Consider the following 112565-nt stretch of genomic DNA (forward strand, 5'->3'; position numbering starts at 1 on the left):
ACCATGCGCGACGTGGAGGCCGGCGTCCTGAACGCCATCGACGAGGCCGAGACCGTGAATCTGCTGGCCGAGACCGTCGGCGTCCCCAGCGTGACCGGCACCGACGCCGAGTCGGAGCTGCAGCACCGCTTCGCCCGCCTGCTCACCGAGGCCGACATGGACGTGGACGTCTGGAAGCTCGACCTCCCCGGCCTGGCCGCCCGCCCCGGCTTCCCCGGCACCGAGGCGCCCAGGAGCGAGGGCTACGGCGTGGTGGCCGTGACAGGTGGAGAGGGCACGCCCGCGCTGGCGCTGCAGGGGCACGTGGACGTCGTCCCGACCGGCGACCTGTCCAAGTGGGAGGGGCGCGACCCGTTCGCCGCCCGGATCAGCGGCGACGTGCTGCACGGCAGGGGCGCCTGCGACATGAAGGCGGGCCTGGTCGCGAACCTGGCCGTGGCGCGGGCGATCAAGAAGGCCGGGGTCAGGCTGGCCAGGCCGCTGGCCGTGCACTGCGTGATCAGCGAGGAGGACGGCGGGCTCGGCGCGTTCGCCACGCTCGCCCGGGGGCACACGGCGCAGGCCGCGGTCATCACCGAGCCCACCAGCGGCGCGGTCATCACGGCCAACGCGGGCGCGCTGACCTTCCGGCTGGAGATCGCCGGGCGGGCCGCCCACGGGGCCACCCGGCACGAGGGGGTCAGCGCGGTCGAGGTGTTCTGGCCGGTGTTCGAGGCGATCAGGCGGCTGGAGACCGAGCGCAACCGGGACGTTCCCGATCCCTCTCGGCCCGGCCTCTTCCGTGGCGACGGAGCGCCGTACCCGATCGAGGTCGGCACCGTGCGCGCGGGCGACTGGGCCAGCACCGTGCCCGACCTGCTGGTCGCCGAGGGGCGGCTCGGGGTCCGGCTGGACGAGGACCCGGCGCAGGCGCGGGCCGCGTTCGAGGAGGCGGTCGCCGGCGTCGCCCACCCCTGGCTGCGCGCGAACCCGCCGGTGGTGACGTGGCCCGGCGGCCAGTTCGCCAGCGGCCGGCTGCCCGCCGGGCACGCGCTGCTGGACGAGGTCGGCCGGGCGGTCGCCGACGTCACGGGCGCGCGGCCCGCAGAGGCGGCGGCGCCGTACGGGAGCGACCTGCGGCTGTACGCGGCCGGCGGGATCCCGACCCTGCACTACGGCCCCGGGGACGTACGGTACGCCCATGCCCCCAGGGAGCAGGTCGAGCTGAAGGAGCTGCGCGAGGTCACGCGGGCACTGGCACTGCTCGTGGTGCGCCGCTGCGGAGCACTCTGAGCAGGCTCGGGTGCAATTGGACTAGAGTCCGAATCATGTCGGAGTCCCTGGAGCTTCTGGTCGGCCAGCCGGTGAAGGAGCGGGCGGACGCGGCCCGCAACCGGGAGAAGGTGCTGGCCGCGGCCGCCCGGCTGTTCGCGGAGAAGGGCGTGGAGGCGGTCTCGATGGACGCCGTCGCCGCGGCGGCCGGGGTGGGCAAGGGCACGCTCTTCCGGCGCTTCGGCGACAAGTCGGGGCTCGCCGTGGCGCTCCTCGACGCGCGCGAGCGCGAGCTGCAGCAGCGCGTCCTGTCCGGCCCGCCGCCCCTCGGGCCCGGCGCCCCCGCGCCCGAGCGCCTGACCGCCTTCGTGGCCGCCTATCTCGACTACCTCTTCGCCCACCTGGACCTGGTCCGCATGTCGGAGACCGCCAGCCCGGGGGCCCGCTACCGGATCGGGGCCTACCGCTTCTGGCACCGGCACGTGGCGATCCTGCTGGCCGAGTGCCGCCCGGGCGTCGACGCCGACCCGCTGGCCCACGCGCTGCTGGCCGCGACGGGCGCGGAGGCGGCCGCGGCCCTCAAGGACGCCTACGGCCCCGACCGCGCGGCCACGGCCGTCACCGCCCTCGCCACCGCCCTCACCACCGCCCCCTGACCGCCGGGGGGTGGTCAGGCGGAGGTGGAGACGCGGCGGCGGGATTCGGGGACGATGAGCGGGGTGCCGGACTGCGGGTCCGGGATGATCTCGCAGCGCAGGTCGAACACCCGGCGCACCAGCTCGGGCGTGACGATCTCCGTCGGGTCCCCCTCCGCGACGATCTCGCCGGCCCGCATGACGATCAGGTGGGTCGCGTACCGGCAGGCCTGGTTCAGGTCGTGCAGGACGGCCACCATGGTGCGCCCGGCCTCGTGCAGGTCGGCGCAGAGGTCCAGCACCTCGATCTGGTGGGAGATGTCCAGGAACGTGGTCGGCTCGTCCAGCAGCAGGATCGGCGTCTCCTGGGCCAGCGCCATGGCCAGCCACACCCGCTGCCGCTGCCCGCCCGACAGCTCGTCCACGATCCGGTCGGCCAGTTCCGCCACGTCGGTGGCGCGCATGGCCTCGGACACGGCCGCCTCGTCGGCGCGCGACCACTGCCGCATGAGCCGCTGGTGCGGGTAGCGGCCGCGGGCCACCAGGTCGGCCACGGTGATCCCGTCCGGCACGACCGAGCTCTGCGGGAGCAGGCCCAGCCGCCGCGCCACCTCCTTCGACGGCAGCGACGTGATCACGCTCCCGTCCAGGTGGACGGCGCCGGACTCCGGCCTGAGCATCCGGGCCAGGGCGCGCAGCAGGGTGGACTTGCCGCAGGCGTTCGGGCCGATGATCACGGTGAAGGACTCGTCGGGGATCGCCACGCTCAGGCCGGTCGCCACGACCCGCTGGTCGTAGGCGAGGGTGAGATCAGTACCTGACAAACGGGCCATCAGTGGCGGTCCTTCCGCAGGAGCAGGGCGAGGTACGTGCCGCCGATCGCGGCGGTCAGCACGCCGACGGGCAGCTGGGTGGGGGCGAGGACGCGCTGGGCGGCCAGGTCGGCGACGGTCAGCAGGACGGCGCCCATGAGCGCCGAGGCCCCCATCGTCACCCCGGCCGAACGCGTGAGCCGCCGGGCGAGCTGCGGCGCGGCGAGCGCGACGAAGACGACGGGCCCCGCGGCGGCCGTGGCCACCCCGGCCAGCAGCACGCCGGCGGTGATCGCCACCGCGCGCACGACCTCCACCCGGATCCCCATGGCCTTGGCGGCGTCGTCGCCCATCTCGATCATCCGCATCGGGCGGGCCACGAACGCGCACACCGGCAGCAGCACGGCCAGCGCGACCGCCACGGGGACGGCATGGTCCCACCCGCGCCCGCTCAGGCTGCCGGTGAGCCAGGCGCCCGCGGTGGCGGCGTCGTTGATGTTCGCCTTGGTCAGCAGGTACGAGTTGACCGCCAGCAGCAGCGCGTTCGCCCCGATGCCGACCAGGACCAGCCGGTAGCCCTGCACGCCGCCGCGGAAGGCCAGCGCGTACACGAGCGCGGCCGTGACCACGCACCCGGCCAGCGCGCCGCCGGCGATCGCCATCGCCGAGCCGCCCGCCACGACGGCGACGATGCCGCCCGTCGAGGCGCCGGCGGTGAAGCCGATGAAGTCGGGGCTGCCCAGGGGGTTCCTGGTGAGGCTCTGGAAGATCGCGCCGCTCAGCCCGAACGCCGCGCCGACCAGCAGCCCGGTCACCACGCGAGGGGCGCGGAGCTTGTTGACGATCAGCTCGGCGACCGGCGTGCCCTGGCCGAAGAGCGCGGAGACGATGTCGGGCACGGGCACCGTGAACTCGCCCGTCGAGATGGCCGCCACGGTCACCGCGCAGGCGACCACGACGAGGAGCGCGCCGACGAGCAGGGCGCGGGGCGCGAGCCGTACGGACCAGGGGCCGACCCGGATGGTCACAGCGCCGCCACCCGCCTCCGCCTGGCCAGCAGGATGAAGATCGGCGCGCCGATCACCGCCCACACGATCCCCACCTGCACCTCTCCGGGCCGGGCGATGACCCGGCCCACCACGTCGGCCGCCAGCAGCAGCACCGGCGCGGCCAGCGCCGAGTAGGGGAGCACCCACCGCTGGTCGGGCCCTACCACCGCGCGCACGGCGTGCGGCACGATGAGCCCCACGAACCACAGCGGCCCCGCGGCGGCGGTCGCCGCGCCGCACAGCAGCGTGACGGCCACCCCGGTCAGGACCCTGGTACGGTTCACGGCCACGCCGAGCGCCCGGCCCGCGTCGTCGCCGAGGGCGAGCAGGTTGAGCGGCCTGGCCAGCAGCAGCCCGAGCACCAGCCCGGCCGCCATGAACGGCGCCAGCCGCAGCAGCGTGTCGGCCGTCTGCCCGGCCAGCGACCCGGTCAGCCAGAACCGCATCCGGTCGAACGTCTGCGTGTCCATGCGCAGGATGGCCGAGGCGACCGCCGTGCACACCATGCCGAAGGCCACGCCGGCGAGCGCGAGGCGTACCGGGCTGGAGCCCGAGCGGCGCGCGGAGGCCAGGGCGTAGACGACGGCGGAGGCCAGCGCGGCGCCGCCGAAAGCGAACCAGATGTAGACCGCCGGATCGGACAGCCCGAACAGGCCGAGCGCCAGGGTCACGCCGAGCGCGGCCCCCTGGTTGATGCCCAGCAGGCCGGGGTCGGCCAGCGGGTTGCGGGTCAGGCTCTGCATGAGCGCCCCCGCCAGGCCGAGCGTCGCGCCGACGCCGAGGCCCAGCAGCGTGCGCGGGACGCGCAGCTCGCGGATGACCGTGTGGTCGTTGGAGCCGTCCGGGGCGAGGAAGGCGTCGATCACCGTCGAGAACGGCACGGACCGCGCCCCCAGCGCCACGCTCGCCATCGACACGAGCGCCAGCACGCCCACCGTGACGACGAGCCCGGTGGCGAGCACGAAGGCCCGCCCCTTCGGACCCGCGGCGGGAGCGGGGTGGCCGGTCGGAGGCGGATCGTCCTCCACGGTCGTGGCCGTGTCGTCAGCCGGGCGCACCCGACCCCCTCTCGTAGCGGTCAAACTTAGGCAAGGCTAATCTAAACAGCTAGTAAGTAGGCAAGCCTAACCTTAGGAGATGGACATGTCGGGACCGGTTCTGCCTCGCAGGGGCTTCCTGGCGTCCGCCGCGGGCCTCGCGGCGGCCCTGACGCTGGCGGCGTGCGGCGGCGAGCCGGCGGCCACCGGCGGGTCCGCCCCCGCCGCCTCGGCCCCTGCCACTCCGGGCGCGGCCCAGGGCTGGACGTTCACCGACGACCGCGGCAAGAAGGTCGAGCGGCCCAAGGCCCCGTCCAGGATCGTCGCCCAGGTCGGCGCGGCGGCCGCCCTGTGGGACTTCGGCGTGCGCCCCGTCGCCGTCTTCGGCCCGCACAAGCTCAAGGACGGCTCCAAGGACCCGCAGGTCGGCAACGTCGACCTCGCCAAGGTCCAGGGCCTGGGCAACGTGTGGGACGAGTTCAACGTCGAGCAGTACATCGCGCTCCAGCCAGACCTCCTGGTCAGCAGCATGTACGTCAAGGGCACCCTCTGGTACGTGCCCGAGAAGTCGAAGGACACCATCGAGCAGGTCGCCCCGACCGCGGGCATCATGCTGACCGGCCGCAGCGCCACCCAGGTGATCGGCAAGTACGAGGAGCTGGCCAGGTCGCTCGGCGCCGACATGCAGGGCGTGCCCGAGGCCAAGGCCCGCATGGAGGCCGCCACCAAGGAGCTCGCCCGGTTCGGGAACCTCAAGATCCTCATGATGTCCGGCGGCGCCGACGCGATGTGGGTGGTCAACCCGCCGGAGTACCCGGACATCGTGCACCTGATGGACGCGGGCCTCGACGTCGTCAAGCCCGCGAAGGTGGACGAGGGCGGCTTCTTCCAGACGCTGAGCTGGGAGAACGCCGACGAGTACGACGCCGACGTGATCCTCTACGACACCCGCACCCAGTCGCTCAAGCCCGAGGAGATGATGAAGAAGCCCACCTTCGCCAAGCTCCCCGCGGTCAAGGCCGGCCAGCTCTACCCGTGGAACGCCGAGGCGCCCTACAGCTACCAGGGCTACGCGGCCTTCCTCGAAGGGCTGGTGGCCAACCTGAAGAAGGCTAAAGAGCTCCCCTGACCTCGACGATCTCGGCGAGGGGGAACTCGAGGTAGTCGCCCGCCTCCTCGCACCACGCGTCCAGCGCGGCGCCCTTGAGCTCGCCGTGGCTGATCGTGGCGGTCAGCCCGTCGGTGAGCGTGATGCCGGCGCGCACGCCCCGGTCGACCACGAACCCGAGCAGCGACTGCTGGGCCGTCGGCAGCCTGGTCGCCATCCGGCCGATGATCGCCCACGTGCGGCCGTTCCTGTCGTCGGCGGTCCGGCCGGCGGAGACCAGGCGGCGGGCGTGCTCGTACGGGTCGGGCGTCGGCTCGGCGAGCATGTAGGGGACCTCCAGCTCCGCGAGGCCGGGGAACTCCGACAGCTCGGCCACCTGGCCGCCCGGCAGCAGGATCAGCTTGCCGTTGGGCGGCTCCTCGGGCCTGGCGCGGTGGATGGTGATCTGGCCGGTGTCGGCGACGGGCACGGGGGAGTAGCCGACCTCGCGCAGCGCGGCCAGCGTGCGGTCGGCCGGCGCGGAGCTCACCAGCACCGTGGGCGCGAGCAGCCGCAGGCCCAGCCGGCCCAGCCGCCGGTGCGCGGCGATCTCGGCCAGCAGCGCGGGGTCGCCGGCCTGGACGACGCATCCGACGGTGGTGACGGTGACCTCGCCGTGCCTGCGCGCGGTGTCGCGTACGAGGTATTCGAGCGGCTGCGGGATCGTGCCGACCCCGGCCAGCTCGTCGAGCAGCGCGTCGGCGTCGTAGCCGTGGTCGAGGGCCCGGCGCACGCTCTCGGTCGTGAACCGCCACACCGAGGCCGCGCCCCGCGACTCGCGGTCGGCGGCCCGGTCGAGCAGCGCCGCCAGCTCCGCCGACGGCGGCCCGGTCACGACCGCGGTCAGGTCGGGGCCGAACAGCGCGCTCCTGCGCACGCTGGCCAGCGCCCTGGTGGCCGCCTCGGCCAGCACGGGGTCGTGCTCGACCATGGGCACGGCGTCGTCGTTCTCGTCGCCCGGTCCGGCGGTGAGCCCGGCCAGCGCCCGGCCGAGATCGGTGATCGCGTTGTTGGCCAGCAGGCCCAGCAGCGTGGCCTCGTCGAGCACGGCGGGGGCGGCGGCCAGCAGCAGCTCCAGGTCGAGCAGCGGCGCGTGCCAGTGGACGTTGGCCACGAGGCTGTCGCGGTCGGCGAACGCCGTGCCCGCGGGCAGGCCGGACAGCACGGGCAGCACGGCCCTGCGGATCCTGGCGATCGCGCTGCCCGAGGGGTCGTCGCCGAGCACGGTGCCGTACTTGCCGTCGACCTTGCGCAGCGACGAGCGCTCCATGCGCCACCAGGCCGCCAGCAGCACCCGCAGCCGCGCCGAGCCCTCGTCGAGCCGCCACCGGTCGAAGCGCTCGGTGGGGATCATGCCGCCCGACCGCTCGTCCCAGGCCAGCAGCCTGGCCACCGCGCAGACCTCCAGGAGCAGCCGCGTCTCGTCCTCGTCGCAGCCGGTCTCCTTGGCCACCCTGCGCACCTCGCGCACGCCCACGCCGCCGGTCTTGAGCAGGGGCAGCGGGGTCTTGGCGGTGTTGTCGAGGAGGGCGGCGCACCGCTCGACCACGTGCGGTGCGGCCAGCGTCATCAGATGGTCGACCTCCTCGGGGTCGACCGGGATGGTGGCCACCTCGGGCGCCTCGGGCCGGAAAGCCGGGTGGTAGCCGGGGCCGCGCAGGCAGATCGCCACCTCGCGGGGGATCTCCGCGACGTGCCAGCTCGGGCGGAAGAGCAGGCCGTGGTCGGCGCACCACTTCTCCGGCGTGCCGGGGGTGACGAACCGGCCGCCGTCGACGTTGAGCGCCGGGCCCTGCCAGGCGAACCGGTCGAGCAGTGGGATCGTGCCGTCGGGCGCGCCGCGCAGCAGCGCGTTGAGGCGCTCGCGGTCGGCGAGCGCCTCGGCGACTCGGGTGATGACGCGGCGCTTGTGGCCGTGGGAGGACAGGCCGAGGTTGCGGGCCAGCGCGTGCAGCGCGTCGTTGCCGATCGACCAGGAGTTGAGGTAGTGGTCGAGCGGCTCGCCCAGGCTGAGCGGGGCGGACCACCAGCGGGCGACGCCCTCCGCGAGATGGATGACGCCGTCGTCGCCCGGCCAGGCCAGCGCGTGGTCGTAGAGGTGCTCCAGCCACGGGGTCACCTCTTCGACCGGCGCGTCCACGAAGCCGGCCAGCCGCTCGGCCGTGGGGCGGGTCATGGCCAGGGCGGCCTCGGCGAGCTGCAGGCAGGGCAGCGGCAGGGCCCGCAGGGCCTCCATCACGGCGAAGCCGTTGCTCAGCCGCTGGGCCAGGGTGTCGAGCCGCCGCGGCCAGGGAGCGGCGATGGCGTCGGGCCGGTTGGCCAGGATACGGCCCAGCCTGTCTTCGTTCAGTTTTCGCAGCCAGCCGAGCAGGTGATCTTCCATCTGTGAGCAACTCTCATGGGGTCGCACGCGGGGACTCACCGTGAGCCATGAGCATCCACGGTAATGCAGATCACCCCCGGTCAGGAGAGGACTGCCCAGACGATCTTTCCGTGAGGTGCAAGTGCGGACCAGCCCCAGCGGAGGCTGAGTGATTCGACGATGTGGAGTCCGAGGCCGCCGGTGTCAAGGGGGCCAGGGTATCGCAGCACCGGCACCGATGAGCCGGGATCGGTGAATGCGCCGGTCACGAGGGGTCCCCGGCGGACGAGGGACATGTGGACGGGGCGCTGGCAGTGGGGCTCGTCCAGATGCAGGCCGTGGCGCAGCGCGTTGGTGGCGAGCTCGGAGACCACCAGCTCCATGTTCTCGGACAGCTCGGTGAGCCCCCATCCCGACAGCGTGCCGGTGGTGAAGCTGCGGGCCGAATGGACCGAGGCGGGGCTGGGCGGGAGCACGAACGTGGCGCTCGCGGACGGGCCGGGGACCAGCAGATCGCGGGCCGCCTCCGGCCACCAGCCGACCGGAGGCCACCAATCGAACGTGGTCCACTGGCCGGGTGCCGTGGTGGATTGCACGTGATCATTCTGCGACAAACTCTCGTGCAGGTGCAAGAGCGAATGCACGTGCAGACAACCCGTGCAGGCGCTACGGTTGCCCTCAAATGGTCAATATGGGGGAAAGGGGATCTTGTCCGCGGCCCATGATCTTTCGGCCGTGAAGTGACAGACTGTACGTGCATACCCCGCAACATGCGGTGGGCCGCCGATCGCAGCTCACCGTAAGTGCAGACTCCGCTACTCGTGGCGGTCCGCCGGAGGCGGCCCACCATGGGTGCATACTCCGCTACTTGCGGTGGACCGCCGAACGCGGCCCACCGCGTCGCAAGGAAACGAACAAGGAGCAGCACGTGTCCATTGATCCGCCCGGTTCTGCTTCGACCGTACGGCGCATCATGCTGGGGGCGAGTCTCAGGCGCCTGCGTGAGGCCTGCGGGCTCGACCGCGGACAGGCCGGATTCCACATCCGGGCGTCCGAGTCCAAGATCAGCCGGATGGAGCTCGGGCGCGTCGGTTTCAAGACACGTGACGTGGAAGACCTGCTCACCCTGTACGGCGTCGTCGACGATGCCGAGCGCCGTGCCCTGCTGGAAATGGTTCGCGAGGCCAACACCCCCGGGTGGTGGCACAAGTACTCGGCCGAGCTGCCTTCGTGGTTCACCACTTACGTGGGCCTGGAGGAGGCCGCCGAGATGATCCGCACCTACGAGGTGCAGTTCGTGCCCGGTCTGTTGCAGACCGCCTCGTATGCGCGATCGGTATTCCAGCTTGGCAACCCCGGTCTGAGTCCGGACAAAATCGAACGCCGCGTGCATATGCGCATGCAGCGTCAGGAGCGCTTCACGCAGAAGGACGGACCCCGCCTTTGGGCCGTCATCGACGAGGCAGCGCTCAAGAGGACCATCGGCGGGCGGGAGGTCATGGCGGAGCAGCTCCAGCATCTGCTGGAAGTGGCTGCCCTTCCCAACATCACCATTCAGGTGATGCCCTTCAGGTTCGGCAAGCACGCCGCTGAAGGGGGCGCGTTCAGCATCTTGCGGTTTCCCGAGTCCGACTTGTCGGACGTTGTCTACGTCGAGCAGCTCTGGGGTGCCCTGTACCTGGACAAACGCGAGGACATCGACCCGTACCTCACGGCCATGGAGCAGTTGTGCGTGGAGAGCACCACGCCAGGGGGCACCGTCGAGCTCATCGGCGGTCTTCTCAGAAAGATGTAGATGAACCAGACCTACAACGGCATGCCCGCGGCGAACCTGACTCAGGTCGCCTGGCGCAAGAGCCGCTACAGCAACTCGCAGGGCAACTGCGTGGAGCTCGCCGAGCTTCCTGACGGGGGGATCGCGGTCCGCAACTCGCGCTTCCCCGACGGCCCTGCCCTCATCTATACCCGCGACGAGATCCGGGCCCTGGTGCTCGGGGTTAAGGACGGAGAGTTCGACGGCCTGCTCGTTTAACAGCCTTGTAACCTCCGGCGCGCCCGCTTAACGGGGGCGCGCCGGAGGCTTAACAGCCCGGCCTTCTGTTGCCGAGAGGATCGGGGTCATGCTCGACCAGATGACCCTGTATCCGATCGCCGACGACGTGCTGTTCGCACCCGGCGGCAAGGTCGTGATCCGCACGTATGGCGTGGCGCCCGCCACTGCGGGGGCCTCCGTCTCTTACCGGACCTGGGTGACCGGCCTGCGCGACCAGCCGCGGTACTGGCACTGGGGTCACTTCGAGGACGCCGCCTCCGGGCACCGCAGGGTCCTGGAGTGGCTCACGGGGCGGGGGCCGCAACCTTCCCAAGCGCTGACCTGATCGCTATCCTCGTGCCAAGCAACCGCTTGGTAGAGGAGGCGTGGTGCGGCGCGCGATCCACCTGATCGAGGAGGTCGACTTCCGGCCGATGAACTCCAGGCGGCCCCTGGAGTACCTCACCTGGCTGACCCGCTACAAGCGCGAGGACGAGAGCCGGGCCGCGCCCTCGCTCACCTCCGGCATGTCCATCAGGTCCCGCGAGATCGACCTGGTGGGCGCCTTCTACGCGGTCGGCATCACCGGCCATCCGCAGTTCAAGGCCGTCACGCTCTGGGACTGCCACGGCGGGTGGGACGGCGGCTGGCGGCAGATGATGGAGATCTACCAGGGCGTCGACGAGCGGCTCTTCCTGTCCGACATCGACGACCTGCGCTTCTCCGCCTTCTCCCGGCCCCTCGGCGCCGCGCCCGGCTGCCCGCCGCTGTCCGAGGCGCCCGCCGCCGAGCTCTACCTCTTCGAGAGCGCCCGCGTGCGCCCGGGGGCCGCGCTCGACTACCTGCACGCGGTGCGCACCGAGCGGGCGCCGCTGCTCGCCGAGCACGGCCACACCCTGGCCGGGCTGTACGAGGTGCTGTTCTGCGACACCGAGGCCGTCACCGTCTGGGCCGTCTCCCTCGACGACCACCTGGCCACCCAGCGCGCCCGCGACGCCGCCCTGGGCCTCGACGACGAGGTCGCGCCCGATTCCCGGCTTCTGGACTGGAGCAAACGGGCCCGCGACTATCTGGAAGGGCCCTGGCGTGAGACGCTGCTGGCACCGTTCCCCGGTTGCCGCCTGGCTCCGGAGGTCCCGCCGGGTTAGCGTCGGCTGCGGAGGTGGCCATGACGGACTCCTACCTCTCCGCGCCGCCGCCGCAGCCCGGCCGTGCTGGGCGTGTCGTCCGTGATGGTCCCGTACGCCGAGCAGGTCGCGCTCATGGACGACCTGCTCGCCGAGCTGAGCGGGCCCCAGTGGGAGGCCCCGATCGCCGGGCACGGCACGGTCAGGGGGCTGGTGGAGCACCTGGCGGCCAACGACGCGACCGTGGCCCGCTTCATGGGCGTGCGCGGCACGAGCGGCCTGCCCGTCCACCGGCGCTGGCGCGAGCAGGCCGGCGGCCTCCTCGAACGGGTCTCCACCGGCAGCGAGGTGCTGCTCGGCGTCGAGGTCGCGCTGGCGGGGGCGCGGCCGGCCCGCGCGCCGCTGCGCCAGGCCCTGATCCAGCGCACGTTCGAGACGTGGACGCACGCCGACGACATCAGGGCCGCCACCGATCGCTCCCAGGAGCCGCCGCGTCCCGAGCACGTGCACATGATCGCCGAGTTCGGGCTGGCGCTGCTGCCCCGGGCGATGCGGGAGCCGCGCCGCGACGTCTCGGCCACCGTCGTGCTGACCGGGCCGGGCGGCGGCACCTGGACGATCCCGCTGTCGCCCGCCTCCGGCCACGTCGCTGTGCTGGTCTCGGCCGGCGCGGTGGACTTCTGCCGGCTGCTGGCCAACCGCCGGCCGCCCGACTCCTTCCCGTACGCCGCCGAGGGCGACTCCGCCCTCGCCCGCGACATGATCAGCGCCGCCGCCACGCTGGGGTGCGATTGATGGCGACGGCATCAGGGCGACCGGGCCCGCCTCGCGGAGTGAGGCCATGAACAGCGACATGGAGTTACGTACGCGGCTGACGGCCGGTGACCTCGACGCGCTGGCCGACGCCTACGACCGGCACGGACCGTACGTGTACGGGGTCGCGGTCAGGGTCACCGGCAGCCGGGCGCACGCCGAGGAGATCACCCAGAACGTGTTCACGGCCCTGTGGGAGCAGCCGCTCTCCTACGACCCCGCGCTGGGGTCGCTGCGCGGCTGGCTGGTCAGCCGGGCCCTGCACGAGTCGGCCGTGCGCTCGAAGGTCGGCTGATCCGTCAGCTGATCGGGGCGTTCCAGGTCAGGAGCACGGGCTCGGCGTGCTCGTAGCCGAGCCGCGAGTACGTGCCCGTGTCCAGCTTCAGCAGCCTGCCCTCCTCGGGCCCGAGGCCCAGCCAGCGGGCGGCCAGCACGCGCAGGAAGTGCCCGTGCGCCACCAGCGCCACCCGCCCCCCGGCCCTCCCGGCCCGCTCGATCACCCGGTCGGCGCGGGCGGCCACCTGCTCGGCGCTCTCCCCGGGGTGCTCGGCGTCGCCGGGGATCACGCCGTCCCGCCACAGGTACCAGCCGGGGTGGCTCTCGCGGATCTTCGGCGTGGTGATCCCCTCGTAGCCGCCGTAGTCCCACTCCCACAGGTCCGGGTCCACCTCGTAGCCGTTCAGGCCGGCCAGCTCCGCCGTGCGCCGGGCGCGCTGGGCGGGGGAGACCAGCACCAGGTCGAACGACTGCCCCTTGACCAGCGGCGCCAACGCCCTGGCCTGGTCCTCGCCGTGCTCCGTCAAAGGCAGGTCCGTACGTCCGGTGTGCTGACCCGCCTTGCTCCATTCGGTCTCACCGTGCCGGAGCAGCAGCATCTCTTCCATGGAGTCCATCATCCGGTATGCCCGGTTCCGGCCCGGCGTCAGGTGGCGAGCTCCTCGACGACGGGGGCGAAGGCGTCCAGGTCGCGCTCGTGATGCACCACGAAATACGAAATATCGTGCTCATCCCGCCAGTAGCGGAGCTTGTCGATGATGTCGGCGCGGGTCCCGAGCAGGACCTGCGGCGTCTCGCCGAGCGACGAGCTGTCGGCCGCGCTCCACGCCTCCTCCGCCTTCCGCTCGCCCACCTGCATGACGCTCGTCCCCAGCTCCAGGGCGTCGTAGCGCTCGCCCGCGGCCTCGCGCACGATCCGGAGCTTGCGCAGGAACGCCGCAGGCCCGCCGTCCCGGTCGTCGGGCCCGCTCCCGTCGGGCCGGACCCGCATCCCGAGGTTCACGACGTCCGCCTCTTCGGCCGCCAGCCGCAGCATGCGCGGCCCGCCTCCGCCGAGCGCGATCGGTGGGTGCGGTCTCCGTACGGGCTTGGGCCGCTGGTCGAGGCCGTCGATGCGGTAGTGCTTGCCCTGGAAGCTGAACGGCCCGTCCCCCCAGAGCCCCTTGAGCACGGCCACGGCCTCCCGCAGCCGCTCCACCCGCACCCCCGGCGGCTCCAGGGCCAGCCCGGCCCCGTCGTAGTCGCGCGCCATCCACCCGGTCCCGATCCCGACCTCCAGCCGTCCGCCGGACAGCAGGTCGAGCGTGGCCGCCTCCTTGGCCAGCACGGCCGGATGCCGGAAGTCGTTGGCGAACACCAGTGTGCCGACCCGTAGCCTGGTGGTGGCGCAGGCGGCCGCCGTCAGCGCGGCGATGGGCGCGAACCTGGGGCCGACGAGATGGTCGGGCACGAGGAGCACGTCGTACCCCTGCGCTTCGAGCCGCCGGGCCTTCTCCGCCCAGGCCGCGCCCGACCCGGCCTCCCGTACCACCGCCCCGAACCTGAACCGCCGCACGGTGCCTCCCGTCGTCCCGAGCAAGCGCTTGGGCGACACTGTACGCGCCCGCCGGCCGGGCGGCTCGGCGGAGGGCAAATCGCGGGTTTACCAAGCGCTTGCTCAGGTGCCAGACTGTGGGCATGGAGATCCCGGTGCGCCAGGTGACGGACGACGAGGCGGCGTTCTTCGGTGAGCACGGCTGGGTGCGGCTCGGCCGGCTGATCGACCCGGGCACCGCCGCGGCCCTGCGCGAACGCGCCACCGGGATGCTGAACGGGCGGTCCAGGAGCCACGAGACGCTGGTCGACGAGGCGTTCGGGCAGTCCAGGGACATCGCGGCGAGCGACGAGATGTTCGGCGCGCTGACGTCGAGCCCCGAGATGGGACGTAACGCCGTAAAGCTGCTGCGCGGCGTCCGGGCCGTGCGCGTGCAGGTCACCAACCTCCTGGTCAAGGAGGCGGGGGAGCACGGCGCGACCGAGTTCCACCAGGACTTCCCCTGGATGCCCATGGACCGCTCGGCCATGCTGACCGTCTGGCTGGCCCTCGCCGACGTGCCCGCCGACATGGGGTCGCTGCGCTTCTACGACCGCTCGCACCGCTACGGTCTGCTCGGCCGGAGCTTCACCCGGCCGGGGGACGACCAGCTCACCCAGCACCCGTGGCTCAAGGAGCTGGAGCTGTCGCCGCCGCTCGACCTCAAGGCGGGCGACGCCACCGTGCACCACGCCCTGACCGTGCACGGCGCGCCCGCGAACCGCCGCGACAGCCCGCGCCTGTCGTTCACCGTGACGTACTTCGACGCCGACGCCCTCTACACCGGCCTGCCCTACCGGCAGACCGACGGGCTCGGGCTCGAGGTCAACCGGCCGTTCGAGCACGAGAGGTTCCCCGTCGTGAGCCTCGGAGGCCCGGATGCCTGAGACCGTGCGGGGGCCGGTGGCGGACCTGGGGGCGACGCTCATGCACGAGCACGTCTTCGGGTTGAGCCCCGAGATCCTGTGGAACTGGCCGGACATCCCCGAGGGATGGGACCTCGAGACGCGGGCGCGCGAGGCGGCGGGCAAGCTCGACGCGCTCAAGGCCGAGGGCATCGACACGATCGTGGACCTGACCGTGGTGGGGCTCGGGAGATACATCCCCGCCGTCCAGCGCGTGGCCGAGCTGACCGGCGTGAACATCGTGGCCGCCACCGGCCTGTACACCTACGACGCGCTGCCGCCGTACTTCGCCAACCGGGGCCCGGGGTCGCTGTTCGGGGGGCCGGACCGGCTGGCCGAGTTCTTCGTACGGGACATCGTCGAGGGGATCGGCCGGACCGGCGTCAAGGCGGCCATGCTCAAGTGCGCCTCCGACCACCTGGGGATGACCAAGGGCTGCGAGCGGGTGTTCCGGGCGGTCGCGCAGGCGCACCTGGAGACCGGCGCGCCGATCACCACGCACTCCCACAGCGCCTCCAGGGGCGGCCTCGAACAGCAGCGCCTCCTGGGCGAGCTGGGCGTGGACCTGGGCAAGGTGGTCATCGGGCACGCCGGGGACTCCACCGACGTGGCCTACCTGGAGGAGCTGATCGCCAACGGCTCCTACCTCGGCATGGACCGCTTCGGCATCGAGACGATCAGCCCGTTCGAGGACCGCGTGGAGATCGTGGCGAAGATGTGCGAGCGCGGACACGCCGGAAAAATGGTCTTAAGTCATGACTCGTACTGCTTCAATGACCGCTTCGACGCCGACGTCGTACGGCGGCGCCACCCCAACTACCACCTTCTCCATGTCCCCCGCGACGTCGTGCCCGAGCTCCGCAAGAGGGGCGTCACGGACGACCAGGTCCACCAGATGCTCGTCGACAACCCGCGGAGGATCTTCGCATGACCGGTGACATCGAGGACTTCGACGTCAGTTCGGACTGGCACGTCGCCGACCCGTACGACTTCCTGCGCAGGCTGCGCCACGAGCGGCCGGTCTTCCGCAGCGAACACCTCGGCGCGTACGTCCTGACCCGCTACCCCGACGTGCGCGCGGCCTACGGCGATCCGCGGCGCTTCTCCTCCGAGGGCTCGCTCACGATCTCCCGCAGCCTGACCCGCGAGACCAGGGAGAAGCTGGGCGAGCACGGCTCGTTCCTGTCCAGCTTCGTGGCGAACGTGGACCCGCCCGACCACACCCGCCTGCGCCGATCGGTGTCGAAGGCGTTCACGCCGCGCGCCGTGGCGGCCATGGAGCAGGAGTTCCGGCGGCTCAACGAGGACCTGCTCGACCGCCTGGAGCCGCGTAAGAGCGCCGACTTCGTCGGCGAGATCGGCCACGAGCCGTCGATCAAGCTGACCGCCCGCTTCATCGGCGTGCCCGAGTCCGACGAGGCGTTCGTGCAGGCGCACGTCAAGGACTGGTTCCAGCTCTTCCTGTCGCCGCAGCCGCCGCGGCGCCAGCTCGAACTCGCCGACAGCTTCCTGACCTACCTCGACTACGTGGACCGCCTGGTCGCCTCCCGGGCCAAGGACCCGCGGGACGACTTCACGTCCCTGATGACCTCCCTGATCGGCGCGGAGCTGACCCACCGCGAGGTCGTCGAGCTGATCTCCACGATCCTGCTCGGCGGCAACGACACCGTCCCCAACCAGCTCGGCAACACCGTCCTGCGCCTGCTGCGGGAGGGCGCCTGGCCGGTGCCGCCCGACCTGGTCGCGAACGCCGCCGAGGAGTGCATGCGCATCGACGGCGCGTCGCTGGGCTCGTTCCGCTACGCCGTGACCGACATCCTCCTGCACGGCGTGACGATCCCGGCGGGCGCCCTCGTCCTGCTCTCCACCGACTCCGCCGCCCACGACGAGAGCGTCTTCCCCGAGCCGGAGCGCTTCCTGATCGACCGGCCGAACGCCGCCGAGCACCTGGTCTTCGGCTACGGCATCCACTTCTGCGTCGGCGCCGCGCTCGGCCGCCTGCAGCTGCGCACCGCGCTCGACGTGCTCGGCCGCCGCCTGCCCGACCTGCGGCTCGTCCCCGGCGCGCCGGTCGCCCACCGCAAATCGATCGTGGGCCGCGGCCTGACGTCCCTGGCGGTGGAGTGGTGAGCGGCGGCCCCTCAGGCGGCCCCTCCGGCCGCCCCTCTGGCCGGTTCGACGGCCGGGTCGCGTTGGTGACGGGCGCGGGCTCGGGCATCGGCGCGGCCTGCGCGGCGCGGCTGGCCGCCGAGGGCGCCCGCGTCGGCGTCCTGGACCTGCGCGCGGCCGGGGCGAAGTCCACCGCGGCCGCCATCCGCGCCCACGGCGGCACGGCCATGGCTCTGACCTGCGACGTCTCCGACGAGAAGCAGGTGGAGGAGGCGGTCGCGACCCTGGTGGAGTCGTTCGGCCGGGTGGACGTCCTGCACTCCAACGCCGCCGCGCTCGACGCCGCCGTCTACGGCCGCGACCGGGACCTGGACTCGCTCGACGTCGGGGTCTGGGACCGCACGATGGAGGTCAACCTGCGCGGCGCCATGCTCATGGTCAAGCACACGGCGCCCGCCATGCCGGACGGCGGCGCCATCGTCCTCATGTCGTCGGTGTCCGCCCTGGTCGGGGACGAGGTCCACGCCGCGTACGGGGCCTCGAAGGCGGCCCTGATCGGCTTCACCCGTTACGTGGCCACGATGTACGGCTCCCGCGGCGTGCGCTGCAACGCCGTCGCCCCCGCCCTCGTCCTCACCCAGGCCGCCCAGCGGGCCCTGAGCCCAGGGCAGCTCGCCGACAAGGCCGCCGAACGGCTCCTGCCCTGGCCGTGCACCCCCGACGACGTCGCCAACCTGGTGTGCTTCCTCGCCTCCGACGAGGCCCGCTGCATCACCGGTCAGACCCTGACCATCGACTCCGGCACCCTGGCCCACCGCCCGCAGCACGCCGTCCAGCGCTGGCGCGACCTGAACGACGGGCCCACTGACTGGGCCCGCTGACCGGGCCCCACTGACGCCGATGGGCGGGCGCCGCGCGGGGCGCCCGCCCATCGAGCCAACCGGCCGTCATGCTGTGATGTGGGAAGATCCTCCCCATACGTGCGGTGAACAGGGGAGGTCTCATGAAGCCGGTGGCGGTCGGGCTGGTCGGAGCGGGCCCGTGGGCGGAAATGGCGCACGCGCCGATGCTGTCCAAGGGGCCGCACACGCGGCTGGCCGGAGTGTGGGCCCGCCGTCCCGAGGCCGCCGCCCGGCTCGGAGCGCCGGTGTTCGAGCGCGTCGAGGAGCTGTTCGACGCCTGCGAGGCCGTGGCGTTCTGCGTGCCGCCCGCGGTCCAGGCCGAGCTCGCCGTCCGGGCCGCCCGCGCGGGCAAGGCGCTGCTGCTGGAGAAGCCCCTCGCGGACACGCTGGACGGTGCGCGGCGCCTGGCCGAGGCCGTCGCGGAGGCGGGCGTGGCGTCCCAGCTGGTGCTCACCCTGCGATACGCCGTCCAGACCCGCGCCTTCCTCAGCCGGTGCGCCGAGATCCAGCCGTTCGGCGGCCACGCCGTGAACATCTCCGGCACCCTCCTCGGCGACCACCCCTTCGCCACCCCCTGGCGGCTGGAGCGCGGCGCGCTGCTCGACGTCGGCCCGCACGTGATCGACCTGCTGGGCGCCGCGCTCGGCCCGGTGACCGGCGTGCGCGCGCACGGCAACCCGCTCGGCTGGACCGGCCTGCTGCTCGAGCACGAGGGCGGCGCGGTCTCCCAGGCGTCGCTGTGCATGAGCGCCGTGGGCGAGCTGCCGCCCCAGACGTTCGCCGTGTACGGCCGCACCGGCAGCGCCGTGCTCCCGCACTTCGACGACGACCCCCTGGACACCATCGCCGAGGAGTTCGCCGCAACGGTGCGGAACGGCGGTGGCCACCCTCTCGACGCCGCCCACGGGCTCCGGCTCCAGGAGATCATCGCCGAAGCGGAGTCCCAACTGGCCCCTTGACGACGCGGGCATCCGGAGGATTGATAGCGTTTGTCCGATGCGCAGGGTCGCAGCGAAGTCCGGTGAGAGTCCGGCGCTGTCCCGCAACTGTCATAGCCAGGTCGCCTGCCTCTGCGCTGACGTCATCAACCCTCGTGGAAAAGGGTGATCCGTCGCTCAAACGCGGGTCTCTCGGTTCCGACAGTGAAAGGACTTCTCGTGAGGCCCCGACGTACGGCCCTCGCGGGCGCGCTGCTGGGAACGCTGATCCTGGCCGGGTGCGGCCAGACCGGCACCACGGCCACCCCCTCCGCCGCCCCCACCGCTTCCTCCGCCCCCGCCTCTGCGGCGGGCTTCCCCGTCACCGTCGAGGCGGGCAACGGCAAGGTCACCCTCGCCAAGAAGCCCGAGCGGATCGTCTCCCTCTCGGCCACCCACACCGAGACGCTCTTCGCCATCGGCGCGGGCTCCCAGGTCGTCGCCGTGGACGACCAGTCGAACTACCCGCCCGAGGCCCCCAAGACCGACCTGTCCGGCTTCAAGCCGAACGTCGAGGCCATCGTCGCCCAGAAGCCCGACCTGGTCATCGTCTCCAACGACATCGACCAGATCGTCGCCGAGCTGGGCAAGGTGAACGTGCCCGTCCTGCTCGAACCCGCCGCCACCAAGCTCGACGAGGCGTACGAGGAGATCGCCGAGATCGGCGCGGCCACCGGCAACCAGGCCAAGGCCGACGAGGTCGTCTCCGGCATGAAGACGGCCATGGACAAGCTGGCCGCCGAGGCGCCCAAGGACAAGAAACTCACGTACTACCACGAGCTCGACCAGACGCCGTACGCGGCGACGTCCCAGACGTTCATCGGCCAGGTCTACGGCCTGTTCGGCCTCACCAACATCGCGGACAAGGCGCCCGACCAGGCGGGCGGCTATCCCAAGCTGTCGGCGGAGTTCGTGGCCCAGGCCGACCCCGACATGATCTTCCTCGGCGACGTCAAGTGCTGTGGGCAGAGCAAGGACACCCTGGCCAAGCGGCCGGGCTGGAAGGGCCTGTCGGCCATCAAGAACGACCAGGTGATCCAGCTCGACGACGACCTGGCCTCCCGCTGGGGGCCGCGCGTCGTCCAGCTCGCCGAGTCCATCGGCGCCGCGGTCGCCAAGGCCGGGGCCAAGAGCTGACCATGGCGGCACAGGCCGGCCCGTCCAGGGCCAGACCACTCTGGATCGCGTGCGCCCTGGGCGTGCTGGCCGTCTGCATGATCGCCGGGCTGCTGGACGGGGCGGCCGACATCTCGCCCTGGCAGGTGGTGCTCCAGGCCGTGGACTGGCTGCCGTTCGTCCACGTGGACTCCGGGCTCGCGCCGGTCGAGCAGGGGCTGCTGTTCGAGCTGCGGCTGCCCCGGGTGCTGGTGGCCGCGGTGGTCGGAGGGCTGCTGGCCATGGCGGGGGCGGGGTACCAGGGCGTGTTCCGCAACCCGCTCGCCGACCCGTACCTGCTGGGCGCCGCGGCCGGGGCCGGCCTGGCCACGACCGTGGCCATCGTGCTGCTGCCGGAGTCGGGCGCGAGCATCCCCGTCGCGGCCTTCCTCGGGGCCGTGGGCGGGGTGTTCCTGGCGTACACGCTCGGCAACACCGCCGGGCGCTCCGGCGGCACCGCGACGCTGGTGCTGGCCGGGGTGGCGGTCACCTCGTTCCTGACCGCGATCCAGACGTTCGTCCAGCAGTTCAAGGTCGAGGAGCTGCAGCGCGTCTACTCCTGGATCCTCGGCGACGTCGGCGGCGGGTGGGACCAGTTCTGGCTGGTGCTGCCGTACGCGGCCGTCTCGGCCGTGCTGCTCCTGCTGCACGGGCGGATGCTGGACGTGCTGTCCGTGGGCGACGAGGAGGCCACCAGCCTCGGCGTGCCGGCGGCCAGGGTGCGCCTGACCGTGCTGCTGGCCGCCTCCCTGGCCACGGCGGCGGCCGTGGCGGTGAGCGGGCTGATCGGGTTCGTGGGCATCGTCATCCCGCACATCGTGCGGCGGCTGGCGGGCGGCTCCTACCGGGTCGTGCTGCCGCTCTCGCTGATCGGCGGCGGGGCCTTCCTGGTGCTGGCCGACCTCATCGCGCGTACGGTGATCGCGCCCGCAGAGCTGCCGATCGGGGTGGTGACCATGTTCGTGGGGGCGCCGTTCTTCGTCGGCGTCCTGCGCATGACCAGGCGGACGGCGACGTGATCGGCACTCAGGCGCTGTCGGTACGGCTCGGCGACCGCGAGGTCGTCTCCGACGTCTCGCTCCAGGTCCGCGGCGGCGAGTGGCTGGCGATCATCGGGCCCAACGGGGCGGGCAAGTCCACCCTGCTCAAGGCCGTCATGGGCCTCGTCGCGCACCGGGGCGAGGTCACGCTGGACTCCCGGCCGGCGGCCCGGCTCAAGCCCCGCGAACGCGCCCGCCTGCTCGCCTACGCCCCCCAGAGCCCCGCCCTGCCGCCCGACATGACGGTCTTCGACTACGCGCTGCTCGGGCGCACCCCGTACATCCCCTACCTGGGACGCGAGAGCGCGCACGACCGGGAGGTCACCGCCGGCGTGCTCGAACGGCTCGACCTGACCGCGCTCGCCATGCGGCGCGCGGGGGAGCTGTCCGGTGGCGAGCGCCAGCGCGTGGTGCTGGCCAGGGCGCTCGCCCAGGAGGCGCCCGTCCTGCTGCTGGACGAGCCCACGACGGCCCTCGACCTCGGGCACCAGCAGCAGGTGCTGGAGCTGGTGGACCGGCTGCGGCGGGCGGACGGCCTGACCGTCGTCACCACCCTGCACGACCTGACGATCGCCGGCCTCTACGCCGACTCCCTGCTCCTGCTGGCCGGCGGGCGCGCGGTGGCCTCCGGCAAGCCCGCCCAGGTGCTCACCGAACCGTTGGTGGGACGGCACTTCGACGCCCATGTCAAGATCGAGCCGGGGCCCGACGGCCGGCCCGTCGTGCACCTCGTCAGGGGAGGGCCATGAAGCTCACATATCGGGTGGAGGACGGGGCGCGGCTGGGGGCGCTGCTGTGGGAGTTCGGGCCGGGCTGGCGGATGATCTCCTCCGCGCTGCTCGGCGGCGGGATCGGCCCGCGCGAGTGGGTGCTGAACGCGCAGGTGGTGGCCGGGTATTCACGGATGGACCCAGTCGATCACCTGCTGGCGTTAGGCCCGGAGGGGGAGGGCGTCGGCATGCTGACCGCCGCCTCCGTCGACCGCTGCGTCCAGGCCGCCGACGGCGGCGTGCAGGCGTACGCGACCGTCGGCCTCCGCGTCCCGACCTGGGCCGCCGCCCCGGAGGGGAGCGCGGACCCGGAGCTGGCGCCGATGCGCGTGGGGACCGTCAACATCGTGACCGTGCTGCCGGTGGCCATGACGGACGCGGCCCTGGTCAACGCGGTGATGACGGTCACGGAGGCGAAGTCCCAGGCGCTGATCGAGGCGGGCTACTCGTGCACGGGCACGGCGTCGGACGCGGTGTGCGTGGCCGCGCCGGCGCACGGTCCGGAGGAGCTTTTCGGCGGTCCGCGCTCGGAGTGGGGCGCACGGGCGGCCCGCGCCGTCCACGCGGCCGTGCGGCAGGGCGCCGAGGCGTGGCGACCTCGTGACTTTAAGTAACGGAATTTGGGCAAGTAGCATGTGGGCGAGGGCAAGGTTCCCGATACTTGGTGGGTGACCGCAATGGCGACGATCGACCCGACGGCGGGCGCATTTCCTGTCGCGCCGTTCACTGTCGACGACCTGTTCAAGTTCCCCGACGACGGGAACCGTTACGAGCTCTTCAACGGGAGCCTAGTAGTGAGCCCTGCCCCCACCCCCAGGCACCAGCGGGTCATCACCCGGTTGCTGACCATACTCCAAGCTGCGGCACCGCCTGAGCTGGAGTGCTTGACAACCGTCAATGTCAGCCCGAGCAACGAGGATTTCTACATCCCCGACCTTGTCGTCGTGCCCGAGCAGGTGTCTGAGGCGGTTGATCTCATGTACGCACCCAGCGACCTACTCTTGGCCGTGGAGGTGGTCAGCCCGAGCAGCAAGGCCCATGACAGAGCAACCAAAGTGGCGGCATACGCAGAGGCGGGTATCCCCCTCTACTGGCGCGTCGAGCCCATGGAGGGGCCGACGGTCTACCTCTACGAGCTCGATGGTCGCACCTACGCAGGACCTGTGGCCTACAAGGCAGGAACCACGGTCGCCTTGTCGTCGCCCTTCCCTGTGAGTTTCGACCCCGCCGAGTTGATGCGCCTCCGCAGCTGGAACCCGTAATCCTCGGCTGCTCCTCGGGCCGTGACGCGCCCAGCCTCGAGGTCGGCCAGGATCGCCTCCGGGTCGCGTTCGGACGGTGGGCCGAGGCCGGCGCCGCCCGTCGTCTCCACGATGAACGCCTCCCCGGCCGCGAACCGTACATTGTTGACCTTGGACGCCAGCCGTTCCACCGTCCCGTCCAGGTGGCGCTTGAAGAAGCCGCCCAGCCGCCCCGGCTGCCCGCCGTCACGGCCCGGGGGCGGGAGGCGGAGGCGGTCGCCGCGGGTGGTGACGTGGCAGTCGGCTAGGAAACGGTAGACCGTGCGCGAGCCCAGCCCGCCGCGGAAGCGGCCGGGGCCGCCCGAGTCCGGGATGGTCTCGACGGACTCGACGATCAGCGGGCAGCGGCTCTCCACCGGCTCCGCCTGCGGCACCGAGTTGCGGCCGATGCCGAAGTGCACGCCCGTGGCGTCCGGGCCGTCCAGGCCCCGGCGGGCGCCCACGCCGCCGAAGTCGTAGGAGAGGTGGATCCAGTACGGCGCCCCGACGGCGGCGATCGAGAACGGCTGCAGGATCCCGCTGGGCGCGATGGCACGCTCGGGGACGGCGTCGGACATGGCCTGGAAGACGGCCTCCATGGCGGCGTAGATCGGGACGTACCGGCCGCCGCACGGGTAGGGGGAGCGGGCGTTGAGCAGGGAGCCCTCGGGGAGGCGTACGTCGATGGCGCGCAGGCAGCCGTCGTTCATGGGGATCGTGGGGTCGAGGAAGCAGCGGACGGCGAAGACGGCGGCGGCGAGGGACTGCGAGGCGGAGGCGTTGATCGCGGCGGGGACCTGCGGGCCGGTGCCGGCGAAGTCCAGCACGGCTCGTTCGTCGCCGAGGGTGACGGCGACCCGGATTTCATGCGATTTTTCGGGATTTATGCCGTCATCGTCGATCGGGTAGGCCGCCTCGAACCGGCCCGCCGGCAGCTCGGCGAGCGCCGCGCGCGTCCTGGCCTCGGTGTAGTCCAGGTAGTCGTCGACGCCCGCGCTCAGGCCGTCCGCGCCGTACTCGCCGACCAGGGTCTCCAGCCGGGCGGCGGCCACCGCCGTCCCGGCCACCAGGGCCCGCACGTCGCCCATGACCTTGTCGGGGGTACGGCTGTTGGCCCGCAGGATGGCCTCCACCGTCGGATCCAGGCCCTCCTCGGTGGCCAGGCGCACCGGGGGGAGTTGGAGGCCCTCCAGGAAGATGTCCGTCGCCAGCGGGGCCATGCCGCCCGCCGAGAGGCCGCCCAGGTCGGAGACGTGGATCATGGTGGCGGTGAAGTACGCCGGAGTGCCGCCGACGAAGACCGGGCGGTAGACGAGCAGGTCGTTGGTGTGCACGCCGCCCCGGTAGGCGTCGTTGAGCACGTACACCTCGCCCGGGCTCATCCGGTCCGGGGGGATGTCCTTGAGGAGCTCGGGGAGCGCCACCTTGAGCGCCATGCTGTTCATGAGGGTGGTGGCCATGGACTGGGCGATCAGGCGGCCCCGGGCGTCGAGGACGGCGGCCGAGGCGTCGGAGCCCTCCACGATGAACGTCGAGTACGCGGAGCGGACCACCACGATGCTGGCCTCTTCCGCCGCCACGACGAGCGCGTTCCTGAGCACCTCGGCGGTCAGGAGGTCTGGCATGTCGTGCTCCTGGTGAGGTGGACGGCGCGGGTCTCGGCGAGGGTGGCGGTCCAGCCGGGCGGGACGACGATCGTGGACTCGGCGTCCTCGATGATCGCGGGGCCGGGGAGCGGGGCGCCGGCCATGGTGTCCCTGGTGTGGACGGGGACGTCGGCGTACCCTCCGGCCTCCGGGAAGTACACCCGCCTCCCCCGGGGCACGGCCGCTGCCGCCCCGTCCCGGGCCGCCCCGCTCGGTGCCGTTCCGCTCCCGACCGCCGCACGCGTTGCGCCGGGCTCCGCCGTACCGCCTCCCGCCGCACCGGCGCCGAAGTGCTGGTGCGGGTCGGAGGAGGGCGTGGTGTCCTCCGGGCCGGGGCTGGGGCGGGAAACGGGGGCGCTCGCGTCGGGGGCGGTGGGCGTGGCGGGGGGTGTGCCGGGCGGTGCGGTGGAGTCGGCGTCCGGCGGTGTGGTGGGGGCGGTGAGGCGGATGCGGTAGCTGACCAGTTCGATCTCGCCCCGTTGCGCGATCCCGTACACCTCCTCGTACCGTGCGAAGAAGCGGGACGCCAGCACCTCGTGCGAAGGCGTCCACTCGACGGTCAGGTCGTGGGACTGGCCCTTGAAGCGGACGTCCACCGACCGTGACACCAGCACCCCGGGATCCGAAGGGGAGACGCCCAGGTCGGCGGCGGCGTCGGCGGTCAGGGCGGTGAAGACGGCGGAGGGGTCGGGGGCGTCCAGGCGGGACAGGACGCGGTCGGTGGACAGGGCGCCGGTGAGGAGTCCGGCCGCCGAGGCGACGCCGCAGTGCGCGGGCACCACCACCGTCCCGATCCCGAAGCGCTCGGCGACCCGGGCCGCGTGCATGGGCCCGGCGCCGCCGAAGGCGACCAGGGCGAAGCCGCGCGGGTCGATGCCGCGCTGCACCGTCACCACGTGCACCGCCGACGCCATCGAGGCGCAGACGATCTCGTGCACGGCGTACGCGGCCTCCTCCCGGGAGCCCCCGAGCGGCGAGGCCAGCCGGTCGAGGGCCTTGGCGGCCAGGTCCGGGGTCAGGGGGAGGGAGGCGGAGGAGAGGTAGCCGAGGACCAGGTTCGCGTCCGTGACGGTGGGTTCGGAGCCGCCCAGGCCGTAACAGGCGGGCCCGGGGGAGGAGCCCGCCGAGTGCGGGCCGACGCGGAGCGCGCCGGCCGCGTCGAGCCAGGCGACGCTGCCTCCGCCCGCCCCCACCTCCGCCAGGTCGATGGCCGGGGTCTTGATGGGCACGCCGGTGCCCGCCCGCCGGCCGCCGAAGCTGCCCTTGCCGCCGACGTGGAACTCGTTCGTGATCTCGGGCGCCCCGCCACGCACGACGCACGCCTTGGCGGTGGTCCCGCCCATGTCGAACGAGATCACGTCCGGGAACCCGGTCCCGGCCGCCGCCAGCACCCCCGCCGCCGGGCCCGACTCGATCGTGGCCACCGCGCGCCGGGCGGCCAGCTCGGCGGAGATCACGCCGCCGCTCGACTCCATGACGTGGACGGGCGCGCGGATCCCGATCTCGGCCAGCCGCTCCCGGAGCTGCGAAAGGTACGACGCCATCAATGGACCGATATATGCGGACATGATGGTGGTGGTGGCGCGCTCGTACTCGCGGATCTCCGGCCAGATCTCCGACGACGTCACCACGTCCGGGATCGACTCGCGCAGGAGCTCGGCGACCTGCCGCTCATGGGCCGGGTTGGCGTACGCGTGCAGCAGGCAGACCGCCGCCGACGTGATGCCGCGGGCCGTGATCGCCGCGGCGGCCCGGCGTACCGAATCGAGGTCCAGCGGCGTCAGCACCGCGCCGCGCGCCGAGACGCGTTCCACCACCTCGAAGCAGTCGCCCGCGGCCACCGGCGGGGGCGGCGGCGAGAAGCGCAGGTCGTAGCGGTCCTCCTCGACCCGCGCGTAGCGCCCGAGCGGGACGGCGGCGCGGAAGCCCTGGGTCGTGACGAAGGCGACCCGGACCCCCTTGCGTTCGAGCACCGCGTTGGTGGCCAGCGTCGTCGCGTGGACGACCCGCCTGACCTGCGCCGGGTCGCGGTCGCCGAGGGCGCGCGTAACGCCGGCCACGATGCCCGCGATGGGGTCGTAGTGGGTGCTCAAACATTTGGCCACGGCAACCGCGCCGGACGTGCCTCCAAGGACCACATCGGTGAAGGTGCCACCGACATCTACGCCGATCGTGTAGTCCACCCGGGTACGTTATTCCCCCTAGCAAGCGCTTGTCTACGTGGCGGTCTATTGACTTACAGCATGTGCTTGGGACCCTGGTCCTAGACCTGCGTTGGGAGCGGAGATGGCGCGCCTCACAGCTCTTGCCGGTGGCGTCGCGGCGGCACTGGTGCTGATCGCGATGCCGGTCGCGGCTCACGAGCACCCGAGCGGGATCACCGACCTGGTGACCCCCGCCGTGGTGCGGGTGGAAGCCGTGTCCCATGTGGAGATCACCCTGCTCGACCACATCGGCGAGCTCAAACATGTGGAGCGGTCCTACGACATCCCGTTCGCCACGGGCACCGGGACCGTCGTCAACCCCGACGGCGCCATCATCGCGCTCAGACGCCTGGCCGTGAACCCCAACGACGTCGCGATCTACGCCGCGAACAAGGTCTTCGCCGAGCACCACAAGGTGAAGATCCCCCTCGACTACGACAAGCACAAGCTCAAGGACGACCTGCTCAACCACCACCTGCAGGAGTGCTACCCGCCGAAGACCGACACCGCCACCTGCATCATCAACGTGACCACCGAGATCACGGCCTACCCCAACGTGTCGCCGCCGAGCCCCGGCGGCATCAAGGTCAAGTGCATCAAGGCCGGCCCGACGCCCGACAGCCCCGCCGTGCTGGTGCCGGTCACCCCCGTGACCGGAGGCGTCGGCATGCCCACCGCGCCGCTCGCCGACCAGGTGCCCGCGCAGGAGGGTGCGCCCACCAACGTGGCGGGCTTCCTCGGCCGGCCGGGCCCGAAGGTCCTGGAGACCGTCGAGATCGCCCACCTCGGCAAGGGCGGTGCGGGCGGCGCGGGCGGTGACGCCGGCAGGCCGTTCGCCGACCCGGAGAAGAAGGTGGACGAGCCGGTCAAGCTGGGCGGCCTGGCCGACCAGGGACTCATCGGCGCCCCCGTGATCGGCGACAAGAACGGCCACGTCATCGGCCTGCTGGTGGGCGGTGGCAAAGAAGGCAAGATGATCGGCATCAGGGAGATCAACGGCATCCTGGCCGCCGCCAAGGTGGTGCCGCGCAGAGGCGCGATCGACACGGCGTTCGAGGCGGCGCTGACCCGCTATCACACCAAGTACTACACGGAGGCGGCGCCCGGCTTCCAGCGCGTGCTGGAGCTCTATCCGGGCAACGTGGTGGCCGCCAAGCTGCTGAAGACCTCGCTGGAGAAACGGGGCGGGCCGGAGGACCAGGGCACGAAACAGGTGGCGGCCACCACCACCCGCTCGACCCCGCTGTGGCCGTTCATCGTGGCGGCCGGAATCCTCTTCATGGCCGCCGCCGGCGGGGCGTATCTGCTGTGGCGCCGCCGTGCTCCTGAAAAGGTGACAGAGCCGCCAGAGCCACTGGCGGCGACCGCGCCACCGCTCGACGACGCGGCCGGCCAGACCGTGGTCGTACGGCGGTCGCAGGCGTTCCCCATGGTCCCCCAGCAACAACAGCAGGTGATGACCGCGCCGAACCCGGCGGTCAAGTACTGCACCTCGTGCGGCATGCGACTCGGGCCCGCGCATCGCTTCTGCGGCTACTGCGGCCACCCCATCGAGACGTGATGCCATTGAACGAAAGATCGCTCATCGGCCAGGAGGTGGCCGGGTACTACATCGAGGACATCGTCGGCAAGGGCGGCATGGCCGTGGTCTACCTTGCGCTCGACCCCAGGTTGAGCCGCCGGGTGGCGCTGAAGATCCTCAACCCGGTGCTCAGCGTCGACGACCGGTTCAGGCAGCGGTTCATCCTGGAGTCCCGAACGGTCGCCAGCATCGAGCACCCCAACATCATCCCGATCTACGAGGCCAACGCCGACGCCGACGGCGTCCTCTACATCGCCATGCGCTACGTCGACGGGCTCGACCTGCGCCGGCTCATCTACGACCGCGGACCGCTGCCGATCGGCCAGGCGAACCAGATCTTCGCCCAGGTCGCCGCCGCCCTCGACGCCGCGCACGCGCACGACCTGATCCACCGCGACGTCAAACCGGCCAACATCCTGCTGGCCGGCGACCACGTCTACCTCACCGACTTCGGCATCACCAAGCACCGCTCGTCGATCTCCGGGCTGACCCAGACCGACCAGTTCATCGGCACGCCCCGTTATATGTCGCCCGAGCAGATCAACAAGGAGCACATCGACGGCCGCGCCGACCAGTACGCGCTGGCCTGCGTGGTCTACGAGGGGCTCTCGGCGCGGCTGCCGTTCCAGCGCGAGAACGACATCGCGCTGCTCTGGGCCCACCTCGCCGAGCAGCCGACGCCGCTGTCGCAGCTCAGGCCCGACCTGCCCGCGCAGATCGACGCCGTGATGATGCGGGCGCTGGCCAAGGCGCCCGAGCAGCGCTACGCCACCTGTACGGAGTTCGTGACCGCGCTGCGTGACGCGATCAGCGGGCATCAGCCCGATCTCATGAGCGGCCCCGCCGGCGGGCCCCACCTCGTGCCCCGCCAGGGTCCCCACTCGGGTCCCCACTCGGGCCCCCACTCGGGGCCGCACCCGGCGCCGTACCCCGCGCCCGTCCCGGGACAGACGACGGGACCGACGGCGGGACCCGCGACCGGCCCCCAGAGCAGCCCCCCGACCGGCCCCGGCTCCGGCCCGCACCCCGCACCCGTGCTGGGGTCCTCGTTCGCGCCGATCGGGTCGGACCGGGCCCCCTCGCCGCCCACGCATCCGACCGCCCCCAAGAAGCGCCCAGGACGCGTCCCGATCGTGGCCACTACGCTGGTCGCCGCCGCCGCGGCTCTCGCGCTCGTCGCCATGATCATCATGAACCACCAAGGCGACACCTGGTCCCGCTACAAGACCAGCGCCGCCGCGCCGCTCACCTTCGAGTACCCGGGCGACTGGACCGTGCGCACCCACCAGGACCTGTTCGCGGTGGTCTCGCCGCACGCCCAGGAGTTCGAGTCCCTGTTCGTGGCCGGCCCCGGCGCGGACTGGTCGGCGATCACCCAGGTCGTCGAGGACGACCCCGACTCCGCCTCGGGCGTCTACGTCCAGGTCTCCGACACCCTCGACGCCGGCGGCAGCTCCGAGCAGATGAAGGCCAAGATGGAGGCCCTGCTGCCCGGCCAGGTCGACGTCGGCAAGCCCGTGCCGGACCAGGCCGGCTCCAGCCCCGCCACCCGCTTCGACGGCTCCCTGCACGACCCCGCGACCGGGACCAGGCTGGGATTCGTCAGCTACGTGATCGACCGCCGGCCCAAGACCATGCTCGTGATGTACTTCTGCGCCAAGACCACGTGCGACGACGCCACCCAGACCCGCATCCGGCAGAGCGTCCACGTGTCGTGACTTGTGACTCACTTGCGTGCGGCTTGGCCTGGGTGTTCTGGCGGTGTTCAAGGTGGGGGCGCGGCGTCTACCCTCCGGCTTGTGGGCATTCGCATAGTCATCGCCGACGATCAGGCGATGGTCAGGGCCGGGCTGCGCATGGTCGTCGACAGCGACCCCGGCATGGAGGTGGTCGGCGAGGCGTCCGACGGGCGTGAGGCCGTCGCCGTGGTCAGGCGTACGCGGCCGGACATCGTGCTCATGGACATCTCGATGCCCCGGCTCGACGGGCTGGCCGCGGCCAAGGAGCTGCTGGACGACCCGTCGCCGCCCAAGGTCATCACGCTGACCACGTTCGACACCGACGAGAACCTCTACGCCGCGCTGCGCGCCGGCACCAGCGGGTTCCTGCTGAAGGTGTCGCCGCCGGAGCAGCTCCTGGAGGCGATCAGGGTCGTGCACGCCGGTGACGCGCTGCTCGACCCGGCCGTGACGAGCCGGGTGATCGCCACGTTCGCGGGGCGGGCCGAGCCGACGCCCTCGCCCCGGCTGGCCGAGCTGACGCCGCGCGAGCTGGAGGTGCTGCGGCTGCTGGCGCGCGGCCTCACCAACGCCGAGATCGCCGGGGAGCTGTACGTGGGGGAGGCCACGGTCAAGACGCACGTGGCGCGGGTGCTGATGAAGCTGTCGCTCCGGGACCGCGCGCAGGCCGTGGTGTTCGCGTACGAGACCGGGGTGGTCAGGCCGGGCGCCGCCTGAGGGTTTGGCGGGACATGGGGTGTCATGTGTATATTTTCCGTCAGAAGGCGGTAGATACAGGAGATATTTCATGCAAGCGTTCCCTCGGGTGCTGTTCGACGAGGCCCACAGCGAGTCGTGGACCGTCCGGCGCGAGGTGGCCGAGGCCATCAACCCCGCCCATCCCGACGACAACAGCTACGCCCGCGCGGCCGGGCTGCTGCGGCACCTGGGCCACACGGTCGGCGCCCACACCTCCGGCGCGCTCACGCCCGAGACGCTCGCCGAGCAGGACGTCCTGGTGATCGCGCACCCGTCGGGAGAGCGGTGGGAACGTACCATCGGGCAGGGCAGCCCCCTCTTCACCGCCGACGAGCTGGACGCGATCGAGTCCTTCGTCGCCGGCGGCGGCGGGCTGGTGGTGCTGGCCGAGGAGGAGCAGGACAAGTACGGCAACAACCTGCGCGAGCTGCTCGGGCGGTTCGGCGTGGGCGTCGCGCACACCACCGTGCGCGACCCGAGGCACGCGCACCGGGACGTGGCCACCTGGGTGCTGGCCGAGCCCGCGACCACCTCCGGCCTGCTCGCCGGCGTCCGCACGGCCTGCTTCTACCGCACCGGCGTCCTCACGGTCTCCAGTGAGGGCGCGGGCGAGGTGCTGTTCGCGACCTCGCCGACCGCCGACCCGGCGGGCGCGCCGCTGGCCGCCGCCGTCCGGTACGGCAAGGGGCGCGTGGTCGCCTTCGCCGACTCCGACCTCTTCGGCGACGACTCCATCGAGGACTACGACCACCGGCGCCTCTGGGGCAACGTGGTCACCTGGGCCGCTCGCGTCCCGGACGCCGGCGCCGCCACCGGGTCGCGCGACGAGGCCAAGGCGGCCGGGTTCGCCCGGCTCAAGGCGGCCGTCGAGGAGCTGCGGCCGCTGCAGGTCAAGGACGGCTCGGTGCCGGAGGAGAAGGAGCGGGCGAAGGCGCTGGTGGCCGAGATCGGGACACGCCTGGGCGAAATATCGCCATATTTCCCGCATGACGCCGCATACCTCCAGGCCGTCCGGGACGACCTGGCGAAGTGGGCCGGCCAGGACCTCGGCGTGCCCGACTTCCTCGACTCGCTCGACCTGTTCCACCCCGACACCCAGCGCGAGGACGGGCTGGAGCACGTCGTGCTCTTCCCCATGTACACCCAGAACGGCAACCCCGCCCGCAACCTGGAGGCCGTCTGGATCCGGACGATCTGGCCGGACTGGCTGGCCGAGCTGGAGGCGGGCGGCTACGACAACCCGATGTTCGTGCCGATCGCGTTCGAGGACTTCACCTCCGGCTACGACACCCACTCCGCCGTGCTCTTCCCCGAGACGGTCGCGGTGCGGCAGGCTCCGGCGCGCTTCACCTGGGGCGGGATCTTCGCCGACCGGGAGGCCGCCAGGTTCAGGCGGGTGTCGCAGGCCGCCGCCGAGACGCTCAAGCTCGACCTGCCGCCGGACGCGGCCAGGCTGCTGGCCTCGCAGCGGCTCGCGCAGGACACGTTCGTGCTCTGGGACCTGGTCCACGACCGCACCCACAGCCACGGCGACCTGCCGTTCGACCCGTTCATGATCAAGCAGCGGATGCCGTACTGGCTGTACTCGCTGGAGGAGCTGCGCTGCGACCTGACCGCGTTCGGCGAGGCCGTCAAGCTGGAGGCGCGGGGCGTGCCGCACGCGCGGTACGTGCAGGTGGCGATCCTGTTCGACCGGCTGTTCAGGTTCCCGATCACCGGGGAGCGGGTGCGGAACTACGACGGGCTCGGCGGGCAGCTGCTCTTCGCGTACCTGCACCGCAACGACATCGTGCGCTGGACGGACAACCGGCTCACGATCGACTGGGAGCGGGTCGCGGACGGGGTCGCCGACCTGCGGGGCGAGGTCGAGAAGCTGTACCGCGACAGCATCGACCGGTCCAAGCTGGCGCACTGGCTGGCGGCGTACGAGCTGGTGAGCGCGTACGTGGCGCCGCACCCCGGCTCCACCTGGGCCAAGGGGGTCCAGGCGCTGCCGGAGGAGCAGAAGGCCAAGGTGGACGCGGTGCTGGCGGACGAGTTCCCGCTGAGCATGTTCTACGAGGCACTGCGCCGTAAGCTGGGCGAAGTGGTCGAATCGACTAAGGGACTTCGCGCATGATCATTCTGGTTACGGGTGCTGGGGGGCCGACCGGGGAGGCCGTTTCCGAATATTTCCGGAAAAATGGCCATACGGTGATCGCGGTCGACAAAGAGGACGTCGACCTGCTCGACCGCACCGCCGTACAGGGCCTGGCCGACTGGATCGAGCGTGACCACGGCCGCGTGGACGGCGTGGTGCACCTGGTCGGCGGCTGGCGCGGCGCCGGCTCGTTCGCCGAGACCAGCCTCGACGACTGGGACCTCCTGCACGACCTGTTGATCCGCACGCTCCAGAACGTGTCGCTGGCCTTCGAGCCGCTGCTGCGCGACAGCGACAACGGCCGCTTCGTGATCGTCTCGGCCAAGGCGGCCGAGCGGCCCTCCGCCGGGGGCGCCGCCTACGCGGCGGCCAAGGCGGCGGCCGAGGCGTGGACGCTCTCCCTGGCCGACGCGCTCTCCGGCACCGGCAGCGCGGCCACCATCCTGGTGGTCAAGGCCCTGGTGAACGACGCCATGCGGGCCGAGAAGCCCGACGCGAAGTTCGCCGGCTTCACCGACGTACACGACCTCGCGGCGGCCATCGGCGGCCTCTACGACCGCCCCGCCGCCGAGGTCAACGGCACCCGATTGGACCTTACTGCGTGACTTCCCGGCACGACCCCCGGCTCAAGGCGTTCGCCAGCGACAACTACGCCGGGGTACACCCCGAAATCCTCCAGGCCATCGCCGCCGCCAACGGCGGCCACCAGACCGCCTACGGCGAGGACGTCTACACCGAGGCCATGGGGGAGGTCTTCAAGCGGCACTTCGGCGAGCGGGCGCAGGCCTGGCCGGTCTTCAACGGCACGGCCGCGAACGTCGTCTCCCTCCGCTCGATGACCGCCCACTGGGAGGCGGTCATCTGCGCGGAGAGCGCCCACATCAACACCGACGAGGGCGGGGCGCCCGAGGTGGCGGGCGGCATCAAGCTGCTCACCGTGCCCACGCCCGACGGCAAGCTCACGCCGGAGCTGATCGACCGGCAGGCGTGGGGGTTCGGCGACGTGCACCGGGCGCAGCCGCGCGTGGTGTCCATCTCCAACACCACCGAGCTCGGCACCCTCTACACGGCCGACGAGATCGCGGCGATCTGCTCGCACGCGCATGACCTGGGGCTGCTCGTCCACCTCGACGGCTCCCGCCTCACCAACGCCGCCGCCGCCCTCGACGTCCCGCTGCGGGCCCTCACGACGGACGCGGGGGTGGATGTGCTCTCCTTCGGCGGCACCAAGATCGGGCTGCTGTACGGGGAGGCGGTCGTCGTCCTCAATCCCGCCGCCGCGACCGGGGTCGACTACCTCCGTAAGACGTTCATGCAGCTGTCGTCGAAGATGCGCTTCGTGTCGGCGCAGTTCGAGGCGCTGCTGTCGGGGGACCTGTGGCTGCGCAACGCCCGCCAGGCCAACGCCATGGGTCGGCGCCTGGCCGAGGCTGTCAGCGGCATCCCGGGGGTGCGGCTGACCCGGCCGGTGGAGGCGAACGCGGTCTTCGCGATCCTGCCCCGGGACGTGACGGAGCGGCTGGCCAAGCGGTTCCGGTTCTACACGTGGAACGAGGCGACGGGCGAGGTGCGGTGGATGTGCGCCTTCGACACGACGGAGGCCGACGTGGACGCCTTCGCCGCCGCCCTGGCCGACGAGATGCGCGCGTAGGGCGGCCGTCAGGGCTTGCTGGGGGCGGACCGCAGGGCGAGGCGGGCCGCCTGCCAGCCGCCCACCCCGTGCACCGACGGGCCGGGCGGGGTGGAGGCCGAGCACAGGAAGACGCCCGGCAGCGGGGTGCGCCACGGCGCCGGGGACCAGACGGGGCGGCGCAGGAACTGGACCAGGCTGGTGAGGCCGCCGGTGATGTCGCCGCCCACCAGGTTGGGGTTGGCGGCCTCCAGGTCGGCGGGGCCCATCGTGTGGCGGGCCAGGACGCGGTCGCGGAAGCCGGGCGCGTACCGCTCGATCTGGCTCTCGATGGCGTCGGTCATGTCCACCGTCGAGCCGGCGGGCACGTGGCAGTACGCCCAGAAGGTGTGCCCGCCCCTCGTCGGGTCCGCCGCGTACGGCTGGACCGCCAGCACGTACGGCCGGGGCGAGTGCCGCCCGGCGCTCGTCTCCGCCTCGCTGAGCGCGATCTCCTCCAGCGTCCCGCCCAGGTGCACCGTGCCCGCGTCCGCCACCGCCGGGTCGCGCCACGGCACCGGCCCGTCCAGGGCCCAGTCCATCTTGAAGACGCCGGGGCCGTACCGGAAGCGGGCGAGCCGCCGCCGGTAGCCCGCCGGCAGGTCCGCCATCGCGAGGAACTGCCGGGGCGAGACGTCCAGCACCACCGTCGGCGCGGACAGCTCCGAGAGCCGGCGCACGCGGTGGCCGGTGACCGCCTCCCCGCCCAGCGACCTGAGCTCGGCCACCAGCGCGTCGGCCAGCACCTGCGACCCGCCCCGCACCAGCGGCCAGCCCGCCAGGTGGGCCAGGGAGGCCAGCATCAGCCCGTATCCGGCGGTGATGGGCGCGCGCAGGTCGCGTACGGAGTGGGCGGCCATGCCCGCGATGAGCGCCCGCCCCTCCATGGTCCTGAACGCCCGCCGGGCGAACGTCGTGGCGGGCAGGGCCGCCGCGAGCCCGAACCTGGCCGCCTGCGCGAACGTGCGCGGCCCCGTCGCCCGCCACGGGCCGAGCGGCTTGAGAAGCAGGTCCACCAGCGGGAGCCCGGCGCGGGCCGCCGCGCCCACGGTCGCCAGCCACGCGCCCGCGTCGCGGCCCAGGCCCTGGGCGGTGCGGTGGGCGTCGCGGTGCACGAGCGCGGCAGGACGGCCGTCGAGCGGATGGGCCACGGGCACCGGGGGATGGACGAACTCCACGCCCGGAAGGTCCAGCGCCCGGAGCGCGGGAGACGCCACGGCCATCGCCATCACGGTCGCGCACAGGTCGTGCACCCGGCCCGGCAGCGTCAGCTCGCCGGAGCGCAGCCCGCCGCCGAAGCGGTCGGCGGCCTCCAGCAGCAGCACCCTGCGCCCGGCGCGGGCCAGCGTGACGGCGGCGACGAGCCCGTTGGGCCCGGAGCCCACCACGACGGCGTCGGCGTCCATGGCGCTACTGAGGCTTGAGGATGGACGGGTAGGGTTGCGCGCCCCGCTGCTTGAGCAGCTCCGTCATGAGCTTGATCTCCCCGCTCTGCCCCTGGACGATCTTCTGCGCCATGCTGACGACCTCGGCGCGCGTGGACAGCTTGAGCAGCCCCTCGGCCATCTGCACGCCTCCCTCGTGGTGGCGGATCATCAGCTGCAGGAACAGCACCTCGGCCTGCGTGCCCTGCGCCTCCTTGAGCTGGGTCAGCTCCTGCGGCGTGGCCATGCCGGGCATGGAGCCGGGCGTGGCTGCGGCGGCGCCGCCGTGGCCGTGGCCGCTCATCCAGGCCATCGGCTTCTGGTCGGTCGCCGGGTCGAGACCCCACTGCTGCAGCCAGCCCAGGAACATGCCGCGCTGGTTGGCCTGGGTGTTGATGATGTCGAAGGCCAGGTTTCTGATCTCCTTGGCCGGGCCCTTGTCCCTGACGATGAAGGACATGTCGACGGCCTGGGCGTGGTGCGTGGCCATGTCGCGGGCGAATCCGGCCTCGGGCGAGGTGTCGCCGGGCGTGCCGTCACGGCCGAACAGGAAAAATGCGGCCAGGGCGAGCACGAGCACGCCGCAGGCGATCAGGATGGGTCTACTCACGGGTTTTTCCATGGCCCGTCCAGCGTACCCATCGATGGCGTCGTGATCGGACGCTTATAAGCGCCTTATTCTCCGCATACGCCGGGAGGCAATAGGGTGACCGGAGTTGGTACGCCGATGGAGGAACGATGACGAAGGAGAAGGCGCAGGCGAGGCGCGAGCATCTTGCGAAGATGCGGGCCGAGCAGAAGCGCAAACAACGCCGCGCCGCGCTGCTCATGTGGGGGACGGGCGGTCTGATCATCGTGGTGCTCGTCGGCGTGGTCGGCTTCTACCTGGTCAAGCAGGCCAGAGAGAACTCGCTGGACGCCGTGGCCAACTACAAGTACGAGGCCGGGCAGCACGTGTGGAACGCGGTCACCTACAAGGAGACCCCGCCGGTGGGCGGTCAGCACAACAACTACTGGCAGGCGTGCTCGATCTACGACAAGCCCATCCACAACGAGCACGCCGTGCACTCCCTGGAGCACGGGGCCGTCTGGATCACCTACCGGCCCGACCTGCCCAAGGCGCAGATCGACAAGCTGAAGGAAGTGGCGACGTCCACGGGCCAGCAGGACTACATGCTGGTCAGCCCGTACCCCAACCTGCCCGCGCCGGTGGTCGCGTCGTCGTGGGGGCACCAGCTCAAGCTGAACGACCCCGCCGACCCCAAGCTGGGGGCGTTCATCAAGAAGTTCCAGAACGGGAAGGACACGCCGGAGCCCGGCGCGACGTGCGGGGGCGGGGACGCCATCACGACGACGGCGGACCAGTCGCCGCTGCCGCCCGAGCCGACGGGCAACCAGCAGCAGCCGCCGATGGAGACCATCTCGCCGTCGCCCAGCCAGTCGCAGAAGTAGCCGGCGCGGCCGGTGGGCATCGGCCGGAGCGAGGAGCGGCCGCCGTAGGCCGGAGGGGCGGGTGGGTGTGGCCCCTTCGGCGGCCCCTTTGATGGGGTGGCCGCCCCCTCGTGGGTGTGGGCACTCCGGCCGACGCCCGTGACGGGGGTCTCACACCCCGTCGATGAGGAGGCCCTGGCGGGCGCGGGAGTATTCCTCGAAGGAGATGCGGCCGTCGCCGTCGGCGTCCACCCGCGAGAAGGCCGCGGCGAGGTCGGTGTCCGCGCGGTTCCAGACCGTGCGGAAGTCCTCCATGGTGATCCAGCCGTCGCCGTCGCGGTCGGCGACCGCGAAGGTGGCCCGGGTGATCGGCGCGAGCACGGCTTCGAGCGCTCCCGTGCGTACCAGCGACTCGAAGGACGTGACGTACTCCTCCTTGCTGATCTTCCCGTCGCGGTCGGTGTCGAGGGCCCTGGCGTGGGTGTCCCAGGCGTTGAGGAAGGCGTTGACGACCGCCTCGGCCTCGGGCGCGTCCGCGCGCACGCCGGTCTGCTCCAGCCGCCGCTGGGCCAGCGCCAGGTAGTCGTATCGGGTCAGGAAGCCGTCGCCGTCGGCGTCCAAGTCCTTGAAGTTGCGCTCCGCGCTCTCGCGGAAGCTGCTCTTCTGCGCCATCATGACTCCGATCAGTTACTCTAAGTAGCCTAGCGCTACTTAGCGTAACTCGCACGGGATGTGATGGACAGAAGGCTCAAGAAAGCGCGTGTTCGGCGGGCGTCCACTCCAGACCGTGCGCCTCGGCCACCGGACGGCTGGTCAGGTGGCCGTCGTGGGTGCTCAGGCCCAGCGCGAGCGCCGGGTCCTCGCGCATGGCCCGCTGCCAGCCCAGGTCGGCGATGGCCAGCGCGTACGGCAGCGTCACGTTCGTCAGCGCGAACGTCGAGGTGTGCGGCACCGCGCCGGGCATGTTGGCCACGCAGTAGAAGATCGAGTCGTGCACCCGGTACGTGGGCCGCTCGTGCGTGGTCGGCCGGGAGTCCTCGAAACAGCCGCCCTGGTCGATCGCGATGTCCACCAGCACCGAGCCCGGCTTCATCCTGCTCACCAGGTCGTTGCTCACCAGGGTCGGCGCCTTGGCGCCGGGCACCAGCACCGCGCCGATGACCAGGTCGGCCTCCAGCACCGCCTGCTCGATCTCCAGCGTGTTGGAGGCGACGGTCTGGCAGTGGCCCTGGTAGATCAGGTCGGCCTGGCGCAGCTTGTCGATGTTGTTGTCGAGCAGCAGCACCTCCGCCTGCATGCCGAGGGCGATGGCGGCGGCGTTCATGCCGGACACGCCGGCTCCGATGACCACGACCTCCGCCGCGCGCACGCCGGAGACGCCCCCCATCAGCACGCCCCTGCCGCCTCCCGAGCGCATCAGGTGGTACGCGCCCACCTGCGGCGCCAGCCTGCCCGCCACCTCGGACATGGGCGCGAGCAGGGGCAGCGCCCGGTCGGCCGTCTGGACGGTCTCGTAGGCCACGGCGGTGGTGCCGGAGTCGAGCAGGGCCCGCGTGCAGGGCCTGGACGCGGCCAGGTGCAGGTACGTGAACAGCACCTGCCCCTTGCGCAGCCGGTGGTACTCCTCCGGCACCGGCTCCTTCACCTTCATGACCATGTCGGCGGCCGACCAGACCTCGTCGGCGTCCGCGACCATGACGGCCCCCGCCGCCGCGAAGTCGTCGTCGGGGATCGCGGAGCCGACGCCCGCCCCCTGTTCCACGAGGACCCGATGGCCGTGGCGGACGAATTCGTGTACTCCGGCCGGGGTAAGGGCCACCCGATATTCGCTGTTCTTGAGCTCTTTCGGAACACCGACTTTCATGGGCGAACTCTTCTCGCTCTTGCGCGCTTACGCCTCCGTTCTTCCTCTCTGCCCCGAAAAGGTGAGGATTATCGGGCTGATTACCCTGGTGCCGCCGTACCTCGATAGGCTCACCGGCAGTCCGAACGTCAGGATGGGATCGCCATAGATGGACAAGCCGGAAGAGCCGCCACCCGCGGACCCCGGGGAGCCGAAGGCCAGCAAGGCCACCACCATCTTGCTGATCGTCTCGCTCGTGCTCGTCGTGCTGGTCGCGGGAGTGGTCGGCTCGATCGCCGTCCTGATGACCAAAAATCCCGACATGCCGCTCCTGGGTGCCGCGCCGGCGCAGCAGCTCGCCGTGCCCATCCACTTCGCCCCCGTCCGGGAGGCCAAGGCCGCGCCGTGCCCCGGCGCGGAGGCCGTGCTCGACGAGGAGCAGAAGAACTGCTACCTCCTGGAGGACGGCGTCACCGTCGACGCCGTGCAGCGGATCGAGCCGGTGCGCGAGAAGGACGGCCAATACTCCGTGCGCATCGCGATCGCCCCGCGCTTCAAGGAGCGCCTCGTGCAGCTCATCGACGAGCTGGTGCCCGATCAGCGGCAGGTGGCCATCGTGCTGGCCCCCGCGCAGCCTGACGCGCCCAAGGTCGTGCTGGCCGCGCCCGTCGTCACCCAGTACATGGACGGCGACAGCATGAGCATCTCGGGCTTCGAGAAGGAGGAGGCCGACGCGCTGGTGACCCGCCTGCTGGGCGCCACGCCGGGCGCGTCCACGCCGGGCACGTCCCCACCGCCCACGGACCCATCCTCGCAGCCGCAGCAGCCCGGCGGCACCCCGCAGCAGAACCAGAGCCCTCCGGGCCAGCAGAACACCACCCCAGGCACCGCCACCAACCCCGCCAACCCGGGCACCACGGGCACCACGGGAAATGGCAACCCCGGCGGCACGAGCCCCGCCTCGGGCCCCCGGCGCACCCCCGACAAGCGCTACGCCGGTTGCAAGGAGGCCGTGGCAGCCGGGGACGGCCCCTACTTCAAGGGCACCCACGAGGAATACTCCTGGTACGTGGACGTCGACGGCAACGGCGTGGCCTGCAACAGCGGCGACATCCGCTAACCGAACAGCTCCTCCAGCCAGTCGATCGCGAAGTAGGCCACGAAGATCAGCGAGACGATCCAGAGCAGCCACGGGATCTCGGAGAAGCGCCCTCTGGCGGCCTTGACGAGGGTGTAGGCGATCACGCCCGCGCCCACCCCATTCGTGATCGAATAGGTGAACGGCATGAAGGCGATCGTCAGGAACGCCGGGATGGCCACGTCCAGCTGGTCCCAGGGCACGTTCCTGCTCTGCGTCATCATCAGCGCCCCGACCAGCACCAGCGCGGGCGCGGCAGCGGCGGCGGGCACCACCGTGGCCAGCGGCGTGAACAGCAGCGTCAGCCCCAGCAGCGCCCCGGTCATCACGCTGGCCAGGCCGGTCCGCGCGCCCTCGCCGACGCCCGCGGCGGACTCGACGAAGACGGTGTTCGCCGAGGAGCTCACCGAGCCGCCGATCATGGCCGCCACGCCGTCCACGGTCAGGACGCGGCCCAGCCGGGGCACCTGGCCCTGCTCGTCCACCATCCCGGCCTCGTCGCTCACGCCGATGATCGTGCCCATCGCGTCGAAGAACCCCGACAGCACCAGCGTGAACAGCACCACGGCCGCCGTCAGCGCCCCCGCCCTGCCGAACCCGCCGAACAGGTCGAACGCGCCCACCAGCCCGAAATCCGGCGCCGCGACCAGGCGCTCCGGCACGTGCGGCGTCACCACGCCCCACGTCCCAGGCGGGACCTTGGCGACCGAGTTGACCAGGATGGCCAGGGCCGCCGTCAGGACGATGCTGATCAGGATCGCGGCCGGGGTCCTGCGTACGAACAGCACGATCATCAGGAGCAGGCCGAAGCAGAACACGACGACCGGCCAGCCTATGAGGTGGCCCGTGGCGCCGAGCTGCACGGGCGTGCCCGTGCCCCGCGTCACGAACCCGGCGTCCACCAGGCCGATCAGGGCGATGAACAGCCCGATGCCCACGCTGATGGCGTGTTTGAGCGCGAGCGGGATGGCGTTCATGATCAGCGTGCGCAGGCCCGTCACGGCCAGCACGATGATGACGAAGCCCTCCAGCACCACCAGGCCCATGGCCTGGGCCCACGTCATGTGCGGGGCGGCCTGGTAGGCGACCACCGCGTTGAGGCCGAGCCCGGCGGCCAGGCCGAAGGGCGCGTTGCCGACGACGGCCATCAGCAGCGTGGAGACGGCCGCGGCGAGCGCGGTGGAGGTGGTGAGCTGGGCGACGGAGAGCCGGGCGCCCGTGACGTCCGTGGCGCCGGCCAGGATGATCGGGTTGAGCAGGATGATGTAGGCCATGGCCACGAACGTGGTGACCCCGCCACGCACCTCGCGGCCGACCGTCGTCCCCCGCCCGGTGAGCTCGAAGAAACGGTCGAGCACCCGCCATCCCCCTTCGCATGATCAAGGGGGATGGCGCATAGCTACCCGGAGGGCGCGGAGATCACGCCTTCTCGTGGCGCCCGTGACCCACGAGCCCCATGAACTCCTCCAGCCCGATCGTCCCGTCGCCGTCGCTGTCGGCCGACTTGATGAACGCCTCGATCTCGCCCTCGGACGCGCCCTGCCCGCCCAGCGCCTCGTTGGCCCGGCGGATCTCGTCGGCCGTCAGCAGGCCGTCGCCGTCGGTGTCGAAGCGCCGGAACTCCGCCTCGGCCGCTTCACGAGCGCTTGCCATCGGATACCCCCATTGTCGATCCGTCATCAAACAACGCGATATCTTCTGGCCTAATCGGAACCCGAGTCAACCGCAGCCCGGTCGCGGCCCGCACGGCGGCGGCGACGGCGGGGGTGGAGGAGAGCGTCGGGGGCTCGCCCGCGCCGCGCAGCCCGTACGGCGCCGCCGGATCCGCGTTTTCCAGGATCTTCATCCGCATCGGCGGCATGTCGAGGATCGTGGGGATGAGGTAGTCCGTGAACGACGGGTTCAGCACCCGGCCGTCGCGGATCTGGATCTCCTCCATGAGCGCCAGCCCGAGCCCCTGCGCCGACCCGCCGTGGATCTGGCCCTCCAGGGCCTGCGGGTTCAGGACGCGGCCCACGTCCTGGACGGCCGCCAGCTCGACCACCTTGACCAGGCCCAGCTCCACGTCCACGTCCACGACGGCCCGGTGCACGCACAGGGCGAGCTGGGTGTGCGAGTCGCCCTGCCCGGTGATCGGATCCATCGGGTACGTGGGGCGGTGCCGGTACTCGCGCGTCTCCTCGATCGGCCCGTACTTCTCCAGCGCCTCCTCCGGCGGCAGCCCGTTGAAGCGCTTGCGCACCGCCTCGCAGGCGGCCTGCACCGCCCCGCCGGTCACGTACGACTGGCGCGAGGCCGACGACGAGCCGGCCGAGCCGACGGAGGTGTCGGCGGTGGCCACGGTCACGTTCGCGATGCCCAGCTCGGTGCGGGCGATCTGGGCCTGGATCGTCACCAGGCCCTGGCCCACCTCGGCGGCGGCCGTGTGGACGGTGACGTGCGGCTCGCCGCCCACCAGCTCGGCGCGGACCCGGGCCGTGGAGTAGTCGTCGAAGCCCTCGGAGAAGCAGATGTTCTTGATGCCGACGCCGTAGCCGACGCCGCGCCGCACCGACTCGCCGTGCGTGGTCTGGGACACGCCCCCGGGCATCGACCGCAGGTCACTCGGGGCCGCCGACGGTAGCGGCATCGCCTCCAGGTCGCGCAGCATCTCGGCGAGCGGGGCCGGGGAGTCGATCACCTGGCCGGTGATGAGGTGGGAGCCCTGGGAGACGGCGTTGCGCACGCGGATCTCCACGGGCGACAGGCCGCACGCCTCGGCCAGCCGGTCCATCTGCGACTCGTACGCGTAACACGCCTGGACCGCGCCGAAGCCGCGCATCGCGCCGCAGGGCGGGTTGTTGGTGTAGACGCCGGTGGCGTCCACCTGCACGTTCTCCACCTCGTACGGGCCCACGCCCAGCGACGCGGCGTTGCCGACCACGGCGGGGGAGGAGGAGCAGTACGCGCCGCCGTCCAGCAGGATGTCGGCCTTGACGTAGACCAGCTTGCCGTCGCGGGTCGCGCCGTGCTCGTAGCGCATCCGGGCCGGGTGGCGGTGCACGTGGCCGAAGAACGACTCCTCCCGGCCGTACACGATCTTCACGGGCCGGTTCAGGCGCAGCGCCAGCATGCAGGCGTGGACCTGCATCGACAGGTCCTCGCGGGCGCCGAACGCGCCGCCGACGCCGGACAGCGTCAGGCGCACCTTGTCCGGGGGCAGGCCGAGGCAGGGGGCGAGCTGGTCGCGGTCCACGTGCAGCCACTGGGTGGCGATGTAGAGGTCGACGCCGCCGTCCTCGGCCGGGACCGCCAGGCCGGACTCGGGGCCGAGGAATGCCTGGTCCTGCATGCCGACCTCGTACTCGCCGGTGACCACGACCTCGGCCTCGAACGTGCCGCCCCGCCGCACCGGCTGGTGCCGCACGAAACGCCGGGACCGGCGGGGGTCGGTCACGGCCTCGCGCACCTCGTACTCGACCACGATGGCCGCCGCCGCCCTGCGCGCGGTCTCGGGGTGGTCGGCGGCCACCACCGCCACCGGCTCGCCCTGGTAGCGGACCTGGTCGATGGCCAGCACCGGCTGGTCCTTGTGGTCGAGCCCGTAGAACTTCTCGCCCGGCACGTCCTCGTGCGTCAGCACGGTCAGCACGCCCGGGATCTTCAGCGCGGGCCCCACGTCGATCGACCGGATCCAGGCCGACGGGTGCGGGCTGCGCAGCGTCGCGCCCCACACCATGCCGTCCAGCCACAGGTCGGAGGCGTAGGCGAACTCGCCGGTCACCTTCAGCGTCGCGTCGGGCCGCCGCGCGCTCTCGCCGACCCCGGCGCCGTGCAGGGTCGTGTACGCGGTCTCCGTCATCTTCCCAGTAGAGCCCCGCCGCCGCGCCGGATCCTATGCGCGTCGCGTGAAATCCCGGTCAGCGGTTGACCTCGGCGCCTTGTATATTCCTCCAAGTGCGCATCTCTGACCTGCTGGCCATCGACGAACTGCGCCTGACCCTGCTCGCCGGCGACCCCTCGCGCGAGTTCGGCACCGTGCACATCACCGACCTGCCCGAGCCGGGGCGCTACCTGAGCGGCGGCGAGCTGGTGCTGTCGGGGCTGATGTGGTGGCACGAGCCGGGAGACTCGGCCAGGTTCGTGGCGGCGCTGGTGGAGGCGGGGGTCGCCGCGCTGGGCGCCGGGCAGGCGTGGCTGGACCACGTCCCGGACGACCTGGTCGCCGCGTGCGAGGCCGCCGGGCTGCCGCTGGTCGAGGTGCCGACGGAGGTGTCGTTCCGGACGCTGGCGGAGCTGGTCGTGCCGCGGCTGGCCGGCGACGTGCGCGACGCGCTCGGCCGCCACCGCAGGCTGGTCGCGGCCATCGCCGAGGGCGCCGACCTGCGCGAGCTGTTCGCGCTGACCGCAGCCGAGCTGGGCGTCACCGGCGCCGTGCTGTCCGCGTCGGGCGAGGTGATCGTGGGCGCGGCCGGGGATCCCGTACGGCTGGCCAGGGCGTACCTGACGGCGCCGCGGCTGCCCGCCCGCGTCGGCGACCACACGATCTTCGCGGTCGGGCGCGGCCACCGGGCCGCGGGCTGGGCGCTGGCCTGCGACGGCGACCTGATGGGCCGCGCCGACCTGGGCCACGAGCTGGCGTCCTGCGTCGGCCTCGAACGCAACCGCATGGAGGAGGGCCGCCGGGTCGAGCGCCGCCTGACCGAGCAGCTCGTCGGGGCCGCGCTGGCCGAGTCCGACGCGGCCGAGCTCAACGCCAGGCTGCGGACCTGCGGGATCGACGCGGCGGAGCCGTACGCCGTCGTCAACGCCACCGCACCGAGGCAGGGCGCCACCCGCGGGCCCGACCCCGCCACGCTCGGCGGGCAGATCGTGGAGGAGCTGCTGGGCCGCGAGGTCGTGGCGGCGGCGGGCGCGGACGGCGCGATCGCCGTGGTGCCGCTGCGCGAGCGCACCACGGCCGAGCTGGCCGACCGGCTGCGCGCCGGGGCGCAGGTGCTGGCAGCCCTGCCCGGCACCCGCGTGTGCGTCGGCGTGAGCGGCGCGCTGACCGGCGCCGGCGCCGTCAAGGGCGGCGTGGAGGAGGCCGGGCACGCCAGGCGCCTGGCCGAGGCCCGCTCCGGGGGCGTCGTCACCAGCGACGAGATCTACACGCACGCGCTGCTGCTGGCCACGGTGCCGGGAGACGTGCGCCGCTCGTTCACGGCCCGGCTGCTGTCGCCGCTGCTCGACTACGACCGGCGGCACCAGTCCGAGCTGGTGCGCACGCTCGGGATCTTCCTCGACTGCGCCGGCTCGTGGAACGCCTGCGCGGAGCGGCTCCACGTGCACGTGAACACGGTCCGTTACCGGATCCGCAGGATCGAGGAGCTGACCGGGAGGAACCTGTCGACGATGGCCGACCGGGTCGACTTCTTCCTGGCGCTCAGGGACACGGGCCCGCCTGGATGACGCCCCGCGCCTCGTCCACGGCCGCCCGCTCCTCCCTCAGCCGCCGCTCCCAGATGACGTGCCCGAATGCTCCGCCGGACGCGGCCGCCTCGGTGATGCAGGAAAGTGCCAGGTCGAGATCCCCCAGCATCCGGTGTGCGCGTGACAACCCGATCAGGCCGCGTAGAACCCCGACTCGGTAACCATGCGCCGTGAGCAGTTCCACGGCCTTGTGGAAGTGTTCCAGAGCCTTCCGCGGATCGTTCAGGTCGAGGTAGACCTCGCCGAGTATGAAACGGAACTGTCCCTCCTGCATCCCGTCTTCCGCCTCCTCGGCGTCGGCAAGGCCCTCGTGCAGCGGCTTGAGCGCCTTTTCCGGACGTCCTGCGCCCACGTGGGCGTTCCCCATGGACATCAGCGCGAAGCGCTCGCCCACGCGCGCGCCGATGCGCCTGGCCAGCGCGAGCTGGCGCTCCGCCCAGGGCAACGCCTCCTCATGGCGCTCTCCCGTGTTGTAGGTGTTGGCGAGGTTGCCCAGCGCGCGCATCTCGCTGAAGGCGTCGCCGATCCGCCGGGCGAGCTCCAGCGCGGACAGCTGGTGGACGACGGCAGCGTCCGTGCGTCCCGTGATGCGTAGGGCATTGGCGATGTGGCCGTGCGCGATCAGGGCGCTCGCCTCGTCGCCGAGGCGCTCGCTCACTTGCAGCGCCAGTGTGTTCAGCTCGTTCATCTCCACGATGCGATTGCCTCGCACCTGGTGCCAGAGGAGGCCGAACGTGAGGTTGACGCCGAGCTGGGCGATCGTGTCGTCGGGGGAGTTGAGCGCCTGGACTGCCGCGGCGGCGAGCACGGCCTCCTCCTCGTGCAGCCACGCCATCGCCTCATCCGGGCTGCCGACCGAATGCGGGATCGCGTCGACCGGGGCCGCCGGTTGCATGCGATGAGGGTCGCTGACGTGGCTGGCCAGCCGCGTGGAGGCGGCGAAGTACGACAGCGCGCGGATCAGCGGCCCGCGCCAGTCGGCGGGACGCAGCTCTCCGGCGAAAAGACGGACGAGGTCGTGCAGCTGGTAGCGGTCGGGGGCGGCGCGCTCGAGCAGGTGGGCGTCCACCAGCCGCTCCAGGGCCGCTTCCGCCTCACCGGAGGTGACGCCGGCCAGCGCCGCCGCCACCTCCGCGGTCATCTCGGGCACGTGCAGGAGCCCCAGCAGCGACAGCATGCGCGCGGCCAGCCGGTCCACGGGGCGCGAGCCGCGTTCGAGCGCGGTGTGGCTGCCGGCCAGGCTGGAGCGGACCGCCAGGTCGCCGGCCGCGAGCTCGTGCAGCCGGGTCCGCTCGTCGCTCAGCCGGGACGCCAGCGCGGAAACGCTCCAGTCAGGGCGACCGGCCAGGCGCGCCCCGGCGATGCGCAGGGCCAGCGGGAGACCGTCACACAGGCGGACCAGCCTGGCCGTCTCGCCCGCGTCGGCCGAGATCCGGCTCGCGCCGGCCAGGTCGGCCAGCATCGTGGCCGACTCCGCCGGCGACATCCTGGCGAGCTCCAGCTGGACGGCGTCCTCGCCCCAGCTCATGGTCTCCCGGCTGGTCACGAGCAGCGTGTTGCCGAGCGAGGCCGACAGCAGCGGCCGGATCTGCGCGAGGTCGGCGGCGTCGTCCAGCACGACCAGCACCCGCCGGCCGTGCAGGCGGCTGCGCCACGCGGCCGCCGCCTCGTCCAGGTCGGCAGGCACGGCGCTGGGTGGCACGCCGAGCGCGCGCAGGAACCGCCCGAGCACGTCGAGCGGAGTGAGCGCGCGCAGCTTGGGCGTGGTGCCCCGGCAGTTGACATAGAGCTGCCCATCGGGGAAGCGGTCCATGGCCAGGTGGGCGACGTAGGCAGCGAGCGCCGACTTACCCACGCCGGGCGGCCCGGTGATGATCACCAACGGGCTCGGCGATGTCTGGCCCCGTGGCGTGAGCCGTTCCTTCAGGCGCGCGATCTCGGTGGACCTGCCCACGAACTCCGCCAGCGGGCGGGGCAACTGGTGTGGTGTCTCGTGAGGCGCCGGCGTGCTCGTGGCGGATGCCGCGTCGGTTCGCAGCACCATCTCGTGGCATCGGCGCAAGCCTTCGCCAGGTGACACGCCGAGTTTCTCGGCGAGCAGGATCCTGCCTTCCTCATAGACCTGCAGAGCCTCGGCCGGGTTGCCCGATTGGAACAGTGCGGTCATGAGCAGCTCGCGGACCCGCTCTCGCAGCGGGTTGCGGCGGGTGAGGTCCCTCAGTTCTTCGACGATGTCCCGGTGGCGGCCCAGGCGCAGCAGGCTCTCCGCGCGCAGCTCCAGCGCGGCGAGCCGGAGCTGCTCCAGGCGATCGCGTTCCGCCTCCGCGAACGGGCCGGGCAGCCCGCTCAGCGCGGTGCCGCGCCACAGGGCCAGGGCCTCGTCGAGGCGGCGCACGGCCTGCGGGTCGTCTCCCGCGCGCTGGACCCGCCTGGCCTCCTCGACCCACTCGGCGAACAGCAGCGCGTCCACCTGAACGGGCTCCACCTGTAAGACATAGCCGGCCGGCGTTCCCGCCAGCACGCGCGACGGCTCGCGCCGCCCGCGATCGGGTTCGAAGGCACGGCGCAGGCCGGCGACATAGGTGTAGACGCTCTGCTCGGCATTGCGCGGGGCGTTCTCCCCCCAGACGCCGGCGACCAGCCGATCCATGGGGACGGGGCGAGGGGCCACCGCGGCCAGGATCGACAGGGCGGTCCGCTGCCTGGCCGGTCCGAGGTCGATGGGTTCTTCGGCGCCGCGGAACTCGGCGGTCACCTCGCCGAGAAGGCGGATGAAGATTCCTTCGCTCATGCCGCCTCCCCGATCGCCCCGGATTTCCGCGGAGAAGGCAGCATAGTAAAGATCGTTGTGGCGTGAAGAGAGGTGAAATGTAGACGGTGGCGCTACAGTCGAGTTCGACGAATTGTGCGAATATTGGTCACCCCGTCAGGCGGCGTGCGCCGCTCGTTCGCGGCCCGGCTGCCGTCGCCGCTGCCCGGCTGGGAGCGCAGGCACCAGCCAGAGCTGGTGCGCGCGCTCGGCGTCTTCCTCGACTGCGCCGGTTCGTGGCACGCCTGCCCCGAACCGGCGCCACGTGCACGTGAAAACGGTTGGCTACCAGGTCCGGCGAGTGGAAGAGCTCGTGGGGAGGAGCCTGTCAAGCACGGCGGACCGGGTCGGCCTTTTCCTCAGGCTCAGGGATACGGGGGCGCCCAGGTAGGCTCCGGATCGCGAGGTCGTCGGCTGCCGCTCGGCAACAGGTCAGCAACAGGGGACGCCATCGGCCTGAATCGCTAGAGACGATTCGGCACTCACGGTCGTAGCATTACCTCCAACGGCCACAACGGCCGCAATCACGGCAACAAGTACGGACAGGGCGGCACGGATGCGCATGGGGTCTCTCTCTCCCTAGCCTATGTGTGGTGCTCGGACGTAATAATCTCAGGGAGCGGCAGCGGTGACCACATCTGACATGGTCGGACTCCGTATTAAGACGGTCAGGCGTCAACGAGGCCTATCTCAGGCGCAGCTCGCACACCCGGAGCTGTCGGACAGCTACGTCTCTCTGATCGAGAGCGGCAAGCGCACCCCGACTCCGGCGGTGCTCGAGCTGCTGGCTCAGAAGCTCGACTGTTCCCTCTCCTATCTGGTCAACGGTGTCACGGCCGAGCAGATGGAGGACATCGAGCTGGCGCTGGGCTACGCGCGGCTCGCCCTGGAGAACGGTGAAGTCTCCGAGGCTCGGACCCGCTTCGCTGAGCTACTGACGGACAACAACCTGACAGGTCTCACCAAGCTTCGTCAAGATACGGAATTCGGGCTGGCACTGGCCACGGAGGCGGCCGGCGACCTCGACGAGGCGATCTCCATCCTCACCCGGCTACGGAGCGAGGAGACCACGGCGGACCGGGCGATCGAGCTCGCCATCGCCCTCTGCCGGGTCTATCGCGACCGCGACAGGCTCACCGAGGCGGTCGAGGTCGGAGAGCAGGTCCTGGGGGCGCACACCCGTCCGGTCTGGACGGATGTCCTCGTCGAGCTGGGCTCCACGCTCCTGTCGGCCTACCTCTACCGCGGCGACCTGCTCCGCGCCACCCAGTTCGCCGCCGAGCTGCTCAACGCCGCCGACCTGCTGGGTACGCCCCGATCGATCGTCGCCGCCTGCTGGAACGCCTCGCTGGTGGCGCAGAGCACCGGGCACGGTGAGGAGGCGCTCGGTTTCGCCGAGCGCGCACTGGCGGTGCAGTCGGAGAACGGCCACCCGCGCAATCTCGCTCGCGTGCGATCCTTCTTCGGCTCGCAGCTGATGAGGATACGTCCCGATCAGGCGAAGACCGCCCGTGACATCTTGGAACGGGCCACGGGGGAGCTGACGCAGACCTCGGCGAGCGCCGTCGACCTGGGCCGAACCAAGACCGAGCTGGCCCGGGCCGACATCGTCCTCGGCTCGGCCGCCGATGCCCTCGGTCACATCCAGGCCGGGCAGGCCGTGCTGCCAGGCAACGCCCGCGCCCTCGGCGCGGAGGCCGATCTGCTTCTCAGCCGGGCCCACGGGGCCCTGGGGAACTTCGCGGAGGCCGAGGCCCACGCGCATGCCGTACGCGACCGGCTCACGCCGCTGCCCGACTCGCGGAAGGTGGCCAGCACCTGGTACGCCGCCGCCGAGACGATGGAGATGCTGGGCGACGCGGACGGGGCCGTCGAGGCCTACCATCGGGCGCTGGCCTGCGCGGGGCTGTAGCGAGGTCCGGACCGGGCGGTGGCGTCGGTAGCCTTGGGGGTGCCATGAAGAGATCCCCGCTTGCGGCACTCGCCGCGACCGCCGCCGCCCTGCTCCTGCTCGTGTTCGGCACGGCGGCTCCCGCGCTGGCGCACGACGCGCTCAAGAGCAGCTCCCCGGCCAAGGACGCCGAGGTCAAGAGCCTCGACGAGGTGCGGCTGGAGTTCACCGCGGGCGTGCGCCTGCCGTTCGTCATCGTACGCGGCCCCGGCGGCGCCGAGCTGCAGAGCGGCAAGCCCGAGGCCGACGGCAAGGTGGTGACCCAGGCGGTCAAGGAGCCGGTGCCCGACGGGAAATACACGATCGCCTACCGGGTCGTGTCGTCCGACGGGCACCCGATCGAGGGCGAGATCCCGTTCAAGGTGAAGGGGGCGGAGACACCGTCCCCCGGCCTGACCTTCAGCGCCTCCGAGAGCGCGGCACCGGCTGCTTCGGCACCGGCCACGCAGGCCGCGCCCCAGCCCGCCCAGACCTCGCCCGCCACCGATCAGGCCTCGGCCACCCAGCCGGTGAGCTTCCCCGTCTGGCTGATCATCGTGATCGGGGCGCTCGTCGGCATCGGCATCGGTTTCCTGCTCAGCGCGCGGAAGAAGAAGCCATGAGCAAGGCGGCGCGGCTCACGCTCGCGGGGGCGGCCGCCGCGGTCGTCGCCCTGGTCATCGGCATGATCGCCGGCGGCAGGGCGTTCCCCAGGATCATCCCCGGCCTGCCCGACTCCGGCGCGGTCGTCCGGTGGGGGCTGCCGCTGTCCAAGCTGCTCATGGACATGGCGGGCGTGGCCACCGTGGGCCTGCTGCTCATGGCCGCCGCGCTGCTGCCCAACGACAAGGGCGTGCTCGGCAGGACCGCCACCCAATACGTCAAGGCCGGCTCGTGGGCGTCCCTGGCCTGGGCCGGCTCGGCCTTCGTCGCCATCGTGTTCAGCACCGCCGAGTCCATCGGCAGGACCGTTCCCCAGATCCTCGACCGCACCTTCCTCACCAGCTACGCCACCCAGACCACGCAGGGGGTGGCGCTCACGCTCGTGGTGCTGTTCGGGGTGGCGATCGCGCTGTTCTCCCGCGGCGCCATCACCGCGGGGGCCGCGGCCGGCCTGCTGGTCTTCGCGCTGGTGACGCTGCTGCCCGCGCCGCTCACCGGCCACACCTCCTCCTCGCCCAACCACGACCTCGCCACGTCGGCGGTCTCCCTCCACCTGCTCGCCCTGGCCCTGTGGGTGGGTGGGCTCGCCGTGCTGGCCGTTCACGCGGTCCGCAAGCAGCCGCAGCTCGACGTGGCCGCGCGCCGGTTCTCCGACATGGCCGTGTGGTGCTACGCCGGGGTGGGGCTGTCCGGCGTGTTCAGCCTGATCGCGCGGCTGGGCGCGGTGTCCGACCTGTGGACCACCCAGTACGGCCTGCTCGCCGTGGTCAAGATCGTGGCGTTCGTGCTGCTCGGCTACGTCGGCTACTGGCACCGCCAGCGCACGCTGGCCGACCTCGGCAAGGGCAGGCCGCGCGCGTTCACCCGGCTGGCCGGCGGCGAGATGGTGCTCATGCTGGCCACCGTCGGGGTGGCCGTGGCGCTGTCGCGCACGCCGCCGCCCGAGTTCAGCGTCCCCGCCGACCGGGCCTTCGAGCTGCTCGGCTTCCCCCTCCCCGCCGAGATCACGCTCGGCAACGTGTTCACCATGTGGTGGTTCGACCTGTTCTTCGCCACGGTCGCCGCCGTGCTGGCCGGGCTCTACGGGTTCGGCGTGCGGCGGCTGCGCAAGCGCGGCGACAAGTGGCCGTGGGCGCGCACGGCCTCCTGGTACGTCGGCATCGCGCTGCTGGTGTTCGCCACGCAGAGCGGGCTGGCCCGCTACGCCAAGGTCATGTTCGACATCCACATGATCGAGCACATGACGCTCTCCATGGTCGTGCCGATCTTCCTCGTCATGGGCGGCCCCGTCACGCTGGCCCTGCGCGCGCTCAAGCCCGCCACCCGGCGCGGCGACCGGGGGCCGCGGGAGTGGATCACGACGATCCTGCACAGCCGGTTCACCAAGGTCGTCACGCATCCCGTCGTCGCCACGGCCATCTTCATCGCCTCGACGTACGCGCTCTACTTCACGCCGCTCTTCGAGTCGGCCATGGAGGAGCACCTCGGGCACATCTGGATGACCCTCCACTTCCTGCTCAGCGGGTGCCTGTTCTTCTGGGTGATCGTCGGGGTCGATCCCGCGCCCAACCGGCTCCCGTACGTCGGGCGGCTGCTCATGCTCTTCGTCACCATGCCGTTCCACGCGTTCTTCGGGGTGGCGTTGATGATGACGGGCACGGTGATCGCCTCCGGCTGGTACGAGCAGCTGGGCCGCACCTGGGGCGCCACGCTGCTGCAGACGCAGCAGGACGGCGGGGCCATCGCCTGGGGCTTCGGCGAGATCCCGACGCTCATCGTGCTGCTGGCCATCGCCATCCAGTGGTATCAGGACGACGAGCGGCAGGCGCGGCGCACCGACCGCAAGGCCGATCGCTCAGGCGGCTCGGGCGACTCCGAACTCGACTCCTACAACGACTACCTCGCCCGTCTCAACCGCGCCGACAAAGGTGAGTGACAGGTTTCCGGCGAGTAGCCGTTCGGCCATGGCCTTCTATCTTCCCACTACAAGTCTCTGTACCGCCAGGTAGCCTGTCTCCCAGGGGAGACGGGCATAACCCCATGACCAGCGTGCGCAGGCCTTGAGGGGGGACGCGCACCGCCAGGTGAGGGCGCCGGAGTGGGGACCGGCGTAAGCCCGGTGTGCCCAGGAAGGCGAGAACCATTGTCAGAAGAGACACGGATGCGCGGGGGGCAGAGCCTGGCCGAGGCTCTTGAGAGCTGTCTGGCCGAATGGTCCGAGCGCACGGGGATCGCCGTCGAGACCTGGGCCCTGCCGGCCACCGACGTGTCCTCGCGGGTCTCGAGTGCCGTCATGGCCGCGATCGACGAGGCCCTGGCCAACGTCGAGCGGCACAGCCGGGCCCGGACCGTGTCCATCGCCGTGACGGTCTCCAAGAGCGGGCTGCGCATGACGGTCAGCGACAACGGCCAGGGCTTCCACACCCCGGGGGCGGGGAGCGGGATCGCCAGGATGCGGGCCGCGTTCGCGGAGCTCGGCGGGAGCCTGTCGGTCAACAGCGTGCTCGGCGAGGGCACGACCGTGACCGGAGTGGTGCCCAGACGCGGCTGACGCGGGTCACGAGAGGGTGAGGATCTCGCTGCCCGTCTCGGTGACCACGATCGTGTGCTCGAACTGGGCCGTGCGCTTGCGGTCCTTGGTCACGGCCGTCCACTTGTCCGGCCAGATGTCGTACTCGATGGTGCCCAGCGTCAGCATGGGCTCGATCGTGAACGTCATCCCCGGCACCAGCTCCACCCGCAGCGACGGGTCGTCGTAGTGGGGCACCATGAGCCCGGAGTGGAAGGTCGTGCCGATCCCGTGGCCGGTGAAGTCGCGGACGACGCCGTAGCCGAAGCGCTTGGCGTACGCCTCGATGACCCGGCCCACCACGTTGAGCTGCCGCCCCGGCGCGACCGCCCTGATGGCGCGCATCATGGCCTCGCGCGTGCGCTCCACCAGCAGCCGCGACTCCTCGTCGACCTCGCCCACCAGGTAGGTGGCGTCGGTGTCGCCGTGGACCCCGCCGATGTAGGCGGTGATGTCGACGTTGACGATGTCGCCGTCCTGGAGCACGGTGTCGTCGGGGATGCCGTGGCAGATGACCTCGTTGATCGACGTGCACAGCGACTTGGGGTAGCCCTTGTAGCCGAGCGTGCTCGGGTAGGCGCCGTGGTCGATGAGGAACTCGTGGCCGACCCGGTCGAGCTCGTCGGTCGTCACACCGGGCCGGATGTGCTTGGCCACCTCGTCGAGCGCCTGGGCGGCGATCCGGCCGGCCACCCGCATGCGCTCGATGATCTCGGGGCTCTTCACGTCGGACTCGCCGGTCTTGGGGCGCTTCTTGCCGACGTACTCCGGCCGCTCGATGTGGGCGGGGACCTTTCGCATGGGCGAAACTCGGCCGGGCTGGAGCAGTGTCGTCATGAAACATGAGTCTACGGGGCAGAATTGACCCCGTGAGCGAAGGCCAGTGGTGGTTCTGTCTCAAGCACATGCGGGTCGAGCCCGACCAGGGCTGCCCCAACAAGGACCGGATGGGTCCCTACACCTCCGAGCAGGAGGCGGCCGGGGCGCTGCAGCGCGCCGCCGACCGCAACAAAGCCTGGGACGAGGCCGAGAATGACGACGACTAGGGCACGACCGCGTACGCCCTGACCGGGAAGGTCCCCATGCCCGCGACCATCGGGGGCGCGGCGTGGAAGCGGAAGTTGTCCGGGGGCAGCGCCGCCAGTCCCGTCAGGTGCTCCGCCAGCGGGATGCCCGCCTTCAGCAGGATCGTGTGGGCGGGGCGCTCGCCCCGCGGCGGGGTGTCGTCGATGTTGAGCGAGTCGATGCCCACCAGCGCCGCCCCCTGCTCGGCCAGCCATTGCGCCGACTTGGGCGCGAGGTAGGGGTGGCCGTGCAGGTAGGCGTCGGTGCCGAAGTGGCGGTCCCAGCCGGTGTGGATCAGCACGGCCCGTCCCCGTACGTCCAGGTCCTCGTCGATCACCACCTCGCGGCCCGCGCCGGCCCGCACCACGAGGCCGGGCAGGTCGGCCAGCTTGCTCACCGGCACCTGTGACAGGTCGGGCCCGTCGGGATAGCGGTGGTACGGGGTGTCGAGGTAGGTGCCGGTGTTGGCGGCGAGCGTGATCGTGGCGATGTGGAACTCCGTGCCCGGCGCGTAGACCTCGCGCGAGTCCTCCCGGCTCAGGTGCACCCCCAGCTTCGGGCCGGGGATGCCGGGATACGTGACCATTCCGTCGACGATGTGGTGGCTGAGTTCGACGATCATGTGGACGCTCCTACCCGTGCGAGCTTGATCAGGGCGAGGACGCCGATGCCGGCCCAGATCAGGTTGAGGCCGGCCGACGGCCAGGCGGCGCTGTAGGCGCTGCTGGCCATGAGCCCGAGCGAGCCGAGAAGGTTCATGAGCTGGTACGCCGCGCCGTCGCCCGGCAGCCGGGATTGCGTGACCAGGACGTACCCGGCCAGCAGCAGCACCGCGCCGATCCAGCCGACGACGGCGAAGAGGAGGTCCATGGGCGTCATTGTCCGGAGCGATGGTCGTAAAGCGCAAATAAAGACTGCTAAAGGTGCGCGTAAGCTGACCTGCATGGACATCGATCCACGGCGGTTGCGCATCCTGCACGAGGTCGCCCGCCGCGGCGGCGTCATGCGGGCCGCCGAAGCGCTCTATCTGACCCCCTCGGCCGTCTCCCAGCAGCTCGCCCAGCTCGAACGCGAGGTGGGGCTGGCTCTCATCGACCGCTCCCAGCGCAGCGTCTCCCTCACCCCGGCCGGGCGCGTGCTCGCCGGCTACGCCGAGCGGGTGGAGGAGGAGCTGCTGGAGGCCAGGCGCGAGCTCACCCGGTTCACCGAGCGGCTGGCCGGGCCGGTGCGCATCGCCGCCTTCCCCACGGTCATCACGCACATGCTGGTGCCCGCCATGCGCGACCTGGCCGCCCGCCATCCCAGGATCACCCCGGTCCTCCACGAGATCTACGGCCAGCCCGCGCTGCAGGAGCTGCGGATGGGGGCGGTGGACGTGCTCATCACCGAGCAGGACATGAGCCTGCCCGGGCTGTCGCAGCCGTCGCTGAGCGCGCGGCTGCTGTACGTGGACGAATACCGCATCGTGCTGCCGCCCGACCAGCCGGACCCGGGGTCGGTCGCCGAGCTGCTGAGGCTGCCCTGGGTGGCCAGCGAGCCGAACCAGGCGTGCGGGCAGGCGCTGGAGCGGCTGGCGGGACTGCACGGGTACGAGCCGCGCAAGGTGCACGTCATCACCGAGTTCGGGCCCACGCTGTCGCTGGTGGCGGCCGGGCACGGGGTGGCGATCGTGCCCGCGCTGGCCCTGCTGGACGTGCCGGAGGGCGAGGTGCGGGTGAGCGAGGTGCGTGACGTGGGCGCGCGCCGGCTGGACGCGGTCACGCGGGTGAGCCGTACCCGGTCGGGGGAGCCCGACCCCGTGCAGGCCGTGGTGATCGGCGCGATCGAGGAGGCCACGGCGGCGCTGGAGACGTCCCTGAGCGGACGCCTGCACAGTGCCGCCGGCGCCGCCGAGCCGGGGCGTCCCCAGCCTGGGCCGGCCGGCAGGCGGGGCTAGTCGGTCAGTTGGGGGCCGCTGACCTTCTCCAGCAGGCGGGCCAGGCGCTCGCGCAGGCCGGCGCGGCGCTCGGGCTCCCCGGCCGCCGCGCTCACCAGGTGCTGCGCCCCGTCGAAGGTCACCAGCCCGTCCCGCGGCACCTCGATCCGGTCGTGCGCCAGCCCGGCCAGCTCCCGGTCGCCGCCCTCGATGGCCAGGATGGTCGCGCCCGTGCGCCGGGCGTCGTCCACGCGTTCGAGCAGCGGCACCGGAGCCTCCCGCTCGGCCAGCACGAACAGCGTCTCGCCCCGGGCCGCGCGCTCCAGGCGCTCGATGCCCACGCGCAGGTGCGCGGGCGCGTCGGCGGGCGGCGCCCAGCGCACCAGCGTGGGCGTGAGCTGCGCCAGCCCGGAGAACCTGGCCTCGTCGGCGAGGTGCGCGGTCAGGTGCCAGGGCTCGTCGTCGGGGGTGCCCACCAGCAGCAGGCCGCCGGGCGAGCGGGTGGCCCGCAGGGCGACGCCCAGCTCGCGGGCGCGTTCGAGCCAGCCGGTCTCGGCCAGGAGCTCACGCAGCAGGGCCACCGATCCTGAGTCCATGCCCCCATGGTGCCTGACGCCGCACCCGCGGGGTGGCTGATTCGGGAGTGATGTGTTGACACGTGGGGCGTTTCCCCGTCATTTCGGGCCTTGACAGGAGGTTACTCCCGGGTAACGATCGGCTCGCGGCGCCGCCGTCCCAAGTATGTGGTCCTCACGGAGAGGGGCGGTACATGTCCTTACGTGTCCGCGTCAGCATGTCCATGGTCCTGTTATTGATCATGTCCCTCATCTCGACCCCGGCCCGCGCGGCGGCGCCGGGAGACGTGGTCTCCGCCCAGCCCACCACCGTCTACCTCCTGCCGGGCAAGCTCCTGGAGGTTCCGGTCAACGCCTGGCACCTGCTCTACAACTCCACGTCCGCCACCGGCTCGCTCAACACCGTGTCGGGGACGCTGCTCGTGCCCAAGAGCGGCTACCCGCTCGGCGCGCGCCCCATCGTCGGGTACGCCGTCGGCACCCATGGGCTCGGCGACCAGTGCGCCCCCTCGCTCAGCATGAGCCAGGGCCGGGAGGCGGAGCTCGCGCTGGTGAGCCTGTTCCTGCTCAAGGGGTACGCGGTGGCCATCACGGACTACGAGGGGCTCGGCACGCCCGGGCCGCACACGTACATGGCCGGGATCTCGCAGGGGCACGCCGTGCTCGACTCGATCAGGGCGGCCACCCGCGTGTCCGGGGCCGGGCTGTCCAGCCGGGCGCCCGTCGCCGTCATGGGCTACTCCCAGGGCGGGGCGTCGGCCGGGTGGGCGGCGCAGCTGCAGCCCTCGTACGCGCCCGAGCTGCGGCTGAAGGGCGTCGCGGCCGGAGGCGTGCCCGCCGACCTGCACGCGGTCGCCGACCACCTGGACGGCGGGTCCGACTTCGGGCTGGCGGCGGCGGCCGGGGTCGGGCTGGACGCGGCCTACCCCGAGCTGAACCTTCAGGCGGACCTCAACGACCGCGGTCGCGCCCTGCTCACCGACGCCGCCGACGACTGCGTGGGCGACCTCGGCAAGCTGGCCGGGCTGAGCTTCTCCGACCTGAGCCCGATCGACCTGCTCAACCAGCCGAAGTGGCTGGCCCGGCTCGGCGAGAACCGCCTGGGCGCCACGGCTCCGCGGGTGCCGATGTTCCTCTACCACGCGCGGGGCGACCAGATCATCCCGCTGTCCGTGGGCTCGACGCTGCGGTCCGAATACTGCCGGGCCGGGGTGAACGTCCGGTGGACCGCGCTGCCCGCGCCGGACCACGTCACGGGGGCCGTCGAAGGAGGTCCGCTGGCCATCGAGTGGCTGGCCCTGCGGATCCTCGGGCTGCCCGCGATCGGCAACTGCTAGCTCGTACGCCGGCCGGGCCCGCACGACCGGGCCCGGCCCACCCCGTGGCGAGCACCTGGCGGCCGAGCTGGCATGATCGGGCTTATGACAGATGTGAGCGGGCTTTCCATCGGCATCCTCGGCGGCACCGGTGACCAGGGGAAAGGGCTGGCGCGGCGGTTCGCGCTGGCGGGGCACCGGGTGCTGATCGGCTCGCGCAGCGAGCAGCGCGCCCAGGACGCGGCCGGTGACATCGGGGCGGGCGCGAGCGGGGGCGCGAACGCCGCGGTCGCCGCCGAGGCCGACATCGTGATCGTGGCGGTGCCGTACGAGGGGCACAAGTCGCTGCTGGAGTCCCTGCGGGCCGAGCTGGCCGGGAAGATCGTCGTCGACTGCGTGAACCCGCTCGGGTTCGACAAGCAGGGCGCCTACGCGCTGCCGGTGGAGGAGGGCAGCGCGGCGCAGCAGGCGGCGGCGGTGCTGACCGAGAGCCGGGTGGTGGCGGCCTTCCACCACGTGTCGGCGGTCCTGCTGATGGACCCGGCCGTGGAGAAGGTGGACCTCGACGTGCTGGTGCTCGGCGACGACCGCGAGGCCACCGACACGGTGCAGGCGCTGGCCGAGGTCATCCCGGGGGTGCGCGGCGTGTACGGGGGGCGGCTGCGCAACTCCCACCAGATCGAGGCGCTCACCGCCAACATCATCTCCGTGAACCGCCGCTACAAGGCCCACGCCGGGCTGCGCATCACCGACATCTGACCGTGCCGGTGCGCTCCGCGAAGGGACCTCAGCCCCGGTCGGCGGGACGGGCGCGTCACAGCCAGCCCGCGTCCTCGGCGATGCGGATGGCGTCGATCTTGTTGCGGGCTCCCGTCTTCGTGATCGCCCCCGTGAGGTAGTTGCGCACGGTGCCGGGGGAGAGGTGGAGGCGGGAGGCGATCTCCTCGGCCGAGGCGCCCCTGGCGGCCTCCCTGAGCACGGTGGACTCGCGCGGCGTCAGCGGGCTCTCGCCGTACTGCATGGCCGAGGACACCAGCTCGGCGTCCAGCACGCGCAGCCCGGCGGCGGTGCGCCTGATCGCCTCCGCCAGCCGGTCGCCCGGGGCGTCCTTGACCAGGAACGCCTCGATGCCCACGGCCAGGGCCCGGCGTACGTGGCCCGGCTGCCCCATGGCCGTGAGCACCAGGACCCGGCACGTCGGGAGGCGCTCCAGCAGCGTGGCGGCGGCGGTGATGCCGTCCACCACCGGCAGGTCGATGTCCACGACCGCGACGTCGGGCCGCACCCGCAGGGCCTCGGGCACGATCTCGTCGCCCCGGGTCACCTCCGCGACCACCTCGATGTCCCGCTCCAGGCGGAGGAGGGCGGTGAGCGCGGCGCGGATCATGTGCATGTCCTCGGCCAGCAGCACCTTGATCACGCCGCGACCTCCGACCTCCGCGCCCGAGCCATCCCGTCTCGCCTGGCCGTCCCGCCTCACGCCGCGACCTCCATCGCCAGGAGGAAGCCGCCGGCGCCGGTCCGGGCCGCGGTGCACGAGCCGCCCGCCTGGGCCGCGCGTTCCGCCAGCCCCGTGAGACCCCCTCCGCCGGGGCCGGGCTCGGTGAGGACGCCGTCGTTGGCGACCTCCAGCCGGAGGACGCCGCCGTTCACCGAGGTGGTGATCGTGCAGGTCGTGGCGCGGCTGTGGCGCAGGACGTTGGTGACGGCCTCGCGCACGGCCCACGCCAGCGCCTCCTCCGAACGGCCCGGCAGCGTCACGTCCGCCAGGTGCGCCTGCACGCCGACCCCTGACGACTCCAGCAGCGCCACCGCCCGGTTCACCTCGTCGGCCAGCGACAGGGCCCGGTACCCCCTGGCGACGTGGCGTACGTCCTGGGCCGCCTCCCTGGCCACCTGCACCAGCTCGCCCACCTCCGTCCGGGCGGCGGCCGGGTCGCGCTCCATGAGCCGGGAGGCCAGGTCGCCCTTGAGCGCGATCGCGGTCAGGCTGCGCCCGAGGCCGTCGTGCAGGTCGCGGGAGATGCGCAGGCGCTCCCTGAGCACGGCCGCGTCCGCCAGCTCGGCCCTGGCCTCCTCCAGGTCGGCCGCCATGCGCGTGAACCGCACCAGCGCGTAGGTCATGGCGCCCGTCGCCGGCACGGTGGTCACGTAGAAGAGGGTGACGATGGTCGGGACCCCGACCCACCACAGCACGGTGCCCTCGTACAGCATCATCAGCCCCACCAGCGCGCCGCCCCAGCGCAGCGGCAGGAACACCAGCAGCGTCCCGGCCAGCATCGGCGCCGTCACCCCCGACATGCCGCCGGGCAGCAGGTCGGGCAGGTACGTGACGAACGCCTGCAGCACCATCGTGAGCGGGTAGGCGGGCGGGCGCTCGCCGCGCAGCCCGGCCCGCATGTTCAGGTAGTGCGTGGAGATCACGGCGAGCGTGGCGACCGCGGCCGTGGCGCCGTAGCCGGGGCCGTACAGGAAGTAGGTGAGGGCGAGCAGCGAGTAGGCGGCCGATACGGCGGTGATGAGGCCGGTCGCGAGCCGCCTGGCCGAGGAGGAGACCACAGGGAACGATTATCTCTATGAGCGGCGCGGTTCCCAGCGGAACCACAGCCGGAGCGCGACGAGCCCGACGACCGTCCAGGCGGCCAGGACCAGGGCGGGCACGGCCAGGTCGCCGGTCTTGACGGCGTTCACGACGGCGCTGGTGGGCAGCAGGTCCAGGGCCGGCCGCAGCCACGAGGGCAGCGGGATCGGGCCCATCGCGCCCGCGGAGACCCCCGACACCAGGAAGACGGGCATGGTGAACGCGGCGGCCAGCTCCGCGCGCGGGATGGCGGCCGTGTACGCGGCGCCGAGCAGCGACAGCACCGCCGACCCCGCCACCGTGATCGCCGCGAACCCCAGCGGGTCGTCCGGGAACGGCACGCCGGCCACGACCCGCACGGCCACCGTGCTCAGCGCGATCATGGCCACGGTCTGCGTGGCCGTGCTGGCGATCTGGCCGAGCAGGATCTGCCCGTCCGTCAGCCGGCTCGCCCGCAGGCGCTTGAGTACGAGCTGGTCGCGGCGGGTGGCCAGGGCGACGGCCACGTTCATGAACGCGGTGATCGCCAGCAGCACGGAGATCGTGCTCTGGAAGATCGCGGTGGCGGCCGAGGGGTTCAGCACGTTCTTCATGAGCAGCGGCATCCCCACGGCCAGCCCGACCGGGGTCAGCACGGAGCCGAACAGCATGCTCTTGTCCCGCCAGAACAGGCGCGTGCCCAGGCGGTAGGTGGCGGTCAGGCTCATCGGGCGTCCTCGGGGAAGAGGTCTTCGAGGGTGGCTGTCAGGCTCATCGGGCGCTCTCCAGGAAGAGGTCTTCGAGGGTGGCGGCGCGGACCTCCAGGCCCGACAGGCGCACGCCGTGCCCGGCCGCCCAGGTCAGCAGCGTCTGCGCGGCCAGGTCGGGGTCGTCGGCGCGGCAGACGGCCGTCTCGCCCTCCACGGTGACCGGCAGCGGCAGCTCGGCCGGGTCCACGTGCGCGGGCAGCCGGAACGCCACCCGCCCCGACCGGGCGGCCAGGGTCTCGGCCATGTCGCCGGACGCGACGATCTCGCCGGCGTCCAGGATGGCCATGGCCGTGGCCAGGCGCTGCGCCTCCTCCAGGTAGTGCGTGGTCAGCAGGATCGTGGTGCCCTGCCTGGCCAGGTCGCGGACGACGGTCCAGGTGTTCCTGCGGGCCTCGGGGTCCATGCCGGTGGTCGGCTCGTCGAGGAACAGCACGTCGGGGCGGCCCAGCAGGGCCAGGGCCAGGTCGAGCCGGCGCTTCTCGCCGCCGGACAGCTGGCGTACCTTGGTGCCCCGCCTGTCCGCCAGCCCGGCCAGCTCCAGCGCCTCGTCGCGGGGGCGGGGCGCGGCGGTGAAGTCGCGCCAGGTGTCGACGGTCTGGGCGACCGTCAGGTCAGGGAAGAACCCGGCCTCCTGCAGCATGATCCCGGTGCGCTGCCTGACGGCCGCGCGGTCGGCGTACGGGTCGAGGCCGAGCACGCGCACGCTCCCGCCGTCGGCCCGCTGGAAGCCCGCCAGCACCTCGATCGTGCTGGTCTTGCCCGCGCCGTTCCTGCCGAGGAGCGCGAAGATCTGGCCCTGCGCCACCTCGAACGAGATGCCCTTCACCGCCTCGAACCCCTGGTGGCTCTTCCTGAGCCCGGTCACTTCGATCGCTGTCATGCGTACGAGTGTTTCCAGGGGAGTCGCGGGGCGACAGTGAAGAATTCACGACTTGCGCGAGAGCTTGAGCAGCGCGTCCGTGACGCCCTCGGGGTCGACGAGCTGGTGCAGGTGCCGGCCGGGCACGCGGACCACGGGCCAGCCCCGCCGCCCCGCCTCCTCGGCGACCTTCTCGTACGGCGGGCCGAACCACAGGCACGAGCACCTGACCTCGTCCCACCCGGCGGGCACGGGGATGGGCTGGGTGTAGTAGCCGAGCGGCAGCCGCGGCTGCTCCGCCGCCACCCTGACGCGCACGGCGGGGTCGGGCAGCATGGCCACCACGTCCTCCTCGTCCCACCAGTCGGTCCAGCGCGGCAGCACGCCGTCGGGCCCGGCCAGGTCGTGCAGGAACGGCAGGAAGCTTTCCTCCGCGACCTTGATCAGCCCTTCGCGCGGCGGGATGTGCGCGTCGGCGAAGACGCAGGCCACCACCCGCTCGCCCAGCCCCTCCTTGATCAGCGGCAGGAAGAACCCGGCGTTGCTGTGCGCGGCCAGCACGACGGGCGTGTCAGGCGTGACCGCGCGCACCGCCTCGACCACCCGCGGCCAGTACGGCGCGTCACCCGTCGCCACGCCGGTCAGGTCGGGCACCACGGCCGCGTGTCCGCGGCGTTCCAGCGACTCGGCCACGGGAGCCCAGGTCGAGGGCCCGACGGAAGGGCTGTGCACGAGTACGAAGGTCGTCTGCATAGGCCCACCCTGTCAGACGACGAGGGTGTGCCGGGACACCGGACGATCGGCGCCGTCGAAGACCGCCCAGGCCAGGGCCAGGTTGTTCACCGCTCGCGAAAGCTCGTCCTCGGGGAACAGGAAGTGCAGGCGCATGCGGTCGGCGTGCCCGCCCAGCGGGTCGAACGATCTGCCCGGCGGCACCGCGACCCCGTGCCTGAGCGCCACCTGGGCGAAGGAGTCCACATCGCCGTGCGGGATGCGTACCCAGATGGTCTGGCCGCCGAGCGCGGGCTCGAACTCCCAGGACGGCAGCCGCTCGCGCAGCTGCGCGCACAGGTGGTCGTGGCGCCGGCGCAACGTGCGCACGCGCGCCGCCCGTACCTCCTCCAGGCGGCGCAGCAGCGCGACGGCGGCGAGCTGGCTGAAGACCTCGCCCCCCAGGTCGAACACGGCCCGCAGCCTGGCCAGCCGCGACACCAGTGGCGCCGCCGCGCGGATCCACCCGACCCGCAACCCGCCCCACACGAGCTTGCTCAGCGAGCCGACGGTGATGAGGTGCTCCCCCCGCTCGAACGACGCCAGCGGCGGCGGCGTCCCGCCCGTGAAGCAGAGCTCGGCGCACACCTCGTCGTCGATCAGCGGCACGTCGTGTTCGGCGGCCAGCGCGGCCAGCCGCCGGCGGGCCGGGTTGTCCATGACCGCGCCGTCCGGGTTGCGGCTGGTGGGGACGAAGTAGCCCAGCGCGGGGCGTTCGCGCAGATCCTCCGCAGTCCCCGGCCGGACGACGGCGGCGGCGTGCCGGAACACCTCCAGCGCCCCCGGGTACGTCGGCGCCTCGGTCAGCACGGTGTCGCCGGGGGCCACCAGCAGTCCGGCGAGCAGCGTGAGCGCCTGCTGGGCGCCCGTCGTCACCATGATCTCCTCGGCCGTCGTCGGCACGCCGCGGCCGGTGTAGTAGGCGGCCAGCGCGGCGCGCAGGGCCGGGTTGCCCGCGGGCTGGTAGCCCAGGTCGCGGGTGTCGGCCAGCCGCGCGCCCGCCTCCTCGTACGCCTCGAACATCGCCTCCGGCATGTCGTCCGGCGCGGCGCACGTCAGGAGCTGCACGCCGTCCGGCGGGTGCAGGATGTGGAGCAGGAGCGGGTTGGCCGCCACGCCGTCCGCCGCGCGCGTCGCCGGCAGCTCGAGCGCGGCCACCCGGGTGCCGCTGCCCTGGCGGCGCACCACGCGGCCCTCCTGCTGCAGCAGGTCGTACGCCGCGACCACGGTGCCCCGGCCCACCGCGAGCCGCTTGGCCAGCACCCGGTCCGGCGGGAGCGCCTGGTCCGGCGGCAGCACGCCGTCGTCGATGAGCGCCCGCAGCCGGGCCGCGAGCAGCAGGTAGAGCGGGCCGCGGCCCGACGCCCAGCGGCCCAGGAGATCGACGAGGTCGCCGTCGGCGAGATTGGCCCCATTCATGGACCAATTCTGCCGCATTGGCTCTGACGTTGGACCGTTTTGAGGGCGATCCTTGACACATGACCGATTCTCATCCCTCTGAGCTCCGCCCCGAGACCCGCACCGTCCACGTGCCGCAGCCCGTCATCGAGGGCAGCCGGCCGATCACCGTGCCGATCTACCAGACCTCCGGATTCATCTTCGACGACCCCGCCGTGATGGCCGACGCGATGGGGCGGGCCGACGGGCCGTTCGTGTACGGGCGCTACACCAACCCCACCGTCCGCTCCCTGGAGGAGGCCGTCTCCGGGCTGGAGGGCGGGGTCGGGGCCATCGCCACGGGTTCGGGCATGGGCGCGATCAACACCGTCCTGCTGGGCCTGCTCAAGCCCGGCGACCACCTCATCGCGCAGAAGTCCCTGTACGGCGGGACCGCCGCCATGATCAACGACCTGGTGGGCAGGTTCGGGATCACGGTGACGTACGTGCCCGAGAACGACCCCGCCGCCCTGCGCGCCGCCGTCCGCCCGGAGACCCGGCTCGTCTACCTGGAGACGATCAGCAACCCGATGACGCTGGTCGCCGACCTGCCGGGGATGTGCGCGGCGGCCCGCGAGCTGGGGATCCTGTCCGTGGTGGACAACACGTTCGCCACGGCCCTGCTCTGCCGGCCCATCGAGCACGGGGCGGACATCGTCGTACACTCCACCACCAAATACCTGTCCGGGCACACCGACGTGGTGGGCGGGCTCGCCGTGTTCGCCTCCACCGAGCTCTACGAGAAGGTCTGGCACTTCGCGATCGAGCTGGGCGCCTCCGCCGACCCCTTCGCCGCCTGGCTGTCGCTGCGGGGGCTGCAGACGCTCGCCCTGCGCATGGAACGCCACTGCTCCAACGCCCGCCTCCTCGCCACCCGCCTGGCCTCGCACCCCGCCGTCACCGCCGTGCACTGGCCGGGCCTGGACACCCACCCCTCCTACGACCTGGCCGGGAAGCTGCTGTCCGACTTCGGCGGGGTGCTCTCGTTCGACCTCGCCGGCGGGCGGGAGGCGGGGGAGAAGTTCATGAGCTCCGTACGCCTCATGCTCCTCGCCCCATCGCTGGGCGGCGTGGAGACGCTCGTCATGCACCCGGCGACGACCTCCCACCGCTCGCTCAGCGCCGCCGAACTGGCCAGGCACGGGATCGGCGAGGGCACCGTACGCATCGCCGTGGGCATCGAGCACCCCGAGGACCTGTGGGCCGACGTGGAGCAGGCGCTGGCATAGTGGCCTGTGTGGATTACTCGGATGTGCTGGCGGCGGCCGGCCGTATAGACGGGCTCGTGCTGCGTACGCCGGTGCTGGAGGTCTCGCCCGGCGTCTTCTTCAAGCTGGAGCTGCTTCAGCACTCGGGATCGTTCAAGGTCCGCGGGGCCTTCAACCGGATGCTGTCGGCGGGCGAGCTGCCGCCCAGCGGGGTGATCGCCGCCAGCGGCGGCAACCACGGGCTGGCCGTCGCCTACGCGGCGCGGGTCCTTGGGGTGCGGGCGGAGATCTTCGTGCCCGAGGTCACGAGCCCGGTGAAGGTCGCCGGGCTCGAGGCGCTGGGGGCCCACATCACGCAGACCGGGGCCATCTACTCGGAGGCCGCCGAGGCCGCCGCCAAGCGCGCGGCGGAGTCGGGGGCGTTGGCGGTGCACGCGTACGACCAGGCCGAGGTGGTGGCGGGGCAGGGGACCACGGGGCTGGAGATCGTCGAGCAGACGGGTGGCGTGGACACGGTGGTGGTCGCCGTCGGCGGGGGCGGCTTCGCCGCCGGCATCACCCTGGGCACCTCCGGCTCCGTCCCTGCGAGCGGCTCTGCTGTGACGCCCGGATCCGGGCCGCGGATCATCGCGGTCGAGCCCGAGCGGATCCCGACCCTCCACGAGGCGCTGCGCGCGGGACATCCGGTGCCCGTCGAGGTGAGCGGGGTGGCCGCCGACGCGCTGGGCGCCACCAAGATCGGCGGCATCGCGTTCGAGATCCTGTCCTCGCCTCGGGTGGAGAGCGTGCTGGTGACCGACGAGGCGATCGTGGAGGCCCGGCGTACCCTCTGGGCGCGTCACCGGGTCGCGGCCGAGCCGGCGGGCGCGACGGCGTACGCCGCGCTGCTGGCGGGCGCGTACACGCCGGCTCCGGGGGAGCGGGTGGCCGTGGTGCTGTGCGGCTCCAACACCGACCCCAGCACCCTCACCCCCTGACTTCTCCCACTTGCACCGTCACGGACCTAGCGCGTGCCCCCTCCGAACCCTCGCTCCACGCCCGCCCCTGGACGCCCGCCATTGACGCCCCGGCCCTGGACACCCCGGCCCTGGACACCCGACTGACCTGAAATACCCGCCCGGGCTTCCGCCCAACGCCCGCCCGGGCTTCCGCCCAACGCCCGCCCGGGCTTCCGCCCAACGCCCGCCCGGGCTTCCGCCCAACGCCCGCCCGGGCTTCCGCCCAACGCCCGCCCGGGCTTCCGCCCAACGCCCGCCCGGGCTTCCGCCCAACGCCCGCCCGGGCTTCCGCCCCCCAAGCCCGCCTGGACTTCCGCCCCAAAACCGCCCCAAAACCGCCCCAAAACCGCCCCAAAACCGCCCCAATGCCCGCCGCCAATGCCTGGCCCTGGACGCCCGAGCCGGAATGCCCAGCCGGGACGCCCAGTCCAGCCACAACCATCAGGCGTCAGTGGTGCCCGCCGTCAGCTGTACGTGTGCTCAGCAGCCGGGAAAGCGCCCGTCGCCACGTCGGCGGCGAAGGCGCGGACGGCGCGATCCATCTCGGCGGCCAGATCCGCGTAGCGCTTGACGAACCGGGCGGGCCGCGGCGTGAGCCCCATCAGGTCCTGCCACACCAGAACCTGCGCGTCCGTCCCGGCGCCCGCGCCGATGCCGATGGTGGGGATCGTCAGCGACGCCGTCACCCGCTCCGCCAGGTCCGCCGGCACGCACTCGAGCACCACCGAGAACGCCCCGGCCCGTTCCAGGTCCTTGGCGTCCGCCATGAGCTCGTCGCCCGACTGGCCGCGCCCCTGAACGCGGTAACCGCCCAGGACGTTCACCGACTGCGGGGTCAGCCCGAGGTGGGCCATGACCGGAACACCGGCCGAGACCAGCGCCTCCACCTGCGGGACGACCCGGCGGCCGCCCTCCAGCTTGACGGCGTGCGCCCCGGCCTCCTTCATGAAGCGCGCGGCCGACTCAAGCGCTTGCTGGGGCGAGGACTGGTACGACCCGAACGGCAGATCCGCCACCACCAGCGCCCGGGACGAGCCGCGCACCACGGCCGCCGTCAGGGGCAGGAGGTCGTCGACCGTGACGGGCAGCGTGGAGTCGTACCCGTAGACGACCATGGCCGCAGAGTCGCCCACCAGCAGAACGGGGATGCCCGCGTCGTCGAAGACCCTGGCCGTCATCGCGTCGTAGGCGGTGACCATGGGCCACCGCTCTCCGCGCTCCTTGGCGGCGGTAAGGTCGCGAACGGTGACCCGGCGCCCGGAGACGCCCCCGTACAGTGTGGTTGAAGAGGACATGTGTGAACCCTCCAGAAACGTCTCGAGGCGCCCCAGTGGCGTCCCCGGACTTCTTCCGATGATGGCACGCGCTGTCGCGTGCCGAAAAACCTGTGGCGAAACTGTCGGTGCCTCTTGCCAGAATCAGCGCGGAGGTTGAATCGACATGGCTCTCGCCCCTTACCGACGACTGCTCAAGATCCCGGGTGTTCCCGCGCTGCTGCTGATGGGGCTGCTGGCGCGGGTTCCGTCCACGGCCATGGGGATGACGCTCACCCTGCACGTCGCCGTGGCGCTCGACCTCGGATACGGCAAGGCTGGGCTGGTCACCATGGCCAACACCATCGGCATGGCGATCGGCTCGCCGTTGTCGGGGAGGTTCGTCGACAGGCACGGGTTACGTCCGGTGGTCATGGTCACGACCGTGGCGCAGGCGGTGTTCTGGTCGTGCGCGTGGGCGCTGCCGTTCCCGGCCCTGATCGGGACGGCGGCGGTGGCGGGGCTGCTGGCGTTGCCGGTGTTCAGCGTGACCAGGCAGTGCCTGGCCGCCATGGTGCCGGTCGCCCAGCGGCGTAGCGCGTTCGCGCTCGACTCCATGCTGGTCGAGCTGGCGTACATGGCCGGTCCCGCTCTCGCGGTGGCCGGGCTGACGATGCTGGGCAGCCAGGTGACGATGACGACCATCGCGGTCGCCACGGCGGCGGCGGGCCTGGGCATGTTCGCGCTCAACCCGCCCACCCGATCGCCCGAGGAGCTCGAGGCGCAATCGATCAAGGTGTCGCGGCGGCAGTGGCTGACGCCCGGGTTCGTGGCGCTGCTCGGGACGGCGGCGGCGGCCACGTTCGTGCTCACGGCCACGGAGCTGTCCCTGATCGCGACCATGAACAACGCCGGCCAGACCCAGTGGGTCGGCCTCGCCGTGGCCATCTGGTGCGTTTACTCCCTGACCGGCGGTTTCGTGTACGGCGGGCTGTCGCGTGGCTTCTCGCCCTTGGTGCTCATCGCCTTGATGGGCCTGCTCACGATCCCGGTCAGCCTGGTGAGCAGCTGGCAATGGCTGGTCGTGATGCTCCTCCCGGCAGGCATCCTCTGCGCGCCGGCACTGTCGGCCACGGTGGACGTGCTCTCCCGGTGGGTGCCCTCCGCGGCGCGCGGTGAGGCGATGGGCTTCCACGGCACGGCCCTGCTGATCGGCGGCGCGACCTCGGCCCCCATCGCGGGCGCCGTGATCGACGCGAGCGGGCCGACGTGGGCGTTCGTGCTCGCTGGCCTGGTGGGAGTGGCCATGGTGCTCGCCGCCGCCCCCTTCTGGCCCCGCCGCCCCGCCGACCCCCTCCCCACCTCGACCCAGACCCCGACGGCCTCACCACCCTCGTCACTCGTCGGACCCACCTCAGCACCGACTGAGCCGACTCCAGCACCGACTCCAGCGCCGACCGAGCCGACTCCAGCGCCGGCCGGGTCCACTCCAGCACCGGCCGAGGCTCCTTGAGCCGGTGACCAGCAGGCCGCCTCTCCTCCCGGCGATCGGCGGCTTCTCAAGCCGAGGGCCGGGTCCCGGTCATCCGACCGATGCGCGCGGGGCGTGGCGGCGCGTGGGTCGGGCGATCGTCGGCGGCTCGCGCGGCCTGAGAACACGCCAGCCAGTTGCTGAACGCACCCGTCGGCGCCGAGCCGGGTGCGCCTTCGCCTCGGACGGCAGCAGTTCGGTGGCCGAGGTCTCGGGCGCTGGCGGTAGGTGCGGTCGAGGTCTTGGGCGCTGGCCGTGAGCCTGGCCGGGGGTCTTGGGCGCTGACTGTGGGTCCGGTCGAGGTCTTGGGCGCTGACCGTGAGCCTGGCCGGGGGGCTCGAGCGCCGACCGTCGGCCTGGCCGGGGGCTCGAGCGCCGACCGTGGGCCTGGCCGAGGGGCTCGGGCGCTGACCGTGGGTGCGGTCGAGGTCTCGGGTGTGCTTCCTGCTGGCCGCCGCAGCGGTGAGGGCAGCCGTCGATAGCTGGGCGAGGGGGCGTTGGGGAGAGTTAACCCAGGGTTTACGAAACGGGACCGTTGCGTATCGGAATAGCTTGCGATACGGTGTCGTTGCGAAACTCGTACGTATCGAAATTGGGGGGCTCTTCGTGAGAGACGAAGTAGTGGATCCGAACGCGGGCCATCCGCGCCGCTGGGGGATCCTTGGCGTTCTGGTGTTCAGCCTGCTGGCCGTCGTGCTGGACAACACCATCCTCAACGTGGCGATGAAGACCATCGCCGACAAGACGGTCGGTTTGGGGGCGACGCAGAGCGAGCTGGAGTGGGCGATCAACTCCTACACGCTGGTGTTCGCCGGGTTGCTGTTCACGTTCGGGGTGATCGGCGACCGGACGGGGCGCAAGCGGATGTTGTTCATCGGCATGGCGCTGTTCGGACTGGCCTCGCTCGCCAGCGCCTACTCGCAGGATCCGACGCAGTTGATCTTTGCGAGGGCGGCGATGGGCATCGGCGGGGCGGCGATCATGCCGGCCACGCTGGCGATCATCTCCAACGTCTTCCCGCCCGGTGAGCGGGGCAAGGCGATCGGCGTGTGGGCCGGGGGTGTGGGGCTCGCGGTGGCGATCGGGCCGATCACGGGCGGCCTGCTGATCCAGCACTACTGGTGGGGCTCGGTCTTCCTGATCAACGTGCCGATCGTGATCATCGCCATGATCCTCATCGCGACTCTCGTACCGGAGTCGCGTGACCCGAAGCCGTCCAGGCTGGACCCGGTCGGTGTGCTGCTGTCGATCATCGGGTTGGTGGCCGTGGTGTACGGCATCATCCGCGGCGGCGGCCTCGGCACCGTTCTCAGCGCGGAGGTCCTGGTGCCGACGCTGTTCGGGCTGGTGGTGCTGGGTGTGTTCGTGTGGTGGGAGCGGCGTATCGACCACCCGATCTTCGACGTCCGCAACTTCGGCAACGTCCGCTTCAGCTCGGCCATCGGCATGATGGGCATCGTCTTCTTCGCGATGATGGGCGGGATGTTCTTCCTGACCTTCTACCTGCAGACCGTGCTGGGCTTCTCGCCGGTGCAGGCGGGGGCGCTGATGATCCCGTTCGCCGCCGCGCAGCTCATCTTCGCGCCGCTCAGCCAGCGGGTGAACGAGCGGTTCGGCGCCAAGCTGTCGGCCACCGTGAGCATGGTCGTGGTCACGGCCGCCCTGGCCAGCTACGCGCTCATGGACCAGGACACGCCGATCGTGCTCATCGAGGTCATCTTCTTCGTCCAGGGCGCCGCGATGGCGAACATCATGCCGCCCGCGACCACCGCCATCATGGAGTCGCTGCCCAGGGAGAAGGCCGGCGTCGGCTCGGCCATGAGCAACACCGTCCGCCAGGTCGCCGGCGCGCTCGGCGTGGCCGTGCTCGGCTCGGTGCTGTCGTCCAACTACCGCGGCGAGATCACGCCCTCGCTGGCCGGCCTGCCCGCCGACGTCCAGCACACCGCGGGCGAGTCGATCGTGCAGACGATGGGCGTCGCCCAGTCGCTCGGCGAGAAGGGCCAGGCGCTGATCAAGCCCGCGTTCGCCGCGTTCGTCGACGGCATGCACGTCACGGCGCTGGTGTCGGCGGTGATCGCGCTGGTCGGTGTCGCGGTGGTGGCAAGGTGGATGCCCGGCAAGACGCGCCCAATCACGCAGGCGGAACAGAAAGAACCAGCTGTAGTGTGAGGCAGCGATGACGATCCAGGAATCAGGGACTGCCCGTCCGGCGGGGCGTCCGCGCAGCGAGAAGGCCGAGAAGGCGATCATCGAGGCCACCCTCGATCTGATCGGCGAGGGCATGGGCGTCTCCGATCTGTCCATCGAGGCCATCGCGTCGAGGGCGGGTGTCGGCAAGACGACGATCTATCGGCGCTGGTCCAACAAGGAGGACCTGGTCGTCGACGCCCTCGCCACGCTCAAGGCCCCGGTGCCGTCGCTCACCGGCACGTCGGTGCGCGACGACCTGATCTCCCTGCTCGACGCGATGCGCAGCGAGTCGGGCGTGGCCCGCAACCGCTGCGTGATGAAGATCGCCATGAGTGAGGCCGATCGCTATCCGCAGCTGATGGACCGGTTCGTCAAGCGGGCCATCGAGCCCCGGAGGCAGGCGATGCGCTCGGTGATCGAGCGCGGCATCGCCAACGGCGAGCTCCGCGCCGACCTGGACGTCTCCATGGGCATGGCCGTCCTCACCGGCACCATGCTCTGGTTCACCAAGTGGGGTCCGGCCGGTGACCTCGCGCCGGATCTCGCCGAACGCGTGGTGGACGTGGCTCTGGCGGGAATGGCCCCCTGACGGCGGACGACGGCCACCTGTGCAGGTCCCGGGCTTGTGCTGTGCCCTCCGGATGTTGGCGTGAGTGCCGTTGCGGAGGTACGGGGGCCCGGGGGTGATGACTCCCGGCGGGGGCGTGTCAGCGCCGCCCCCGCCGGGCCTTGTCTCGGGCGGGGTTTGCGGCAAGGGGGGCTGATCGTTCTGGCCTAGGCAGAACGTGAGCATTGTTCTAATCTCGCGGCCATGCCCCCCATACGAAAAATCGCGACAATCGTCGTGCTCGCGTCAGGTCTGCTGTTATCCGGCGGCACCGCTTTCGCCCATGAGGAGCGTCCGGTGACGCTGCCTGATGGTACGGGGACGGTGCCGGTGTTGCGGTCCGGGGAGCCGGATCTGCTGGTGTGCAAGACGGATAAAGCCGACTTTGAGCGTCGAATCGCGAAATTTCCGGAGGAGCTCAAAGCCCGCAACCTCGACCTTTTCACGAAATGTCAGCAAAAAGGGGTTAGGCACCTCCAGGAAGCCGTCGACCGGGTCGACCGCCCCGGAATGACGATCGCCATTCTCCCCGGGCTCTACCGCGAAGAACCCAGCCGCCCCGCCCCCACCGGCGCCTGCGCCCGGCTCCCCGCCCGCTGGTCCACGTGGGGCTACCAGATCCTCTCCTTCGACCAGCAGCGGCAGTGCCCCCACAACCAGAACCTCGTCGCCATCCTCGGCAAGAAGGACCTGCAGATCGAGGGCACCGGAGCCAGCCCGCTCGACGTCGTGATCGACGCGGAGTACCGCAAGCTCAACGCCGTCCGCGCCGACCGTACCGACGGCGTCTACTTCCGGAACTTCACCGCCCAGCGCACCACGTTCAACTCCCTGTACGTGCTCGAAACCGACGGTTTCGTCATCGACCGCGTCCTCACCCGCTGGAACGACGAGTACGGCTTCCTCACCTTCGCCAGCGACCACGGCCTCTACACCGACTGCGAGGCGTACGGGAACGGCGACGGCGGCCTCTACCCGGGCAGCGCCTCCAACCTCAACGACGGCCGCGGCCACGACGTCCCCAGGTACGCCATCGAGATCCGCCGCTGCAAGAGCCACGACAACGCGCTCGGCTACTCGGGCACCGCGGGCGACTCGATGTGGGTGCACGACAACGAGTTCTACGACAACATGGTCGGCGCCACCATGGACAGCCTCTGGCCCTCGCACCCCGGACTGCCGCAGAACCACGCCAAGTTCGAGAACAACCGGATCTACGACAACAACCGCGACTACTACCGCTACACCCGCGACGGCACCTGCGCCAAACCCCCGGCCGAACGCGGCTACGAGCGGGGCGTGGTGTGCTCGCAGGTGGGCGTGCCCCCGGGGACGGGCATCCTGGTCGCGGGCGGCAACTACAACGTCTTCAGGAACAACCACGTCTGGGGCCACCGGCGGGCGGCCTTCCACCTGTTCGGGGTGCCCGCGTTCATCAGGGGCGAGAACGACCTGGCCAAGCAGGCCGACACCTCCGACTACAACCGCTACGAGGGCAACGTGTTCGGCGTCAGCCCGACGGGTGAGCGGCGGCCGAACGGCCTGGACGTGTGGTGGGACGGGCAGGGCACCGGCAACTGCTGGCAGAGGGACACGGGAACGTCGTCGCCCGCCGTCCTGCCGGTCTGCGCCGCCGCGGCGCCCGCGCTGTCGGGCGGCGCGAACCGCCTGCTGGCCGAGCCCGTGAAGCTGGTCAAGCTGTACCTGTGTGCGGACTTCAGCGCCTCGCAGGCCCGGCTGCCGGCCGGGTGCGACTGGTTCGGCGCGTCGGGGCTCGGCAAGGTGGAAACGCAGCTCGCCCTCGGCGGCTCGGCGGTGCTCGGGCTGCTGCTGGGGCTGTTCTGGTGGCGTTCGCGGCGGGGCGCGCGCCGGCACGGTGGCGACGTCCTGTCGGGGAGCGCACGCCGGCACGGTGGCGACGTCCTGTCGGGGAGCGCACGCCGGCACGGTGGCGACGGCCAGTCGAGGAACGGCGTGGCGCCCGCGGTGACGGCGATCGTCCGGCGCCGGCACCGGCTGATCGTGGCCGGGAGCGTCGCCGGGGCCGCCGGGCTCGTGCTCGACGTGGTGGCGGCGGCCGTGGACAGCACGTCGCAGGCCGGGGTCGCGCTGCTGCTCATGGGGGCGTGGTGGCTCTGCCTGGGCGCGGCCTTGCGGGGCAGGCGGCCGGCGTTCGGCTGGCTCACGATCGTGGTGGGGCTGCTGGCCTGCGCCGACGCCTTCGACCGGCTGGTGTACCTGATCCCCGTCGTCCCGCTGGGGCCGGGGTGGATCCGGGGGCTGCTGACCGGGCTCTGGGTGCTCTGCGCGGTCGTGGTGCTGGCGCCGCGGCGCGGGGGCACCGTACGGGAGACACCCGCCGAGGCCGGGGTGAGCGCGTGAGCCGGACCGTCCGCATGGCCGGATACGTGGCCGGGTGCGTGCTGGCGTCCTGGCTCGTCACGGCGTGCGGGCCGCTGGCGGAGACCCACCACAATCCGGGCAACAGCCACGAGGTGGCCACGGCGCCGCCGAGCGGGCAGGCGGACGCCGTGATCACCGTCGCCCGCGGCCAGGTGAGCCCGCCGCCGGGCTGGCTGGAGGTGGCCAAGGGACGGCAGGTCAGCATCACGGTGACCAGCGACGTCGCCGACGAGCTGCACGTTCACGGCTATGACATCGAGGCCGAGCTGCGGCCGGGGGTGCCCGCGACCGTGCGCTTCACGGCCGGCCTGACCGGGGTGTTCGAGGTGGAGACCCACAGGAGCAAGCTGGTCCTCACCCAACTGGCGGTCCGGTGACGGCGGGGGTCCTCGCGCACGGCATCGGTACGCGCGGCGACCTGCCGATCCCGCTCTTCTACGCCTACGCGGGCGCTTTCGCGGCGCTCGTCGTCTCGTTCCTGGCGCTCGGGCTGCTCTGGGCCGACTCCCGCTTCCGCGGCGACCGGGCGGGCCTGGCGATCCCGTTGCGCCTGCCCGGCCGCCCGGCGCGCGTGCTGACCCTCGTCCTCGCCGTCTACACGATCGGCTGGCTCGTGGCGGGTCCCGCGGACGGGAACGCGGGGCCGTACCTGGTGTATGTGCTCTTCTGGGTGGGCCTGGTCCCGGCGTCGCTGCTGTTCGGCCCGGTGTGGCGGGCGCTGAGCCCGTTCCGGCTGCTGCCCGACCGGCCCCGGCGCCCGCTCCCGCGCGGGCTCGGCTACTGGCCCGCCGCCGCGGGCCTGCTCGCGTTCACCTGGACGGAGCTGGTCGCGCCCGAGCCCGCGGCACCGTTCACGCTGCTGACCTTCTGCGCCCTGTACGCGCTCGCCCAGCTCGCGGGCACCCTCGTGTACGGCCACGCCTGGCTGGAACGCGGCGACCCGTTCGAGGTGTACTCGACCCTGATCGGCCACCTGTCGCCCCTCGGCAGAAGGGCGAACGGCGACCGCGTCCTGCGCAGCCCCTTCGACGGCCTCGACGCCATCCAGCCCGCCCCCGGCCTGGTCGCCACCGTCTGCGTCCTGCTCGGCGGCACCGCGTACGACGGCTTCTCCAGCACCCCCGCCTGGGTGAACGCCCTCCAGTCAGGCCCGCTCGGCCGCACCGGGCTGGGCACGTTCGGCCTGCTGGCCGCCGTCGCGGGGGTGGCCCTCCTGTACGCCGCCTGCCTCGGCGCGGCCGGGCTGATCGGCGGCACCAGGGGACTGACCGCCCGATTCGCCCACTCGCTGGTGCCGATCGCCGCCGGTTATCTCATCGCCCACTACTTCTCCCTCCTGGTCATCGAGGGCAGGCACGGCATCCTCCTGGCGCTCGGCATGGCCGCCCAGCCCGACCCGAACGCCGTCGAACCCGCCACGATCGCCGTCGTCCAGGTGCTGGCCATCGTGATCGGCCACGTGGTGGGGGTGGTGGCCGCCCACGACCGCTCGGTCCGCCTCCTGCCGCCTGGCCGCGCGGTCGCGGGGCAGATCCCGCTGTTCGTCCTCATGGTCTGCTACACGATCGGCGGCCTGACGCTGCTGCTGTGAGCGGAACGGGCACGACTTCCGGCGGCGATCCGGGGCCTCGGGGTTCGGCCTCTGGTCGGTCGCCGGGCGAAAGGCCCTCTTCTGGCGTCGAAGGCATGATCGAGGTACGGGAGCTCACCAAGCGGTACGGCGGCGTCACCGCCGTACGCGAACTGTCCTTCACGGTACGGCGACCGTCAACGGCCGGCCCTACGCCGAACACCCCGATCCGCTCCGGCAGGTCGGGGCGCTGATGGAGGTCACGCCGGCGCACGGGGCCGCACGGCGTACCAGCACCTGCTGGCGCTGGCCCGCACGCACGGGATCGCGTCCGCCCGGGTGGTCGAGGTGCTGGTCCGCTGCGCGCGCGCCGCGGAGCTGCGGGATCTGCTGGTACGGCACGGGGCCTCGGTGACCAGTGCCGAGGCGGGCGTGCTCGTGCTCGGGCCGGCTGCCGGGGCGGCGGTGTCGCTGGCCTGGGTCGCGGTGGCCCTGGCGGGCGCGGCCGTGCTGCTGCGCCGACTTCGCGCCCTCGCCCAGCGCTGGCCGCGGGTGGTGGACGCCTGTCTGGCCGGGTTCGTCGCGGCGGTGAGCGTGCCGGTGACGATGGGTGGCGGCGGCGCCCCCGGCGTGCTGGAGCCGGGCATCGGCGTCACGGGGGCCGGTTGGGTGTGGTTCGCCGCCGTTCACGTGCCGCTGGTGTGGCGGCGCAGGGGCCCCGTCGTGGTGTTCTGGGCGGTCATCTCTCCTCAATCGTGGCAGAGCGCGGCGATCCGGGCGCGGTAGCTTGGGCGCACCGGGAGGGGGACAGGCGATGGCGGGCGACGCGACGGCGGGTGAGGTGACGGCGGGCGAGGTGACGGCGGCGGAGCTGCTGGTCGCGGCGCGGGGTGGGGACGACGTGGCGTTCGGGCGGCTGGTCGGGCCGCTGCGGGACGAGCTGCGGGCCCACTGTTACCGGATGCTGGGCTCCGTCCACGACGCCGAGGACGCCGTGCAGGACACGCTGGACCGGGCGTGGCGGAACCTGGCGCGGTTGGAGGACCGCGGGTCGATCAGACCGTGGCTGTACAGGATCGCGACGAACAGGGCGCTCACGCTCATCGAACGCCGGAGCCGCCGCGAGCTGCCCGCCGACCTCGACCCGGCCGGTGGCGAGGTGGCGTGGCTGGAGCCGTACCCGGACAGTCTGATGGCCTGGACGGCGGGACTCGGGCCCGAGGCGCGGGCAGTGGCGAGGGAGAGCGTGGAACTGGCGTTCGTGGCGGCGCTGCAGCACCTGTCGGCCGTGCAGCGGGCCGTGCTGCTGCTGCGCGACGTCCTCGGGTACGCCGCCCGCGAGGTCGCCGACCTGCTGGACACCACGGTCGCGGCGGTCAACAGCGCCCTCCAGCGGGCCAGGAAGAACCTCGCCGAGGTGCTTCCCCCGACCACCCAGCGGCAGACCCTCGGCGAGCTGGGCGAGGCGGGGAGCCGGGAGCTGGCCCGCAGGTACGCGGCCGCCTGGGAGGCCGGGGACGTGGACGCCATCGTGGCCATGCTGGCCGAGGACGCGAAGTACTCGATGCCGCCGCTGGCGGCCTGGTTCGAGGGGCGCGAGGGCATCCGGGGGTTCCTGCTCGGCGGGCCGCTCAAGGAGCGCTGGCGGATGCTGCCCGCGCGGGCCAACGGGCAGGTGGCGTTCGGCACGTACATGTGGGACGAGAAGCGGGCGGCCTTCCTCCCGGCGGGGCTGGACCTGCTGGTGGTGCGGGGCGATGGTCAGGTGGCGGAGGTGGTGTCGTTCCTGGAGGCCGATTTCGCCGGTTTCGGTCTTCCCGAGGAAGTGCGATGAGTTTCGGGATCCGCCCGGGTTGTACGTACGGAACGAAGATGCCGACCCGGAAGGACCCCATCCATGTCCACGAACGAAGACCAGATCCGCGACCTCGTCCTGCGCTGGGCCGAGGCGGTGCACCGCGGCGACCTGGAGACGGTCCTCGCGGACCACGCGGCGGACATCGTGATGTTCGACGTGCCGGAGGACGTTCGCGGCATCGAGGCGTACGAGAAGGCCTGGCCGCCGTTCTTCGAGTGGCAGGCGCGGGGGGCGGCGTTCGAGATCGAGTCGCTGGACGTCGTCGCCGGTGGCGGCGTCGCCTTCGCGTACGCGCTGCTGCGGTGCGGCATGCCCGCCGACGACCGGCGGCTGCGGTTGACGCTCGGCCTGCGCGAGGAGGGCGGCCGGTGGGTCGTCGCGCACGAGCACCACTCGTTCCCGATCGCCGACGACGCGGCGGCCGTGCGGGAGGTGCGCGGGGTGCACGAGCGGTGGTACGCGGGCACCGCGGCCAAGGACCTGGACGGCATGATGGCCGCCATCGCCGACGACGTCGTGTCGTACGAGCATGACGCGCCGCTCGAGTACGTGGGCGTCGAGGCGGTGCGGGAGGTCTGCGCGCGCGGCCTCGACGAGGGACCCGACGTCCGCTTCGACATGCCGGAGCTGAAGGTCATGGCCAGGGAGGACCTCGCGGTCGCGTGGGGACTCAACCGGGTTCGCGTCGGCGGGGGTGCCGAGACGTGGTCGCGGGGGACGCGGGTGTTCGAGCGGCGGGACGGCTCCTGGGTGATGATCCACCAGCACGTCTCCTACCCGTACGACCCGGCCACCGGCGAGGCGCGGACCGACCTGCGCCCAGGCCCTGCCCGGCGCTAGGCCGGGGGCCGGACGGTGGCGAGCATGGTGTCGAGGGCGCGCTGGGACGTCTGCAGCCGTTCGATCGTCCCGGCGATGCGCTCGCGCTCTCTCCGCAGGTTGCTCACCATGCCCGGGCATGCCGTCGGCACCATCCCGTCGCCGTCGTCGTGGACGCAGGGCAGCAGGAGGGCGATCACGGTCGTCGGGAGTCCGGCGGCGAGCATCGTACGGATGTGGCGCACCGCCGCCACGTCCGGCTCGGCGTACTCGCGGTAGCCGTTGGGCAGCCGCACCGGCCGCAGCAGCCCCTGCTCCTCGTAGTAACGCAGCAGCCGCCTGCTCACCCCGGTGCGGCGGGCCAGCTCTCCGATCCTCATGTGTCCCTTGACCTTCACATCGATGTGACGCCTTAGCTTCCGATCACAACAACGGAAAGGGGCCGAATGATGCCTGGAGTTGTGATCATCGGAGCGGGGCCGGGGATCGGCCGGTCCGTCGCCCGCCGGTTCGCGCGGGAGGGGCTGCCGGTCGCGCTCGTCTCGCGTACCGGCACGACGCTCGACCTGGACGGGGTGCTCGCGTACAAGGCCGACAGCACCGACGAGGACCAGCTCAGAGCGGCCCTCGACGCGGCCGCGGCCGAGCTGGGCACGCCGGACGCCGTGGTCTACAACGCCGCGGTCATCCGGCCGGACGCGCCGGGCGAGGTGAGCGTGCGGGCCCAGCTGGACGCCTGGGCCGTGAACGTGGTGGGGGCGCTCGTCGCGGCCGCGCACGTGGCGCCCGCGATGGCCCGGCGCGGCAGCGGGTCGTTCCTCATCACCGGGGGGATGCCCGAGCCCAAGGCCCAGTACGTCAGCCTCTCGCTCGGCAAGGCGGGCGTGCGGACGCTGGCGGCGCTGCTCGACCAGGAGTACGGGCCCTCGGGGGTGCACGTGGCCAGCGTCACCGTGGCCGGACCGGTCGCGCCCGGCACGGCCTTCGACCCCGACGACATCGCCGAGCACTACTGGCGCCTGCACACCCAGCCTCGGGAACGGTGGGAACGGGAGGTCCTCCATGACGGCACGGCATCACGTTGGTGAGGCCGTCGAGTCGCGGGGCGTGAGTTGCCAGAGCCAGCCGATCGCGTCGAGCCCGAGCCGTCCGGCCACCCGCTGGGAGGAGTGGTTGTCGGCACTCGTGCTGTAGAACAGGCGGACACCCGGCAGCAGGCCCGCCCACGCCGCGGTGGTCGCCGCCGCGTACCCGCGGCCCCGGAAGGCGGGCGAGGTCCAGGCGCCCGCCTCGGCCCCCTCGGGGGTCAGCCGGGCGCTGTGGCAGATCGCGGCCACCTGGCCGTCCTCGACGATCATCGCCCAGGGCGCGCCCGCGCCGCCGGCGAGCAACTCGTCCCACTCCTCGGGCTCCCAGCCCGCGGGGCGCAGCGGGCGCAGGCGCGCGGCGTGCGACGGGTCGTCCGACGTGATGACGTCGGCGGGCGCCTCGAACGTGAGCGGCGGCCGCACCAGATAGCACGGCCCTCCGGACACCGCCCGCCCGCCGCCCAGCAGGGCGTCGCACCGCGCCAGGACGTCAGGCGGGTGGCCCGGGGACGACGGGACGCCTTGGGAGACGAGGTCGAGAAGCTCGGTGGCGACCGGGTCGGGCACGTCGGCGCGGACCGCGGCGGTCAGGCCGTCGGCCGCCACGCCGATCACCAGCTCCTCCGGCCCCGGCAGGCGTCCTCGGCCGTCGAGGCGCCAGACGACGCCGAGCTCGATGCGGAGCAGGTCGGTGGTCATGGCTCCTCCGGTCCTGGCAGGCGTCCTCGGCCGTCGAGGCGCCAGGTGACGCCCAGCTCGATGGTCATGACTCCACCAGCGTGAACGCGGCGCTGGCCGCCACCCTACCGTTGACGATCACGTCGAGCTCCCTGGTGCCCGGCGGCTCGTCGCGGGTGGTGACCGGACGGAAGGAATGGCTCTTGCGCACGGTGAACGTCGCGCCCGGCCCCGCCGCCTCCCGCTGGCCCAGGTGGAAGACCCGGCGCGAGCCCGCCCGCCGGATCGCGTACTTGAGCAGCACAGGACCCGGCGCGCCCGCCGTGACCGTGACGGCGAAGGACAGCCTCCCGCCGACGGCCACCGTGTCGGACTCGAGGGCCAGCAGGTCGACCGCGCCGCTGCCCGGGGTGGCGCCCACCAGTGCCAGCGCCTCCGGGTGGCCGGCGCGCAGCAGCCCGCGCACGGCGTGCCGCAGCACCTTCTCCACGTGCGAGCCGCCGTCGGAACGCCATCGGGCCAGCAGCTCCACCGCCACCTCCGGATGGTCCTTGGCCAGGTCGTTGACGTGGTTGGCGACCGAGCGGCGGACGTATTCGCTCGGGTCGTCGCGCAGCCGGTCGAGCAGGGGCAGGGTCGGCCCCGGTGTCATCAGCCAGCGCACCCGGGCGCCCCACGGCAGCCGCGGGCGCGACCCCTCCGAGGCCAGGCGGCGCAGATGCTCGTCGGGGGACTCCGCCCAGCCGTACATGATCTTGAGCGCGTCGTCGCGGTAGCGCTCCAGGTAGGGCCGTACGGCGAACTCGCCCGTCGCGTACGGCGTGAGCACGGCCAGCGTGCCCATCCCCGCCTCCAGGTGGTCGACCCCCTGGACGGCCGTGTGGTCGGTGGCCGGCCAGCCGCTCCACATGTCCAGCGTGACCCGCGAGGCGCCCTCGCGCACGACCTCGGCGGCCTGCGGATAGGGCAGCGGCAGCGCGTCGTGCAGGGCCGCGGCGACATGCCGGACGCGGTCCTTGAGCTCGAGCCCGTCGAGCCCGGCCAGGGCACGCGCGGTGAAGGCGGCCCGCGGGAACGGCGCCCAGGCGGCGGCCAGCCCGTCGGCCAGCACGGATATGGACCGGGCGTTGATCATGTCCTTGAGCGGTTGAGGCACGCGCCCACTGTGCCAGCCGCCACCGACAATCTGTCAGCCCCGCTGGGACAGCTCGGCGAAGTAGGCCCGCATCGAGGGATAGTAGTCGTCGAAGTCCGGCGTGGGGGAGTCGTCGCGGGCGGCCACGAGCATGTCGAGGTAGTACTCCCAGCCGGGGCCGACCTCGCCGATCGCGTCCTCGTTGTCGAGATGGTGGACGAACCGCAGCTCCGTCGTGCCGTCGCGCTCCTCCAGCAGCAGTTCGACCCGCCAGGCCCCGAACTCGTCGAGCGCGGACACGGCCAGCCGCTTCGGTGGTTCGCACGCCTCGATGCGCATCTCGAACCAGGGGGCCTGCTCCTCGTACACCATCCGGACCTTGATCGTCTGCCCGGGCGCGCCGTGGCCTTCCCATGGGCCGAACCAGCGGGCGGTGCGGTCGGACTCGGTGATGCTGGCCCACACGTCCTCGACGGGCGCGCGGAACGTCCGGCTGAGAACGAGGTCGCTCCCCTCGCTCGTCCTGAACAACCGGCCGGTGGGGATGCGGTTCATGCGGTCTCTTCCTCTCTGCTGCTTCCGGTCGCTGTGGTCGGGCGGCGCTCGCGGCGGGCCCGGTAGACCTCGGTCTCCAGCGCGTCCAGGCGGTGCTCCCACCCCGAGGGTCGTCCGAACTGCGCGAGCCAGGTGATGAGCGCGTCGAACGGCTCGGGGTCGAGCGTGTAGAAGCGTTGCCTGCCGATCAGCTCTGCGCGAACCAGCCCGCTCTGCCTGAGCACCCGCAGGTGCCTGCTCACGGCGGGCCGGCTGATGGCGAACCGCTCGGCGACCTCCCCGGCGGACAGCCGCCCGTCCTTGAGCATCTCCAGGATCCGCCGCCGCACCGGGTCCGCGATCGCCCCCGCCACCTCGTCCACGGCAAAAGCGTAACCCACTGGTTACGCGTTCGCCAAGCGCCTCTTCCTGGACGGCGCCCGCTCGCGAGCGTGGAACGCGACCCGGCACACCGCCAGCGCCAGCCCGAACACCGGCACCCAGCCCAGCCGGGCCAGCACCCACGCCGGTCCGTCGGGCACCGTGTGCAGGCCGGGGAGGGTTTCGCCCCCGAGCAGCCCGAGCGCGGTGACCAGGATCATCGCGCTCTGGTGCCACAGGAAGATCGTCATCGCGGACAGGTTCACCAGCGCCACCGCCGCCCACACGACCGGCCGCCGCAGCGCCCGGCGCAGCGGGCCGAGCAGGAGCAGGGCCGCCCCGCACTGGGCCAGCCCGAAGAAGACGGCCGCGAGCGTGGGCGGGTCGAGGTTGGAGACGGCCGCGCCGGGCACCCCGACCATGGCCGCCGGATACCCGGCCCCGAGCACCAGCCCCACGGCTCCCACCGCCCCGCCGACCAGCAACACCCACCCGGCGGTACGACTCCGCAACGCCCCCCGTGCCCAGGCCACACCCAGGCAGTACGGCACCAGCCACCCGGCCAGGACGTTGACGGAACCGAGCGCGTCGCCCAGCTCGTGGGACGTCAGCCATCCGGAGCCGAGCGCGTCGCTCAGTTCGTGGGACGTCAGCCATCCGGCCAGGTCGTTCATGAAGCCATGCGGCCCGCTCAGGCCATGGGACGCCGGCCACCCGGCAAGCACGCTGACGGCGCCGGCCCACGAGGACCCGCCCCCGCCGTACGGAACCAGATCGATCACCGCGACGGTCACCAGCGGCCACATCGGGTGCAACCGGGCCACCAGCGGAGTCGCCGCCGTCAGCACCGCGAACACCACCAGGAACCACATCGGCGACAGCACCAGCTTGACCAGCCTGGTCACGGTCACGGTGTCGGCTCCGGCGGCCAGCATCCCGGCCACCGTCACGCTCCAGACCGCCAGCACGACACCGACCGGCCGGGACAGCCGCGCCAGCCGGGCGCACAGCCACTGCCGGTAGGTCCCGGCCGACGCGCCCCGACTCCTCGCCGCCGCGTACCCGCCCACAAGGAAGAACACCGCCAGCGTCTGGAACAGCCAGGTCGCGGGAGCCAGTTGCGGCATGTACCGCAGCGGGCTGGCCACCCGTATCGCGCCGCTGTCGAGCACCAACGCCGTCACCAGCCAGTGCCCGAGCACGACCCCCCCGATGGCCAGTGCCCGGAGTGCGTCGATGGCGCGGTCACGATGGGGCGGGGTAGCCCGCTCGACTCGCCGCACGAGGTCACGCAACGGTGCGAGTACGCGACGCCATCCAGTCGCGGCGGCGCGCCCGACCCGCCATGCGCGGCGGCGCGCCGGCTGGACACTGCGGTGCTGCTCAGGCGACCCTCCGTGGGCAACCCGCCCGAAGCGGCCACGCAACGGCAGGCGGCCACGCAACGGGACGAGGCCACGCAACGGCAGGCGGCCACGCAACGGGACGAGGCCACGCAACGGCAGGCGGCCACGCAACGGGACGAGGCCACGCAACGGCAGGCGGCCACGCAACGGGACGAGGCCACGCAACGGCAGGCGGCCACGCAACGGGACGAGGCCACGCAACGGCAGGCGGCCACGCAACGGGACGAGGCCACGCAACGGCAGGCGGCCACGCAACGGCGCGAGGGCGCGGTGCTGCCCGGGTCGGACGCCACCCGCGTCCGTGCAAGCGGGCTCACGCATGACGGCCCACGTCGCGAACGGCCTGCCCGGTGACGATTCTGGCGATGCTCTCCAACGCCGGCGAACCGGACCGGAGATAGTCGCTGTGCCCACCATCGCCCGCCGCGAAGACATGGGCACCGAACTGCGGGGACACCGGATCGGTGCCGAACCCGGCGGTGAGGAAGGGCAGCCGGAGCCGCACACTCGGGATGCGCGCGACCCAGTCTGCGCCAGCCCGACCGGCCCAGACGGTGGCCCTCGTCCGCAGGGCGGCGACGTTGGGGGCGATCACACCGGGGCTCCCGTACAGGACGATGTTGCCGACATCCAGCCCGGGCGCGGCCCGCGCGCACACCACGGAGCCGTACGAATGGCACAGCAGCGAGATCGCGGCGGCAGGCTTGGCGGCGGCGAGCTTCCGTACGAATGCCCGCAGCTCAGGGACGGCCTGATCGGCCCAGCCGGCCGACATCGCGGCCAGACTGACGGTGCTCGGAGTCCGGTATCCGAGCCAGGCGACGACGGCGGCCCGATCCCCGAGCGCCTCCCGCAGCCGCATGGAGCCGCCGCGAAGCAGCCCGTACTTGTCGAGATTGGTGTCGGAGCCGGGGACCAGGACGGCGATCGTGCGGGCCGTCGCCAGATCGCCGAACACCTCGACGGCCCGCCCGCCGTCACGCCCGTCGAAGGCCAGGAACCGGCGGGAGGGATCCGCCATGTCCCGCAACATCGCGGCCCGCCACAGATGCCCATACCGGACCGCCATCCACTCAGCCGCCCGGATGTCCTCCCGGCTCGCGGCATACCGCCGCGCGAGGGCAGCGGGAGCGGCACTCCCGAGCGGCGCTAGATTTCCGGGCACGGGCGCTGGCACGGCCCCCGGCCACGCCGCCCCCGAAACCGGCACGCCTACAGCAACGGCGACAAGCGCACCACCCAGAAAGCGCCACCAACTCCGTCCCCGAAGCGCTCCCTCCTCCCTGGCCCACCGCCACCTCCCACACCCCGGCGCCATCCTGGCCAGCCAGGCGTATCCGGCGGCTGGCTTCGTGTTGGGCGGTGCTTGCTCGGCGGACCAGCTTGCTGGCCTTGCGTACCATGCCGCTCTGCTCGGGTTCGGCGGCGCCATCCTGGCCAGCCAGGCGTATCCGGCGGCTGGCTTCGTGTTGGGCGGTGCTTGCTCGGCGGACCAGCTTGCTGGCCTTGCGTACCATGCCGCTCTGCTCGGGTTCGGCGGCGCCATCCTGGCCAGCCAGGCGTATCCGGCGGCTGGCTTCGTGTTGGGCGGTGCTTGCTCGGCGGACCAGCTTGCTGGCCTTGCGTACCATGCCGCTCGGGTCGCGTTCGGCGGCGCCGTCCTGGCCAGCCAGGCGTATCCCGCCGCCGGCTTCTCGTTGGGCGGCGCTTGCCTGGCCGCCCAGCTCGTTGGCCTCGCGTACCGCCACACTCGCCTGGCTGCTGACCACCGTGGCGGCCTTGCTTGTGTCGCCCGGTCGGCTTGTGTCGCTCGGTCGGCTCGGGTCGCCATCCCGCTATGTGGGACTTCTCCATAGATTTCGATCACTCAGGCGACGCTGCCGCACCCGACATCCCTGCCACATCGAACCCACGACCGCATTCCAACGCCTCCGGGTGGACCCAAGATGTACGACCGTGGTCCGATGCCCCGCCCAACATCACGCAGCTACCATCGGCCCATGCAGGTCACCCCACCCCTCCCGCTGCTGAGGCGAGTGCCGTCCGGCCTCTGGACGGCGCTGGCCTGGTGTGCGGGCCTGGCGCTCACGTTCCTGATGCGCGTCAGGCTGCCAGGTGAGGCGGAGCCCGCCTACAGCCCCGGCGCGTTGCTCTACCACTGGGACGGCCTGTCTTTCCTGATCGTGGCCACCGCGCTGGTCGTGACAGGCAGCACCCTGCTGGCCCGCCGCCCACTCCCGGCCCTGACCCTGCTGCTGGCCGCCTCCGCCGTGGCGTGCATGCCGCTGGGCGTAGGAGAGATCCCTTCGGCCCAGTTCCTGGCGGTCGACGCCGCCCTCTACTTCATCGCCGCCACTGCCCCACGCCGTACGAGCATCGCCGCCATCACCATTTCGCTCATCACGCTGGCGGGCTATCTAGGGACGCGGCTGCTCTTCGGGTGGGTCGTCGGGACCTCGGCGGAGCTCGCCGTCGCCATGACGGCCGTCATCGCATGGCTGGTCGGCCGCTCGGTGCACCAGGCCCATGTCCACGCCGAGAGCCTGCGCGTCCAGGCCACCGCCCAAGCCATCACCAGCGAACGTCTCCGGATCGCCCGCGAGCTCCACGACATGGTCGCGCACAGCATCGGCATCATCGCCCTGCAGGCAGGTGCCGCCCGGCGAGTGATCGACACTCAGCCCGTGCGCGCCCGCGAAGCGCTGGGCGAGATCGAGACGGTCGGCCGCGAGACACTGTCAGGCCTACGCCGGATGCTCGGCGCCCTCCGCCACCCCGAGCCAACCCACCCACGAGAGACGACGCCCGTTACTCACCTCATTCCAGTCCGACCACCGCAGAGCGAGTCGTTCGGCCGCTCCGTGTCGGCCGACCAGCAACCGGGCGCCGTGCCCAATCCGGCCCGACCATCGCAGCGCGAGTCGTCGGACCGCTTCCTGTCGGCCGACCAGCAACCGGGCGTCCTGCCCATTCCAGCCCAGCCATCGCAGCGCGAGTCGTCCGGCCCCTCCATGCCGGTCGACCAGCAACCGGGCGTCCTGCCCAATCCGGTCCGACCATTGCAGAGCGAGTCGTCCGGCCGCTCCATGCCGGTCGACCAGCAACCGGGCGCGCTGTCCGATCGGCCCGCACTGACCGAGCAGCGACCGGACGCGTCGGTCAGCAGGTACGCGTCAGTCGGGCCGCCGCAGCGGACGTCCGGTCACTCCGAATCGGTCCAGGTGCCGCCAGCTGTGTCTCTCGGTCCACCCGAATCGGGCCCCGCACCTTCGACTGCCCCGTTCGACTCGGGCCTGGCCCCTTTCGGCTCGGGTCTGGTCCCGCTTGGCCCGGACCTGGCCCCGGCCGGGCTGAGCGGCCTGGAGCGGCTTGCCGCGACGACGACGGCCGCCGGTGTTCAGGTCCAGGTGCGCTGGCGGGGTGTACGACGTCCGCTCCCTCCGGAGATCGACATGTCCGCCTACCGCATTGTCCAGGAGGCCGTCACCAACGTCACCCGCCATGCCGAGCACCCGTCGTGCCAGGTGACCGTCGACTTCGGTGATGAGGAGCTGGCCATCGAGGTCATCGACCCCGCACCTAGCCCTGACCCGAGCCTTCCCCTGGATCCCAGCCCGGATCTTTGCTCGAACCCCGGCCCGGATCTTTGCTCGGACACCAGCCCGGGCCTTTCTTCGGACTCCGGCCCGGGCCTTTCGTCGGGCCGCAGCTCGGGTCTTTCTTCGGGCGGTAGTCTGGATCTTTCCTTGGACTCCGGTTCGGGGCTTTTCGCGGGCCGCAGTCCAGGTCTTTCCTTGGGCTCCGGTTCGGGGCCTTCCTCAGACCGCAGTCCGGGTCCTTCCTCGGGCCGTAGTTTGGCTCTTTCCTCGGAGCCCAGTCCGGTTCTTTCCTTGGACTCCGCTCCGGGGTTTTTCACGGGCCGCAGTCCGGGTCTTTCCTTGGGCTCCGGTTCGGCGCTTTCCTCAGACCGCAGTCCGGATCTTTCCTCGGACTCTGATTCGGGGCCTTCCACAGGCTGCAGTCCGGGTGTTTCCTTGGGCTTCGATTCGGGTCCTTCGCCGGACCTCAGCCGGGACATTGCCGCAGCCCCGGCTTGCGATCTCAAGCCCGCCGCCGACCGTAGTTCCCGCTCCGTCCCCAGCTCCGCCCCCAGTTCCGACGCCAGCCTCAGCTCGGGTTCTGGTCCTGGTCTCGGTGCTGTTCCTGCCCACAACTCAGGCTCTGGTGCTGGGCGTCGGTTTGGGGGTGGCCGGGGGCGTAAGGCGGGGGTTGGGTATGGTCTGGTCGGGATGCGTGAACGAGTGGGTCTGTTGAATGGCGTCTTCTATGCCGGGCCTCGCCAGGAAGGCGGTTTTCGGGTGGTGGCGCGCCTGCCCGTACCGGCGCGGGTGCGATGAACGTCCGTGTACTGCTGGCCGATGACCAGCCGCTCATTCGGACCGCGCTGCAGATGGTCATCACTGACGCACCGGATCTTGAGCTCGTCGGCGAGGCGGGAACGGGTACGGAGGCGGTTCGCCTGACCGAGGAGCTGCGGCCCGATGTCGTGGTGATGGACATCCGCATGCCTGGCATGGACGGCATTGAGGCCACCCGCTTGATCACGGCCGGTCCCACCGATGCCCGCGTCATCGTCCTGACGACGTTCGACGAGGACGATTACGTGTACGGGGCGTTGCGGTCCGGGGCGTCCGGGTTTCTCGTCAAGGACATGGCGCTTGATGACATTCTTGCGGCGATTCGCGTGGTCGCTGCTGGAGATGCCCTGATCGCGCCTAGTGTCACCCGTCGGCTGATCGAGGAGTTCGCCGCTCGCCCTCAGCCCGGTCCGCGCCATCGGTCCCTCGACGGCATCACCGACCGGGAACGCGAGGTGCTGACCCTCATCGCTCGTGGGCTGTCCAACACGGAGATCGCCACCGATCTGGTTCTGAGCGTTGCCACGGTCAAGGCGTACGTGTCGAGGCTGCTGACCAAGCTGCACGCCCGTGACCGCGTTCAGCTCGTCATCATCGCCTACGAGGCGGGCCTGGTGTCAGCGTCCAGTGGCGGATAGGTCCCGCTAAGGGGGATAGGGTTGCTCGCTCCGAAACCACGTCACCCAGCAAGTGACCCCCTCCCCACGCGGGGAAACCCTCCGCCAAACAGCCGCCGGAAACCACATCACCAGCAAGGGACCCTCTCTCCACTGGAAAATCGCCGGCCAAAACGCGCCAGGAACCACATCACACCCAGAGGCGTCTGGTGAGAGGCTTTCTCTACTTCCGCGTTGGCGGCGTCTTCCGGTCCAGAGCCGGCAGGCCCAGGGCGCCTTCCAGGTGGGCCTTGCGGAAGGTTGTGCCGTCCAGTTGGGCGCCGGTGAAGTCGGCCTGGCGGAGGTCGGCGCCGGTGAAGTCGGCTGTGCGGAGGTCCGCGCCGGTGAAGCGGGCTTGAGGCAGGACGGCGTTCTTGAAGTGGGCCGTACGGAGGTCCGCATTGGTGAAGTGTGCCTGGGGCAGGGTGGCGTCCGTGAAGTCGATGCCGCGCAGGTCCGTGCCGGACAGGTCGGTGGAGCGGAGGGTGACGCCGTCGGCGGCCACGGGGCCGGTGGAGACGGGGCCGCGGTCGGACTTGCGGTCGCGGCGGCCGAGCACGGTCAGGGCGGCCTCGACGGTCAGGTGGGGGCGGGGCGTCGCCTGGCCACGGGCACGGTCCTGCAGGTAGGCGGCGATGCTCAGCGTCACCTTCCAGGCGAAGGACGGCGCCTCGTGGGCGATGTCCTCCAGCTCGTAGAGGCCCTGGACGCGGGCGCTGGAGTCGCTGGACCTGAGGTCCTTCAGCGCCTTGTCGTAGCGCGCCTGAAACTGCTTCTGCATCTCGAGCGAGACGGTCTGGGAGCTGAAGTAGAACGTCCCGACCAGGCCGGCCAGGGAGAGCGCGACGGTGACGAGCGAGCCGACCTGCATGAGCATCGTCCGGGTGGCGGTCACCGCCTCGGCCCGCTGGTCCGGCGCGAGCGCTTTGACGTCCGCGGTCATCCGGCGGGTGACGGGGCCGAGCAGCGCCCCGACGGCCACGGCCGAGCCGGCGACCACCACCCCGAGCACGATCATCAGAAATGTCATGTTGCGCCTCTTCCGCTGACAAGGCCCGGCGTCCCGAAGGGTCGGCCGGGCCATATTAGCGGAGCGGTAATGGCTATTTCTTGGGTTGATCGTCGTGTTGAGATATAAGGGTTATGGCCGTTTAATCGGTGGTTTCGCGCCATCTGTTGGTGATGGGGAGGCGGCGGTCGCGGCCGAAGTTCTTCGGGGTGATCTTGGGGCCGGGCGGATACTGGCGACGCTTGTACTCGGCCAGGTCGACCAGCCTGATGACCCTCGTGACCAGCTCCGGATCGTGGCCGGCCGCGATGAGCTCCTTCGAGCCCATGTCCTTCTCCACGTAATCGTCCAGCAGGCGGTCGAGGATTTCGTAAGGCGGGAGGGAGTCGGTGTCGCGCTGGTCGGGGCGGAGTTCGGCGCTCGGCTCCTTGGTGATGGAATTTTCGGGAATGGGGGTTTTCGCGTCGAGCAGGAATTGTGGCAGCGAATTGGCGTTGCGCCACCTCGACAGTTCCCACACCATCGTCTTCGGGACGTCCTTGATGGGGGCGAAGCCGCCGGCCGAGTCGCCGTAGAGGGTGGAGTAGCCCGTCGCCAGCTCGCTCTTGTTGCCGGTCGTCAGGACCAGGTGGCCGTGCTGGTTGGACAGGCCCATGAGGATCATGCCGCGTACCCTCGCCTGGAGGTTCTCGGCCGCCAGGCCCGAGAGCTCGATCTCCTTCTCGAAGGCGTCGACGATGTCGGCGATCGGGGCGATCCGGGAGTTGACGCCCTGCCTGCGGACGAGTTCCTCGGCGTCGGCCAGGGAGTGGTCCGAGGAGTATCGGGAGGGCATGAGCACCACGTTGACGCGCGAGGGGCCGATGGCGTCGGAGGCGATGGTGGCGGTCAGGGCCGAGTCGATGCCGCCGGACAGTCCCAGGATGACCGACTGGAAGCCGTTCTTGGCCACGTAGTCGCGCACCGCCAGGACCAGGGCCGCGTACACCTCGCCGTGCAGGTCCAGGTGCTCCGCGATCGTCGCGGGCGCCGGCTCGTACGGCTCCACGGGGTCCTGAGAGAGCACCAGGCGCTCGACGGTGATGGTGGAGCCGTCACCCGCGTCGTACGGGAAGGAGCCCGTCTCGGCGTCCGAGACCGGCAGCTCCAGGTCGACCGTCAGCAGCTCCTCCCGGAACTGGCCCGCCCGCGCCACCAGCTCGCCCGAGGCGTCCACCACGATCGAGTCGCCGTCGAAGACCAGCTCGTCCTGGCCGCCGACCTGGTTGACGTAGACGAGGGCGCAGCCTGCCTCGCGTGCCCGGCGCGCGCACAGCTCGAGGCGTACGTCGTCCTTCTCCTTCTCGTACGGCGAGGCGTTCGGCGAGATCAGCAGCCCGGCGCCCGCCTGGCCCACGACGGCCACGGGGCCGCCCTCCTGCCAGAGGTCCTCGCACACCGCGATCGCCACGTCCACGCCGTGCAGCCGGAAGATCGGCAGCCGGTCGCCGCGCACGAAGTAGCGGTATTCGTCGAACACCCCGTAGTTGGGCAGATGGTGCTTGGCCGTGCGGGTCACCACCTCGCCCTTGTGGAGCAGCGCGGCCGCGTCCAGCGGGGCGCCCTTCGGCTGGCCGACCCGGGGCGCCAGTCCGGCGCGGTCGACGTAGCCGACCACCACCGGCAGGTCGCCCAGGCCCTCCCGCTCCAGCCTGCGCGCCACCTCCTCCAGGGTCCGGATGCTGGCGTCCACGAAGGACGTACGCAGCACCAGGTCCTCCACGGGATAGCCGGTGAGGAACATCTCGGTGAAGACGACAAGATGGGCGCCGCGGTCGGCGGCGTCGCGGGTCCACGCGATCAGCCGCTCGGCGTTGCCGTCAAGGTCGCCGACGGACGGGTTCATCTGGGCCAGGGCGATACGCAGTTGTGCCACGTCGCCAAGCCTAGTACGGCGCGATTTTTATCGTCAAAGCGACGAAAAGGAACTCTTTTCGCCGGGTGTAACAAAACCTGACTCGTACGCGGCCATAACCAGCTGCGCCCGGTCGAACAGCCCGAGATGCTCCAAGAGCGACTTGACCATGAGGGCCACCTCCTCCTCGGACAAGGAGAGCGTCTGGCCGATCTGGCGGTTCGTCAGGCCGCGGGCGACGAGTTTCAGCACGTCGAGCTGGGAGTCGGCGAGCCCGGCCAGCGCCGGGGGAGAGTCCGGGTCGACGCGTCCCGCGAAGCCCGCGATCAGCCGGGTCGTGATCGTCGGGTCGATGAGCGCGTCCCCGGCGGACGCGGCCCTGATCGCGGCCAGGAACTGCTCGGGAGCCGACGTTTTCAGGATGAATCCGCTCACTCCCGCCCGCAACGCCGCATAAAGGTTCTCGTCGCTGCCGAACGTGGTCATCATGATCACCTTCGGCGGCCGGGTTTCGGACAGGATGCGGCGGGCGGCGGCCAGGCCGTCCAGGTGGGGCATCTGGATGTCGAGCAGCACCACGTCGGGGCCGGTCTCGGCCACGAGCGCGATGGCCTCCTCGCCGTTGGTCGCCTCACCGACCATCGTCACCCCCGGCTCGGATTCCAGCATCGCCCGCACGCCCGCCCGTACGAGCGCCTGGTCGTCGGCCACCACGACCCGCAGCGCCGGCGCGGCGTCGGAAACGGCGGCGGATCCAGCGGCGGCGGACCTAGCGACGGCGGGCCCAGCGGCGGCGTGTCCAGCGACGGCGTGCCCAGTTACGGCGGCGTGCCCAGCGGCGGGGGTCTCCGCCGGAAGGTGTGGCCGCCCGTCGGGGGCGGGGGACTCCAGGCGTTGGGCGAGCATGTCGGCCTCCAGGCGCTGCAGCCCCGCCGACAGGTCGAGGCCCAGCTCGTCCCGCCACACCGACCGCGCCCTGCGCAGCGCCGCCAGCGCGTCGCCCTGGCGGCCCAGCCCGTACAGGGCCGTGGCGAGCAGCCGCCACGCCTCCTCCCGCAGCGGGTACGCCGACGCGTGCGCCTCCAGGTCGGCCACCAGCGACGTCGCCCGACCCAGAGCGAGGCCCGCCCCGGCCCGGCGCTCGACGGCGATCAGGCGCAGCTCCTCCAGCCGGCCCGCCTCCGTCGCGGCCCAGCTCAGCTCGCCGAACTCGGCCAGCGCGGGCCCCCGCCACAGCTCCAGCGCCGTGTCCATGGCCGCCCACACCCGGCCCGGGTCGCCTTCCGACTTCACCAGGGCCTCGAACCGCCACGCGTCCACCTGCTCGGTCGCGGCCCGCAGGGCGTATCCGGGCGGCGCGGAGACCAGCACGCGGGCCTCCTCGCGGGGTGCGCGATCGGGTTCGAGGGCGCGGCGCAGGCGGGAGACGTACCCCTGAATGGTGGACAGGGCCTGTGCGGGCGGCGCGCCCGGCCAGAGCTCGTCGATGAGGGTGTTCACGGGCACGGCGCGGCCGCCGGCGACGAGCAGGCGCGCGAGCACCGCCCGCTGCCGCTGGCCGCCGAGATCGAGAGGGGCGCCGTCGGCCCAGGCCTGGAACGGTCCCAGCGCGGTGAATGTCAGCATGTCACACCCTGCTGGGAGTCCGAACGGCATACGCATCGCCAGTTCCTCTGCGGGGGTTACCGGTGAGGAACATCTTGGTGAAGACGACGAAGTGGGCTCCGTGTTCGGCGGTCAGGTCGCCGATGAGGGTGTTCGCGTGTGCCACGCGCCAAGCCTAGGCATGTCAGGCGTAACTTTGAACTCCTCCCCGGGGGCTAGAAGCCCGAAGGCCGGAGATTCTCCCGTCACGTCGCAGTCAAGCAGCGTGCGGGGGTTGACGCTTCGTAGACCGGGTAACCCCGAGGTCTCCACGTCCTGGCACCGCAGTCCCTGCGGCGTTTCTGATATTGATCGCGGCGTTGGTGTCGGCATGGCCGCCCCATCCGCAACCAGGATTTCTGCACGAGAACATCACCCCGGCCCGGTTGTCGGGCTCGCAGTGGCCGCACCGGTGGCAGGTCAGTGAGGTGCCCGGCGCGGGAACCTTGACGACGCGCCCGGCCCGATCGGCGCTCTTGTACTCCAAGAAGGCGACGGTCCGCCCCCACGCCTCAGCGGCGATCGCTCGGTTCAGTCCGGACTTCTGTGCCACATTGACGCCGGGCCGTCCGGTGGTGCCCTTGGCCGAACGCAGCATGCTGGTGATCTTCAATTCTTCCACCATGATCTTGCTGAACGTGCCGGCCAGTTCGGTGGTGGTCTGGTGCTGCCAGTCCAAGGTACGGCGCTTGGCTTTCGCGCGGACCTTGGCGATCTTGGCGTAGGTGCGGGCCAATCGACGAGAGATCGGCCCGCCGTGGACATGACTGCGGCGCTGGCGGGCACTCTTCTTCTCCAAGCGGCGCAGGTGCTCACGCTCACCGTCGCTGAGCCAGGGACCGTGCTCGCGCATGGTCCCGTCGGAGAGCGCCAGGGCGACGTTGATGCCTCGGTCGATCCCCACCTGCGGGCCGGGATGCTCGGCAGAGCGCGGCGTCGTGAGCATCTCGGCGCGGAACATGATGTTCCACCCGTACGCGTCCTTGACCAGGCGGGCTCCAGTGATCCGCCCGGCGGGACCCCCCTTGGTGACGCCAGGAAGATCCTTGGTCCAACGGAATCTCGTCCGGCCGATCTTGGGTAGGTTGACCGCGCCCCATCGCCGGTTGAGTCGTCTGACCTGCAGGTCTCGTGCTTGGGGGACGTCGACCGCCAACCGCGTCCGGCGGGATTTGAACGTGGGCCGCTTGGCGGGATGGTCGGGGTTGAAGAAGTTCGTCCACGCCTGTCGGTAGTTCTTCAGCACCGACTGAGCGGCCTGAGCGGGAAGTCGCCCCACCCAGTCAATTTCATGGCGGGCCTGCCTGATCGCCCGATCACACTCTGCCGACGTGGGGAACAGGCCTTGGCGGAAGGTGAAGTACTCATGCAGCAGGTTCCACAGCGCTCGGGCGGTATGCGCTTGACTGTCCAACGCAACCACCTGGGCCGTGCTCAGATCAAGACGCGCTACATGCGCCCGCCTCCGCGCTACCAACTCCACAGCGTGATCATATCGACGGTTTGTGTTACGCCAACGGGTTTCGCGCCATGCGGTAGGCGTCCTCTCAACGCTGCCTGATTGCCGGTCCGAGCAGCAGCATGCCCGCCGCCGACAGCACCCCCACCCCGCCGATCGTGAACCACAGAGCCTGGGAGCCGACCTCCAGCAGCGGCCCGCCGACCAGCGGCGCCAGCATCGCCGCCAGCGACCACGAGAACCCGAACAGCCCCGAATACCGCCCCCGCAGCTCCGGCGGCGCCAGCGTGGCCACGACCGCGCCCGGGATGCCCGCCGTGATGACCTCGCCCGCCGTCCACACCACGATCGTCACCACCAGTCCCAGGGTGCTCTCGACGAACGCCGTCATCGCGAACCCGAGCGCCATCACCGACAGCCCCAGCGCGAACATGCGGGCGGGGTCCCGGCGCCCCAGCCACCCCGACACCAGGGGCTGGACGATGACGATCAGGATCCCGTTCAGGGCCATGGCCACCCCGAACTCCCCGGCCGACAGCCCCACGACCTTCGTCATCGCCACCGGCAGCATGGTGTACGTCTGCGCGTAGACCAGCGCGTTGCCCAGCGCCACGAGCGTGAACCCGACCATCACCCGGTCCCGCAGCACCACGCCGAACCCGCCCCCGGACTCCCGGGCCGCCGGCCTGGTCTCGGGGACGGCCCGCCACACCAGCACGGCGAAGACCACGCCGGACAGCGCGTCGATCCAGAACAACCAGAGGAACCCGAAGCTCGCCAGCCAGCCCCCGGCCGTCACGCCGACCGCGTACCCGAGGTTGATCCCCCAGAACAGCAGCCCGTACGCCCGGGGCCGCTCCTCGGGCGAGACCAGGTCCGCGACGAGGGCGGCCGAGGCGGGCCGGTAGACGTCCATCACCAGGCCGAGCATGAGCATCGAGGCCACGATCGCCGGCAGCGAGGAGCTGTATCCGAGCGCCAGCATGGTCGCGGCCGTGGCCAGCATCCCGCCCGACAGCGTGGCGCGGCGCCCGATCCGGTCGGTGAGCACCCCCGCGACCAGCTGCGACAGCAGCGAGCCCACCCCGAACACGCCCATCACCAGGCCCGCCGCGGCCACCGACAGGCCGCGGCTCTGCGTCAGGTAGACGCCGGTGAAGGGCATGACCATGGTGCCCAGGCGGTTCACCACCGTGCCGCCCCAAAGGGCCCAGAAGGCGCGGGGCAGCCCGCCCATCTGGGACCGGAAAAACGACCTTGGCTGAAGAGTTGTGCTCGACACGCCACAAGCCTGATATGCCGCGTTTGTGGGGGCGAACGATTTAGTGCAGGCTAAAAGCATGTCGGTCGAGTGGGTGCTGAAGCCGGAGGACGTGGCCCGGATCCGGTTCGCGTTCTCGCCGATGTGGGAGCTGGTCGCCAGCCTGCGCACCCTGCAGGGGCCGGCCAGGCAGTCGATCCACCTGCCCTGGCTCAAGGCCGTGCGCCCCCGCCTGGCGGCGCTCGACCTGGCCGAGCTGTTCGCGCTCGTGCCCCCGAGCGGCTACATGGCCGACTTCATCACGCCGCCGCCCGACACGCCGATGCCGGAGTTCGCCGCCGAGCTGGAGCGGGTCAGGAGCGCGGATCCCGGGCGGGCCCGCGAGGAGGCGGCGAAGATCGTGGGGACCGACCCGGCCGTGCTGGAGCGGTTCATGGCCGACCCCGAGGCGGGCGTGGCCAGGGTCGCCGCCACGCTGGAGGCGTACTGGGAGGCGTGCTTCGCGGAGTTCTGGCCCCGCGTGTACGGGCTGCTGGAGCGCGACGTGCTGCGCCGGTCACGGCAGCTCGCCCAGGGCGGGGCGCGCGAGCTGTTCGCCGCGCTCGATCCGGCCGTGGTGTGGACGGGGGAGCGGCTGCTCATCGACCGGCCCTGGTGCGAGGCGGGCGGCCTGCACGGCGACGGGCTGGTGCTGGTGCCCAGCGCGTTCTGGGGGCCGGCGGCCGTGGCGGTGATGACGGCGCCGTACCAGTCGATGCTGGTCTACCCCGTGCTCGGCGTCGGCACGCTGTGGGAGCAGGGCCCGCCGCCCGCGCCCGGCGCGCTCGCCGCGCTGATCGGCAGGAGCCGGGCGCAGATCCTGCTCGCCCTCGCCGAGCCCGCCACGACCTCGGCCCTGGCCGCGCGCATGGCGCTCACGCCCGGCGCGGTCAGCCAGCACCTGGGGGTGCTCAGCGGCGGCGGACTCACGGTGGGGATGCGGGTCGGCAAGCAGGTCGTCTACCGCCGCACCCCCACGGGCGACACGCTGGCGGGTCACGCGTAGCGCTTGGACTCCAGCAGCCAGTCGAGGTGGGCGCGCGGCGCCGCCAGGTACGCGCAGGCGACCTTGCTGACGTCCCTCGCCTCCTTCGGCTCCAGATCCTCCAGCGGCAGCCGCCTGGCGGCCTTGTGCATGTCCTGGCAGCGCGCCGCGATCCGGTCGAGCACCCAGGCCGTCGCCTCCCGCTCGCCCAGCCCGAGCTGGCGCATCGCGAGCACCACGAAGTTGTGCACGTCGCCGCGCTCCTTGGGCCGCGAGGCCACGTCGTTGCACCACGCCGTGACGTCGCTGCACGCGCTCACGAGCTGCTGCCACGCCTCGCACTCGTGCACCCACCCGGGCACCTCGACGCGCAGGCACGGCTCGACCAGGTCATAGAGGTACGGGCCCACGGTGCCCCTGCGCAGCGCCGGATATTCCTCCAGCGTCGGCATCCGGCCGGCCGCCCGGTTGTCGGCCTCCGTACGGCACGCGTCGTGCTGGCGCCGCAGCCCGACCGCGAACCTGGCCCGCCACCGGTCGCTCATCCGCGCGCTCGTCACCCGCCACAGATCCGCGAACGCCGCCTCCAGCGGATGCCGGGCCGCGCCCCTGAGCATGCCGTCGAAGATGTCCAGCGGGCACGAGCCCTCGTCCAGCTCGTCGTCCAGGTGGAACAGCCACGTCAGCCACTGCGCGAACAGCGCCGCCGCGGCCGCGTCGAACTCGGCGAACGCCCGGCCCGCCATCCGGTGGTAGCCCACGCCCGGGGCGGCCCGCAGCCCGGTCCTCCTGGCCCAGTCGATGACCGCGGCCTCGATCGCGTACACGGCCGGGTGCATCCGGCACGGGGCCGCCATCGCGGGCACCCGCTCGGTGAGCGGCAGCAGCGCCATCGCCGCCGAGCCGCCCCTGCGCGGCAGCGGCAGCACCGAGGTCAGGGCCGAACGCAGCGCGGTACGCACCGTCGCGAACACGGTGGTGCTCGCGGTGGTGGTGTTGTCGGTGCTCTTCACAGCGGTCTTCACGCCGGTCCTCATGCCCGCCTTCACAGCGGGCCGAAGAGCCAGTTGCCCGCGGCGTTGGGGTCGGCGCCGCGGTAGTAGTCGGAGGCGGCCAGGACCAGCTCGTCCGCGGTGAGCGTGCCCCTGCCCGAGCGGTCGAGGCGGTCGAAGGCCACGTCGACGTCGTCGTACGCCACGCCGAACGCGCTCAGCAAGGTGCGGAACTCGCCCGGCCCGATCTCCCCGTCGCCGTCGCCGTCGCACAGTTCGGCGACCGCCACCGTCGCGGGTCTGAACACCGTGTCGTACTGGTCGCCCGTGACGAACGCCGCCACCATCCCGGCGCGGAAGTCCGGGCGCGCGATGCCGAAGTCGACGTCGCGCTCGAGCGCCTTCGACAGCGCCGACCAGATCTCGTCGAAGCCGTCGACGAGGCTGGCCCCGGTGACCGAGGTGGGGGACTCCCCGAAGCCCACCAGGATGCGGGCGCCCAGACCCAGCAGGTCCTCCCGCTCGACGACGCCGTTGCCGCTCGCGTCGATGTGGTCGAATGCCCGATCTAGCTTGTGATTGAGCAGGTCGATAGCCACCAATGCCTCCCCCGAGACTGACTGCGTGATCACAGTAAGCTCGGGGCGGGGCCTTTGTCAGCGAGGCTCGCACCGGCACCCCCCGTAACGTGTGCGAAACACGGGCGCGGCATGCTGGTAGCTGGACCTGTAGTGACAGATAGAGGGGACGCCGTGGACCGCCAGCAGGAGTTCGTGCTCCGCACGCTCGAGGAACGCGACATCCGGTTCATCCGGCTGTGGTTCACTGACGTGCTCGGTTTCCTCAAGTCAGTGGCCATCGCCCCGGCCGAGCTGGAAGGCGCGTTCGCCGAGGGCATAGGTTTCGACGGCTCGGCCATCGAGGGTTTCGCGCGGGTCTACGAGTCCGACATGCTCGCCAAGCCCGACCCGGCCACGTTCCAGATCCTGCCCTGGCGCAGCGAGACGCCGGGCGCGGGCCGCATCTTCTGCGACATCCTGATGCCGGACGGCTCGCCGTCGCACGCAGACCCGCGCTGGGTGCTCAAGCGCACGCTCGCCAAGTGCGCCGACATGGGCTTCACCTTCTACACCCACCCGGAGATCGAGTTCTTCCTGCTGAAGAACCGCCCGGAAGCCGGCGCGCGGCCCGAGCCGATCGACTCCGGCGGCTACTTCGACCACACGCCGCACAGCGCGGGCCACGACTTCAGGCGCCAGGCGGTGCTGATGCTGGAGTCGATGGGCATCTCGGTGGAGTTCAGCCACCATGAGGGCGCCCCGGGCCAGCAGGAGATCGACCTGCGTTACGCCGACGCGCTGACCACGGCCGACAACATCATGACCTTCCGCCTGGTCATGAAGGAGGTCGCCCTGGAGCAGGGCATCTGGGCCTCCTTCATGCCCAAGCCGTTCACCGAGCACCCCGGCTCCGGCATGCACACCCACATGTCGCTGTTCGAGGGCGACCGCAACGCCTTCTACGAGGCCGGGTCCGAATACCGGCTGTCCAAGATCGGCCGATCGTTCATCGCCGGGCTGCTCAAGCACGCCGCCGAGATCACCGCCATCACCAACCAGTGGGTCAACTCCTACAAGCGGCTCTGGGGCGGCGCCGAGGCCATCGCGGGTCAGGGCGGCGAGGCGCCCTCCTACGTGTGCTGGGGCCACAACAACCGCTCCGCCCTGGTCCGGGTGCCGATGTACAAGCCGCACAAGGGCGGCTCGACGCGGATCGAGTTCAGGTCGCTCGACTCGGCGTGCAACCCCTACCTCGCCTTCGCGCTGATCCTGGCCGCCGGCCTGAAGGGCATCGAGGAGGGCTACGAGCTGCCCGCCGCCGCCGAGGACAACGTGTGGACGCTGACCAGCGCCGAGCGGCGGGCCCTCGGCATCCAGCCGCTGCCCGGCTCCCTCAACGACGCGATCGCGGTGATGGAGCAGAGCGAGCTGGTGGCCGAGACGCTCGGGGAGCACGTCTTCGACTTCTTCCTGCGCAACAAGCGCGCGGAGTGGCGCGAATACCGGCGGCACGTCACCGAGTTCGAGCTCGGCCGCTACCTGCCGGTGCTCTAGACGCCTCCCTGAAACTCGCGGACCTCGATGGGCAGCAGGGCCACGGCCCCGGCCAGCTTGCGGGCCCATTCCAGGGCCGCGTCCAGGTCGGGCGCCTTGATGATCGTGAAACCGCCGATGTGCTCCTTGCCCTCCACGTAAGGGCCGTCGGTGGTGAGCGGCTCGCCGTCGCGCATCCGCACCACGCGGGCGTCGGAGGGTGACTGGAGCGCGCCCGAGAAGACCCAGACGCCCGCCTCCCGCATCTCCTGCTCGACGGCGCCGAGGTCGCGCATGATCGGGTCGAGGATCTCGGGCGGGGGCGGGGGCCCGTCGGGCTGGTGCATGCTGAGCACGTACTGCTTCATGTGACTTTCCTTTCCGTCACCTCTCACACGAACGCGGTGCGGCCGTATCGACATCCGGCGCGCGCAAATCTCATCGCGTGCGCGTCGGCGTCCGGTCGAACACGATCTCCTGCAGCCGCCCCGCCTGGACCCGGTCGACGATGAACGCGCCGGCGGCGGGCCCGGGGTCGCCGGACTTCACCCTGGCCGACAGGCTCTCCCACCTGCGCTGATGGCGCGCGAACGTCCGGGGCGCGACCACCCGGCCCCTGGCCACCTGCCCCGCCAGCGCCTCCTGCGGCGGCGCGTCGAGCAGGAGCAGGTGGAAGCTCGCGCGGTGCCTGCGGGCCAGCCAGGCGAAACCCCGCAGCACGTACGGCGCGCAGCCCCGGTTGTGGGCGACGATCGAGTGTCCCAGGGCCAGGGCGCGGCGGATGCGGCTCAGGTGGGTGACGAAGACCACGGCGCGGCGTAACGGGCCGGGGGCCCAGCCGAGCCGCTCGTGCCAGTGCTGCTTGGACTGGTAGGTGTCGATCACCACGACCGTTCCGACGGTGACGGGCAGGCTCTCCGCGCCGTGCAGGCCGTACAGGCGCCGCAGCAGCGTGGTCTTCCCCGCCCCCGGCAGCCCCGTCAAGATGACCAGCGACCCCGGCGGAAACCGCAACCTCGCCGCCTGCACAGACCCACCCCCGCTTCTCTCGTGTTGCTTACAGCTTCTCCGAGGTTGGCCCCGGATGCGCACTTCGGATCGGGCGGTTTGGTCACGGGGCGAGGGAAACCCGGGATAGGGTAAAGGGAACGCCTTGATCGGCCTCACATCGGGGAAGCCCGGAGTGGGGCCGATTTTCGTTGCTTCTAACCTCCGAGTCACATCCCGGCGATGTGTGACGCATAGCGTGTCGGTGGGTGGGAAGTTTCGGGCCCCTTCGAGGCGTTATGTGGTGGTGTCGATCAGCCTCAGGACCCCCGAGATCTGGTGAAACCGGGCGTCGAGTAAAATCGGCCTGCTTCTATTGACATTTCTGGACTTGTCGCCGTATGCGGCGATATTGGAGGGTGTGGCATGACGACGTCTGCCCTGCAGACAGTGCTGACGGTTCCCGAGCGCTTCCGGGGCCCGGCGGGGGTCGCCAACGGCGGCTGGATCGCGGGCACCATGGCGGAGGCGCTGAACGGGGGCCGATCAGCGGTCGAGGTCACGTTGCATGCGCCGACCCCTTTGCGAACCGAGTTGCGCCTGGAGCACGTCGCCAACTCCGTCTCCCTCTACGACGGCGACAAGCTGCTGGTCGAGGCCATCCCCGTGGCCGAGGACCTGGAGGGTCCGGGGTTCGTGCCGTTCAACGACGCCGCCCGCGCGGAGGCGGGGTTCGTGGGGCTGAAGGCGCACCCGTTCGCCGAGTGCTTCGCCTGCGGGCTGCGCGAGCCGGGTGACGGCCTGCGCATCTTCCCCGGCCCGGTGGAGGGCACGGACCTGGTGGCGGCCGGCTGGCGGGTGCCGTTCACGGTGACGGGCGAGGACGGCGTGCCCGCCTCGATCGTGGGCGCCGTGCTCGACTGCATCACCGGCTGGGCGCACTTCGGCCCGGGGGAGAGCGCGCTGCTCGGCCGCCTGGCCGTGCAGATCCACCGCCCGGTCTACCCCGGCGGCCGCTACTCCGTCGTGGCCCGCCCGACCGGCCGTGACGGCCGCAAGATGTACGGCCAGAGCGCCATCTACGAGGCGGACGGCACGCTGGTCGCCGCCGCTCGCGCCACGTGGATCGCTCCACGCTGACCTGCGGTCCCGGCGATTTCCTGAACGGCCCCTGAGCACGGCTCGGGGGCCGTTTCCGCGTCCACCCGCCGATCCCCGGCAGCGCTGACTCCCGCCCGGCTCGCGTCCGCCCGCCCGCCCGCCCGGCTCGCGCCTGCCCGTCGGCCCGGAAGGACGGTCGGGTGCGCGATACCGAGCGGCGTGCGCGGGTTCGGCGGTGCGGCGATATGCGGATGTGGCGCCGCTCGGGCCGCGGTGGCAGGCCCCGCCCGGCGCGTTTTCAGGTCAGGACGGCGCGGTGTCAGGACGGGGTGGTGAGGTGGGTGACGAGGGATGAGACGCAGCGGTCGTCGAACAGGATCGTGTAGTGGTTGCAGTCCGGGATCACCTCGTCCCGCAGCCCCGGGAGGCGGGCCACCCAGGGGCGGACCAGGTCGTCGGGCAGCATGCCGACGTCCTGGTTGAGCAGGCCGCGCGGCGCCCTGAGGAGGGAGAGCGGTGAGGTGATGGCGGTCAGGGCGGCGGCGATGGCCTCCGACTCCAGGCGCAGCCAGCGGCCGTCCTGCAGCACCGCCTCCGGGGCCACGCGTGACCTGAGCGCCCCGTCCGGGCCCGTCAGGTCATAGCGGACATACGCCTCCACGTCGGCGTTCCAGTGGCCGGCGAAGGCCGGATGCGCCTTGAAGAAGTCGACGTAGGCGTCCGCGGTGGGGAACGTCTGGCGCAGCCGGGCCAGCGCCGGCCCGAGCGTGGCCTCCATCGCCTCGTCGGCGTCCACCCCCTCGGGCAGCGGAGGGAAGGGCAGGCCGCCGTCCACCAGCACGACCCGCGCGAAGTCCCGCTCCGCGGCGGCCAGGGCGGCCACGTACGCGCCCATCGAGTGCCCCGTCAGCACCGCCTCCGGGCCCGCGCCCACGTGGTCGGCGACGCGCAGCACGTCCTCGGCGTGTCTCGGCAGCCCGTACGGCCCGGGCAGCGAGGCGCTGTGCCCGCGGCCGCGCAGGTCCATGGCGACCATCGACCACTCCTCGGGCAGCCGCCGCGCCACCGCGCCCCAGGCCATCAGGGAGGCCGTGATCCCGTGGACCGCGATGATCGAACGCGGTCCCGTGCCGAACGTGGCGATCCGCAGACCGCCGACATCGTCCAACTCGAAGCTCATGGTCGGAGCTTAGGCATCCGGGTGATCGGCACGCAGGAGGAAGGTGTGGGGAATTGTAGCGATATTCCGGATAATGCCCTGATATGCGTATCACCGTTGTTCAGCACGAGGACGAGGCCGGGCTCGGATACCTCGGTGACTGGCTGGGGCTGCCCTGTGACGTCGTCCGGCCGTACCTCGGCGAGGAGATCCCCGCGCGCCCGGCGGACGGGCTGATCGTGCTCGGCGGTGCGGCGGCCGCCTGGGAGGACGAGCGAAGCCCCTGGCAGCCCGCCACCCGCCACCTGCTGCGCCGGGCCGTGGATGAGGGCACGCCCACGCTGGCCATCTGCCTGGGGGCGCAGTTGATGACCATGGCCTGCGGCGGCACCGTCGAGCGGGGGACGAACGGGCTCGAAGTGGGCGCCCGCGAGGTGGTCGCGCTGCCCGCGGCGGCCGATGACCGGCTGCTGGCGGGGGTCGGGACGGCCGTGACCGTCCAGTACCACCAGGACGCGATGACGCGGCTGCCCGACGGGGCGGTGCCGCTGATGACCGGGGCGCAGTATCCGAACCAGGCCTACCGGCTCGGGGAGGCCGCGTGGGCGATCCAGTTCCACCCCGAGGCCACGCCGGAGATCTTCACGTCCTGGACCGACGGGTCGGGACTGGACGCGGCCGAGGAGCTCAACACCGAGGTCAAGGCCGCCGAGAGCGCGCTCGTGGCCACCTGGCGGCCGGTGGCGGAGGCGTTCGCGGAGGTGGTCAGGACCGCCGGCCGCGCCTGAACCACCGCGTCCGCCCGGCCACGGCCGGATCCGGGCGGGCGGCCGTCCGGGTCGCCGCGGTGCCGCGAGGTGGGGCGTCCTCGGCCCCGTGTGAGGGGGCGGCCGTCCGGGTCGCCGCGGTGCCGCGAGGCGGCGTGCCCTCGGTCCTGTGTGAGCGGGCGGCCGTCCGGCTTGCTGCGGTGCCGCGAGGCGGGGGGCCTTCGGGGTCGGGTGAGCGGGGGCGGGTCAGGGCGTGGGCCGCGGTGTGGACGCCGGCCAGCACGACCGGGAGCGCGGCCAGGCCCGCCCAGCCCGACGCCCCCGTCCGTACCGGCACGCCTTCGGCCCGCAGCCGCCGCCAGGCCCACACCGAGAACGGGATGACCACCACGGGCGCGGTCACCGCCCCCGGCGTGTAGCCGCGCGTCACCGCCGCCTGCGCCAGGTGCATCACCCCGTGCGCCCCGAACCCCAGCAGCGCCGCCTGGAACACCGGGCTCCGCCCGCCCGTACGCGCCCCCAGCGCCGAGGCCCCCGCCATCACCCCGCCCATGAGCCCGATGGCCACGTTCACGTGCCGCTGCGAGACCTCCAGCCGCTCCCACGGCACCCATGGCAGCCGCTCCTCCAGCCGGGGCCGGGCCGAACGCGTCCAGCCCGCCATGGTCGCCAGCTCCTCCACGTCGTGCACCGCCCACGCGGCCAGCAGGCCCCACGTGACGGCAGAGGGAACCATTCGCCGATCACCTCCTCAAAATGCAACGCAACGTTGCGTTTCTAGGCTATCGCCGAAGTCCTGTCAAGATGGAGGGGTGCCCAGGATCGAATCCACCGCCGCGCGGCTCGCCAGGCTCGGCTTCGCCGACGGCGCCAGGGCCGCCCAGCTCGTCCGGCAGGCCGGAGCCGAAGTGGAGGAGCTCATGGAGTTCCTGGTGGACGTGGCCGACCCCGACGAGGCGCTGGTCTCGCTGACCCGCCTGGCCGAGCGCGATCCCGCCGTGCTCGACGTCCTGCGCCGCGACGAGGGTCTGCGCACGAGGCTGCTGGCCGTCCTGGGCGTCAGCGCCGCGCTCGGCGACCATCTGGTGCGCCACCCCGGCCAGGTCGCGCTCCTGGCCGGGCCGCTGCCCGCCGACGCGCGGGCGGAGCTGCTGAAGGCGGTCGGCGCGGGGCCGGGGGAGGCCGCCACCGCCGAGCGCCCGCTGGAGGCGCTGCGCGTGGCCTACCGGGGCCGGCTGCTGCACCTGGCCGCCCGCGACCTCACGGGAGAGGCCACGCTGGCCGAGGTCATGGCGGAGCTGTCCGACCTCGCGGGCGCCGCGCTGGAGGCCGCGCTGGCCATCGCCCGGGCCGAGGTCGACGACGGCGACGTACGCCTGGCGGTCATCGGCATGGGCAAATGCGGCGCCAGGGAGCTCAACTACATCAGCGACGTCGACGTGATCTTCGTGGCCGAGCCACGCGAGGGCGCCGACGAGACCAAGGCGCTGCGCACCGCGACCCGGCTGGCCCAGGCCATGATGCGGGCCTGCTCCGCCACCACCTCCGAGGGCTCGCTGTGGGAGGTGGACGCGGGCCTGCGGCCGGAGGGCAGGTCGGGCCCGCTGGTGCGCACGCTCGGCAGCCACCTGGCCTACTACCGGCGCTGGGCCAAGACGTGGGAGTTCCAGGCGCTGCTCAAGGCCCGGCCGGTCGCGGGCGACCTGGAGCTCGGCTCGGCCTACGTCGAGGCGGTCAACGACCTCGTGTGGACGGCGGCCAAGCGGGAGCACTTCGTCGAGGACGTGCAGGCCATGCGCCGCCGGGTCGAGGCTCACGTGCGCGCCGAGGGCGACCGCCAGCTCAAGCTGGGGCCGGGCGGGCTGCGCGACATCGAGTTCGCGGTGCAGCTGCTCCAGCTCGTCCACGGCAGGCTCGACCCGCTGCTGCGCCGCAGGGCCACGCTGCCCGCGCTGGCGGCGCTGTCCCGGGGCGGCTACGTCGGCCGCGACGACTCGCGCGGCCTGGCGGAGGCGTACTCGTACCTGCGCCAGATCGAGCACCTCCTGCAGCTCCACCGGCTGCGGCGCACCCACATCGTGCCCTCGGACGAGTCCGACCTGCGCAGGCTGGGCCGCGCGCTCGGCATGCAGACCGATCCGGTGGGGGAGTTCACGGCGCGGTGGCGGCGGCACGCCATGGAGGCGCGGCGGCTGCACGAGAAGCTGTTCTACCGGCCGCTGCTCCAGGCCGTGTCGCGGCTGCAGGAGTCGGAGGCGCGGCTGTCGACCACGGCGGCCAAGGCCCGGCTGGAGGCGCTCGGCTACGTCGATCCCGGCGGCGCGCTGCACCACATCGCGGCCCTCACCGCGGGCGTGTCCAGGCGGGCGGCCATCCAGCGCACGCTGCTGCCGGTCATGCTGGGGTGGTTCGCCGACACGCCCGACCCGGACGCGGCGCTGCTCGGGTTCCGGCAGGTCAGCGACAAGCTGGGCAGCACGCCGTGGTATCTGCGGCTGCTGCGCGACGAGACCGCGGTGGCCTCCAGGATGTCGCGCGTGCTCGGCACCAGCCGCTACGCGACCGGCCTGATCATGAACGCGCCCGAGGCGGTCGCGATGCTGGGCTCGGACGCCGAGCTCGCCGTGCGCTCCCGGGAGTCGCTGGCCGGCGAGGCCTCGGCGGCGGTCTCCAGGCACCAGGGCGACGCCGAGCCGGCGGTCGCGGCCGTGCGGGCGCTTCGGCGGAAAGAGCTGTTCCGGACGGCCGTGGCCGACATCTTCGGGCTCGTCGACATCGAGGCGGTCGGCGGCGCCCTGTCGTCCCTGACGGACGTGACCCTCCAGGCCACCCTCGACGTCGCCCTCGCCAAGGTCCCCCGCGTCACGAGGTTCGCCGTCATCGCGATGGGCCGGCTCGGCGGCATGGAGAGCTCCTACGCCAGCGACGCCGACGTCATGTTCGTGCACTCGCCGCTGCCGGGCGTGGGGGAGCGCGAGGCCACCGACGCCGCCTTCGCCGTGGCCAACGAGGTGCGCAGGCTGCTCTCGCTGCCCGCCCCCGACCCGCCCCTGATCATCGACCCCGACCTGCGTCCCGAGGGGCGCCAGGGTCCGCTGGTGCGGACGCTGGCCTCCTACCGCGCCTATTACGCGCGCTGGTCGTCGCCGTGGGAGTCGCAGGCGCTGCTGCGGGCCAGGTTCTCGGCGGGCGACGCGGAGCTGGGGCGGGAGTTCACCGCGATGGTCGACGAGCTGCGCTACCCGCAGGGCGGCCTGCCCGACGACGCGGTCAGGGAGATCAGGCGGCTCAAGGCCCGCATGGAGGCCGAGCGCCTGCCGCGCGGCGCCGACCCGGGCCTGCACACCAAGCTGGGCCCCGGCGGGCTGTCCGACGTGGAGTGGGTGGCCCAGCTCCTGCAGCTGCGCTACGCGGGCACGCTGGGGTCCCTGCGCACCACCCGCACGCTCGAAGCCCTGCGCGCGGCCGTGACCGAGGGGCTGCTCGCCCCGGCCGACGAGGCCGTGCTGGTCGAGGCGTGGCGCTTCGCCTCCCGCATCCGCGACGCGATCATGCTGGTCAAGGGCCGTCCGGGCGACAGCGTCCCGCGCGACTCGGGCGAGCGGAAGCTGATCGCCCAGACGCTCGGCTACCCGCCGGACGGCTCGGAGGACTTCCTCGACGACTACCGCCGCGTGACGCGCCGCGCACGACAGGTCATGGACAGAGTTTTCTACGGGGCTTGATCGGCGGCGCGTACGGGTGTATCAAAGCCCGCGTGTTATCCGTTTATGTGGATTTGGCGCTGGGCCTCGTGGTGTCGTTCCTGCTGCTGTCGCTGCTGGTGAGCGGGATCAACGAGGCGTTCGTGCGGATGCTCGCCATTCGCAGCAAGTTCCTGTGGGCCTACCTCAGGGACACCATGGACGGGTCCGACGCGCAGGGCAGGTCGTGGCTGCCCGCCAAGGTGCGCGACGTCTTCGCGGCGCTGCCCTTCGTACGCGACCCCCGGCCCAAGCACAGCGACCAGCCCCCGCCGCCCGAGCCGGGGACGCTGCCGGCGCAGGAGAGCAAGGCCGAGGACGCCATGGTCAACCTGCTCTACCAGCGGGTCCAGGAGATCGACCACCCGAAGAAGGGCCGCACCAGCATCTCCAACATCCCTCCCGCGCGCTTCGCGGTGGCCCTGATGGAGCTGGCCGCAGGGGAGCCGGACGGCGTCGAGGGGTTCCTGGAGAAGCTCAAGGCCATGCGCAGCCCGCTCTACGGCCACCTCAAGGGCGTGTGGGAGACCGCGCAGCGCGACCTCGACCGGTTCAGGCAGGGGGTGGAGAGCTGGTTCGACGGGGAGATGCAGCGGCTGTCCATGCTCTACAAGCGCTACGTCAAGTGGGTTCTGGCCGTGCTCGGCGTGGTCGTGACGCTGGTGTTCACGATGGACGGGCTGGAGTACGCCAAGACGCTGCTGCGCGACAACGCCTTCCGCGCCTCGGTGACGGCCGTGGCGGGGTCGGGGACGGACGCGTACAACGAGCTCAAGGCCCGCTGCACGGGCGGCGACCCGGTGCCGTGCGTCACCGAGACGCTGAGCCAGCCCGCTCTGGTCAAGATGCTCGACCACGCGCTGGTCAGCGTGTCGTTCCCGGCGGAGGGCGACCCGTCCGTGCACTGGAACGGCGGGCTGTGGTGGCAGCGGATCACCACGCCCAGCCACTGGCCCGGCTTCCTGCTGACGTACGTGGCGCTGCTGTTCGGGGCGTCGTTCTGGTGGGACGTGCTGCGCCGCCTGACCGGGATCAAGAGCCGCCGCTGAGGCCGCCCCTGGCCGCCAGGGTGATCACGTCGGCCAGGGCCGCCAGCTCGCCGGGGTCGTCGGTGAGCCGGGCCGTGGCCAGGCGCAGGTGGTGCGTGGCGGCGGGGCCGATCACGTACCGGCTGCCGGCCGCCACGGAGATGCCGTGCGCGGCCAGCGTGACCAGCGCCGCCGACTCCTCGCGCACCGGCACCCACAGGACCAGCCCGTCGCCGCCGCCGGTGGGCACGCCGCGCTGCGCCAGCTCCGCCTTCAGCCGCGCCCGCCGCCCGGCGTAGACCGTGCGGGCGTGCGCCACGCGCTCGCGCACCTCGCCGTCCCCGAGCAGGTGGGCCAGGGTGTCCTGGAGGATCCTGCTGGTCCAGCCGATGCCGAAGCTCCGCAGCACGCGCACCCGCTCGACCGCGTCCGCCGCGCCGCCGATGATCGCGATGCGCAGGTCGGGGCCGTGCGACTTGGAGTAGGAGCGCACCAGCACCGTACGGTCCGGAAAACGCGTCCCCATGCTCACCATCGGCGAGACCGACAGCTCGCCGATCCCGTCGTCCTCCACGATGAGCGTCGAGGTCGGCTCCAGCAGGGCGGCCAGCTCGGCCGAGCGCTCGGCGGTCACGGCGTGGCCGCAGGGCGACTGGCCGCGCGGCTGGTACACGAACGCCACCGGCCTGGCCCGCAGCGCCTTGGCCAGCGACTCGGGGACGGGCCCCTGCTCGTCGCAGGCCACCGGCACGATCTGGACGCCGATCGTCTCCAGGATGTCCAGCAGCCGGGCGGCGGTCGGCTCCTCGATCGCGATCCGGTCGCCGGGCAGCGCGGTGGTCTGGCAGAGCAGCTGCACCCCCTCGTAGCCGCCGCCGACCGCGAGCCAGCCCTGCGCAGGGAACGGCCAGTCCGGCTCCACGGCGGCACGCAGCCGCGGCGTGATCGTCTCGCGGGCGTAGTCGTTGAGCCCCTCCGCGCCGGCCGCGGCGATCAGCGCGGCCTCCAGCGGCGGCAGCAGCGCCGGGTCGGGGGAGGCGATGGCCAGGTCGATCGCCAGCCGGTCGCCCCAGTGACCGATGCGCTCGTAACGGATGGGACGGGGCACGTCGGGCGGCCCGAGCACCACCGTGCCGCGGCGGCGATCGGTGTGGATCATCCCGTGCCGCCGCAGCTCCGACCAGGCCTCCGCGACGGTCCCCGAGCTCACGCCCAGCTCCCTGGCCAGGCTGCGCACGGTCGGCAGGCGCGTCTGCGCGGTGACCGTGCCCTGCCTGATCAGATCGGTCAGGGCGGCGGCGATCCCGCGGGCGGTCGGCTCGCCGATGCGCTGCGCCAGCCAGGCGGATTCCACGTGACCTCCTGTAAATCTTTGTTCAGCAACAAAGATCGTCTTGTGTGGGGCGTTGCCTGAACATAAGGTTTCCAGCAATTCAAAGCAAGGGAACTTTGGGGTGTTTGTGCATATTCGGTTGGGTCTGCGGGATTGGGACCATCTCGTACCGGTGGCGACGGGGGAGGTGCGGCCCGAGGGGTTCGAGCTGGACCTGGAGTCCCGCGCCGTCACCCCGGACGTCCTGAGCGAGCCGGGCCTGGACGGCGGTGAGACGTCCTTCAGCAGGTACGTCCTCGGCCGCGCCGCGGGCGACGACCGCCTGGTGGGCCTGCCGGTCTTCGTGATGCGCGGCTTCCGGCACCGGTGCGTCCTCGTCCGCCGCGACAGCGAGCTGACCTCGCTGGAGGAGCTCAAGGGCGCCCGCATCGGCCTGACCGGCTGGCCGGACTCCGGCAACACCTGGACCCGCGCCCTGCTCAGGGCCGCCGGCGTGGACATCAGGGGCATCGAGTGGACGGTCGGCCCGCTGGTCGCCGGGGAGACCGGCAAGGACCGCGTCGGCCCCGTCCCGTTCCCCGACAACGTCTCGCTGACCGGCGACGGCCTGGCCGAAGGGCTCGCCGAGGGCCGCTACGACGCGATCATGACCCCGTTCATGCCCGACGAGTTCTTCACCCCGGACAGCCGCTTCCGCCACCTGCTCCCCGACCACCGCGCCGCCGAGCTGGCCTACTACCGGGAGACCGGCTTCGTGCCCGGCATCCACCTGGTGACGCTGAAGCGCGAGGCCGTCGAGCGCGACCCGGGGCTGCCTCAAGCTGTTCAGAACCTGCTCG

The 112565-nt window shown here is 72.0% G+C and carries 107 protein-coding genes (1 of these 107 cut by a window edge); 60 read left to right on the forward strand and 47 right to left on the reverse strand.

Translation table 11 applies throughout. The features are described 5' to 3' along the window. Positions 1–3 precede the first annotated feature (3 nt). Together H4W80_RS52770 and H4W80_RS52775 are read left to right on the forward strand one after the other, a co-directional pair. Complete coding sequence (locus H4W80_RS52770; RefSeq protein WP_192791959.1) at positions 4–1272, forward strand: ArgE/DapE family deacylase; 1269 nt, start codon at positions 4–6, stop codon at positions 1270–1272. A 35-nt stretch (positions 1273–1307) separates the two neighbouring features. Next, the gene (locus tag H4W80_RS52775) at positions 1308–1907 is read left to right on the forward strand and encodes a TetR/AcrR family transcriptional regulator (protein ID WP_192791960.1); all 600 of its coding nucleotides are present in this window, start codon (positions 1308–1310) and stop codon (positions 1905–1907) included. A 14-nt stretch (positions 1908–1921) separates the two neighbouring features. Here the strand turns inward: H4W80_RS52775 and H4W80_RS52780 are convergent, their stop codons facing one another. Genes H4W80_RS52780 through H4W80_RS52790 form a run of 3 tightly spaced genes read right to left on the reverse strand, consistent with a single transcriptional unit; the run spans position 1922 to position 4805 of the window. Next, on the reverse strand, positions 1922–2719 hold the full coding sequence (locus H4W80_RS52780; protein ID WP_192791961.1) for an ABC transporter ATP-binding protein: 798 nt from the start codon (positions 2717–2719) through the stop codon (positions 1922–1924). Beyond that, entirely contained in the window at positions 2719–3726 is a 1008-nt protein-coding gene (locus tag H4W80_RS52785; RefSeq protein WP_192791962.1) for a FecCD family ABC transporter permease, read from the reverse strand. The genes H4W80_RS52780 and H4W80_RS52785 overlap by 1 nt, the downstream gene beginning before the upstream one ends. After that, on the reverse strand, positions 3723–4805 hold the full coding sequence (locus H4W80_RS52790) for a FecCD family ABC transporter permease (protein WP_318787487.1): 1083 nt from the start codon (positions 4803–4805) through the stop codon (positions 3723–3725). The genes H4W80_RS52785 and H4W80_RS52790 overlap by 4 nt, the downstream gene beginning before the upstream one ends. 85 nt (positions 4806–4890) lie before the next feature. Here H4W80_RS52790 and H4W80_RS52795 point away from each other — a divergent pair, with 85 nt between their 5' ends. Then, the gene (locus H4W80_RS52795; protein WP_192791963.1) at positions 4891–5913 is read left to right on the forward strand and encodes an ABC transporter substrate-binding protein; all 1023 of its coding nucleotides are present in this window, start codon (positions 4891–4893) and stop codon (positions 5911–5913) included. Here H4W80_RS52795 and H4W80_RS52800 read toward each other — a convergent pair. Both H4W80_RS52800 and H4W80_RS52805 read right to left on the reverse strand, forming a co-directional pair. Next, complete coding sequence (locus H4W80_RS52800; protein ID WP_192791964.1) at positions 5897–8314, reverse strand: helicase-associated domain-containing protein; 2418 nt, start codon at positions 8312–8314, stop codon at positions 5897–5899. The genes H4W80_RS52795 and H4W80_RS52800 overlap by 17 nt on opposite strands. 80 nt (positions 8315–8394) lie before the next feature. After that, positions 8395–8889 (reverse strand): ATP-binding protein, encoded by a 495-nt coding sequence (locus H4W80_RS52805; protein ID WP_192791965.1) that lies wholly within the window; start codon positions 8887–8889, stop codon positions 8395–8397. Positions 8890–9266: 377 nt separating this feature from the next. Here H4W80_RS52805 and H4W80_RS52810 point away from each other — a divergent pair, with 377 nt between their 5' ends. The 6 genes from H4W80_RS52810 to H4W80_RS52835 all read left to right on the forward strand — a co-directional run bounded on the left by H4W80_RS52810 (position 9267) and on the right by H4W80_RS52835 (position 12560). Next, on the forward strand, positions 9267–10088 hold the full coding sequence (locus tag H4W80_RS52810) for a helix-turn-helix domain-containing protein (RefSeq protein ID WP_185078807.1): 822 nt from the start codon (positions 9267–9269) through the stop codon (positions 10086–10088). Further along, complete coding sequence (locus H4W80_RS52815) at positions 10089–10325, forward strand: DUF397 domain-containing protein (RefSeq protein WP_185072716.1); 237 nt, start codon at positions 10089–10091, stop codon at positions 10323–10325. It begins immediately after the preceding gene. An 88-nt stretch (positions 10326–10413) separates the two neighbouring features. After that, positions 10414–10671: a hypothetical protein gene (locus H4W80_RS52820; protein ID WP_192791966.1), complete on the forward strand. Its 258-nt coding sequence runs from the start codon at positions 10414–10416 to the stop codon at positions 10669–10671. 43 nt (positions 10672–10714) lie between these two features. Continuing rightward, positions 10715–11473: a hypothetical protein gene (locus H4W80_RS52825; RefSeq protein WP_192791967.1), complete on the forward strand. Its 759-nt coding sequence runs from the start codon at positions 10715–10717 to the stop codon at positions 11471–11473. Positions 11474–11545: 72 nt separating this feature from the next. Further along, on the forward strand, positions 11546–12247 hold the full coding sequence (locus H4W80_RS52830) for a maleylpyruvate isomerase family mycothiol-dependent enzyme (RefSeq protein ID WP_192791968.1): 702 nt from the start codon (positions 11546–11548) through the stop codon (positions 12245–12247). A gap of 46 nt (positions 12248–12293) precedes the next feature. Further along, the gene (locus H4W80_RS52835; RefSeq protein ID WP_192791969.1) at positions 12294–12560 is read left to right on the forward strand and encodes a sigma factor; all 267 of its coding nucleotides are present in this window, start codon (positions 12294–12296) and stop codon (positions 12558–12560) included. A 4-nt stretch (positions 12561–12564) separates the two neighbouring features. Here the strand turns inward: H4W80_RS52835 and H4W80_RS52840 are convergent, their stop codons facing one another. Beyond that, entirely contained in the window at positions 12565–13149 is a 585-nt protein-coding gene (locus tag H4W80_RS52840; RefSeq protein ID WP_192791970.1) for a histidine phosphatase family protein, read from the reverse strand. Between the two features lie 38 nt (positions 13150–13187). Next, entirely contained in the window at positions 13188–14096 is a 909-nt protein-coding gene (locus H4W80_RS52845) for a TIGR03621 family F420-dependent LLM class oxidoreductase (protein ID WP_318787488.1), read from the reverse strand. Between the two features lie 122 nt (positions 14097–14218). On the opposite strand from H4W80_RS52845, the gene H4W80_RS52850 reads away from it, so the two are divergent. The 10 genes from H4W80_RS52850 (at position 14219) to H4W80_RS52895 (ending at position 23234) form a co-directional block, all read left to right on the forward strand. Further along, entirely contained in the window at positions 14219–15001 is a 783-nt protein-coding gene (locus tag H4W80_RS52850) for a phytanoyl-CoA dioxygenase family protein (protein ID WP_192791972.1), read from the forward strand. Then, positions 14994–15950 carry a phosphotriesterase family protein gene (locus H4W80_RS52855; RefSeq protein ID WP_192791973.1) on the forward strand — a complete coding sequence of 319 codons (957 nt, stop codon included), beginning with the start codon at positions 14994–14996 and terminating at the stop codon, positions 15948–15950. The genes H4W80_RS52850 and H4W80_RS52855 overlap by 8 nt, the downstream gene beginning before the upstream one ends. Then, on the forward strand, positions 15947–17149 hold the full coding sequence (locus H4W80_RS52860) for a cytochrome P450 (RefSeq protein ID WP_192791974.1): 1203 nt from the start codon (positions 15947–15949) through the stop codon (positions 17147–17149). The genes H4W80_RS52855 and H4W80_RS52860 overlap by 4 nt, the downstream gene beginning before the upstream one ends. After that, positions 17146–18009 (forward strand): SDR family NAD(P)-dependent oxidoreductase, encoded by an 864-nt coding sequence (locus H4W80_RS52865; RefSeq protein ID WP_192791975.1) that lies wholly within the window; start codon positions 17146–17148, stop codon positions 18007–18009. The genes H4W80_RS52860 and H4W80_RS52865 overlap by 4 nt, the downstream gene beginning before the upstream one ends. A gap of 122 nt (positions 18010–18131) precedes the next feature. Then, entirely contained in the window at positions 18132–18989 is an 858-nt protein-coding gene (locus H4W80_RS52870) for a Gfo/Idh/MocA family protein (protein WP_192791976.1), read from the forward strand. Positions 18990–19187: 198 nt separating this feature from the next. Further along, positions 19188–20144, forward strand: coding sequence for an ABC transporter substrate-binding protein (locus H4W80_RS52875; protein WP_192791977.1), 957 nt, complete (start codon positions 19188–19190; stop codon positions 20142–20144). Between the two features lie 2 nt (positions 20145–20146). Next, positions 20147–21181 carry a FecCD family ABC transporter permease gene (locus H4W80_RS52880; protein ID WP_192791978.1) on the forward strand — a complete coding sequence of 345 codons (1035 nt, stop codon included), beginning with the start codon at positions 20147–20149 and terminating at the stop codon, positions 21179–21181. Beyond that, complete coding sequence (locus tag H4W80_RS52885; protein ID WP_192791979.1) at positions 21178–21951, forward strand: ABC transporter ATP-binding protein; 774 nt, start codon at positions 21178–21180, stop codon at positions 21949–21951. The genes H4W80_RS52880 and H4W80_RS52885 overlap by 4 nt, the downstream gene beginning before the upstream one ends. After that, positions 21948–22586: an adenosylcobinamide amidohydrolase gene (locus tag H4W80_RS52890; RefSeq protein ID WP_192791980.1), complete on the forward strand. Its 639-nt coding sequence runs from the start codon at positions 21948–21950 to the stop codon at positions 22584–22586. The genes H4W80_RS52885 and H4W80_RS52890 overlap by 4 nt, the downstream gene beginning before the upstream one ends. A gap of 63 nt (positions 22587–22649) precedes the next feature. Continuing rightward, complete coding sequence (locus tag H4W80_RS52895; RefSeq protein ID WP_192791981.1) at positions 22650–23234, forward strand: Uma2 family endonuclease; 585 nt, start codon at positions 22650–22652, stop codon at positions 23232–23234. On the opposite strand, the gene H4W80_RS52900 is transcribed toward H4W80_RS52895, so the two are convergent. Together H4W80_RS52900 and H4W80_RS52905 are read right to left on the reverse strand one after the other, a co-directional pair. Beyond that, a complete protein-coding gene (locus H4W80_RS52900) occupies positions 23141–24877 on the reverse strand; it encodes a hydantoinase B/oxoprolinase family protein (protein WP_192791982.1) in 1737 nt (578 codons plus the stop codon). The genes H4W80_RS52895 and H4W80_RS52900 overlap by 94 nt on opposite strands. Next, positions 24862–27081: a hydantoinase/oxoprolinase family protein gene (locus H4W80_RS52905; protein WP_192791983.1), complete on the reverse strand. Its 2220-nt coding sequence runs from the start codon at positions 27079–27081 to the stop codon at positions 24862–24864. Before H4W80_RS52905 ends, H4W80_RS52900 begins: the two co-directional genes overlap by 16 nt. 103 nt (positions 27082–27184) lie before the next feature. Here H4W80_RS52905 and H4W80_RS52910 point away from each other — a divergent pair, with 103 nt between their 5' ends. From H4W80_RS52910 to H4W80_RS52935, 6 genes are all read left to right on the forward strand, one after another. Then, positions 27185–28663, forward strand: coding sequence for a zinc ribbon domain-containing protein (locus H4W80_RS52910; protein WP_192791984.1), 1479 nt, complete (start codon positions 27185–27187; stop codon positions 28661–28663). Further along, complete coding sequence (locus H4W80_RS52915) at positions 28663–30402, forward strand: serine/threonine protein kinase (RefSeq protein WP_192791985.1); 1740 nt, start codon at positions 28663–28665, stop codon at positions 30400–30402. Before H4W80_RS52910 ends, H4W80_RS52915 begins: the two co-directional genes overlap by 1 nt. Before the next feature lie 81 nt (positions 30403–30483). Next, positions 30484–31140, forward strand: a complete 657-nt coding sequence (locus H4W80_RS52920) for a response regulator (RefSeq protein WP_185072735.1) — start codon at positions 30484–30486, stop codon at positions 31138–31140. 70 nt (positions 31141–31210) lie between these two features. Continuing rightward, entirely contained in the window at positions 31211–33280 is a 2070-nt protein-coding gene (locus H4W80_RS52925) for a DUF6421 family protein (RefSeq protein WP_192791986.1), read from the forward strand. Beyond that, complete coding sequence (locus H4W80_RS52930; RefSeq protein ID WP_192791987.1) at positions 33277–33906, forward strand: SDR family NAD(P)-dependent oxidoreductase; 630 nt, start codon at positions 33277–33279, stop codon at positions 33904–33906. Before H4W80_RS52925 ends, H4W80_RS52930 begins: the two co-directional genes overlap by 4 nt. Then, the gene (locus H4W80_RS52935) at positions 33903–34952 is read left to right on the forward strand and encodes a threonine aldolase family protein (RefSeq protein ID WP_192791988.1); all 1050 of its coding nucleotides are present in this window, start codon (positions 33903–33905) and stop codon (positions 34950–34952) included. The genes H4W80_RS52930 and H4W80_RS52935 overlap by 4 nt, the downstream gene beginning before the upstream one ends. A gap of 8 nt (positions 34953–34960) precedes the next feature. Here the strand turns inward: H4W80_RS52935 and H4W80_RS52940 are convergent, their stop codons facing one another. Both H4W80_RS52940 and H4W80_RS52945 read right to left on the reverse strand, forming a co-directional pair. Beyond that, positions 34961–36376, reverse strand: coding sequence for a phytoene desaturase family protein (locus H4W80_RS52940; RefSeq protein WP_192791989.1), 1416 nt, complete (start codon positions 36374–36376; stop codon positions 34961–34963). 4 nt (positions 36377–36380) lie between these two features. Beyond that, positions 36381–37004, reverse strand: coding sequence for a DUF305 domain-containing protein (locus tag H4W80_RS52945; RefSeq protein WP_318787489.1), 624 nt, complete (start codon positions 37002–37004; stop codon positions 36381–36383). Positions 37005–37132: 128 nt separating this feature from the next. Between H4W80_RS52945 and H4W80_RS52950 the strand changes: the two genes are divergently transcribed. Then, positions 37133–37846, forward strand: coding sequence for a DUF3105 domain-containing protein (locus H4W80_RS52950; RefSeq protein ID WP_192791991.1), 714 nt, complete (start codon positions 37133–37135; stop codon positions 37844–37846). A gap of 150 nt (positions 37847–37996) precedes the next feature. Here the strand turns inward: H4W80_RS52950 and H4W80_RS52955 are convergent, their stop codons facing one another. Next, positions 37997–38500, reverse strand: coding sequence for an EF-hand domain-containing protein (locus H4W80_RS52955; protein WP_192791992.1), 504 nt, complete (start codon positions 38498–38500; stop codon positions 37997–37999). Positions 38501–38573: 73 nt separating this feature from the next. After that, the gene (gene ald / locus H4W80_RS52960; RefSeq protein ID WP_192791993.1) at positions 38574–39689 is read right to left on the reverse strand and encodes an alanine dehydrogenase; all 1116 of its coding nucleotides are present in this window, start codon (positions 39687–39689) and stop codon (positions 38574–38576) included. Positions 39690–39837: 148 nt separating this feature from the next. Here ald and H4W80_RS52965 point away from each other — a divergent pair, with 148 nt between their 5' ends. Further along, on the forward strand, positions 39838–40788 hold the full coding sequence (locus H4W80_RS52965; protein WP_192791994.1) for an excalibur calcium-binding domain-containing protein: 951 nt from the start codon (positions 39838–39840) through the stop codon (positions 40786–40788). Here the strand turns inward: H4W80_RS52965 and H4W80_RS52970 are convergent. The 3 genes from H4W80_RS52970 to H4W80_RS52980 form a co-directional block, all read right to left on the reverse strand. Continuing rightward, positions 40785–42164 carry an NCS2 family permease gene (locus tag H4W80_RS52970; protein WP_192791995.1) on the reverse strand — a complete coding sequence of 460 codons (1380 nt, stop codon included), beginning with the start codon at positions 42162–42164 and terminating at the stop codon, positions 40785–40787. The two genes, H4W80_RS52965 and H4W80_RS52970, sit on opposite strands and share 4 nt — an antisense overlap. A 61-nt stretch (positions 42165–42225) precedes the next feature. Beyond that, a complete protein-coding gene (locus H4W80_RS52975; protein ID WP_192791996.1) occupies positions 42226–42459 on the reverse strand; it encodes an EF-hand domain-containing protein in 234 nt (77 codons plus the stop codon). Further along, complete coding sequence (locus H4W80_RS52980) at positions 42443–44647, reverse strand: molybdopterin cofactor-binding domain-containing protein (protein ID WP_192791997.1); 2205 nt, start codon at positions 44645–44647, stop codon at positions 42443–42445. Before H4W80_RS52980 ends, H4W80_RS52975 begins: the two co-directional genes overlap by 17 nt. 95 nt (positions 44648–44742) lie before the next feature. Here H4W80_RS52980 and H4W80_RS52985 point away from each other — a divergent pair, with 95 nt between their 5' ends. Next, complete coding sequence (locus H4W80_RS52985; protein WP_192791998.1) at positions 44743–46236, forward strand: PucR family transcriptional regulator; 1494 nt, start codon at positions 44743–44745, stop codon at positions 46234–46236. On the opposite strand, the gene H4W80_RS52990 is transcribed toward H4W80_RS52985, so the two are convergent. Next, the gene (locus H4W80_RS52990) at positions 46211–49048 is read right to left on the reverse strand and encodes an AfsR/SARP family transcriptional regulator (RefSeq protein ID WP_192791999.1); all 2838 of its coding nucleotides are present in this window, start codon (positions 49046–49048) and stop codon (positions 46211–46213) included. The two genes, H4W80_RS52985 and H4W80_RS52990, sit on opposite strands and share 26 nt — an antisense overlap. Positions 49049–49367: 319 nt before the next feature. Between H4W80_RS52990 and H4W80_RS64150 the strand changes: the two genes are divergently transcribed. The 5 genes from H4W80_RS64150 (at position 49368) to H4W80_RS53015 (ending at position 54210) form a co-directional block, all read left to right on the forward strand. Beyond that, positions 49368–49457 carry a hypothetical protein gene (locus H4W80_RS64150; protein ID WP_318787490.1) on the forward strand — a complete coding sequence of 30 codons (90 nt, stop codon included), beginning with the start codon at positions 49368–49370 and terminating at the stop codon, positions 49455–49457. A gap of 237 nt (positions 49458–49694) precedes the next feature. Then, positions 49695–50978 (forward strand): helix-turn-helix transcriptional regulator, encoded by a 1284-nt coding sequence (locus H4W80_RS53000; RefSeq protein WP_318787491.1) that lies wholly within the window; start codon positions 49695–49697, stop codon positions 50976–50978. Between the two features lie 44 nt (positions 50979–51022). After that, positions 51023–51619, forward strand: a complete 597-nt coding sequence (locus tag H4W80_RS53005) for a copper resistance CopC family protein (RefSeq protein ID WP_192792000.1) — start codon at positions 51023–51025, stop codon at positions 51617–51619. Then, positions 51616–53595, forward strand: coding sequence for a bifunctional copper resistance protein CopD/cytochrome c oxidase assembly protein (locus H4W80_RS53010; protein ID WP_192792001.1), 1980 nt, complete (start codon positions 51616–51618; stop codon positions 53593–53595). Before H4W80_RS53005 ends, H4W80_RS53010 begins: the two co-directional genes overlap by 4 nt. A gap of 225 nt (positions 53596–53820) precedes the next feature. Next, entirely contained in the window at positions 53821–54210 is a 390-nt protein-coding gene (locus H4W80_RS53015) for a sensor histidine kinase (RefSeq protein WP_192792002.1), read from the forward strand. 6 nt (positions 54211–54216) lie between these two features. Here the strand turns inward: H4W80_RS53015 and map are convergent, their stop codons facing one another. Next, on the reverse strand, positions 54217–55065 hold the full coding sequence (gene map, locus H4W80_RS53020; protein ID WP_192792003.1) for a type I methionyl aminopeptidase: 849 nt from the start codon (positions 55063–55065) through the stop codon (positions 54217–54219). A 5-nt stretch (positions 55066–55070) separates the two neighbouring features. On the opposite strand from map, the gene H4W80_RS53025 reads away from it, so the two are divergent. After that, positions 55071–55274 (forward strand): hypothetical protein, encoded by a 204-nt coding sequence (locus tag H4W80_RS53025; protein WP_185072755.1) that lies wholly within the window; start codon positions 55071–55073, stop codon positions 55272–55274. On the opposite strand, the gene H4W80_RS53030 is transcribed toward H4W80_RS53025, so the two are convergent. Continuing rightward, positions 55271–55915 (reverse strand): cyclase family protein, encoded by a 645-nt coding sequence (locus H4W80_RS53030; protein WP_192792004.1) that lies wholly within the window; start codon positions 55913–55915, stop codon positions 55271–55273. The two genes, H4W80_RS53025 and H4W80_RS53030, sit on opposite strands and share 4 nt — an antisense overlap. Beyond that, a complete protein-coding gene (locus H4W80_RS53035) occupies positions 55912–56163 on the reverse strand; it encodes a CBU_0592 family membrane protein (RefSeq protein ID WP_192792005.1) in 252 nt (83 codons plus the stop codon). Before H4W80_RS53035 ends, H4W80_RS53030 begins: the two co-directional genes overlap by 4 nt. 73 nt (positions 56164–56236) lie before the next feature. Here H4W80_RS53035 and H4W80_RS53040 point away from each other — a divergent pair, with 73 nt between their 5' ends. Then, positions 56237–57229 (forward strand): LysR family transcriptional regulator, encoded by a 993-nt coding sequence (locus H4W80_RS53040; RefSeq protein WP_192792006.1) that lies wholly within the window; start codon positions 56237–56239, stop codon positions 57227–57229. On the opposite strand, the gene H4W80_RS53045 is transcribed toward H4W80_RS53040, so the two are convergent. Beyond that, positions 57226–57804, reverse strand: a complete 579-nt coding sequence (locus H4W80_RS53045) for a hypothetical protein (RefSeq protein WP_192792007.1) — start codon at positions 57802–57804, stop codon at positions 57226–57228. The two genes, H4W80_RS53040 and H4W80_RS53045, sit on opposite strands and share 4 nt — an antisense overlap. 173 nt (positions 57805–57977) lie before the next feature. On the opposite strand from H4W80_RS53045, the gene H4W80_RS53050 reads away from it, so the two are divergent. Continuing rightward, positions 57978–59120: a lipase family protein gene (locus tag H4W80_RS53050; protein WP_225964165.1), complete on the forward strand. Its 1143-nt coding sequence runs from the start codon at positions 57978–57980 to the stop codon at positions 59118–59120. Between the two features lie 84 nt (positions 59121–59204). Then, positions 59205–59858: an NADPH-dependent F420 reductase gene (gene npdG / locus H4W80_RS53055; RefSeq protein ID WP_192792008.1), complete on the forward strand. Its 654-nt coding sequence runs from the start codon at positions 59205–59207 to the stop codon at positions 59856–59858. A gap of 55 nt (positions 59859–59913) precedes the next feature. Here the strand turns inward: npdG and H4W80_RS53060 are convergent, their stop codons facing one another. The 6 genes from H4W80_RS53060 to H4W80_RS53085 are packed head-to-tail and all read right to left on the reverse strand — an operon-like array spanning position 59914 to position 65478. Continuing rightward, the gene (locus H4W80_RS53060; protein ID WP_192792009.1) at positions 59914–60519 is read right to left on the reverse strand and encodes a response regulator transcription factor; all 606 of its coding nucleotides are present in this window, start codon (positions 60517–60519) and stop codon (positions 59914–59916) included. Positions 60520–60575: 56 nt separating this feature from the next. Then, entirely contained in the window at positions 60576–61658 is a 1083-nt protein-coding gene (locus H4W80_RS64155) for a histidine kinase (RefSeq protein ID WP_192792010.1), read from the reverse strand. A gap of 15 nt (positions 61659–61673) precedes the next feature. Further along, positions 61674–62387 carry an ABC transporter permease gene (locus H4W80_RS53070; protein WP_192792011.1) on the reverse strand — a complete coding sequence of 238 codons (714 nt, stop codon included), beginning with the start codon at positions 62385–62387 and terminating at the stop codon, positions 61674–61676. Between the two features lie 43 nt (positions 62388–62430). After that, positions 62431–63309, reverse strand: coding sequence for an ABC transporter ATP-binding protein (locus tag H4W80_RS53075; RefSeq protein ID WP_192792012.1), 879 nt, complete (start codon positions 63307–63309; stop codon positions 62431–62433). 45 nt (positions 63310–63354) lie between these two features. Then, complete coding sequence (locus H4W80_RS53080) at positions 63355–64041, reverse strand: alpha/beta hydrolase (protein WP_192792013.1); 687 nt, start codon at positions 64039–64041, stop codon at positions 63355–63357. A 12-nt stretch (positions 64042–64053) separates the two neighbouring features. Beyond that, positions 64054–65478, reverse strand: a complete 1425-nt coding sequence (locus H4W80_RS53085; RefSeq protein ID WP_192792014.1) for an aminotransferase-like domain-containing protein — start codon at positions 65476–65478, stop codon at positions 64054–64056. 59 nt (positions 65479–65537) lie between these two features. On the opposite strand from H4W80_RS53085, the gene H4W80_RS53090 reads away from it, so the two are divergent. Together H4W80_RS53090 and H4W80_RS53095 are read left to right on the forward strand one after the other, a co-directional pair. Further along, complete coding sequence (locus H4W80_RS53090; RefSeq protein WP_192792015.1) at positions 65538–66725, forward strand: trans-sulfuration enzyme family protein; 1188 nt, start codon at positions 65538–65540, stop codon at positions 66723–66725. A gap of 8 nt (positions 66726–66733) precedes the next feature. Next, complete coding sequence (locus H4W80_RS53095; protein WP_318787492.1) at positions 66734–67681, forward strand: serine/threonine dehydratase; 948 nt, start codon at positions 66734–66736, stop codon at positions 67679–67681. A gap of 485 nt (positions 67682–68166) precedes the next feature. Here the strand turns inward: H4W80_RS53095 and panB are convergent, their stop codons facing one another. Beyond that, on the reverse strand, positions 68167–68997 hold the full coding sequence (gene panB / locus H4W80_RS53100) for a 3-methyl-2-oxobutanoate hydroxymethyltransferase (protein WP_192792016.1): 831 nt from the start codon (positions 68995–68997) through the stop codon (positions 68167–68169). 145 nt (positions 68998–69142) lie between these two features. On the opposite strand from panB, the gene H4W80_RS53105 reads away from it, so the two are divergent. The 10 genes from H4W80_RS53105 to H4W80_RS53150 all read left to right on the forward strand — a co-directional run bounded on the left by H4W80_RS53105 (position 69143) and on the right by H4W80_RS53150 (position 79957). After that, positions 69143–70468, forward strand: a complete 1326-nt coding sequence (locus tag H4W80_RS53105) for an MFS transporter (RefSeq protein WP_192792017.1) — start codon at positions 69143–69145, stop codon at positions 70466–70468. 624 nt (positions 70469–71092) lie between these two features. After that, a complete protein-coding gene (locus H4W80_RS53110; RefSeq protein WP_318787493.1) occupies positions 71093–72658 on the forward strand; it encodes an MFS transporter in 1566 nt (521 codons plus the stop codon). 7 nt (positions 72659–72665) lie between these two features. After that, the gene (locus H4W80_RS53115) at positions 72666–73268 is read left to right on the forward strand and encodes a TetR/AcrR family transcriptional regulator (protein ID WP_192792018.1); all 603 of its coding nucleotides are present in this window, start codon (positions 72666–72668) and stop codon (positions 73266–73268) included. Between the two features lie 528 nt (positions 73269–73796). Then, on the forward strand, positions 73797–75668 hold the full coding sequence (locus H4W80_RS53120) for a right-handed parallel beta-helix repeat-containing protein (RefSeq protein WP_225964166.1): 1872 nt from the start codon (positions 73797–73799) through the stop codon (positions 75666–75668). Then, positions 75665–76066, forward strand: a complete 402-nt coding sequence (locus H4W80_RS53125) for a cupredoxin domain-containing protein (RefSeq protein ID WP_192792020.1) — start codon at positions 75665–75667, stop codon at positions 76064–76066. The genes H4W80_RS53120 and H4W80_RS53125 overlap by 4 nt, the downstream gene beginning before the upstream one ends. Next, on the forward strand, positions 76063–77280 hold the full coding sequence (locus tag H4W80_RS53130; protein WP_192792021.1) for a hypothetical protein: 1218 nt from the start codon (positions 76063–76065) through the stop codon (positions 77278–77280). Before H4W80_RS53125 ends, H4W80_RS53130 begins: the two co-directional genes overlap by 4 nt. A gap of 95 nt (positions 77281–77375) precedes the next feature. Further along, a complete protein-coding gene (locus H4W80_RS53135; RefSeq protein WP_192792022.1) occupies positions 77376–77513 on the forward strand; it encodes a hypothetical protein in 138 nt (45 codons plus the stop codon). 85 nt (positions 77514–77598) lie between these two features. After that, positions 77599–78045, forward strand: coding sequence for a DUF7134 domain-containing protein (locus tag H4W80_RS53140; RefSeq protein ID WP_192792023.1), 447 nt, complete (start codon positions 77599–77601; stop codon positions 78043–78045). Positions 78046–78073: 28 nt separating this feature from the next. Next, positions 78074–79093, forward strand: coding sequence for a sigma-70 family RNA polymerase sigma factor (locus tag H4W80_RS53145; protein ID WP_192792024.1), 1020 nt, complete (start codon positions 78074–78076; stop codon positions 79091–79093). A gap of 63 nt (positions 79094–79156) precedes the next feature. Continuing rightward, complete coding sequence (locus tag H4W80_RS53150) at positions 79157–79957, forward strand: YybH family protein (protein ID WP_192792025.1); 801 nt, start codon at positions 79157–79159, stop codon at positions 79955–79957. Here the strand turns inward: H4W80_RS53150 and H4W80_RS53155 are convergent. Beyond that, on the reverse strand, positions 79954–80316 hold the full coding sequence (locus H4W80_RS53155; protein WP_192792026.1) for a MerR family transcriptional regulator: 363 nt from the start codon (positions 80314–80316) through the stop codon (positions 79954–79956). The genes H4W80_RS53150 and H4W80_RS53155 overlap by 4 nt on opposite strands. Positions 80317–80382: 66 nt before the next feature. Here H4W80_RS53155 and H4W80_RS53160 point away from each other — a divergent pair, with 66 nt between their 5' ends. Further along, positions 80383–81024 carry an SDR family NAD(P)-dependent oxidoreductase gene (locus tag H4W80_RS53160; protein WP_225964167.1) on the forward strand — a complete coding sequence of 214 codons (642 nt, stop codon included), beginning with the start codon at positions 80383–80385 and terminating at the stop codon, positions 81022–81024. On the opposite strand, the gene H4W80_RS53165 is transcribed toward H4W80_RS53160, so the two are convergent. From H4W80_RS53165 to H4W80_RS62100, 5 genes are all read right to left on the reverse strand, one after another. Next, entirely contained in the window at positions 81013–81723 is a 711-nt protein-coding gene (locus tag H4W80_RS53165; RefSeq protein WP_192792027.1) for a GNAT family N-acetyltransferase, read from the reverse strand. The genes H4W80_RS53160 and H4W80_RS53165 overlap by 12 nt on opposite strands. A 64-nt stretch (positions 81724–81787) precedes the next feature. Next, positions 81788–82858: a DNA alkylation repair protein gene (locus tag H4W80_RS53170; protein ID WP_192792028.1), complete on the reverse strand. Its 1071-nt coding sequence runs from the start codon at positions 82856–82858 to the stop codon at positions 81788–81790. A gap of 33 nt (positions 82859–82891) precedes the next feature. After that, a complete protein-coding gene (locus tag H4W80_RS53175) occupies positions 82892–83392 on the reverse strand; it encodes an SRPBCC family protein (protein WP_192792029.1) in 501 nt (166 codons plus the stop codon). Continuing rightward, positions 83389–83754, reverse strand: coding sequence for a metalloregulator ArsR/SmtB family transcription factor (locus H4W80_RS53180; RefSeq protein ID WP_192792030.1), 366 nt, complete (start codon positions 83752–83754; stop codon positions 83389–83391). Before H4W80_RS53180 ends, H4W80_RS53175 begins: the two co-directional genes overlap by 4 nt. A 21-nt stretch (positions 83755–83775) precedes the next feature. Further along, a complete protein-coding gene (locus H4W80_RS62100) occupies positions 83776–85035 on the reverse strand; it encodes an acyltransferase family protein (protein ID WP_318787494.1) in 1260 nt (419 codons plus the stop codon). 93 nt (positions 85036–85128) lie between these two features. Here H4W80_RS62100 and H4W80_RS53190 point away from each other — a divergent pair, with 93 nt between their 5' ends. Continuing rightward, complete coding sequence (locus H4W80_RS53190; RefSeq protein ID WP_192792031.1) at positions 85129–85512, forward strand: hypothetical protein; 384 nt, start codon at positions 85129–85131, stop codon at positions 85510–85512. Here the strand turns inward: H4W80_RS53190 and H4W80_RS53195 are convergent. After that, positions 85472–86179, reverse strand: a complete 708-nt coding sequence (locus H4W80_RS53195; protein ID WP_225964169.1) for an alpha/beta hydrolase — start codon at positions 86177–86179, stop codon at positions 85472–85474. The genes H4W80_RS53190 and H4W80_RS53195 overlap by 41 nt on opposite strands. A gap of 979 nt (positions 86180–87158) precedes the next feature. On the opposite strand from H4W80_RS53195, the gene H4W80_RS62105 reads away from it, so the two are divergent. Both H4W80_RS62105 and H4W80_RS53210 read left to right on the forward strand, forming a co-directional pair. Continuing rightward, positions 87159–89555 carry a histidine kinase gene (locus H4W80_RS62105; RefSeq protein ID WP_225964170.1) on the forward strand — a complete coding sequence of 799 codons (2397 nt, stop codon included), beginning with the start codon at positions 87159–87161 and terminating at the stop codon, positions 89553–89555. Beyond that, a complete protein-coding gene (locus H4W80_RS53210) occupies positions 89552–90214 on the forward strand; it encodes a response regulator (protein WP_192792033.1) in 663 nt (220 codons plus the stop codon). The genes H4W80_RS62105 and H4W80_RS53210 overlap by 4 nt, the downstream gene beginning before the upstream one ends. A 202-nt stretch (positions 90215–90416) precedes the next feature. Here the strand turns inward: H4W80_RS53210 and H4W80_RS53215 are convergent, their stop codons facing one another. The 5 genes from H4W80_RS53215 to H4W80_RS53235 all read right to left on the reverse strand — a co-directional run bounded on the left by H4W80_RS53215 (position 90417) and on the right by H4W80_RS53235 (position 97475). Next, entirely contained in the window at positions 90417–91262 is an 846-nt protein-coding gene (locus tag H4W80_RS53215; protein ID WP_192792034.1) for a pentapeptide repeat-containing protein, read from the reverse strand. A gap of 121 nt (positions 91263–91383) precedes the next feature. Beyond that, on the reverse strand, positions 91384–93156 hold the full coding sequence (locus H4W80_RS53220) for an NAD+ synthase (RefSeq protein WP_192792035.1): 1773 nt from the start codon (positions 93154–93156) through the stop codon (positions 91384–91386). Between the two features lie 33 nt (positions 93157–93189). After that, positions 93190–94761 (reverse strand): BTAD domain-containing putative transcriptional regulator, encoded by a 1572-nt coding sequence (locus H4W80_RS63205; protein WP_192792036.1) that lies wholly within the window; start codon positions 94759–94761, stop codon positions 93190–93192. Between the two features lie 235 nt (positions 94762–94996). Further along, positions 94997–96262 carry an RNA-guided endonuclease InsQ/TnpB family protein gene (locus H4W80_RS53230; protein ID WP_318787495.1) on the reverse strand — a complete coding sequence of 422 codons (1266 nt, stop codon included), beginning with the start codon at positions 96260–96262 and terminating at the stop codon, positions 94997–94999. 64 nt (positions 96263–96326) lie between these two features. Beyond that, positions 96327–97475, reverse strand: a complete 1149-nt coding sequence (locus H4W80_RS53235) for an MDR family MFS transporter (protein ID WP_225964171.1) — start codon at positions 97473–97475, stop codon at positions 96327–96329. 103 nt (positions 97476–97578) lie between these two features. Between H4W80_RS53235 and H4W80_RS53240 the strand changes: the two genes are divergently transcribed. Then, positions 97579–98544, forward strand: coding sequence for a DUF5937 family protein (locus tag H4W80_RS53240; protein ID WP_192792038.1), 966 nt, complete (start codon positions 97579–97581; stop codon positions 98542–98544). Here the strand turns inward: H4W80_RS53240 and H4W80_RS53245 are convergent. Continuing rightward, complete coding sequence (locus H4W80_RS53245) at positions 98535–99548, reverse strand: terpene synthase family protein (protein WP_318787496.1); 1014 nt, start codon at positions 99546–99548, stop codon at positions 98535–98537. The genes H4W80_RS53240 and H4W80_RS53245 overlap by 10 nt on opposite strands. A gap of 20 nt (positions 99549–99568) precedes the next feature. Further along, on the reverse strand, positions 99569–100114 hold the full coding sequence (locus H4W80_RS53250) for an EF-hand domain-containing protein (protein WP_192792040.1): 546 nt from the start codon (positions 100112–100114) through the stop codon (positions 99569–99571). 153 nt (positions 100115–100267) lie between these two features. Here H4W80_RS53250 and glnA point away from each other — a divergent pair, with 153 nt between their 5' ends. After that, on the forward strand, positions 100268–101629 hold the full coding sequence (gene glnA, locus H4W80_RS53255; protein WP_192792041.1) for a type I glutamate--ammonia ligase: 1362 nt from the start codon (positions 100268–100270) through the stop codon (positions 101627–101629). Here the strand turns inward: glnA and H4W80_RS53260 are convergent. Then, positions 101626–101976, reverse strand: a complete 351-nt coding sequence (locus H4W80_RS53260; protein ID WP_192792042.1) for a YciI family protein — start codon at positions 101974–101976, stop codon at positions 101626–101628. The genes glnA and H4W80_RS53260 overlap by 4 nt on opposite strands. A gap of 70 nt (positions 101977–102046) precedes the next feature. Next, complete coding sequence (locus H4W80_RS53265) at positions 102047–102622, reverse strand: AAA family ATPase (RefSeq protein ID WP_225964173.1); 576 nt, start codon at positions 102620–102622, stop codon at positions 102047–102049. 399 nt (positions 102623–103021) lie between these two features. Here H4W80_RS53265 and H4W80_RS53270 point away from each other — a divergent pair, with 399 nt between their 5' ends. Further along, positions 103022–103735 carry a PaaI family thioesterase gene (locus H4W80_RS53270; protein ID WP_192792044.1) on the forward strand — a complete coding sequence of 238 codons (714 nt, stop codon included), beginning with the start codon at positions 103022–103024 and terminating at the stop codon, positions 103733–103735. Between the two features lie 280 nt (positions 103736–104015). Here H4W80_RS53270 and H4W80_RS53275 read toward each other — a convergent pair whose 3' ends face one another. Next, a complete protein-coding gene (locus H4W80_RS53275) occupies positions 104016–104876 on the reverse strand; it encodes an alpha/beta hydrolase (RefSeq protein WP_192792045.1) in 861 nt (286 codons plus the stop codon). An 83-nt stretch (positions 104877–104959) separates the two neighbouring features. Between H4W80_RS53275 and H4W80_RS53280 the strand changes: the two genes are divergently transcribed. Continuing rightward, positions 104960–105643: a type 1 glutamine amidotransferase gene (locus H4W80_RS53280; RefSeq protein WP_192792046.1), complete on the forward strand. Its 684-nt coding sequence runs from the start codon at positions 104960–104962 to the stop codon at positions 105641–105643. Here H4W80_RS53280 and H4W80_RS53285 read toward each other — a convergent pair. Next, the gene (locus H4W80_RS53285) at positions 105621–106358 is read right to left on the reverse strand and encodes an HXXEE domain-containing protein (RefSeq protein WP_192792047.1); all 738 of its coding nucleotides are present in this window, start codon (positions 106356–106358) and stop codon (positions 105621–105623) included. The two genes, H4W80_RS53280 and H4W80_RS53285, sit on opposite strands and share 23 nt — an antisense overlap. Before the next feature lie 76 nt (positions 106359–106434). Between H4W80_RS53285 and H4W80_RS53290 the strand changes: the two genes are divergently transcribed. Further along, on the forward strand, positions 106435–109347 hold the full coding sequence (locus H4W80_RS53290) for a bifunctional [glutamine synthetase] adenylyltransferase/[glutamine synthetase]-adenylyl-L-tyrosine phosphorylase (RefSeq protein ID WP_318787497.1): 2913 nt from the start codon (positions 106435–106437) through the stop codon (positions 109345–109347). A gap of 32 nt (positions 109348–109379) precedes the next feature. Further along, a complete protein-coding gene (locus H4W80_RS53295; protein WP_192792049.1) occupies positions 109380–110414 on the forward strand; it encodes a hypothetical protein in 1035 nt (344 codons plus the stop codon). On the opposite strand, the gene H4W80_RS53300 is transcribed toward H4W80_RS53295, so the two are convergent. Beyond that, positions 110398–111747: an aminotransferase-like domain-containing protein gene (locus H4W80_RS53300; protein ID WP_192792050.1), complete on the reverse strand. Its 1350-nt coding sequence runs from the start codon at positions 111745–111747 to the stop codon at positions 110398–110400. The two genes, H4W80_RS53295 and H4W80_RS53300, sit on opposite strands and share 17 nt — an antisense overlap. 118 nt (positions 111748–111865) lie before the next feature. Here H4W80_RS53300 and H4W80_RS53305 point away from each other — a divergent pair, with 118 nt between their 5' ends. Next, positions 111866–112565 carry the 5' portion of a substrate-binding domain-containing protein gene (locus H4W80_RS53305; protein WP_225964175.1) on the forward strand. It continues 221 nt past the right edge of the window, so the window shows 700 of its 921 coding nt (coding positions 1–700); its start codon is at positions 111866–111868; its stop codon lies beyond the right edge, outside the window.

This window comes from Nonomuraea angiospora, from assembly GCF_014873145.1.
Lineage (GTDB): Bacteria > Actinomycetota > Actinomycetes > Streptosporangiales > Streptosporangiaceae > Nonomuraea > Nonomuraea angiospora.

What these genes read in the sequence shown, in the direction of transcription:
- H4W80_RS52770 (WP_192791959.1), top strand. Translation starts at nt 4, where the DNA reads ATGCGCGACGTGGAGGCCGGCGTCCTGAACGCCATCGACGAGGCCGAG.
- H4W80_RS52775 (WP_192791960.1), top strand. Translation starts at nt 1,308, where the DNA reads ATGTCGGAGTCCCTGGAGCTTCTGGTCGGCCAGCCGGTGAAGGAGCGG.
- H4W80_RS52780 (WP_192791961.1), bottom strand. Translation starts at nt 2,719, where the DNA reads ATGGCCCGTTTGTCAGGTACTGATCTCACCCTCGCCTACGACCAGCGG.
- H4W80_RS52795 (WP_192791963.1), top strand. Translation starts at nt 4,891, where the DNA reads ATGTCGGGACCGGTTCTGCCTCGCAGGGGCTTCCTGGCGTCCGCCGCG.
- H4W80_RS52800 (WP_192791964.1), bottom strand. Translation starts at nt 8,314, where the DNA reads ATGGAAGATCACCTGCTCGGCTGGCTGCGAAAACTGAACGAAGACAGG.
- H4W80_RS52810 (WP_185078807.1), top strand. Translation starts at nt 9,267, where the DNA reads ATGCTGGGGGCGAGTCTCAGGCGCCTGCGTGAGGCCTGCGGGCTCGAC.
- H4W80_RS52815 (WP_185072716.1), top strand. Translation starts at nt 10,089, where the DNA reads ATGAACCAGACCTACAACGGCATGCCCGCGGCGAACCTGACTCAGGTC.
- H4W80_RS52820 (WP_192791966.1), top strand. Translation starts at nt 10,414, where the DNA reads ATGCTCGACCAGATGACCCTGTATCCGATCGCCGACGACGTGCTGTTC.
- H4W80_RS52835 (WP_192791969.1), top strand. Translation starts at nt 12,294, where the DNA reads ATGAACAGCGACATGGAGTTACGTACGCGGCTGACGGCCGGTGACCTC.
- H4W80_RS52840 (WP_192791970.1), bottom strand. Translation starts at nt 13,149, where the DNA reads ATGGAAGAGATGCTGCTGCTCCGGCACGGTGAGACCGAATGGAGCAAG.
- H4W80_RS52850 (WP_192791972.1), top strand. Translation starts at nt 14,219, where the DNA reads ATGGAGATCCCGGTGCGCCAGGTGACGGACGACGAGGCGGCGTTCTTC.
- H4W80_RS52855 (WP_192791973.1), top strand. Translation starts at nt 14,994, where the DNA reads ATGCCTGAGACCGTGCGGGGGCCGGTGGCGGACCTGGGGGCGACGCTC.
- H4W80_RS52860 (WP_192791974.1), top strand. Translation starts at nt 15,947, where the DNA reads ATGACCGGTGACATCGAGGACTTCGACGTCAGTTCGGACTGGCACGTC.
- H4W80_RS52870 (WP_192791976.1), top strand. Translation starts at nt 18,132, where the DNA reads ATGAAGCCGGTGGCGGTCGGGCTGGTCGGAGCGGGCCCGTGGGCGGAA.
- H4W80_RS52880 (WP_192791978.1), top strand. Translation starts at nt 20,147, where the DNA reads ATGGCGGCACAGGCCGGCCCGTCCAGGGCCAGACCACTCTGGATCGCG.
- H4W80_RS52890 (WP_192791980.1), top strand. Translation starts at nt 21,948, where the DNA reads ATGAAGCTCACATATCGGGTGGAGGACGGGGCGCGGCTGGGGGCGCTG.
- H4W80_RS52895 (WP_192791981.1), top strand. Translation starts at nt 22,650, where the DNA reads ATGGCGACGATCGACCCGACGGCGGGCGCATTTCCTGTCGCGCCGTTC.
- H4W80_RS52900 (WP_192791982.1), bottom strand. Translation starts at nt 24,877, where the DNA reads ATGCCAGACCTCCTGACCGCCGAGGTGCTCAGGAACGCGCTCGTCGTG.
- H4W80_RS52910 (WP_192791984.1), top strand. Translation starts at nt 27,185, where the DNA reads ATGGCGCGCCTCACAGCTCTTGCCGGTGGCGTCGCGGCGGCACTGGTG.
- H4W80_RS52915 (WP_192791985.1), top strand. Translation starts at nt 28,663, where the DNA reads ATGCCATTGAACGAAAGATCGCTCATCGGCCAGGAGGTGGCCGGGTAC.
- H4W80_RS52925 (WP_192791986.1), top strand. Translation starts at nt 31,211, where the DNA reads ATGCAAGCGTTCCCTCGGGTGCTGTTCGACGAGGCCCACAGCGAGTCG.
- H4W80_RS52930 (WP_192791987.1), top strand. Translation starts at nt 33,277, where the DNA reads ATGATCATTCTGGTTACGGGTGCTGGGGGGCCGACCGGGGAGGCCGTT.
- H4W80_RS52940 (WP_192791989.1), bottom strand. Translation starts at nt 36,376, where the DNA reads ATGGACGCCGACGCCGTCGTGGTGGGCTCCGGGCCCAACGGGCTCGTC.
- H4W80_RS52950 (WP_192791991.1), top strand. Translation starts at nt 37,133, where the DNA reads ATGACGAAGGAGAAGGCGCAGGCGAGGCGCGAGCATCTTGCGAAGATG.
- H4W80_RS52955 (WP_192791992.1), bottom strand. Translation starts at nt 38,500, where the DNA reads ATGATGGCGCAGAAGAGCAGCTTCCGCGAGAGCGCGGAGCGCAACTTC.
- ald (WP_192791993.1), bottom strand. Translation starts at nt 39,689, where the DNA reads ATGAAAGTCGGTGTTCCGAAAGAGCTCAAGAACAGCGAATATCGGGTG.
- H4W80_RS52965 (WP_192791994.1), top strand. Translation starts at nt 39,838, where the DNA reads ATGGACAAGCCGGAAGAGCCGCCACCCGCGGACCCCGGGGAGCCGAAG.
- H4W80_RS52975 (WP_192791996.1), bottom strand. Translation starts at nt 42,459, where the DNA reads ATGGCAAGCGCTCGTGAAGCGGCCGAGGCGGAGTTCCGGCGCTTCGAC.
- H4W80_RS52980 (WP_192791997.1), bottom strand. Translation starts at nt 44,647, where the DNA reads ATGACGGAGACCGCGTACACGACCCTGCACGGCGCCGGGGTCGGCGAG.
- H4W80_RS52990 (WP_192791999.1), bottom strand. Translation starts at nt 49,048, where the DNA reads ATGAGCGAAGGAATCTTCATCCGCCTTCTCGGCGAGGTGACCGCCGAG.
- H4W80_RS53005 (WP_192792000.1), top strand. Translation starts at nt 51,023, where the DNA reads ATGAAGAGATCCCCGCTTGCGGCACTCGCCGCGACCGCCGCCGCCCTG.
- H4W80_RS53010 (WP_192792001.1), top strand. Translation starts at nt 51,616, where the DNA reads ATGAGCAAGGCGGCGCGGCTCACGCTCGCGGGGGCGGCCGCCGCGGTC.
- H4W80_RS53015 (WP_192792002.1), top strand. Translation starts at nt 53,821, where the DNA reads ATGCGCGGGGGGCAGAGCCTGGCCGAGGCTCTTGAGAGCTGTCTGGCC.
- map (WP_192792003.1), bottom strand. Translation starts at nt 55,065, where the DNA reads ATGACGACACTGCTCCAGCCCGGCCGAGTTTCGCCCATGCGAAAGGTC.
- H4W80_RS53025 (WP_185072755.1), top strand. Translation starts at nt 55,071, where the DNA reads ATGAGTCTACGGGGCAGAATTGACCCCGTGAGCGAAGGCCAGTGGTGG.
- H4W80_RS53030 (WP_192792004.1), bottom strand. Translation starts at nt 55,915, where the DNA reads ATGATCGTCGAACTCAGCCACCACATCGTCGACGGAATGGTCACGTAT.
- H4W80_RS53035 (WP_192792005.1), bottom strand. Translation starts at nt 56,163, where the DNA reads ATGGACCTCCTCTTCGCCGTCGTCGGCTGGATCGGCGCGGTGCTGCTG.
- H4W80_RS53040 (WP_192792006.1), top strand. Translation starts at nt 56,237, where the DNA reads ATGGACATCGATCCACGGCGGTTGCGCATCCTGCACGAGGTCGCCCGC.
- H4W80_RS53045 (WP_192792007.1), bottom strand. Translation starts at nt 57,804, where the DNA reads ATGGACTCAGGATCGGTGGCCCTGCTGCGTGAGCTCCTGGCCGAGACC.
- H4W80_RS53050 (WP_225964165.1), top strand. Translation starts at nt 57,978, where the DNA reads ATGTCCTTACGTGTCCGCGTCAGCATGTCCATGGTCCTGTTATTGATC.
- npdG (WP_192792008.1), top strand. Translation starts at nt 59,205, where the DNA reads ATGACAGATGTGAGCGGGCTTTCCATCGGCATCCTCGGCGGCACCGGT.
- H4W80_RS53070 (WP_192792011.1), bottom strand. Translation starts at nt 62,387, where the DNA reads ATGAGCCTGACCGCCACCTACCGCCTGGGCACGCGCCTGTTCTGGCGG.
- H4W80_RS53075 (WP_192792012.1), bottom strand. Translation starts at nt 63,309, where the DNA reads ATGACAGCGATCGAAGTGACCGGGCTCAGGAAGAGCCACCAGGGGTTC.
- H4W80_RS53080 (WP_192792013.1), bottom strand. Translation starts at nt 64,041, where the DNA reads ATGCAGACGACCTTCGTACTCGTGCACAGCCCTTCCGTCGGGCCCTCG.
- H4W80_RS53085 (WP_192792014.1), bottom strand. Translation starts at nt 65,478, where the DNA reads ATGAATGGGGCCAATCTCGCCGACGGCGACCTCGTCGATCTCCTGGGC.
- H4W80_RS53090 (WP_192792015.1), top strand. Translation starts at nt 65,538, where the DNA reads ATGACCGATTCTCATCCCTCTGAGCTCCGCCCCGAGACCCGCACCGTC.
- panB (WP_192792016.1), bottom strand. Translation starts at nt 68,997, where the DNA reads ATGTCCTCTTCAACCACACTGTACGGGGGCGTCTCCGGGCGCCGGGTC.
- H4W80_RS53105 (WP_192792017.1), top strand. Translation starts at nt 69,143, where the DNA reads ATGGCTCTCGCCCCTTACCGACGACTGCTCAAGATCCCGGGTGTTCCC.
- H4W80_RS53115 (WP_192792018.1), top strand. Translation starts at nt 72,666, where the DNA reads ATGACGATCCAGGAATCAGGGACTGCCCGTCCGGCGGGGCGTCCGCGC.
- H4W80_RS53120 (WP_225964166.1), top strand. Translation starts at nt 73,797, where the DNA reads ATGACGATCGCCATTCTCCCCGGGCTCTACCGCGAAGAACCCAGCCGC.
- H4W80_RS53135 (WP_192792022.1), top strand. Translation starts at nt 77,376, where the DNA reads ATGATCGAGGTACGGGAGCTCACCAAGCGGTACGGCGGCGTCACCGCC.
- H4W80_RS53145 (WP_192792024.1), top strand. Translation starts at nt 78,074, where the DNA reads ATGGCGGGCGACGCGACGGCGGGTGAGGTGACGGCGGGCGAGGTGACG.
- H4W80_RS53150 (WP_192792025.1), top strand. Translation starts at nt 79,157, where the DNA reads ATGTCCACGAACGAAGACCAGATCCGCGACCTCGTCCTGCGCTGGGCC.
- H4W80_RS53155 (WP_192792026.1), bottom strand. Translation starts at nt 80,316, where the DNA reads ATGAGGATCGGAGAGCTGGCCCGCCGCACCGGGGTGAGCAGGCGGCTG.
- H4W80_RS53160 (WP_225964167.1), top strand. Translation starts at nt 80,383, where the DNA reads ATGATGCCTGGAGTTGTGATCATCGGAGCGGGGCCGGGGATCGGCCGG.
- H4W80_RS53165 (WP_192792027.1), bottom strand. Translation starts at nt 81,723, where the DNA reads ATGACCACCGACCTGCTCCGCATCGAGCTCGGCGTCGTCTGGCGCCTC.
- H4W80_RS53175 (WP_192792029.1), bottom strand. Translation starts at nt 83,392, where the DNA reads ATGAACCGCATCCCCACCGGCCGGTTGTTCAGGACGAGCGAGGGGAGC.
- H4W80_RS53195 (WP_225964169.1), bottom strand. Translation starts at nt 86,179, where the DNA reads ATGGCGGATCCCTCCCGCCGGTTCCTGGCCTTCGACGGGCGTGACGGC.
- H4W80_RS62105 (WP_225964170.1), top strand. Translation starts at nt 87,159, where the DNA reads ATGCAGGTCACCCCACCCCTCCCGCTGCTGAGGCGAGTGCCGTCCGGC.
- H4W80_RS53210 (WP_192792033.1), top strand. Translation starts at nt 89,552, where the DNA reads ATGAACGTCCGTGTACTGCTGGCCGATGACCAGCCGCTCATTCGGACC.
- H4W80_RS53215 (WP_192792034.1), bottom strand. Translation starts at nt 91,262, where the DNA reads ATGACATTTCTGATGATCGTGCTCGGGGTGGTGGTCGCCGGCTCGGCC.
- H4W80_RS63205 (WP_192792036.1), bottom strand. Translation starts at nt 94,761, where the DNA reads ATGCTGACATTCACCGCGCTGGGACCGTTCCAGGCCTGGGCCGACGGC.
- H4W80_RS53235 (WP_225964171.1), bottom strand. Translation starts at nt 97,475, where the DNA reads ATGGGCGGGCTGCCCCGCGCCTTCTGGGCCCTTTGGGGCGGCACGGTG.
- H4W80_RS53240 (WP_192792038.1), top strand. Translation starts at nt 97,579, where the DNA reads ATGTCGGTCGAGTGGGTGCTGAAGCCGGAGGACGTGGCCCGGATCCGG.
- H4W80_RS53260 (WP_192792042.1), bottom strand. Translation starts at nt 101,976, where the DNA reads ATGAAGCAGTACGTGCTCAGCATGCACCAGCCCGACGGGCCCCCGCCC.
- H4W80_RS53270 (WP_192792044.1), top strand. Translation starts at nt 103,022, where the DNA reads ATGACGACGTCTGCCCTGCAGACAGTGCTGACGGTTCCCGAGCGCTTC.
- H4W80_RS53275 (WP_192792045.1), bottom strand. Translation starts at nt 104,876, where the DNA reads ATGAGCTTCGAGTTGGACGATGTCGGCGGTCTGCGGATCGCCACGTTC.
- H4W80_RS53280 (WP_192792046.1), top strand. Translation starts at nt 104,960, where the DNA reads ATGCGTATCACCGTTGTTCAGCACGAGGACGAGGCCGGGCTCGGATAC.
- H4W80_RS53285 (WP_192792047.1), bottom strand. Translation starts at nt 106,358, where the DNA reads ATGGTTCCCTCTGCCGTCACGTGGGGCCTGCTGGCCGCGTGGGCGGTG.